This is a genomic window from Brevibacterium sp. Marseille-P9724, assembly GCF_902500275.1.
GTDB lineage: Bacteria > Actinomycetota > Actinomycetes > Actinomycetales > Brevibacteriaceae > Brevibacterium.
The window spans coordinates 170,620-285,962 of record NZ_LR722990.1 but is presented as its reverse complement, the minus strand read 5'-3'; the positions used below and the strand labels follow the sequence as shown (position 1 = coordinate 285,962).

104 protein-coding genes, 7 tRNA genes, 1 other RNA gene and 3 pseudogenes (1 of these 115 running past the window's edge) are annotated in these 115,343 nt (G+C 61.3%); 48 read left to right on the top strand and 67 right to left on the bottom strand.

Going from position 1 to position 115,343, the window contains the following annotated elements; genetic code table 11:
• The first annotated feature begins 15 nt into the window (after positions 1–15).
• The gene (locus tag GC119_RS01410; RefSeq protein ID WP_151952260.1) at positions 16–579 is read left to right on the top strand and encodes a DUF3043 domain-containing protein; all 564 of its coding nucleotides are present in this window, start codon (positions 16–18) and stop codon (positions 577–579) included.
• Between the two features lie 49 nt (positions 580–628).
• On the opposite strand, the gene GC119_RS01405 is transcribed toward GC119_RS01410, so the two are convergent.
• Positions 629–1,693 carry a quinone-dependent dihydroorotate dehydrogenase gene (locus GC119_RS01405; RefSeq protein WP_070572829.1) on the bottom strand — a complete coding sequence of 355 codons (1,065 nt, stop codon included), beginning with the start codon at positions 1,691–1,693 and terminating at the stop codon, positions 629–631.
• Between the two features lie 60 nt (positions 1,694–1,753).
• Between GC119_RS01405 and GC119_RS01400 the strand changes: the two genes are divergently transcribed.
• The 3 genes from GC119_RS01400 (at position 1,754) to sucB (ending at position 6,233) form a co-directional block, all read left to right on the top strand.
• The gene (locus GC119_RS01400) at positions 1,754–3,247 is read left to right on the top strand and encodes a leucyl aminopeptidase (RefSeq protein ID WP_151952259.1); all 1,494 of its coding nucleotides are present in this window, start codon (positions 1,754–1,756) and stop codon (positions 3,245–3,247) included.
• A gap of 130 nt (positions 3,248–3,377) precedes the next feature.
• A complete protein-coding gene (gene lpdA / locus GC119_RS01395) occupies positions 3,378–4,766 on the top strand; it encodes a dihydrolipoyl dehydrogenase (RefSeq protein ID WP_070572833.1) in 1,389 nt (462 codons plus the stop codon).
• A gap of 24 nt (positions 4,767–4,790) precedes the next feature.
• Positions 4,791–6,233 (top strand): 2-oxoglutarate dehydrogenase, E2 component, dihydrolipoamide succinyltransferase, encoded by a 1,443-nt coding sequence (gene sucB, locus GC119_RS01390; protein ID WP_226829164.1) that lies wholly within the window; start codon positions 4,791–4,793, stop codon positions 6,231–6,233.
• A gap of 85 nt (positions 6,234–6,318) precedes the next feature.
• Here sucB and GC119_RS01385 read toward each other — a convergent pair whose 3' ends face one another.
• The gene (locus GC119_RS01385) at positions 6,319–7,806 is read right to left on the bottom strand and encodes a hypothetical protein (protein WP_151952258.1); all 1,488 of its coding nucleotides are present in this window, start codon (positions 7,804–7,806) and stop codon (positions 6,319–6,321) included.
• Positions 7,807–7,900: 94 nt separating this feature from the next.
• Between GC119_RS01385 and lipB the strand changes: the two genes are divergently transcribed.
• Genes lipB through GC119_RS01370 form a run of 3 tightly spaced genes read left to right on the top strand, consistent with a single transcriptional unit; the run spans position 7,901 to position 10,386 of the window.
• Complete coding sequence (lipB, locus tag GC119_RS01380) at positions 7,901–8,536, top strand: lipoyl(octanoyl) transferase LipB (protein WP_070572839.1); 636 nt, start codon at positions 7,901–7,903, stop codon at positions 8,534–8,536.
• Positions 8,537–8,556: 20 nt separating this feature from the next.
• On the top strand, positions 8,557–9,600 hold the full coding sequence (lipA, locus tag GC119_RS01375; RefSeq protein ID WP_070572841.1) for a lipoyl synthase: 1,044 nt from the start codon (positions 8,557–8,559) through the stop codon (positions 9,598–9,600).
• Between the two features lie 45 nt (positions 9,601–9,645).
• On the top strand, positions 9,646–10,386 hold the full coding sequence (locus tag GC119_RS01370; protein ID WP_070572843.1) for a DUF4191 domain-containing protein: 741 nt from the start codon (positions 9,646–9,648) through the stop codon (positions 10,384–10,386).
• A gap of 159 nt (positions 10,387–10,545) precedes the next feature.
• Here GC119_RS01370 and GC119_RS01365 read toward each other — a convergent pair whose 3' ends face one another.
• On the bottom strand, positions 10,546–10,854 hold the full coding sequence (locus GC119_RS01365; protein ID WP_226829162.1) for an RDD family protein: 309 nt from the start codon (positions 10,852–10,854) through the stop codon (positions 10,546–10,548).
• A 205-nt stretch (positions 10,855–11,059) separates the two neighbouring features.
• On the opposite strand from GC119_RS01365, the gene glnA reads away from it, so the two are divergent.
• Complete coding sequence (gene glnA, locus GC119_RS01360) at positions 11,060–12,484, top strand: type I glutamate--ammonia ligase (protein ID WP_151952257.1); 1,425 nt, start codon at positions 11,060–11,062, stop codon at positions 12,482–12,484.
• A gap of 69 nt (positions 12,485–12,553) precedes the next feature.
• On the opposite strand, the gene GC119_RS01355 is transcribed toward glnA, so the two are convergent.
• Genes GC119_RS01355 through GC119_RS01345 form a run of 3 tightly spaced genes read right to left on the bottom strand, consistent with a single transcriptional unit; the run spans position 12,554 to position 17,087 of the window.
• Positions 12,554–15,568: a bifunctional [glutamine synthetase] adenylyltransferase/[glutamine synthetase]-adenylyl-L-tyrosine phosphorylase gene (locus GC119_RS01355; protein ID WP_151952256.1), complete on the bottom strand. Its 3,015-nt coding sequence runs from the start codon at positions 15,566–15,568 to the stop codon at positions 12,554–12,556.
• Positions 15,565–16,905, bottom strand: coding sequence for a glutamine synthetase family protein (locus GC119_RS01350; RefSeq protein ID WP_151952255.1), 1,341 nt, complete (start codon positions 16,903–16,905; stop codon positions 15,565–15,567). The genes GC119_RS01355 and GC119_RS01350 overlap by 4 nt, the downstream gene beginning before the upstream one ends.
• Entirely contained in the window at positions 16,905–17,087 is a 183-nt protein-coding gene (locus GC119_RS01345; protein ID WP_070572850.1) for a hypothetical protein, read from the bottom strand. Before GC119_RS01345 ends, GC119_RS01350 begins: the two co-directional genes overlap by 1 nt.
• A 47-nt stretch (positions 17,088–17,134) precedes the next feature.
• Here GC119_RS01345 and map point away from each other — a divergent pair, with 47 nt between their 5' ends.
• Positions 17,135–18,031, top strand: coding sequence for a type I methionyl aminopeptidase (gene map / locus GC119_RS01340; protein WP_070572852.1), 897 nt, complete (start codon positions 17,135–17,137; stop codon positions 18,029–18,031).
• On the top strand, positions 18,024–18,878 hold the full coding sequence (ppgK, locus tag GC119_RS01335; protein WP_226829160.1) for a polyphosphate--glucose phosphotransferase: 855 nt from the start codon (positions 18,024–18,026) through the stop codon (positions 18,876–18,878). Before map ends, ppgK begins: the two co-directional genes overlap by 8 nt.
• Positions 18,879–18,898: 20 nt before the next feature.
• Here the strand turns inward: ppgK and rnpB are convergent.
• Positions 18,899–19,258: RNase P RNA component class A (gene rnpB / locus GC119_RS01330), an RNA gene on the bottom strand.
• A 42-nt stretch (positions 19,259–19,300) separates the two neighbouring features.
• Here rnpB and GC119_RS01325 point away from each other — a divergent pair.
• A complete protein-coding gene (locus GC119_RS01325; RefSeq protein WP_070572854.1) occupies positions 19,301–20,065 on the top strand; it encodes a YaaA family protein in 765 nt (254 codons plus the stop codon).
• A gap of 48 nt (positions 20,066–20,113) precedes the next feature.
• On the opposite strand, the gene GC119_RS01320 is transcribed toward GC119_RS01325, so the two are convergent.
• Positions 20,114–20,821 carry a hypothetical protein gene (locus GC119_RS01320; protein WP_070572856.1) on the bottom strand — a complete coding sequence of 236 codons (708 nt, stop codon included), beginning with the start codon at positions 20,819–20,821 and terminating at the stop codon, positions 20,114–20,116.
• Positions 20,812–21,669, bottom strand: a complete 858-nt coding sequence (locus tag GC119_RS01315; RefSeq protein ID WP_151952253.1) for a Nif3-like dinuclear metal center hexameric protein — start codon at positions 21,667–21,669, stop codon at positions 20,812–20,814. Before GC119_RS01315 ends, GC119_RS01320 begins: the two co-directional genes overlap by 10 nt.
• An 83-nt stretch (positions 21,670–21,752) precedes the next feature.
• Here GC119_RS01315 and GC119_RS01310 point away from each other — a divergent pair, with 83 nt between their 5' ends.
• Positions 21,753–23,282: a fatty acyl-CoA synthetase gene (locus GC119_RS01310; protein WP_151952252.1), complete on the top strand. Its 1,530-nt coding sequence runs from the start codon at positions 21,753–21,755 to the stop codon at positions 23,280–23,282.
• Positions 23,283–23,395: 113 nt separating this feature from the next.
• Here GC119_RS01310 and GC119_RS01305 read toward each other — a convergent pair whose 3' ends face one another.
• The 4 genes from GC119_RS01305 to GC119_RS01290 all read right to left on the bottom strand — a co-directional run bounded on the left by GC119_RS01305 (position 23,396) and on the right by GC119_RS01290 (position 26,217).
• The gene (locus GC119_RS01305; RefSeq protein ID WP_305366932.1) at positions 23,396–24,172 is read right to left on the bottom strand and encodes an amino acid ABC transporter ATP-binding protein; all 777 of its coding nucleotides are present in this window, start codon (positions 24,170–24,172) and stop codon (positions 23,396–23,398) included.
• Complete coding sequence (locus GC119_RS01300) at positions 24,162–25,139, bottom strand: amino acid ABC transporter permease (RefSeq protein ID WP_070572862.1); 978 nt, start codon at positions 25,137–25,139, stop codon at positions 24,162–24,164. Before GC119_RS01300 ends, GC119_RS01305 begins: the two co-directional genes overlap by 11 nt.
• Positions 25,139–26,092, bottom strand: coding sequence for an ABC transporter substrate-binding protein (locus GC119_RS01295; protein WP_070572864.1), 954 nt, complete (start codon positions 26,090–26,092; stop codon positions 25,139–25,141). The genes GC119_RS01300 and GC119_RS01295 overlap by 1 nt, the downstream gene beginning before the upstream one ends.
• Positions 26,093–26,143: 51 nt before the next feature.
• Positions 26,144–26,217, bottom strand: a tRNA-Pro gene (locus GC119_RS01290).
• A gap of 78 nt (positions 26,218–26,295) precedes the next feature.
• On the opposite strand from GC119_RS01290, the gene GC119_RS01285 reads away from it, so the two are divergent.
• The 3 genes from GC119_RS01285 (at position 26,296) to GC119_RS01275 (ending at position 28,359) form a co-directional block, all read left to right on the top strand.
• Complete coding sequence (locus tag GC119_RS01285; RefSeq protein WP_070573037.1) at positions 26,296–26,796, top strand: TetR family transcriptional regulator; 501 nt, start codon at positions 26,296–26,298, stop codon at positions 26,794–26,796.
• Between the two features lie 20 nt (positions 26,797–26,816).
• Positions 26,817–26,893, top strand: a tRNA-Val gene (locus GC119_RS01280).
• Positions 26,894–27,105: 212 nt separating this feature from the next.
• Positions 27,106–28,359: an Nramp family divalent metal transporter gene (locus tag GC119_RS01275; protein WP_070572866.1), complete on the top strand. Its 1,254-nt coding sequence runs from the start codon at positions 27,106–27,108 to the stop codon at positions 28,357–28,359.
• A 54-nt stretch (positions 28,360–28,413) separates the two neighbouring features.
• Here the strand turns inward: GC119_RS01275 and GC119_RS01270 are convergent, their stop codons facing one another.
• The 4 genes from GC119_RS01270 to GC119_RS01255 all read right to left on the bottom strand — a co-directional run bounded on the left by GC119_RS01270 (position 28,414) and on the right by GC119_RS01255 (position 30,708).
• Positions 28,414–29,325 carry an Fpg/Nei family DNA glycosylase gene (locus tag GC119_RS01270; protein WP_070572868.1) on the bottom strand — a complete coding sequence of 304 codons (912 nt, stop codon included), beginning with the start codon at positions 29,323–29,325 and terminating at the stop codon, positions 28,414–28,416.
• The gene (locus GC119_RS01265) at positions 29,318–29,713 is read right to left on the bottom strand and encodes an HIT family protein (RefSeq protein WP_070572869.1); all 396 of its coding nucleotides are present in this window, start codon (positions 29,711–29,713) and stop codon (positions 29,318–29,320) included. Before GC119_RS01265 ends, GC119_RS01270 begins: the two co-directional genes overlap by 8 nt.
• A 66-nt stretch (positions 29,714–29,779) precedes the next feature.
• A complete protein-coding gene (locus tag GC119_RS01260) occupies positions 29,780–30,268 on the bottom strand; it encodes a redoxin domain-containing protein (protein ID WP_070572871.1) in 489 nt (162 codons plus the stop codon).
• On the bottom strand, positions 30,268–30,708 hold the full coding sequence (locus tag GC119_RS01255; RefSeq protein WP_070572873.1) for a DUF3052 domain-containing protein: 441 nt from the start codon (positions 30,706–30,708) through the stop codon (positions 30,268–30,270). The genes GC119_RS01260 and GC119_RS01255 overlap by 1 nt, the downstream gene beginning before the upstream one ends.
• 197 nt (positions 30,709–30,905) lie before the next feature.
• Between GC119_RS01255 and aceE the strand changes: the two genes are divergently transcribed.
• The 6 genes from aceE (at position 30,906) to fabF (ending at position 38,662) form a co-directional block, all read left to right on the top strand.
• Entirely contained in the window at positions 30,906–33,665 is a 2,760-nt protein-coding gene (aceE, locus tag GC119_RS01250) for a pyruvate dehydrogenase (acetyl-transferring), homodimeric type (protein ID WP_070572875.1), read from the top strand.
• 120 nt (positions 33,666–33,785) lie between these two features.
• Entirely contained in the window at positions 33,786–34,994 is a 1,209-nt protein-coding gene (locus GC119_RS01245) for a PucR family transcriptional regulator (protein ID WP_226829157.1), read from the top strand.
• Positions 34,995–35,047: 53 nt separating this feature from the next.
• A complete protein-coding gene (locus GC119_RS01240; protein ID WP_070572879.1) occupies positions 35,048–35,959 on the top strand; it encodes an ACP S-malonyltransferase in 912 nt (303 codons plus the stop codon).
• 7 nt (positions 35,960–35,966) lie between these two features.
• Positions 35,967–36,974: a beta-ketoacyl-ACP synthase III gene (locus tag GC119_RS01235; protein WP_070572881.1), complete on the top strand. Its 1,008-nt coding sequence runs from the start codon at positions 35,967–35,969 to the stop codon at positions 36,972–36,974.
• Between the two features lie 117 nt (positions 36,975–37,091).
• Entirely contained in the window at positions 37,092–37,343 is a 252-nt protein-coding gene (locus tag GC119_RS01230) for an acyl carrier protein (RefSeq protein WP_019175348.1), read from the top strand.
• A gap of 65 nt (positions 37,344–37,408) precedes the next feature.
• The gene (gene fabF / locus GC119_RS01225) at positions 37,409–38,662 is read left to right on the top strand and encodes a beta-ketoacyl-ACP synthase II (protein WP_070572883.1); all 1,254 of its coding nucleotides are present in this window, start codon (positions 37,409–37,411) and stop codon (positions 38,660–38,662) included.
• A gap of 111 nt (positions 38,663–38,773) precedes the next feature.
• Here the strand turns inward: fabF and GC119_RS01220 are convergent.
• Positions 38,774–38,847: transfer RNA gene (locus GC119_RS01220), tRNA-Ile, on the bottom strand.
• A 137-nt stretch (positions 38,848–38,984) separates the two neighbouring features.
• On the opposite strand from GC119_RS01220, the gene GC119_RS01215 reads away from it, so the two are divergent.
• Entirely contained in the window at positions 38,985–39,482 is a 498-nt protein-coding gene (locus tag GC119_RS01215; protein ID WP_070572885.1) for a DUF3145 domain-containing protein, read from the top strand.
• 84 nt (positions 39,483–39,566) lie between these two features.
• On the opposite strand, the gene GC119_RS01210 is transcribed toward GC119_RS01215, so the two are convergent.
• The 5 genes from GC119_RS01210 to GC119_RS01190 form a co-directional block, all read right to left on the bottom strand.
• Entirely contained in the window at positions 39,567–40,811 is a 1,245-nt protein-coding gene (locus GC119_RS01210; protein WP_070572887.1) for an EAL domain-containing protein, read from the bottom strand.
• Between the two features lie 101 nt (positions 40,812–40,912).
• Positions 40,913–42,391 (bottom strand): MFS transporter, encoded by a 1,479-nt coding sequence (locus GC119_RS01205; protein ID WP_151952251.1) that lies wholly within the window; start codon positions 42,389–42,391, stop codon positions 40,913–40,915.
• A 63-nt stretch (positions 42,392–42,454) separates the two neighbouring features.
• Positions 42,455–43,624 (bottom strand): glycosyltransferase, encoded by a 1,170-nt coding sequence (locus tag GC119_RS01200; RefSeq protein WP_151952250.1) that lies wholly within the window; start codon positions 43,622–43,624, stop codon positions 42,455–42,457.
• A 2-nt stretch (positions 43,625–43,626) separates the two neighbouring features.
• Positions 43,627–44,520, bottom strand: a complete 894-nt coding sequence (locus GC119_RS01195; RefSeq protein WP_226829155.1) for a DUF2070 family protein — start codon at positions 44,518–44,520, stop codon at positions 43,627–43,629.
• 105 nt (positions 44,521–44,625) lie between these two features.
• Positions 44,626–44,698 (bottom strand) — tRNA-Asn (locus tag GC119_RS01190).
• 356 nt (positions 44,699–45,054) lie between these two features.
• Here GC119_RS01190 and GC119_RS11160 point away from each other — a divergent pair.
• A complete protein-coding gene (locus tag GC119_RS11160; protein WP_083304042.1) occupies positions 45,055–46,146 on the top strand; it encodes an NlpC/P60 family protein in 1,092 nt (363 codons plus the stop codon).
• Positions 46,147–46,281: 135 nt separating this feature from the next.
• Here the strand turns inward: GC119_RS11160 and GC119_RS01180 are convergent, their stop codons facing one another.
• A complete protein-coding gene (locus GC119_RS01180; protein ID WP_151952249.1) occupies positions 46,282–47,973 on the bottom strand; it encodes an AMP-binding protein in 1,692 nt (563 codons plus the stop codon).
• A gap of 142 nt (positions 47,974–48,115) precedes the next feature.
• Here GC119_RS01180 and GC119_RS01175 point away from each other — a divergent pair, with 142 nt between their 5' ends.
• The 8 genes from GC119_RS01175 to GC119_RS01140 all read left to right on the top strand — a co-directional run bounded on the left by GC119_RS01175 (position 48,116) and on the right by GC119_RS01140 (position 54,094).
• Entirely contained in the window at positions 48,116–48,934 is an 819-nt protein-coding gene (locus tag GC119_RS01175) for a ribokinase (protein ID WP_070572900.1), read from the top strand.
• A 143-nt stretch (positions 48,935–49,077) separates the two neighbouring features.
• Positions 49,078–50,331, top strand: coding sequence for an inorganic phosphate transporter (locus GC119_RS01170; protein WP_070776915.1), 1,254 nt, complete (start codon positions 49,078–49,080; stop codon positions 50,329–50,331).
• Positions 50,328–50,660 carry a peptidase gene (locus GC119_RS01165; protein WP_070776916.1) on the top strand — a complete coding sequence of 111 codons (333 nt, stop codon included), beginning with the start codon at positions 50,328–50,330 and terminating at the stop codon, positions 50,658–50,660. Before GC119_RS01170 ends, GC119_RS01165 begins: the two co-directional genes overlap by 4 nt.
• A gap of 50 nt (positions 50,661–50,710) precedes the next feature.
• Positions 50,711–51,505 carry a DsbA family protein gene (locus GC119_RS01160; RefSeq protein ID WP_151952248.1) on the top strand — a complete coding sequence of 265 codons (795 nt, stop codon included), beginning with the start codon at positions 50,711–50,713 and terminating at the stop codon, positions 51,503–51,505.
• Positions 51,502–52,314 carry a cytochrome c biogenesis CcdA family protein gene (locus GC119_RS01155; RefSeq protein ID WP_151952247.1) on the top strand — a complete coding sequence of 271 codons (813 nt, stop codon included), beginning with the start codon at positions 51,502–51,504 and terminating at the stop codon, positions 52,312–52,314. The genes GC119_RS01160 and GC119_RS01155 overlap by 4 nt, the downstream gene beginning before the upstream one ends.
• A 78-nt stretch (positions 52,315–52,392) precedes the next feature.
• Positions 52,393–52,465: transfer RNA gene (locus tag GC119_RS01150), tRNA-Ala, on the top strand.
• A 299-nt stretch (positions 52,466–52,764) separates the two neighbouring features.
• A complete protein-coding gene (gene adhP / locus GC119_RS01145; RefSeq protein ID WP_151952246.1) occupies positions 52,765–53,784 on the top strand; it encodes an alcohol dehydrogenase AdhP in 1,020 nt (339 codons plus the stop codon).
• Positions 53,785–53,872: 88 nt separating this feature from the next.
• Complete coding sequence (locus GC119_RS01140; RefSeq protein ID WP_070776920.1) at positions 53,873–54,094, top strand: hypothetical protein; 222 nt, start codon at positions 53,873–53,875, stop codon at positions 54,092–54,094.
• A 102-nt stretch (positions 54,095–54,196) separates the two neighbouring features.
• On the opposite strand, the gene GC119_RS01135 is transcribed toward GC119_RS01140, so the two are convergent.
• Genes GC119_RS01135 through GC119_RS01120 form a run of 4 tightly spaced genes read right to left on the bottom strand, consistent with a single transcriptional unit; the run spans position 54,197 to position 57,795 of the window.
• Positions 54,197–55,117: a metal ABC transporter permease gene (locus tag GC119_RS01135; RefSeq protein ID WP_070776921.1), complete on the bottom strand. Its 921-nt coding sequence runs from the start codon at positions 55,115–55,117 to the stop codon at positions 54,197–54,199.
• Positions 55,114–56,070 carry a metal ABC transporter permease gene (locus GC119_RS01130; protein WP_151952245.1) on the bottom strand — a complete coding sequence of 319 codons (957 nt, stop codon included), beginning with the start codon at positions 56,068–56,070 and terminating at the stop codon, positions 55,114–55,116. Before GC119_RS01130 ends, GC119_RS01135 begins: the two co-directional genes overlap by 4 nt.
• Positions 56,057–56,845: a metal ABC transporter ATP-binding protein gene (locus GC119_RS01125; RefSeq protein ID WP_151952244.1), complete on the bottom strand. Its 789-nt coding sequence runs from the start codon at positions 56,843–56,845 to the stop codon at positions 56,057–56,059. Before GC119_RS01125 ends, GC119_RS01130 begins: the two co-directional genes overlap by 14 nt.
• An 11-nt stretch (positions 56,846–56,856) precedes the next feature.
• Entirely contained in the window at positions 56,857–57,795 is a 939-nt protein-coding gene (locus GC119_RS01120; RefSeq protein ID WP_070572915.1) for a metal ABC transporter substrate-binding protein, read from the bottom strand.
• 188 nt (positions 57,796–57,983) lie between these two features.
• Here GC119_RS01120 and GC119_RS01115 point away from each other — a divergent pair, with 188 nt between their 5' ends.
• Together GC119_RS01115 and GC119_RS01110 are read left to right on the top strand one after the other, a co-directional pair.
• Positions 57,984–58,844, top strand: coding sequence for an alpha/beta fold hydrolase (locus GC119_RS01115; RefSeq protein ID WP_070776924.1), 861 nt, complete (start codon positions 57,984–57,986; stop codon positions 58,842–58,844).
• Positions 58,845–58,873: 29 nt separating this feature from the next.
• Entirely contained in the window at positions 58,874–59,158 is a 285-nt protein-coding gene (locus GC119_RS01110; RefSeq protein WP_070572918.1) for an antibiotic biosynthesis monooxygenase family protein, read from the top strand.
• A gap of 144 nt (positions 59,159–59,302) precedes the next feature.
• Here GC119_RS01110 and GC119_RS01105 read toward each other — a convergent pair whose 3' ends face one another.
• The 19 genes and pseudogenes from GC119_RS01105 to GC119_RS01020 form a co-directional block, all read right to left on the bottom strand.
• Entirely contained in the window at positions 59,303–59,695 is a 393-nt protein-coding gene (locus tag GC119_RS01105) for a cation:proton antiporter (protein WP_070572920.1), read from the bottom strand.
• Entirely contained in the window at positions 59,695–59,955 is a 261-nt protein-coding gene (locus GC119_RS01100) for a monovalent cation/H+ antiporter complex subunit F (RefSeq protein WP_070572922.1), read from the bottom strand. Before GC119_RS01100 ends, GC119_RS01105 begins: the two co-directional genes overlap by 1 nt.
• Positions 59,952–60,317: a Na+/H+ antiporter subunit E gene (locus GC119_RS01095; protein WP_370919373.1), complete on the bottom strand. Its 366-nt coding sequence runs from the start codon at positions 60,315–60,317 to the stop codon at positions 59,952–59,954. Before GC119_RS01095 ends, GC119_RS01100 begins: the two co-directional genes overlap by 4 nt.
• Positions 60,314–61,840 (bottom strand): proton-conducting transporter membrane subunit, encoded by a 1,527-nt coding sequence (locus tag GC119_RS01090; RefSeq protein WP_070572925.1) that lies wholly within the window; start codon positions 61,838–61,840, stop codon positions 60,314–60,316. Before GC119_RS01090 ends, GC119_RS01095 begins: the two co-directional genes overlap by 4 nt.
• A gap of 77 nt (positions 61,841–61,917) precedes the next feature.
• A pseudogene (locus GC119_RS01085) lies at positions 61,918–62,244 on the bottom strand (sodium:proton antiporter); the annotation flags it as partial.
• Positions 62,241–65,306 (bottom strand): DUF4040 family protein, encoded by a 3,066-nt coding sequence (locus GC119_RS01080; protein WP_070572929.1) that lies wholly within the window; start codon positions 65,304–65,306, stop codon positions 62,241–62,243. The pseudogene GC119_RS01085 and the gene GC119_RS01080, both read right to left, overlap by 4 nt.
• Positions 65,307–65,405: 99 nt before the next feature.
• Entirely contained in the window at positions 65,406–66,575 is a 1,170-nt protein-coding gene (locus GC119_RS01075; protein ID WP_070572931.1) for a glycosyltransferase family 4 protein, read from the bottom strand.
• A gap of 97 nt (positions 66,576–66,672) precedes the next feature.
• Positions 66,673–67,053: a ribosome silencing factor gene (gene rsfS, locus GC119_RS01070; protein ID WP_070572933.1), complete on the bottom strand. Its 381-nt coding sequence runs from the start codon at positions 67,051–67,053 to the stop codon at positions 66,673–66,675.
• Positions 67,054–67,067: 14 nt separating this feature from the next.
• Positions 67,068–68,180, bottom strand: coding sequence for a hypothetical protein (locus GC119_RS01065; RefSeq protein WP_070572934.1), 1,113 nt, complete (start codon positions 68,178–68,180; stop codon positions 67,068–67,070).
• On the bottom strand, positions 68,173–68,781 hold the full coding sequence (gene nadD, locus GC119_RS01060; RefSeq protein ID WP_370919374.1) for a nicotinate-nucleotide adenylyltransferase: 609 nt from the start codon (positions 68,779–68,781) through the stop codon (positions 68,173–68,175). Before nadD ends, GC119_RS01065 begins: the two co-directional genes overlap by 8 nt.
• Positions 68,781–68,933, bottom strand: a complete 153-nt coding sequence (locus tag GC119_RS10890; RefSeq protein ID WP_176745864.1) for a hypothetical protein — start codon at positions 68,931–68,933, stop codon at positions 68,781–68,783. The genes nadD and GC119_RS10890 overlap by 1 nt, the downstream gene beginning before the upstream one ends.
• A gap of 83 nt (positions 68,934–69,016) precedes the next feature.
• The gene (locus GC119_RS01055; protein ID WP_151952243.1) at positions 69,017–70,306 is read right to left on the bottom strand and encodes a glutamate-5-semialdehyde dehydrogenase; all 1,290 of its coding nucleotides are present in this window, start codon (positions 70,304–70,306) and stop codon (positions 69,017–69,019) included.
• Between the two features lies 1 nt (position 70,307).
• On the bottom strand, positions 70,308–71,444 hold the full coding sequence (gene proB / locus GC119_RS01050; protein WP_070572938.1) for a glutamate 5-kinase: 1,137 nt from the start codon (positions 71,442–71,444) through the stop codon (positions 70,308–70,310).
• Between the two features lie 3 nt (positions 71,445–71,447).
• Entirely contained in the window at positions 71,448–72,974 is a 1,527-nt protein-coding gene (obgE, locus tag GC119_RS01045) for a GTPase ObgE (RefSeq protein WP_070572940.1), read from the bottom strand.
• Positions 72,975–73,040: 66 nt separating this feature from the next.
• On the bottom strand, positions 73,041–73,292 hold the full coding sequence (gene rpmA / locus GC119_RS01040) for a 50S ribosomal protein L27 (RefSeq protein ID WP_019175392.1): 252 nt from the start codon (positions 73,290–73,292) through the stop codon (positions 73,041–73,043).
• 23 nt (positions 73,293–73,315) lie between these two features.
• Positions 73,316–73,624 carry a 50S ribosomal protein L21 gene (rplU, locus tag GC119_RS01035; protein ID WP_019175393.1) on the bottom strand — a complete coding sequence of 103 codons (309 nt, stop codon included), beginning with the start codon at positions 73,622–73,624 and terminating at the stop codon, positions 73,316–73,318.
• A 159-nt stretch (positions 73,625–73,783) separates the two neighbouring features.
• Positions 73,784–74,083, bottom strand: coding sequence for a chorismate mutase (locus tag GC119_RS01030; protein ID WP_070572942.1), 300 nt, complete (start codon positions 74,081–74,083; stop codon positions 73,784–73,786).
• Positions 74,067–75,680, bottom strand: coding sequence for a 4-alpha-glucanotransferase (locus GC119_RS01025; protein WP_151952242.1), 1,614 nt, complete (start codon positions 75,678–75,680; stop codon positions 74,067–74,069). The genes GC119_RS01030 and GC119_RS01025 overlap by 17 nt, the downstream gene beginning before the upstream one ends.
• Before the next feature lie 3 nt (positions 75,681–75,683).
• Positions 75,684–78,680 carry an Rne/Rng family ribonuclease gene (locus tag GC119_RS01020; protein WP_070572945.1) on the bottom strand — a complete coding sequence of 999 codons (2,997 nt, stop codon included), beginning with the start codon at positions 78,678–78,680 and terminating at the stop codon, positions 75,684–75,686.
• A gap of 305 nt (positions 78,681–78,985) precedes the next feature.
• Here GC119_RS01020 and GC119_RS01015 point away from each other — a divergent pair, with 305 nt between their 5' ends.
• Entirely contained in the window at positions 78,986–79,627 is a 642-nt protein-coding gene (locus GC119_RS01015) for a vitamin K epoxide reductase family protein (protein ID WP_070572947.1), read from the top strand.
• A gap of 139 nt (positions 79,628–79,766) precedes the next feature.
• Here the strand turns inward: GC119_RS01015 and ndk are convergent, their stop codons facing one another.
• The 5 genes from ndk to GC119_RS00990 form a co-directional block, all read right to left on the bottom strand.
• A complete protein-coding gene (gene ndk, locus GC119_RS01010) occupies positions 79,767–80,189 on the bottom strand; it encodes a nucleoside-diphosphate kinase (protein ID WP_070573043.1) in 423 nt (140 codons plus the stop codon).
• Positions 80,189–80,635, bottom strand: coding sequence for a DUF4233 domain-containing protein (locus GC119_RS01005; protein WP_070572949.1), 447 nt, complete (start codon positions 80,633–80,635; stop codon positions 80,189–80,191). The genes ndk and GC119_RS01005 overlap by 1 nt, the downstream gene beginning before the upstream one ends.
• Complete coding sequence (locus tag GC119_RS01000; protein ID WP_070572951.1) at positions 80,632–82,011, bottom strand: bifunctional folylpolyglutamate synthase/dihydrofolate synthase; 1,380 nt, start codon at positions 82,009–82,011, stop codon at positions 80,632–80,634. Before GC119_RS01000 ends, GC119_RS01005 begins: the two co-directional genes overlap by 4 nt.
• Complete coding sequence (gene ileS / locus GC119_RS00995) at positions 82,008–85,310, bottom strand: isoleucine--tRNA ligase (protein WP_070572953.1); 3,303 nt, start codon at positions 85,308–85,310, stop codon at positions 82,008–82,010. Before ileS ends, GC119_RS01000 begins: the two co-directional genes overlap by 4 nt.
• Before the next feature lie 279 nt (positions 85,311–85,589).
• Positions 85,590–86,342 (bottom strand): SDR family oxidoreductase, encoded by a 753-nt coding sequence (locus tag GC119_RS00990; protein WP_070572955.1) that lies wholly within the window; start codon positions 86,340–86,342, stop codon positions 85,590–85,592.
• A gap of 162 nt (positions 86,343–86,504) precedes the next feature.
• Between GC119_RS00990 and valS the strand changes: the two genes are divergently transcribed.
• A complete protein-coding gene (gene valS, locus GC119_RS00985) occupies positions 86,505–89,159 on the top strand; it encodes a valine--tRNA ligase (RefSeq protein ID WP_070572957.1) in 2,655 nt (884 codons plus the stop codon).
• A gap of 94 nt (positions 89,160–89,253) precedes the next feature.
• Here valS and clpX read toward each other — a convergent pair whose 3' ends face one another.
• The 4 genes from clpX to tig all read right to left on the bottom strand — a co-directional run bounded on the left by clpX (position 89,254) and on the right by tig (position 93,647).
• Positions 89,254–90,525, bottom strand: coding sequence for an ATP-dependent Clp protease ATP-binding subunit ClpX (gene clpX, locus GC119_RS00980; protein ID WP_070572959.1), 1,272 nt, complete (start codon positions 90,523–90,525; stop codon positions 89,254–89,256).
• A gap of 260 nt (positions 90,526–90,785) precedes the next feature.
• Positions 90,786–91,451, bottom strand: a complete 666-nt coding sequence (locus GC119_RS00975) for an ATP-dependent Clp protease proteolytic subunit (protein WP_070573047.1) — start codon at positions 91,449–91,451, stop codon at positions 90,786–90,788.
• A gap of 22 nt (positions 91,452–91,473) precedes the next feature.
• Positions 91,474–92,088 (bottom strand): ATP-dependent Clp protease proteolytic subunit, encoded by a 615-nt coding sequence (locus tag GC119_RS00970; protein ID WP_370919375.1) that lies wholly within the window; start codon positions 92,086–92,088, stop codon positions 91,474–91,476.
• A gap of 239 nt (positions 92,089–92,327) precedes the next feature.
• Entirely contained in the window at positions 92,328–93,647 is a 1,320-nt protein-coding gene (gene tig, locus GC119_RS00965; protein ID WP_070572960.1) for a trigger factor, read from the bottom strand.
• Positions 93,648–93,951: 304 nt separating this feature from the next.
• Here tig and GC119_RS00960 point away from each other — a divergent pair, with 304 nt between their 5' ends.
• Entirely contained in the window at positions 93,952–95,553 is a 1,602-nt protein-coding gene (locus tag GC119_RS00960; protein ID WP_226829151.1) for a sulfatase-like hydrolase/transferase, read from the top strand.
• Between the two features lie 70 nt (positions 95,554–95,623).
• Here the strand turns inward: GC119_RS00960 and GC119_RS00955 are convergent, their stop codons facing one another.
• Complete coding sequence (locus GC119_RS00955; protein WP_226829149.1) at positions 95,624–96,547, bottom strand: Na+/H+ antiporter NhaC family protein; 924 nt, start codon at positions 96,545–96,547, stop codon at positions 95,624–95,626.
• Positions 96,548–96,765: 218 nt separating this feature from the next.
• Positions 96,766–96,891, bottom strand: a pseudogene (locus GC119_RS11235) (hypothetical protein); the annotation flags it as partial.
• Between the two features lie 68 nt (positions 96,892–96,959).
• Here GC119_RS11235 and GC119_RS00950 point away from each other — a divergent pair.
• Together GC119_RS00950 and GC119_RS00945 are read left to right on the top strand one after the other, a co-directional pair.
• Positions 96,960–98,185, top strand: a protein-coding gene (locus GC119_RS00950) for an IS3 family transposase (protein ID WP_151952241.1) whose coding sequence is annotated in 2 segments (ribosomal slippage) — positions 96,960–97,239 and positions 97,239–98,185 — 1,227 coding nt in all. Because the reading frame shifts where the segments join, the coding sequence is not laid out codon by codon here.
• 120 nt (positions 98,186–98,305) lie between these two features.
• Entirely contained in the window at positions 98,306–98,605 is a 300-nt protein-coding gene (locus tag GC119_RS00945) for a hypothetical protein (protein WP_070576903.1), read from the top strand.
• A 554-nt stretch (positions 98,606–99,159) separates the two neighbouring features.
• On the opposite strand, the gene GC119_RS00940 is transcribed toward GC119_RS00945, so the two are convergent.
• Entirely contained in the window at positions 99,160–99,738 is a 579-nt protein-coding gene (locus GC119_RS00940; RefSeq protein ID WP_141750270.1) for a hypothetical protein, read from the bottom strand.
• A 142-nt stretch (positions 99,739–99,880) separates the two neighbouring features.
• Between GC119_RS00940 and GC119_RS00935 the strand changes: the two genes are divergently transcribed.
• The 5 genes and pseudogenes from GC119_RS00935 (at position 99,881) to GC119_RS00910 (ending at position 103,956) form a co-directional block, all read left to right on the top strand.
• A complete protein-coding gene (locus tag GC119_RS00935; protein WP_141750271.1) occupies positions 99,881–100,273 on the top strand; it encodes a hypothetical protein in 393 nt (130 codons plus the stop codon).
• Positions 100,274–100,433: 160 nt separating this feature from the next.
• Positions 100,434–100,730, top strand: a complete 297-nt coding sequence (locus GC119_RS00930) for a hypothetical protein (RefSeq protein WP_151952240.1) — start codon at positions 100,434–100,436, stop codon at positions 100,728–100,730.
• Between the two features lie 22 nt (positions 100,731–100,752).
• Positions 100,753–101,007, top strand: a complete 255-nt coding sequence (locus GC119_RS00925; RefSeq protein WP_070576912.1) for a hypothetical protein — start codon at positions 100,753–100,755, stop codon at positions 101,005–101,007.
• Positions 101,008–101,366: 359 nt separating this feature from the next.
• Positions 101,367–102,479, top strand: coding sequence for an FAD-dependent monooxygenase (locus tag GC119_RS00915; RefSeq protein ID WP_151952239.1), 1,113 nt, complete (start codon positions 101,367–101,369; stop codon positions 102,477–102,479).
• Positions 102,480–102,787: 308 nt separating this feature from the next.
• A pseudogene (locus tag GC119_RS00910) lies at positions 102,788–103,956 on the top strand (IS1249 family transposase).
• Positions 103,957–104,070: 114 nt separating this feature from the next.
• Here GC119_RS00910 and GC119_RS00905 read toward each other — a convergent pair.
• Positions 104,071–104,144 (bottom strand) — tRNA-Gly (locus GC119_RS00905).
• Between the two features lie 120 nt (positions 104,145–104,264).
• Here GC119_RS00905 and GC119_RS00900 point away from each other — a divergent pair.
• Positions 104,265–104,338: transfer RNA gene (locus tag GC119_RS00900), tRNA-Pro, on the top strand.
• Between the two features lie 78 nt (positions 104,339–104,416).
• On the opposite strand, the gene GC119_RS00895 is transcribed toward GC119_RS00900, so the two are convergent.
• A complete protein-coding gene (locus GC119_RS00895) occupies positions 104,417–104,878 on the bottom strand; it encodes a ribose-5-phosphate isomerase (protein WP_070573789.1) in 462 nt (153 codons plus the stop codon).
• 133 nt (positions 104,879–105,011) lie between these two features.
• Between GC119_RS00895 and pepN the strand changes: the two genes are divergently transcribed.
• The 3 genes from pepN (at position 105,012) to GC119_RS00880 (ending at position 109,208) form a co-directional block, all read left to right on the top strand.
• Positions 105,012–107,624 carry an aminopeptidase N gene (gene pepN, locus GC119_RS00890; protein WP_151952238.1) on the top strand — a complete coding sequence of 871 codons (2,613 nt, stop codon included), beginning with the start codon at positions 105,012–105,014 and terminating at the stop codon, positions 107,622–107,624.
• Positions 107,625–107,693: 69 nt separating this feature from the next.
• On the top strand, positions 107,694–108,716 hold the full coding sequence (locus tag GC119_RS00885) for a mechanosensitive ion channel family protein (protein WP_070573794.1): 1,023 nt from the start codon (positions 107,694–107,696) through the stop codon (positions 108,714–108,716).
• A gap of 48 nt (positions 108,717–108,764) precedes the next feature.
• Positions 108,765–109,208 (top strand): globin, encoded by a 444-nt coding sequence (locus GC119_RS00880; RefSeq protein ID WP_070573795.1) that lies wholly within the window; start codon positions 108,765–108,767, stop codon positions 109,206–109,208.
• 58 nt (positions 109,209–109,266) lie between these two features.
• On the opposite strand, the gene GC119_RS00875 is transcribed toward GC119_RS00880, so the two are convergent.
• Both GC119_RS00875 and GC119_RS00870 read right to left on the bottom strand, forming a co-directional pair.
• On the bottom strand, positions 109,267–109,929 hold the full coding sequence (locus GC119_RS00875) for a hypothetical protein (protein WP_083304101.1): 663 nt from the start codon (positions 109,927–109,929) through the stop codon (positions 109,267–109,269).
• A 2-nt stretch (positions 109,930–109,931) separates the two neighbouring features.
• Positions 109,932–110,468: an acyl-CoA thioesterase gene (locus GC119_RS00870; protein ID WP_070573797.1), complete on the bottom strand. Its 537-nt coding sequence runs from the start codon at positions 110,466–110,468 to the stop codon at positions 109,932–109,934.
• Positions 110,469–110,567: 99 nt separating this feature from the next.
• On the opposite strand from GC119_RS00870, the gene GC119_RS00865 reads away from it, so the two are divergent.
• Complete coding sequence (locus GC119_RS00865; protein ID WP_070573799.1) at positions 110,568–111,476, top strand: acyl-CoA thioesterase; 909 nt, start codon at positions 110,568–110,570, stop codon at positions 111,474–111,476.
• Between the two features lie 86 nt (positions 111,477–111,562).
• Here the strand turns inward: GC119_RS00865 and ettA are convergent, their stop codons facing one another.
• The 4 genes from ettA to GC119_RS00845 form a co-directional block, all read right to left on the bottom strand.
• The gene (ettA, locus tag GC119_RS00860; RefSeq protein WP_070573801.1) at positions 111,563–113,245 is read right to left on the bottom strand and encodes an energy-dependent translational throttle protein EttA; all 1,683 of its coding nucleotides are present in this window, start codon (positions 113,243–113,245) and stop codon (positions 111,563–111,565) included.
• A 53-nt stretch (positions 113,246–113,298) separates the two neighbouring features.
• Positions 113,299–113,823, bottom strand: a complete 525-nt coding sequence (locus GC119_RS00855; RefSeq protein ID WP_070574032.1) for a DUF6993 domain-containing protein — start codon at positions 113,821–113,823, stop codon at positions 113,299–113,301.
• Positions 113,824–113,890: 67 nt separating this feature from the next.
• Entirely contained in the window at positions 113,891–114,457 is a 567-nt protein-coding gene (locus GC119_RS00850; RefSeq protein ID WP_070573803.1) for a single-stranded DNA-binding protein, read from the bottom strand.
• Positions 114,458–114,606: 149 nt separating this feature from the next.
• A protein-coding gene (locus GC119_RS00845; RefSeq protein WP_070573805.1) for a GTPase crosses the window boundary here: on the bottom strand, positions 114,607–115,343 show its end. 853 nt of this gene lie beyond the right edge of the window; only the last 737 of its 1,590 coding nucleotides appear in the window; its start codon lies off the right edge, out of view — the gene reads right to left on this strand; it ends in the stop codon at positions 114,607–114,609.

Sequence of the window (115,343 nt, the reverse complement as noted above, 5' to 3'; positions counted from 1 at the left end):
GAGACGAACCAGGTCATGTCGGACAAGCCAGAAGCCCACGAGCAGCACAGGGACCCCGAGGCGAAGAAGAACCGCCCCACCCCGTCCCGGCGCCAGCAGGAGCAGGCCCGCCGACGACCCCTCGTACCGGAAGACCGCAAAGCGGCGAAAGCCGAGGCACGCGCCGAAATGCGCCGTGAGCGCAACTACATCCGCGAACGGATGATGGAGGGCGATGAACGCTACCTGCCAGCACGTGATTCAGGCCCGCAGCGCCGCTATATCCGGGATTATGTGGATGCTCGCTACTCGTTCGGAGAGCTGCTCATTCCGATTGCACTAGTCATCCTGCTGGTGAGCCTGTTCATTCAGAACGTGCAGGTGCAGGCTTATTCGACCTACATCATCTACGTCCTTCTGGGCCTTGTAGTGCTGGACGGTTTCATCATGCACTTCACATTGAAGAAGAAGATGTCGGCTAAGTTCGGAGCCGAAAACCTGCAGCGCGGCAACACTTTCTATGCGGTGATGCGAAGCATTCAGCTGCGCATGCTCCGCACTCCTCGCGCGCTCGTCGGCCGACGCGAGTACCCCAACTGACCGTCTTCGGGCCCTGACTGTGCTGGGCAGGGTACTCAGGCAACCGTCTTCAGCGGCCGAGGATCATCTGAGCTAGACGCGGCCCTTCGTAAATGAGCCCCGTGTACACCTGAACCAGGTCGGCGCCTGCCGCAATTCTGGCGAGATAGTCAGCCCGAGACTGCACTCCCCCGACGGAGATGACAGTCATGCCCTCGGGCACCCGCGAACGAACCAAGCGCAGAACCTCAAACGATCGCACAGCAGCGGGAGCGCCCGAGATCCCGCCGGCTTCCGATTCGGCGAATTCCAGGTCAGATCCGGTCAGAACCGTGCGGTCCAGAACCGTGTTGGTGCAGATGATCCCATCGAGACCGATACCTGAGGCGAGATCGCACACTGCCAGGACATCGTCATCGGCTAGGTCAGGTGCGATCTTGACGAGGACCGGAACGTGTCCGAGCTTCGACCGCACGTCAGAAGAATCAACAGCCGCTGTTTCGTTAAGCACCGCGGTGAGGATCGGACGCAGCGCCTCAACCGTCTGCAGGTCCCGCAGGCCCGGTGTATTGGGCGACGAGACATTGACCACGAGGTAGTCGGCATACTTCGCAAGCCGCGATGCAGACACCCGATAGTCTTCAGCGGCCTGCTCCAGGGGAACAGTTTTCGTCTTGCCGATGTTGACCCCGATGATGGGACGGCGATTTTCGGGAAGCTCCGCAATCTGTCGGCGAGCACGCTGCAGATTGCGCTGCGCCTGTTCTGATCCGTCGTTGTTGAAGCCCATGCGGTTGAGCACGCCCTCAGACTCCGCCAGACGGAACAGGCGCTTCTTCGGATTTCCCGGCTGGCTTTCCGCGGTGACGGTGCCCACCTCTATGTGGCCGAAGCCCAGACGAGACATCGCCCGAACTCCGACGCCGTTCTTGTCGAACCCGGCTGCCAACCCCAAACGGTTGGGGAAGCTCAGCCCCATCACGGTGGTCGGCTGGGGCCTCGCACCGAACAGAGAGCCGATGAGGTCTCCGCCCCCGGGGAGAGAATCAAGTAGGTTTAGAAGTGAGAAGCTCGCGCTGTGCGCCAGCTCCGCATCAGAGCGGACAAGAACTGAGCGGTAGAGGGCTTTGTACATAGAGCCATCTTTACCGCCTGGCACGCGTGGGAACAAGTGACAGCAGAAGAAAGGTTTCGCATGACCCAGTCGATTCCATCCGCAGTCGGACGCGCCGCGGCCGCCCACAAGGCCAAAGCCGATGTGCTGGTTGTCGGACTGACTGCCGAAGGCACGATCCTGGCAGAAGACCTCAAGCCCGCACTCGCCAAGGACCTCGAAAAGGCCGCAGTCAGCGTCGACGCCTCCGGTCGCCTCGACTCGACGGAGCGCGTACCCGCACCTGCCGGCTTCACTGCAGACTCTGTCGTGTTCGCTGGGCTCGGCTCTTTCTCCCCCGCCGACCTGACCGATTCGGCCAAGGCCGACGCTGCTCTCGATTCTCTGCGTCGTGCTGCCGGTTCGGCTCTGCGCAGCATCACGAAGGCGCGCTCTGTCGCCGTCGCCCTGCCGAGCCCGGATGCCGCAGCCGCCGAGGCGGTTGCCACGGGCGCCGTACTCGGCGCCTACCGCTACAGCGCCTACCGCTCCGAAGACAAGGCCAAGACTCTCGTTGCCGGCATCGAGGTGCTCACGGCGAAGTCCAATCTGAAGGCTGTTGAACGGGGAACAGTCATTGCCCGCGGCACCTGCGGTGCCCGTGATTTTGTCAATCAGCCTCCCCTGGACCTCTACCCCGAAACATTCGCCGCGGAGGTCGTGAAACAGGCAAAGGCCGAAAAGATCAAGGCGACCGTGTGGGACCCCGCAAAGCTTGAGGCCGAGGGCTTCGGCGGGCTCATCGGTGTCGGCCGCGGATCCAAGCGCGGCCCCCGCCTTGTCAAGCTCGAGTACCTACCGCGCCGTGCGTCGAAGCACCTCGCGCTCGTCGGGAAGGGAATCACCTTCGATTCCGGCGGCATTTCACTCAAGCCGGCCGCGAGTATGGAAGACATGAAGTCAGACATGGGCGGAGCCGCCGCGGCAGCGCAGGCGATCATCACGATTGCGCGTCTGCAGCTGCCGGTCAAAGTCACCGCGTGGCTTGCAATGGCCGAGAACATGCCGGGCTCGCAAGCACAGCGCCCCAGCGACGTCATCACCATCTACGGCGGCAAGACCGTTGAAGTGACCAACACCGACGCGGAAGGCCGCCTGGTCCTGGCTGACGCTCTCGTAGCCGCAGGCAATGAAAACCCCGACCTCATCATCGACATCGCAACCCTCACCGGCGCACAGATCGTCGCTCTGGGCAACCGCACCTCCGGCGTCATGGGCCGGGCACAGGCCCGCAACGCCGTTGTCCTGGCATCTGAGAAGACCGGCGAAGCCATGTGGCCCATGCCGTTCCCGGAAGAGCTCCTGAGCTATTTCGATTCCGAGACCGCCGACATCAAAAACGCCGGCAAGCGCCCCGGCGGGATGCTCAGCGCCGGGGTGTTCCTTCAGGAGTTCATCGCGGAAGAACAAGACTGGGCGCACATCGACATCGCAGGCCCGTCGTTCAACTCGGAATCCCCGTGGGGCTACACCCCGGCCGAAGGCACCGGCGTACCCGTGCGCACCCTGGTCCAGGTAGCTGAAAACCTCACCTGAACACAGCGGTCCCCGGTTTGACGGTGATCACACTGTCTGAGCGCTGCGGGACTTTATGGGAATTAAGTGAAAAGATAGGACCAGCCGCCACAGCGGTCCTCAACCGACCATTTTGCTAGGAGCACATTTCGTGAGCGATTCGCAAAACAACTACGACCTCATCGTTCTCGGCGGTGGCACAGCCGGCTACGCCGCGGCTCTCCGCGCGACGCAGCTTGACATGAAGGTCGCTCTCATTGAGCGCGACAAGGTCGGAGGCACCTGCCTTCACCGCGGCTGCGTCCCCACCAAGGCCCTCCTCCACGTTGCCGAAGTCGCAGACGCCACGCGCGAAGCAAGCGTGTTCGGCATCGATGCCACTCTCAACAACATCAACGTCGACGACGTTCTGAAGTTCAAGAGCGGCATCACCGACAAAAACCACAAGGGCCTTCAGGGCCTGATCAAAATGGCCGGAATCGACACCGTCATCGGCGAAGGCAAGCTGACCGGCAAGGACACGGTCACCGTCTCAACCGACGACGGCGACGTCGAACTCAAGGGCAAGAACATCGTTCTGGCCACCGGTTCGACATCGCGCACGCTTGGCATCGAAATCGGCGGAAATGTCCTCACCAGCACCGAAGCTCTCAACCTTGACCGCGTTCCCAAGTCCGCAATCGTGCTCGGCGGCGGCGTGATCGGCGTTGAGTTCGCAAGCATCTGGAACTCTTTCGGGTCCGACGTCACGATCGTCGAAGGACTTCCGAACCTCGTCGCCAACGAAGACGCCTCCGTGTCGAAGGGTCTTGAACGCGCATTCAAGAAGCGCAAGATCAAGCAGAAGCTCGGTGTCTTCTTCAAGGAGGTCGAACAGACCGCCGACGGTGTCAAGGTCTCTCTCGAAGACGGCACTGAGCTGGAAGCCGAAGTGCTTCTGGTGGCTGTTGGCCGCGGCCCCGTGACCGAAGGCTTCGGCTTTGAAGATCAGGGTGTCAAGCTCGACAGGGGCTTCGTCATCACCGACGACCGCCTGCACACCGGTGTCGGCAACATCTACGCCGCCGGCGACATCGTTCCCGGCCTGCAGCTTGCCCACCGCTCCTTTGCACACGGCATCTTCATCGCCGAAGAGATCGCCGGCAAGAGCCCAGCACCGCTGGATGAAACCGGCGTTCCGCGCATCACCTACTGCGACCCCGAAATCTTCTCTGTCGGGCTGACCGAAAAGAAGGCCGCTGAAAAGTACGGAGAAGACCAGATCGAAAAGGTCGAGTTCCCGCTTGCGGGCAACGCGAAGTCGGCCATCCTCAACACGCAGGGATTCATCAAGATCATCCGCGAAAAGGACGGCCCCATCGTCGGCGTTCACGGACTTGGCGCTCGCCTGTCCGAGCAGGCCGGCGAAGCCCAGCTCATTGTGAACTGGGAGGCCTTCCCCGAAGAGGTCGCATCACTCATCCACGGACACCCAACCCAGAACGAAGCCATCGGCGAAGCAGCGCTGGCACTCGCCGGCAAACCGCTGCACTTCCGCTGATCGAGCCATAGGGAGACTGACACAATGGCCAACACCGTAAAGATGCCGGCTCTCGGCGAATCGGTGACGGAAGGCACCGTCACCCGCTGGCTGAAGGAAGTCGGCGACACCGTCGAGGTCGACGAACCGCTTCTCGAGGTGTCGACTGACAAGGTTGACACTGAAATCCCCAGCCCGATTGCGGGAACTGTGCTGGAGCTTCTTGCAGAAGAGGATGAAGACGTTGAAGTTGGCGCGCCCCTGGCACGCATCGGCGACGGCGACGCCCCGGCTCCTGCTGAGAAGAAGGACGACTCTGAGGACGCCGACCAGGCTGCCGAAGCTGAAGCCGATGTTGAAGAAGAAGCCATCGAAGAATCCGAAAAGGACCTTTCGAAGGAAGAGCCCAAGAAGGATTCCGCCGCTGCAGAATCATCTTCTTCCGACGAAGAGGCTCAGGCTGCCGCAGCCAAGCAGGCCGCTGGAGAGTCCAGCAGCGCACCAAGCCGCTCGGGTGAGTCCGCTTCTTCGGCCGCACAGACTGTGACGTCGGGCCAGGCGCCCTACGTCACCCCGCTTGTGCGCAAGCTCGCACGCGAAAACGCCGTTGACCTGTCCGCCGTGCGCGGTTCGGGAGTCGGCGGCCGCATCCGCAAGCAGGACGTCCTCGCTGCGCAGAGCACCAGCAGTGCGCCTGCTCCCGCTTCGAGCGCTCCTGCCGACCGCGAGCCGTTTGTCATCGAGGTTTCCGAAGAAGCCAAGAAGCTGCGCGGAACCACGCAGAAGGCATCGCGCATTCGCCGTACGATTGCACAGCGCATGCGCGAATCGCTGCAGAACTCCGCTCAGCTCACGCAGGTGACGGAAGTCGATATGACTGCCGTGGCTGCCCTCCGCAAGGCCAAGAAGGACGAATTCCAGCAGAAGCACGGCGTTAAGCTCACCTTCCTGCCGTTCTTCGCCAAGGCTGTCGCAGAGGCCCTGCAGGCATACCCGCGCGTCAATGCCACGTTCGATGTCGAAGCAGGAGAAATCTCGTACCCCGACTCAGAGAACCTCGGCATCGCGGTCGACACTGAACGAGGCCTGCTGGTTCCTGTCGTCAAGAACGCCGGTGACCTGTCGATTGCCGGTCTGGCTAAGGCTATCGACGATGTCGCATCGAAGACTCGGGACGGTAAGATCAGCCCCGAGCTGCTGTCCGGCGGCACGTTTACGATCACGAACATCGGTTCGTTCGGTGCGCTGTTCGACACGCCGATCATCAACCACCCCGAGGTCGGCATTCTCGGCACCGGTGCCATCAAGCGCCGTCCGGAAGTCATCACGACCGAAGACGGTGCCGAGGCAGTTGCAATCCGCGACATGGTGTACCTGCCGCTGACCTACAACCACGAACTGGTTGACGGCGCAGATGCCGGTCGTTTCCTCAAGGCGATTAAGAACCGCCTTGAGCAGGGTTCGTTTGAGGCTGATCTCGACCTCTGATCGACTCTGATCAAACAGCGCCCGCGGATTCGTCCGCGGGCGCTGTTTGCTTTGGCCGTCGACGACAAAGGGTGGAGGCTGCAGATCAGTCGTGCCCGTCCGACGCTTCTTCTGTGCGGCTGACTTTCCACTTACCATCGTGCTTTTCCAGGCTCACGCGGATGCGGGCTTCGGGGACCGCGGAGCCGTCGGCTTCTGCAGTGACGACTGCGCGAACTGTTGCAGCTTCGGTGCTGCCGTGCTCAACTTCACACTCGGTGACGTTCATTGTCACCTCCATGGGCTGTGTTGGCTGCTGTGCGGATGCCGCATCTGCTTTCGCAGCCTTCGAGCCGGGAACTGTCAGGCCTGTCAGGTCGGATGGTTTTCCTGCAGCAAACGCAGCCGCTCGTGCCTGGGTCAACGCTTCGAAGCCTTCGCAAGGACCGTCTGCCTGAGCTTCGGGGGTCTTATTCGCGTTCTCTTCGTGTGCGGCTGGCTCTTCTGGTGCGTTTTCCGCAGCATTGGGACTGCGGGGTTCGTCACCTTCTGCTTTGTGCTCACCCACGGCTGTCGGCTGCGTCGTCTCAGGCTGGGAGCCGCCGACGATGAACACGATGCCGGTGCCAAGCGCCACGACTGCAGCCGCGCCGACAGCGGCAACCCGCAGTTGTCGGCTGGTCATCGTGGCAAACACAGCCATGGGTCGGTCCCTGTGTCTGCTGCCGCTCTTGCGCTTTCCCCTGTCGACTTCTCGGCCACGGCGCTCAGCACCAGCACCTCTGCTTCTTTCGCGCGTGTTCGCCTTGCTCCCACGGAGAGTCGCTATTGCACTGTCTCCGAGGGCTTGTCCAGACTTCGCCCCTTTTCCTGCTCCGGGCGGATTGTGCTGATTGGGCGCAGCCGCTGTGATGGGCCGCAGGCCAGCAGTTGGCGCGTCGTTGAGGGGCACACCCGGTTCGCCCGGATAGAAAGGCAGCCTGTCAGAGGCAGTGTGGTCATTGACCGCCGCCAGCATGTGGGCACGGGAGGGGTTTCTGGAATCGCTGTCCAACAACAGCAGATCAATGAGTTCAACAAGGTCGGCGGGAAGACCGCTTTCGCGATTCTTCAACGGCACCGCGGTCTCTTCGAATTCCGCACCCTGCGCAGCCGCATAGAGCAGTTCGCCCAGTTCTCGCGCTTCTGATTCACCTTCGGCAATGTCGATGCCCGGCAGCACGGCGACCGTTCCGTCGTCGTCAAGTGCCAGGTTCGACCTCGAGATGGGCACATTGCCCAGCTGCCCGCCGGCGGCCTCGATCGCACCGCGCAGCAGACAGACCAGTTCCTCAGCCTTCAGGGGTGCCAGGCCGAGCACTGCGTCTTCGAGCATCCCGCCGCGGTATCTGGGGATCAGCAGGCCGTCAACGCTGTGCATATCCGGGCCAAGGACCGACACCGGCAGTCCGTCACCGTTGGATGTCTTTGCTGACGGAACAAACCATTTGACTTCCCGCGCATTGAACACGCGCCACAGTCCGGGACGAACCTCAGCATCGTAGATCCACTCGCAGTCCTGCATATCAGCCTCCTTAGCCAAGAATTCGACCATGTGGGCAGGCTTAGCGGAACCCCCAAACCACAATCTGTGGATAACTCTTGAAGCGCTTTTGCCGCTTCGCCCTCACTGGGCTTATGGTCATAGGATGGCTTGGAAAATCGAACATCTGGGTTTCGCACCCAACTTCGTCGACTACACCGAAGCGCTGGAAATCCAACGCCGGACTCACGCTGATGTTGTCGACGGCAAGAAGAGCTCGACTTTCCTCGTGCTGGAACACTCCCCCGTCTACACCGCGGGCAAGCGCACGCAAGACCACGAACGTCCCCGCGATGGCACTGAAGTCATCGACATCGACCGAGGTGGAAAGATCACCTGGCACGGTCCCGGTCAGCTTGTCGTCTACCCCATCTACCGACTCAATGACCAGAAGGAAGTACGGCTGTTCGTCGATCAGATCGAAAGAGCCGGCATTGAACTGCTCGCAGAATACGGAATCAACGCACGGCAGGTAGAGGGGCGTTCCGGTGTGTGGATCACCGACGGTTCGGGACCGGACAGGAAGATCCTCGCCATCGGCATCCGCATCCACAACGGTGTGGCGATGCACGGGCTGGCCCTGAACTGCTCAAACGAGCTTGCGGGCTTCGAAAACATCGTCCCCTGCGGCATTCCGGATGCTGCAGCCACTAGCATTTCCATCGAAACCGGCAGCCAGACGACTCCTGAGCAAGCGGCCCCGCGCCTGCTGGAGCTGCTGGATAAGCACATCACTGCCTGATCCCCACGAAAGGCCAGGACATGACAATCGCCCCGGAAGGACGCAAGCTGCTGCGAGTGGAAGCTCGCAACTCGCAGACTCCCATTGAAGACAAGCCGAAGTGGATCAAGGCGAAGGCCAAGATCGGTCCCGAGTTCTCACAGCTGAAGTCGCTCGTCCGCACTGCCGGACTGAACACCGTGTGCGAAGAAGCGGGCTGCCCCAACATCTTCGAGTGTTGGGAGGACCGCGAAGCCACGTTCCTCATCGGGGGCGAGCAGTGTACGCGCCGCTGCGACTTCTGCCAGATCGACACCGGCAAACCGGCAGACTTCGACGCCGACGAGCCGCGCCGCGTTGCCGACTCCGTTGCGACCATGGGCTTGCGCTATTCGACGATCACCGGTGTTGCGCGCGATGACCTGGATGACGGCGGTGCTTGGCTGTACGCTGAGACGGTTCGGCTCATCCACGAAATCGACCACGGTGACGGAAACGGCACCGGTGTTGAACTGCTCATCCCGGACTTCAACTCCGATGATGATCAGCTGGCGGAGGTCTTCTCGTCCCGTCCGGAAGTACTTGCCCACAACATTGAGACCGTTCCGCGCATCTTCAAGCGCATTCGCCCCGGTTTCCGCTACGAACGCTCACTGTCGGTCATCACAAAGGCCCGCGAAGCCGGTCTGGTGACGAAGTCAAACCTCATCCTCGGAATGGGCGAAACAAACGACGAGGTTGTCGAAGCCATGAAGGACCTGCACGAAGCCGGGTGTGACCTGCTGACTATCACTCAGTACCTGCGCCCCAGCGCCCTGCATCACCCCATCGACCGGTGGGTCAAGCCGCAGGACTTTGTCGAACTGCGCGATATCGGCGAAGAAATCGGCTTCGCCGGTGTGATGTCCGGGCCCCTCGTCCGTTCGTCCTACCGCGCGGGTCGCCTGTGGGCCCAGGCAATGCGTCGCCGAGGTGATGAAATCCCCGCGCATCTTGCCCACCTGGACAGCGAAGCTCCCGCCAGGCAGGAGGCACAGGCGGTGGTGGATACTTTTGGTCCAGGCGACGAGGTAAAATTCTCCTGACCCGCCATTGAGCGATCACTGACCGAAAACAAGCAGAAAAGCAGAATGTCTCAGACTGAAGAACCCCGCCGCCGCGGACTGTTCCGTCGGCGTCCCAAGGACCCCTCGAAGCCCGGCCGCATCGGCCAGATGCGTCAGGTCTTCAAACTTGCCCGCAAACACTTCCCCGCTGTGCCGTGGCTCATGCTCGCCGCGATTCTGGGGTTGGGCGGCGTTGGCTTCCTGGTGGGCTTCTTCCTGTTGCCGCCGGTGTGGCTGTGGACCATCATCGGTCTGCTGGGCGGTTTGACTCTCGCAATCTTCATTCTCGGCCGTTACGCCGAAACTGCGGCTTTTGCCGAAATGAAAGACCAGCCCGGCGCCTATGGCGCGGTGCTCAATACCGTACGACGCAGCTGGCTGGCTGACGACCAGCCGGTCGCCGGAGACCCGCGCACCAAGGACCTGGTATTCCGCGCCACCGGCCGAGGCGGAGTCGTCTTGGTATCTGAAGGGCCGACTGGCCGTGTTGCCAAGCTGCTTGCCAAGGAGCAGAAGCGACACGAGCGCATTCTGCCTTCCGTTCCCGTCCATGTCATCCAGGGCGGCGAGGGCAAGAATCAGGTTCCCATGAACCGGCTGGTTTCGAGCGTGTACAAGCTGCCGAAGACCTTGACGAAGGCCGAAGTGCTGCAGGTGCGCAAGCGTCTGGCAGCGCTGGGCACCATGACGACGAACCAGCCGATTCCCAAGGGCATGGACCCCAACCGGGCACGGCCGAACCGCCGAGCGCTGCGGGGACGCTGATTCTGAACACATTGAAAGCGCCGACCGGAAGGTCGGCGCTTTTGTATGCCCGCACGTTTCGCAGCGGTCGCAGCCGACCGAATGCATTGCTCGTCCGAGAAGCGGACGGGTGGGCATGCGACCACGACCGACGCAGCAGGGCTCTGTGTTTTCTGTTGGTCAGATGCGCACGACCGCTGTGTCCGCTGCAAGGTCATGCAGTCCCCGATTGTCAGGGTTGTACAGAAGACCGGGAATGATGAGCAGCTGCAGTGCGATCCGGACGAGCAGACGCAGCGGGTTCGGGCGCCGTCCTGTGCGGTTGATGATGCGCACACCGCAGATCCGCTGGCCGACCGTGTATCCCAGCAGAGACTGCAGCAGCAGCGATTCGATCACGAAGATCAAGTGCGGTGCAAACATGAAATCAGGCGCAAGCCACTGCGCGATGAGAACACACAGGGCCCAGTCGATGAGGAGACTTCCCACCCTGCGAATCAAAGATGCGGTTGATCCCGGCCCGGTTTTGGGAAGCCCGAGACGCTGCCCGGCGTATGTCCCCTCTTCGAGCTTCGGGCCCTGAAGCCAAGAACCTAAACTGTCTCTGTCGAACACGGAAACGAGTGTAGCCGCTAAAATGAAGACACCGGCGGCCAGCACCGCACCGTCGCGACGACTCAATACAGGAGAAAAGTTGTTTTCCACCGCAAGCGAGCTCGTTTCGTATATCCGCGACAACGAGATCGATTTCGTCGACATCCGATTCTGCGATCTTCCCGGCGTAGTACAGCACTTCAATCTTCCCGGCAAGGCGTACACGGAAGATGTGATTGAGGAGGGTCTGCTCTTCGACGGTTCTTCTATCCGCGGCTTCCAGTCGATTCACGAATCCGACATGAAGCTCATTCCGGACGTGACGAGCGCCTACATCGATCCGTTTCGCAAAGCCAAAACCCTCGTGGTCATCCACTCGATCGTCGACCCGTTCACGAACGAGCCCTATTCGCGCGATCCCCGCCAGGTTGCTGCAAAGGCCGAGGCCTACCTGAAGTCGACGGGCATTGCCGACACGGCTTTCATTGGGGCCGAAGCGGAGTTCTACCTCTTTGACTCGATCCGATACGAAAACTCGACGCGCACCAGCTTCTACGAAATCGACTCGCTCGAAGCCGCTTGGAACACCGGAGCTAAGGAAGACGGCCACAACCTCGGCTACAAAACCCCGCACACCAGCGGCTACTTCCCCGTTCCCCCGCGCGATAAGTTCGCAGACATCCGCGACGAAATGTCGTTGACGCTGGAGCAGATCGGTTTCGAAATGGAGCGGGCTCACCACGAAACCGCGACAGCGGGTCAGCAGGAGATCAACTACAAGTTCGACACGCTGAAGAAGGCCGGGGATCAGCTGCTGGACTTCAAGTACGTCATCAAGAACGTTGCCGCGGCAAACAACAAAACCGCCACGTTCATGCCCCGTCCGCTGCTGGGCGACGCCGGTGCTGGTATGCACTGCCACCAGTCGCTGTGGAAGGACGGCAAGCCGCTGTTCTACGACGAAACCGGCTACGCTGGGCTGTCGGATCTTGCCCGCTGGTACATCGGCGGACTCATTGAGCACGCCGGCGCTGTTCTCGCGTTCACCAACCCGACCATGAACTCCTACCGCCGTCTGGTCCGCGGTTTCGAGGCGCCGATCAACCTGGTGTACTCTGCCCGCAACCGCTCTGCGGCCATCCGCATTCCGATCACCGGTTCCTCGCCGAAGGCCAAGCGCCTCGAGTTCCGAGCTCCCGACCCATCGGCGAACCCGTACCTGTCATTCTCCGCTCAGTTGATGGCAGGGCTCGACGGGATCAAGAACCGGATCGAACCGCCGGAGCCGATTGACAAGGATCTCTACGAGCTTCCTCCGGAGGAAACCGAGAACATCAAGATGGTGCCGAACTCGCTCGAAAGCGCCCTCGAAGCTCTCGCAGAAGACCACGAGTTCCTCATGGAAGGCGATGTCTTCACCCAGGACCTCATCGAGACCTGGATCGACTACAAGTATGAAAACGAAATCGAGGTTGCGCGTCTTCGTCCGACGCCGACGGAATTCGAACTCTACTTTGATCTCTGATCTTCATCGCTGAACGTCAAGGGCCCGGCAGAAACCGGGCCCTTGACGTTCTGCTGGTCGATCCGACTGCTAGTCTGCCGGATCGTCTCCGTAGAAGATGACTTCCATCGTCGAGCGCGCCCAACGCGTCACCCGCAGATAGTCATCGACGAGCTGCTGTGCGCTGCCCTGCGGATATCCCATGAGCCTGGCCGCAGCTTCGAGTTCGCGAATGTCGCTGGGCAGACTGTCGCTGGGTTTGCCGCGGTGCAGCGTGATGGCGTTGCGCACTTCCGTTGCCATAAGCCAAGCGGTTCTCAGTATTTCGTGCTCGGAAGCGCCGATGAGACCTTCATCTCGGGCAGTGCGCAGAGCCGGCAGGGTCGAAGTCGTGCGCAGTCCTGAGAACTCAGCCCCGTGCTGCAGCTGCAGGAGCTGCACGGTCCATTCGACGTCGCTCAGTCCCCCGGTTCCCAGTTTGACGTGCTGACGCCGGTCAGCTCCCCGCGGCAGTCGTTCGTCTTCCATGCGCGCTTTGAGCCGACGCACCTGCATAACAGATCGCTGCGGCAGACTCTCCGGATAGCGCAGGGGGTTGATCATGTCGACATAGTCGTTCATGAGCTCTTCGTCGCCGGCAATCGGGCGGGCTCGCAGCAGAGCCTGGGCCTCCCACGGTTCACTCCACGCACTGTAGTAGCGCCGGTAGGACTCGAGGGTTCGCACATAGGGGCCGCTGCGCCCCTCGGGCCGCAAGTCGGCATCGAGTTCGATGGCGGGGTCCTGCTGTGGGCTTTTGAGAGCGGAGGTCAGTCCGAGTGCCACCCGCCGGGCGTGCTTGGCCAGTGCCTCGCGGTCGTCATCGCCCATTGTGTTTGCCGGGCGGTAGACAAAGCACACGTCGGCATCGGAGAACACGCCGATCTCCCTGCCTCCCAGTCGACCCATTGCGATTATCGCGAAATCATAGTCGTACAGCCGGTGTTCAGTGTCGAGCTCACGCCGCACCGACAGCAGGGCAGCTTCTACAGCTGCACTCATCACATCAGACAGAGCCTGCGGAACTGAACTGCGGGGGATCACCTCGAGAATGTCCGCGAGGATGATTCTGAGCTTTTCTCGCCCGTGGACGGCGCGCACGCCCGGCACTCCCCTGCCCCGGCCGACGAGTTCCGACATCTCCTGGCGCAGCGATTCAAGCGGAGTCGGCTGAAGCATGTCCTGGTCGGCAAGCCACCGCACGGAGCCGTGGTAGTGCATGATGTGTGATGTGGCGTACTGCGACAGCGACAGCACCCGGGCAAGAGCTTCTGCGCCCTGACCGGAATCGCGCAGCAGCTTGAGGTACCACGTAGATGTGCCGAGCTGTTCTGACAGCCTGCGGTAGGCGAGCAGACCCGAATCCGGATCCACACCTTCTGACAGCCAGCTGAGCATGGCCGGCAGAACCTGCCGGTGCACGCGGGAGGCCCGGCTGACTCCGGCGGAGAGGTCGTGAATGTGGCGCATAGCCGACCGCGGATCGACAAAGCCGAAAGCGCGCAGGCGGCTTTCAGCAGCCTTCTCCGGCAGCAATCTCACGGCGCCGCTGCCAACCGCCGCATCGAGAATCGGGCGGTAGAAGACCTGTTCGTGCAGAGCCCGCACTCGTCTGGAGTAGTCGTCGCGCTCGCGTTTGAGCCGAAGCTCGGAACGGTCTCCCGTCGGGTAGACCATGCGAGCCAGTTCCCGCAGATCCTCTGGACTATCTGGAAGAACAGCGGCCCGTCGCATGCGCGGAATCTGCAGACGATGTTCAACCACCCGCATGAACGAGTACGCCTCTTCCAGCACAGCGGCGTCTTCTCCTGATAGGTAGCCGCCGCGCTCTAGGCTGCGCAGCGCTTCGAGCGTGTTCGGTTCTCGAATGTCGCGGTCTTCTGTGCCGTGCACCAACTGGAGCAGCTGGGCGGAGAACTCAACATCGCGCAGGCCGCCGGGCCCCAGCTTGAGCTGCCGGTCAGCTTCGGACCGATCAATGAGGTCGACAACTCTGCGGCGCATAGCGCGAACTTCCGGGATGAAGTCGTCGCGATGGGCAGCACTCCACACCTGCGGCAGACACGCCTCGGCCCACTGCTGGCCCAGCTGTTCCGAACCGGCGACCGGGCGGGCTTTGAACAGCGCCTGAAACTCCCAGTTTTCGGCAATTTCGCTGTAGTAGTTCTCGAACTCGTCAACGGTGCGCACAAGGGCCCCCGCTTTGCCCTCCGGGCGCAGCGCTGCGTCGACTTCCCATAGGGCCGGCTCTGCGGCGGCGGCTGATATGAGGTCAATGATCCGCAGGGCCGCTGACGAGGCGCAGCTGCGGGCGCGTTCGGCCTCTTCGCCTGCCGCTGTGGGCCCGGGGCTGAAGGCGAAGACTACGTCGACGTCGGACACGTAGTTGAGTTCACGGGCACCGCATTTGCCCATGGCGATGACGGACAGTTCAGCGCATCCGTCGGGCATTGACTCCGCCGCGGCGATGTCGTGGGCGGCTATGAGCGCTCCTTCGGCCATTTCCGTAAGCGTCCTGCTGACGGCGTCGTAGACCGCGGTCGGCTCCGGATTGCCGAGGTCAGCGGCTGTCAGCTGAATCAGTTCGTCCCGGTAGGCCCGGCGCAGCGCTGTTCTGCCGTCTTCGCCTAAGAGCAGTTGGCCATCGGCGTCATACACCGAACGGGCAATGCGTCCGCGCACCTCGCGTCGGCGCTGAGAAAGCAGGAAGTCTTCGTCACGGGCCAGCAGGCGCAGCGAGTCGGGCCACCGGACAATGTGGTCAATACAGGCTTCAGAACTCCCCGCAAGGCGAACAAGCCTGTCAAGAAGGTGTTGAGACTCTCGCAGGAGCGCACCGAGATCGACCTCATTGTCAGCTGCCGCTTCGGCAACCCGCACCAAACCCAGTGAAACCGAACCGGGGTCACCCGTGAACCGGGCGAACTCCCGCACCGCGGATTCGCGCCCTTCGAGCCCGGTCAGTTCACAGAACTGGGAGAGAAAGCGCTCAAAGCGAGCGTCGAACTTTCCGCGCCGCGTACGAGTGGGATCCTGCCGCCTGCCCAGATCGAACCGCCGGATCATGTTCTCGTGTAGAGCTCATCGAGTTCGTAGGCCGTCACCTGAGCGCGGTACTCCGTCCATTCCCGTGCTTTGTCGCGCAGGTAGAAGTCGAACACCTCTTCGCCGAGGGTGTCGGCGACAAGTTCGCTGTTCTCCATGGTCTGGAGGGCTTCCGACAGACTCGCCGGAAGAGGCTCAATGCCCATAGCGCTGCGTTCGCGCCCGCTGAGATCCCACACGTCGTATTCAACTTCCGGTGGCAGCTCCATGCCCTCTTCAATGCCCTTGAGCCCCGCTGCCAACAGCACCGAATAGGCCAGATAGGGGTTGGCGCAGGAATCCATGCCGCGGTATTCGATGCGCGCAGACGATTCCTTGCCGGACTTGTACTGCGGAACCCTCACAAGGGCTGTCCCGGTTTTGCCCCAGCTGATGTAGGAGGGGGCTTCGTGCCCGGTCCACAGCCGTTTGTAGGAGTTGACGTACTGGTTGGTCACCGCCGCGATATCACGGGCGTAGTGCAGCAGGCCGGCCGCAAACTGGCGGCCGGTGGCCGACAGCTGATATTCAGCGCCGGCTTCGAAGAATGCATTGTCTTCGCCTTCGAACAGCGACAAATGCGTGTGCATCCCATTGCCGGGCTGATCAGCCAGCGGCTTGGGCATGAACGTCGCGTGCACGCCCTGGGAGATCGCGACCTCTTTCACAACAGCCTTAAACGTCATGACGTTGTCGGCCATGGTCATCGCATCCGCGTAGCGCAGGTCGATCTCGTTCTGCCCGGGGCCGGCTTCGTGATGTGAGAACTCCACAGAAATGCCCATGGATTCGAGCATCTGCACTGCACTGCGCCGGAAGTCGTTGGCGGTGCCTCCGTTGACGTGGTCAAAATATCCGGCGCTGTCGACCGGCACGGGGGCCTTGCCGCTCAGTTCAGCCGAACGGAAGAGGTAGAACTCCATTTCGGGATGCACAACAAAGGTGAAGCCGCGCTCGCGAGCTTTCTCCAGAGTGCGGGCCAGCACATTGCGCGGATAGGAAGCAGCCGGTTCTCCGTCGGGAGTGAGCACATCACAGAACATCCGGCCCGTCGGCTCCGCTTCGCCGCGCCACGGCAGCAGCGAATAGGTTGACGGGTCGGGGCGAAGAACCATGTCGTCTTCAATGACCCGCGAAAAGCCCTCGAGTGCCGAACCGTCAAAGCCTATGCCTTCGGTGAACGCCCCCTCGAGTTCGTCGGGAACGATCGCAACGGACTTCAAACCGCCCAGAATGTCCGGAAACCACAAGCGCACAAACCGGACATCACGGTCGTCGACATCGCGAAGAACCGCTTCCTGCTGCTTTGTTAGGCCCATCAGCGCCAGGCCTCGTCGTCTTCTTCCCATTTGCGGTTGCGCTCGCTGGCAGTGGCAAGGGCAGCCTGGGCCTCGGCTTCGCTGTCATAGGGTCCCAGGCGGTTCCAAAAGGGGCTCTTGCGTCCCTTTTCAACCTGGCCGGTCTTGGTGTTGAACCAGTACTTATCTTCTTCGTACGACATAGCGCACCTCCCTGGGTACAACTCTAGCTGTCTACAATGATGTCATCATGACGAATTCTGCGCCCCTTGGAACTCTCACAAAAGGAACAGTAGCGCCCATGCGCGCCGTTCCGCCTCACATTGAACGTCCCGAATACGTTGGAAAAGCCGAACCGAATGAGGGCAACGGCAGCAACTTCTATACGGCCGAAGAAATCGAGCTCGTACGCGAATCCGGTCGCATCGCGGCCAATGCCATGGCCGAGGGCGGCAAACTCGTTGAGCCCGGCCGCACAACTGACGAAATCGACGTCGTGGTTCACGAATACCTTCTGGACCACGGCGCCTACCCGTCGACTCTTGACTACAGGGGCTTCACCAAGTCGGTGTGCACCTCGATCAATGAGGTCATCTGCCACGGCATCCCCGACACCACCGTGATTCAAGACGGTGACATTGTGAACCTCGATGTCACCGCGTACAAGAACGGCATGCACGGCGACACGAATTTCACTTTTGTGGCCGGCAACGTCGACGAAGAATCTCGCCTGCTGGTCGAAAGAACCCACGAATCGCTCATGCGCGGCATAAAAACCGTCAAACCCGGACGGTCGCTCAACATCATCGGCCGCGTCATTGAGAAATACGCCAAGCGATTCGGCTACGGAGTTGTCCGGGACTACACCGGCCACGGCGTCGGACGCGAATTCCACTCCGGGCTCATCATCCCCCACTACGACGCCGCGCCGAACTACGCGGACGAAATCCAGCCGGGCATGATCTTCACGATCGAGCCGATGCTCAACCTGGGCACCATCAATTGGGAACAGTGGGATGACGGCTGGACGATCGTGACAGCCGATCGTCGCCGCTCCGCACAGTTCGAACACACTCTCGTGGTCACCGAAGACGGCGCGGAAATCCTCACGCTCCCCGATGTCGAACTCGTGGCCGGCCGTGACTGACCGCGGCGAGCTGCACGATTCGGCTGGAGCACGCTCCTGTGCTTTGGGCATTGACATCGGCGGATCGTCCATCAAGGCCGGACTGGTCGACCTCGAACGCGGGCGAGTCATCGGCGAACGTGTCGTCGTGCCGACGCCACAGCCCGCCACCCCAGAAACCCTCACGAATGCAGTCTGCGGTGCGGCAGCCGAAGTGCTGGCAGAGAGTCCCGTCGGCGCCTCGGCAGCCGAATCTGCGGACGAGGCGTCGACGACGCTCCCTGTCCCGGTCGGCATCGCGTTCCCCGGGGTAGTCAAGAGGGGTCTTGTCACGTTCGCTTTCAACCTCGACGATTCGTGGTTGGGCACGAACATCGAGCAGACCATGGGCGCTGCTCTCGGTCGGCCGTGTGTGTTTCTCAACGACGCGGACGCAGCCGGCATTGCCGAAATGACCTTCGGCGCTGGCCGAGGCTGGCACGACCGGACCGTCATGATGCTGACCCTGGGCACTGGCATTGGAACCGCGCTGTTCACGCGCGGCAGGCTGGTGCCGTTTACCGAACTGGGCCACGTTGAGATAGGCGGCGAAGATGCGGAGCTGAGCGCCTCTGCCAGTGCCAAAGTGCGGCTCGGCCTGGACTATCCCACGTGGGCGGCCAAGCTCAGCCGCTACTGCAGGGAAATCGAAAAGCTCATCAACCCGGATGCATTTGTCTTCGGCGGAGGCATTTCGCAGGATCATGCCGACTGGCTGCACCTGCTCGATATCAGCACGCCCGCTGCCCCGGCGAAGATGCAAAATGATGCCGGAATCATCGGCGCGGCAGTGCACGGTGCTTCTGTCCCCACCGGCGCGCAGCGCTGACAGCAGGCGAAAACCGTGGTGGGGACAGGCCACCGATAAGCCGGGTTCTGTTCTCAGGCCGAAGCCTGAGCGACGGTCATCTGTCTAGGACCTGCATTGCTGCAGGCCTCAAGCAATCCACCCGACGGCACGACGAGCAGCCGTGTGGCCGTCTGCACGATCTTGCTCCCGGTGGGGTTTACCCAGCGGCCCGCGTCACCGCGGGCCCTGGTGGTCTCTTACACCACCTTTTCACCCTTACCAGCAGGCTGGCGGTTTAGCTTTCTGCGGCACTTTCCCGCGGGTTTCCCCGGGTGGCTGTTAGCCACCACCGTGCTCTGCGGAGCCCGGACTTTCCTCGGCCGGACACGCGGTCCGAACGCGACCGTCTGGTGGCCTGTCCTCGGCCAAGTGTATATGTGCGGGCTTTTAGAATGAGCATCATGTTCATTCTTCTGCCGCCGTCCGAAGGCAAAACACCGGCGCAAGACGGAGCGCCTCTCGACCTGTCGTCTCTGTCGCTGCCGGAACTCAATGAAACGAGGCGTGAGGTGCTTGCCGAGCTTCAGAAGGTCAGCGCCGCGCCGGATGCACTGGAGCAGTTGGGCGTCGGTGAACGGATTGCCGGTGAAGTCGCCCGCAATATCGACCTCGATACTGAGCCTGCCGCGCACGCGCTGACGGTCTACACCGGCGTCCTGTTCGAAGCCCTCGATGTTCCTTCTGTTCTGCAGGCTCCGCGCGAAAAGGTCGAGCGAGTGTTCATTGCGTCGGCTCTCTTCGGCATTGTCGGCGCGCTCGATCGGATCCCCGCTTACCGTCTGTCGATGAAGACCTCACTGGGCGATCTGGGTCCGCTGGCGAAACTGTGGAAGCAGGCTCTGCAGGAACCTCTCGCCGAGCACTTCGGCGATGCGCCGGTCCTCGACTGTCGTTCGGGCGACTATCGCAGGCCCTGGCCCGGCATCCCGGAGAACACGGTTGCTGTCAATGTCGTCAAGGAGACAGCCGGACAGCGCAAAGTCGTGTCGCACTGGGCTAAGCACACGCGCGGCCTGGTGGCGGCGCACCTTCTGCAGCGCCGCGGCCCGCTGCCGACGTCGCCCGAAGCCATTGCGGAAGCTGTTGCAGAACGGTTCGAAGTCGAGTTTGGGCCCTCAAGCGGAAAGCAGTCTGCGGTCCTCACTGTTGTTCTGCCTGACGCCTGACCGCAGCAACGGGACAGCGCACCGGCCTACCGCTGGTAGCCCGTTCGATCAGGCCTGAACGACGAGGCTCTCGCAGTCTTCGCACTGAAACGCCCAGGTGCGCTTCGCGTTGCGGACTGCATCCGCCTGCACACCGGAAAGCGCGGCCCCGCACGCTCCGCAGGCGCCCGCCGCCAGCACTCCGATGCCGGAAGAGCGGATAATCGAGGCTGCTCCGGCGGGAAGCTCAGAAAGTTTCGCCTGAATCTGTTCGACCAGCTGGGCGTGTTCACCGTCCAGACGGGCAGCTTCTTCTTGTCGGCGCTGCCCCTCGGCTTTTCCCTCCGATGCGATTTCCTCAGCACGCCTGCGCAGCTGTTCCAGCTGGGCCTCGGCCGATTCAGCACTCTCGAGAGCTTGCAGTTCCCTGTCTTCCGCCTGGCCGACAGCAGCGCGCACAGATTCGATGTCTGCCTGCAGCGCCACGAGATCCCGGCTTGTGAGTCCTACCCCGGCATTGAGCTTGCTCTCCATGCTCTCAGCCTTCGTCCGACCGTCTGCGGCTTGTGCTCCGGCCGCGCGGGCTTCCTTCTGGTGACTTTCAATTTCGGCGCGCACGTCTTTGGCTTGTGCGGCAAGGGTGCGGTGGTCCTCTGCCAGTTCCTGCAGACGTGCCACGCGCTCTTTCTGCTGCGCCGCGGCGCGATTGCGGCGAATCTGCGCGCTCAGCGACGCATACTCCAGCGCGGCCGCGTGCTGCTGTTCAGTCAGTTCCACTGCCACTCCTCTGAATCAGGAAGAACGACCGCGCTCCACGGGTCCGAACAGACATCTGACACTGTCACCGTGACGCTGTGGCCGCCGGAGCGCAGGGCTTCGTCGAGCTGTTCGGCAGCGCGTGGAATCCACGCCGACTCCGCTGAGTAGTGGGAAATGTCGATGAGGTGTTCGAGAGGGCCGCCGCGAGCACCCGTATCGAGGGCTTCCGATGCGGGGTGATGACGCAGATCCGATGTGACGTAGAGCTGAGCCCCCGCCTTTCGCGCAGCACCGAACATCGAGTCGCCGGCCCCTCCGAGAACGGCAATGCGGGTGACATCAGCACTGGGGTCACCGCCGATGGCGATACCCCGAACAGACAGATCAACTCCCTGAGCTAAGCGCACGGCGATGTCTTCAACGCTGGTCGGCTCAACGGTCCCGACCCGGCCCAGGCCTACCCCCTCGTCGGCTTCCGGGTGCTGGACAAGCGGTTGGACTTCCTGCAGCTGGAGGATGTCGGCCAGAACGTCGGATACGCCACCGAGCACGGAGTCTGCGTTCGTGTGCGCGTTGAACTGTGCGATGCCAGACCGGATCAGAGTATGAACAGCACCTCCTTTTAAGGTGTCGGCGGCAACTGAGGTCACGCCGCGAAGCAGCAGCGGATGGTGCGTGAAGAGGAAGTCCGCGCCGAGTTCAACCGCTTCTGCGATGACGTCGTCAGATGGATCCAGGGCGCAGTTAACGTGGGTCACGGCAGATTCAGGATCACCTACTGCCAAGCCAACGGAATCCCAGTCCTCGGCGAGGTTTTTCGGCCACAGCTGTTCACAGACGCCCATTACGTCGCGCACATTCGTCATGTCTTCAAACTAACGCATCAACGGGGAATATAAGACAGCGCCCGAAAATTGAATGATCGTTTGAACTGTGCCACGATTCTGCTATGACACAACTCACAGAAGAGAATCGCTCCACCATCGGAGATATCGTCAAGCGCAGCGCTGCGCGCACTCCCGGAGCCACCGCCATCGTCTTCCAGGACCGGACTTGGACCTACAGTCAGCTCGACCAGGCAGTGACGAATATCGCCCGACTGTTCACCGAACGGGGCCTGGAAAAGGGCGACCGCGTTGCCGCCTACAGCAAAAACTCTGACATTTTCGCCATTGTGTTCTTAGCCTGTGCTCGCGCAGGACTCATCCACGTGCCCGTCAACTATCAGCTGACGAAGGACGAACTCGACTACATCCTGTCAGACTCGGACCCCAAGCTGGTTTTGGCCGAAGAAGCCCTGATGCCGTTCATTGAGGAAACTGAAGCCGGCCAGAAGCGTGAGCGCATGCTCATGGAAAGCCTCGTGGAACCGGCCCTCAAAGTCGACGGCCCGGCCCGCGACGGCGAATTCTCTCCCGTCGACACCGATCGTGTGCAGCTGCTCTACACCTCGGGAACCACCTCGTCGCCCAAGGGTGCCGTGATGACGCACCGCAGCCTCATGCACCAGTACCTGTCCGCACTGACGTCTCTGGATTTCACAAGCTCGGACCGCTTTGTCCACGCCCTGCCGCTGTACCACTCGGCTCAGATGCACGTGCTGCTCATTCCCGCCCTCATGCGCGGCGCATACAGCATCATCGTGCCCACCCCGGTTCCGCAGGAGCTTCTCGAACTCATCGAAAAGGAGCGCATCACCGCGTTCTTCGCTGCTCCGACCGTGTGGGTTGCGCTGACCAACAACCCGAGCTTCACCACGCGCGACCTTTCGTCGCTCAAGAAGGCCTACTACGGGGCATCCATCATGCCCGGCCCGATTGTTGAGCGCCTGCAGAAGCAGCTGCCGGAACTCGGCCTCTACAACTGCTTCGGACAGTCCGAAATGGGACCGCTGTGCACCGTGCTGCGCCCCGAAGAGCACGCAGACCGTCCGGCATCGGCCGGCCGCCCAGCGCTGTTCGTCGAAACCAGGATTGTCGACCTCGACGGCAACGACGTCGAGGTCGGACAGCGCGGAGAAATCCTCTACCGCTCCCCACAGCTGGCCGAAGGCTACTGGAACAAGCCGGAGAAGACCGCCGAAGCGTTCGTTGACGGCTGGTTCCATTCCGGAGACCTTGTGGTCGCCGACGAAGAGGGCTACATCACGGTTGTTGACCGCGTGAAGGACGTCATCAACACCGGCGGTGTTCTTGTGGCAAGCCGCGAAGTTGAAGACGCCATCTTCGCCATGGACGGTGTGGAAGAAGTCTCGGTGGTCGGCATGCCCGACGAAAAGTGGATCGAGGCCATCACCGCCTACGTCGTGCTCACCGACGCCGGCCGCGAAAGTCTGACCGAAGACGCTGTCATCGAGCACGTCAAGGGCAAGCTCGCAGGGTTCAAAGTCCCCAAGGCTGTGCACTTCGTAGACGCCCTGCCGAAGAACTCGGCGGGCAAGATTCTCAAGCGCTCACTGCGCGAAGGCTCGCAGGCCTGATCTGAGGCGACAAGCGGGGGTGCCCCTGATTGGGTCACCCCCGCTTTCTGTATGCGGCTTTCTGTCTGCCGCCGCGCTTTCGGATTCCGGATCAGCGCGCCGAAGACGGCAGACTACGCGTGGCGGACGCGCTCGATGAACGCGCGGACCCGGTCGCTGTCGGCATTGTCCAAGAGCGCTTCCGGCGCTCCTTTTTCAACGACGACTCCCTGGTCGAAGAACGCCAACGTGTCGCCGACCTCTCGAGCAAAGCCGAGCTCATGCGTGACCACGACCATAGTCATACCCTCCAGTGCGAGCCGCTGCATGGTCGAGAGCACCTCGTCAACGAGCTCCGGGTCCAGTGCACTGGTCGGTTCGTCAAAGAGCATGAGCGCGGGATCCATCGCGAGGCTGCGCGCAATCGCAACCCGCTGCTGCTGACCACCCGAGAGCTGGTGTGGCTTCTTGTGGCGATGCTGCGCAAGTCCAACACGTTCAAGTTCCTCAATTGCCCGCTTTTCGGCCTTCGACTTAGAAAGCCCCTTGACGTGGCGCATGCTGAGCATGACGTTTTCTTCTGCATCAAGGTGTCCGTACAGGTTGAATCGCTGAAACACCATGCCGATGTGCTGTCGGAACTGCGCGTAGCGCCTGTCGGACCAGCGCAGGTAGTCTTCGCCGCGCCGGCTGAAGCCCACCTGCTCCCCCATCACTGTAAGACTGCCGGAATCAACCGACTCCAAACCGTTGAGGGTGCGCAGAAACGTCGACTTTCCAGAACCAGAAGGTCCGATGATGCAGGCGACTTCGCCCGATCGAACCTGGAAATCCACGCCCCGCAGAACCTCGTGTTCGCCGTAGGACTTCTTGACACCCTCCGCATGGACGATGACGTCTTCAGCTGGCACGGTCGGCTCCTTCCGCTGTGCGGCGCACTGCCTGCGAACTGGGGCTGCTCTCGGAAGAAGAGCGGCTCATCCGCCCGACAAGATTCTGCGCCCACGTAGCACCCCGGGTGCTGCGCACGCGATCCTTGCCGAACCGCTTCTCCAGCAGACTCTGGAGGAAGGTGGCTATCGCGGTCATAATCATGTACCAGATGCTCACCACAATGAGCAGTTCGATGATGAGGTTGTTCTGCTTGTAGATGATTGCCGCATTTGTCATGAGGTCGTGTCCGGCGACGATCATCACCAGTGAAGTGGTTTTGAGCATCGAGATGAACTCATTGGCCGTCGGCGGAATGATGATCCGCAGGGCTTGGGGCAGGACCACTAAGCGCATGGTCTGACGGCGTGTAAGTCCGCCGGCAAGTGCTGCCTCGGTCTGCCCGACATCCACTGCCTGAATGCCCGCCCGCACGGTTTCAGCGAAATACGCCGCCATATTGAGGCCAAGCCCGAGGATTGCGGCTTCGGTTGGGCCTATAAGCGCATTGGTTTCCCAGAACACGCCGATCATGGTGAACGGGATCTTGACAATCAGGTACGGCAGCAGAAAAGCCAGATTGAACCAGAAGACCAGCTGCACAAGAACCGGCGTTCCGCGGAAGATCCACAGATAGACCTCGGAAATGGCCCGCAGCACCGGGTTGTGGGACAGCTTCATAATGGCCAGCAGCACGCCCAGGACGAGGCCCACCAGCGTAGCGATGACAGAAATCCAGAGCGTATTGGCAATCCCGCTGAGGATTGTCGAATAGAAGAAGTAGTGGGCAACTTCAGACCAGAGGATTCTTTCGTTGAAGACGAACAGCGACAGCACCCACACCACGAACAGGATGGCGAGAGCCCCCACAGAAATCCTGCCCCACGGGACAGGCGCAATGATTCTGCACTGTGTGCCGTCCGCGTCGACAAATGGCTCTGTGCGCATCAGTCGTCACCGCCGATCGTGTGCTCCTCCAAGTTGACTGTGACCTTATCCACAGCCATGCGCTCGACGTCCCACGCCTTGAGGATCTCCCCGTAGGTGCCGTCTTCTATCAGCTCGCTCAGCGCCCCGTAGATGGGGTCAACCAGCTCTGTGCGGGAATTGTCGATGCCGATGCCCCACACGGCTTCGTCGCCGTCGATCGGCACGACTGCCATCTTGTTCTTCTTATCGGCTGCCCGGTATGCAGCGACTGGAAAATCAGTAACCGTGGCAGTGGCCCGTCGGCTTTGAACAGCGAGGTTGGCGTTGTTGTCGTCTTCGAAGCTGAGGATCTTATAGGGCTGTTCCCCGTCGTCTTCGCACTTCTTGGAGAACTCTTTGGCCTTTTCGAACGATGATCCGTTGGCGACCAGGGCCACCGATTTGCCGCAGAGGTCATCGGGACGGGCAATCCCTTCGGGGTTTCCTTCGTAGACGAGGAAAGCGTTTCCGGCTTGGACGTAGTCGACGAAGGTTGTGGTCTTGCGGCGCTCTTCGTTGTCTGTTGTCGAACTGATCATCACGTCATAGCGCTTGGAGATCAAGCCGGGGATGAGCGATGCGAACTCCTGGTTCTCCAAAGACATCGGCACACCGAGCTTCTTTGATACTGCGTGCGCTATCGCCGGATCGACCCCGATGATTTCAGAGTTATCGGATGTCCACAGTTCCATGGGCGGATAGCCGACGGACGTAGCCCATTTCAGACCGCGCTGGCGAACATCGTCAGGAAGCAGGGCTTTGAGCTCAGCGTCTTCTTGGATCGAATCGAGGGCGTCTTTTGCTTTTTCTTCTTCCGGCACCGATGTTTCAGAGACTGTGCCCTGCACATCTTCAAGTTCAGACAGGGGGCGGGCACCGCATGCGGTGAGCGTCAAGACAGCGGCGGCAGCGAGTACTGCGGTCCACTTCATTGTGGTTGCCTTCCTCTAAAGCAAAAGTCCTCGGATGGACCCGAGGACTCGTCGGGATAGCGGGATTTGAACCCACGACCTCCTCGTCCCGAACGAGGCGCGCTACCAAACTGCGCCATATCCCGTGAATGGCAACGGGGACAACTATAGCCCACCGCGGACTGATTGCGAAATCCGGCTTCCGACCTGCCATGATTGACTCCATGAGCCTGTCTGTTCACCGCATTGCCGATGCTGCGGTAGCCATCCTCACCGACTACGGCATGGGTGACCTTTCTATGCGCAGATTGGCTCGCGACCTGGGTGTCGGCCCATCCGCATTGTACTGGCACGTGAAGAACAAGCAGGAGATCTTCGTCCTTGTAGCCCGGCGCATCGCCGCTGAAGTGGATGAGGCTATTGGATACGGCGAAGGCATGACTGGGGCTGACATTCTGCTGCGTATGCACGATGTCCTGCTGCGCTACCGCGACGGTGCGGACATCTTTTCGCTCGCCTACGCTCATTCGGGTGGCCCTGTCCTGCCCGCTGCGGTGCGCGCCCAGATTTCCGACGAGGCGGAGCGTCACTGCTCGGTGGTGCTCACCTGCGCGGCAGTCGCGTTTGAACAGAATCGAGCCCTGTTTGACTCCACTGCTGGACCAGCTGACAGCAGAGCCGCTCTTGCCAGCACGCTGAGCCGAATTGGCAGGATCGCCGACTGACTGTATTCTTATCACGGTTAGGGCCTATAGCTCAGTTGGCTAGAGCATCTCGTTTACACCGAGAGGGTCGGGGGTTCGAGTCCCTCTGGGCCCACCAAGTCCCGGGACATCGTTCACTCGATGTCCCGGGATTTTTGCGTTCGGGCTCCGGGCCGGAGAGCCCGTCCGTCATATGCTGCGAGCTCGTTCATTCCCGCTAAGGCACTCAGGCGATACACAGGAAAACATCCCCGCGACTGTCGTTTCACTCACTATCGTTGTGCTGACGGTCACATAATCGGGGAAACTCCCCGGCCTAGAGGAGCTCGCGTGAACCCCTCTTCACCAAACACAGCAGAAAAGAAGCGCCAGGGATCACTGTTTGGTCCCGGACTTATCATTGCGGCCTCGTTCATCGGCCCCGGCACGATCACGACCGCTATCGTAACCGGCGCAGACTACGGCTTCACACTGGCATGGTCTGTTGTCTTCTCGATCATCGCCACTCTCGTCCTGCAGGAAATGGCGGTCAGACTCGGCATCGGCGCGGGCCTCGGCCTCGGTGAGGCCATACGCCGCGCGCTTGACAATCCCATTCTGCGCACGCTCATGATCATCCTCGTGGTAGCCGCGATCGGCATCGGCGGTGCGGCCTACGCCGGGGGCGACACGACGGGAACATCGTTAGCCGTATCGGCGGTCGCACCCATCGACATGAGAATCATCGTCGCGCTCATAGTCGTCGCGATCTTCAGTCTGCTCATCACCGGCAGCTACAAAACCATCGAGCGTGTGCTCATGGTCATGGTCGGCATCCTCACAATCCTGTTCGTCATCACCGCCTTCGTTGTGCAGCCTCCAGTCGGCGAGATCTTCAAAGGGATCTTCGCACCATCGATGCCGCCGGGATCTGCGCTGACAGCAATCGCGCTGATCGGCACGACAGTCGTCCCATACAATGTCTTCCTCCACGCAAGCCTCGTGCAGGAAAACTGGGAGGGTGTGCCGAAGACGCAGGCTATGAAGGAAGCTCGTCTCGACACCGCCGCCTCGATCTCACTTGGCGGACTCATCACACTGGCGGTCATGGCGACGTCTTTCGGCGCACTTTTCCTGCACGGTATGAGCGCCGAAACTGCGGAAGACCTCTCCACATCGCTTCAACCGCTGCTGGGAGATGCCTCGACATGGGTGTTCGCACTCGGACTGTTCGCGGCGGGCTTCACCTCCGCTCTTGCCGGCCCACTCGGCGCGGCCTATGCAATCACCGGAATACTCGGCAAAAGCACCGACATGAAGAGCCCGCTGTTTCGCGGGATATGGATTTCAGTCCTCGCCGTCGGGGCGATCATTGCCCTGACCGGCATCGAGCCGATTCAGCTCATCGTCATAGCTCAGGCTGCCAACGGCCTGCTTCTGCCGATCATTGCGATCTTCCTGCTCGTTACGATGAACAGCAAAAAGGTAGTAGGTGATAACGCCAACGGCCTCTGGGCCAATGTCTTCGGCGGTGCCATCACTCTGGTCGTCATAGGGCTCGGCTGCTACCAATTGGCCGACCTCCTCGGTCTCCTGCCGTCATAGACAGCCTGCGGCGTGAGGCGGAGGCGAGCCCAGCATATGCCGGACTCGCCTTCGTCACTTCTGGCATTCGGGGCACCAGTACAGTTTGCGCCCTTCCATTTCCGTCATCGCCACAGGATTTCTGCACACGCGACACGGCAGGCCCGTGCGCCCATACACAAAATGGCGGAACTCACTGTCTTCTGCTGCCCGCTGACGGCTTGCGCCCCGCAGACGCGTGCGGGTGAGCATAACTCCTGTTTCGACTCCCACGGGCAGCAGCCGCACCCAATCGCGCCACAGCGCGGAAACTTCGCCATCGGTCAACTCGGTTCCCGGTTTGAACGGACTGAGCCCGGCACGGAACAGCATTTCGGCTCTGTACACATTGCCGATGCCTGCGACAACAGACTGATCCATGAGCAGACTGCCGATCGGACGGCGCCTGCGCACATTCTCAGCAAATCTGCGACCGCCGCGAGCATTTCCGTCGACCAGCGGATCAGGACCGAGTGCCGCCAGCTGAGCTTCCACCTCGTGAGGGGTGAGGACCTCACACACCATAGGGCCGCGCAGGTCAGCGCACACGCCCTCGGTCAGCAGGCGCAGACGCACCTGCCCCACCGGTTCCGGCGGCCAAACCGATTCGAGTTCCTCTGCCTTCTCGACCTCACCGGCGCGCACCCGACGAGGCGCCCCAAGCGATCCGGCATACTCCCCCGTCTGCCCAGCGCGTTCGGGCATTCCGGCAGCGTAGAGAAAATCCCAGGCGCCGTAGATGCCCAGGTGGACCCGCACCGTGCGCTCGCCCTCGAACGGAAGGAACAGGTGCTTGCCGACGGCATAGCACTCCCCCAGCTCACTGCCGCTGATGAGCGCGGCACCGTCAGAAAAGCGCTCCTGGGGTGATGAGGCGGTCACCGCGCGCCCGGCGAAATCAGCGTTGAACCGGCGGGCAATGCGGTGAATCGAATGGCCTTCAGGCAAGCTCGGCCTTGATCTTCTCCGCAGCTGCTGCGATGTCTTCGGCCTCAGTCGATCCGCGGGTGTTTTCCAGACGGAAGTCCTCAACCGAGTTCGTGGGCCACACGTGGATATGCACGTGGGGCACTTCATATCCCTGAATCAAGACCCCAATGCGCTCACAGGAGAACGCCTTCTTCTGTGCCCGCCCGATCTTCTGAGCGACCGACATGAGATGAGCTGTGAGGTCTTCAGGCAGGTCGAGCCAGTGGTCAATCTCTTCACGCGGGATGACGAGCACGTGCCCATCGGTCAGCGGACTGATGTCCATAAAAGCTGCGCAGCGGTCGTCTTGATAGACGAACGCGCCGGGAATCTCTCCGTCGAGGATCTTAGTGAAGATGGACGCCATAACCCCTCCTTGGGAAGAACGACAGGTCACTCCCACCCTAACTGCTCACACGGCAGCGAAGGAGGCTCAGAAGCTCCCAGAGCGATTAAGGAAGCGAGTGAAGTCGCGCTTGCTTCCAGCCAAGGAGTGCTCCGTGTCGACCACAACACCCGACCCGTCCAGAAGGAAGGTCAGGCGCTGCGCAAAGCCGCGCCGCTCATCGAAAGCGCCAAAGGCCTTTGAGGCAGCACCGTGGGGCCAGAAGTCAGACAGAAGGACAAACGGCAGCCGGAGGTCCTGCGCCCACGCGGCCAGAGTGTACTTCGGATCGCATGACACCGCGGCTACCTCTGTGCCGCCGGCCAGCAGATCATCGTACAGCTGCGCAAGCTGCTCCATTTCGGCAGTGCAGACGGGTGAATACGCAAAGGGAAAGAACACCGCAAGGATCTGCTCGGCACCGGCACGCAGCCTGCATTCGCCAAAAGACAGTGCTTCACCGAAGTGGGAAGGCAGACAAAGTGAAGGTGCCGCCGCACCCACCTGGGGTCCGACGGCACCGGTTTCCAAAGTCATCAGTCGAAGTTCTTTTTGCTCATCAGGCACACGGCCGACCAATCAGCCGCCGCACGAACCGTCTTCGTCACGTGCATACCGGCAACGGGCGCGGCATCGTTGATGTCGACCGGATCAATGTGCCCGGGGCGGCCGGCCTTCGGGGTCAGAAGCCACACAACACCGCCGTCCTTCAAAGTTGTCTGAGCGTCGACGATGCCGTCGGTCAGGTCGTCGTCATCGCTGCGCCACCACATGACGATCACGTCGAAAACATCGTCGACGTCGCCGTCAATCATCTCTTCGCCGGTTACTGCCGCGATGTCATCGCGCAGCTGGAAATCGACGTCGTCGTCAAAGCCGATCTCCTGAACATACTGGCCGCTCGACAGAGACAGGGGGTTTGCCGCCTGCGCTGCCTGCGCGGAATCGAGCGTCCTTCCTGAGGGAGTTGTACTCATGGCTTTATTCTCACCAGAAAAGCCGCGTTTCGCCAATCACAGGGCCGATACTCCGGGAAATACATAGAATTTGGCCGGTTCGGACAATCAGCGGCCGACAGGGTGGACCATTTCACACCCAGTTCGGCGACACCCAGGCCCGAAGTGCAATAGCCTAGACACATATCCGAAGTCCCTTAAACGCGAGAGGAATTGCTTTGGACAACAAGAACAAGGGCCCCATCCTCAATGGTCTCCCCGCGAATGTCCCCGACATCGACCCGCAGGAGACCCAGGACTGGATCGACTCCCTTGACGCGCTGGTCGAAGAGGCCGGCACCGCCCGCGCACGCTACATCATGCTCAACCTCATCCAGCGTGCGCGCCAGCAGCGAATCGGCGTCCCCAGCCTCACAGCCACCGACTACGTCAACACCATCGGCGCTGAAGACGAACCGTGGTTCCCGGGTGACGAAGAAGTAGAACGCCGCTATCGCAGGTGGATCCGCTGGAACGCCGCCGTGCAGGTCCAGCGTGCACAGCGCGAGGGCATTGGAGTCGGCGGCCACATTTCGACCTACGCTTCGGCCGCAACTCTCTACGAGGTCGGGCTCAACCACTTCTTCCGCGGCAAGGATCACCCCGGCGGCGGCGACCACATCTTCTACCAGGGCCACGCGTCACCGGGCATGTATGCACGCGCCTTCCTCGAGGGCCGCCTCAACGCTGAACAGATGGACGGCTTCCGCCAGCAGTCCTCCCACTACGTCAACGGCAAACCCTTCGGGCTGCCCTCCTACCCGCACCCGCGCCAGATGCCCGACTTCTGGGAGCACCCGACGGTGTCCATGGGCATCGGCCCCCAGGCCGCCATCTCTCAGGCACAGTTTGACCGTTACCTGCACAACCGCGGCATCAAGGACACCAGCCAGCAGCACACCTGGGCCTTCCTCGGCGACGGTGAAATGGACGAACCGGAAGCACGCGGCATGCTCCAGTACGCCGCCTACGAAGAGCTCGACAACCTGACTTTCGTCATCAACTGCAACCTGCAGCGCCTCGACGGTCCGGTCCGCGGCAACGGCAAGATCATCCAGGAACTCGAATCCTGGTTCCGAGGTGCCGGCTGGAACGTCATCAAGGTCATCTGGGGCCGCGAGTGGGACCCGCTGCTGGCCAAAGACCGCGACGGCGCTCTCGTCAACCTGATGAACGCCACTCCCGACGGCGACTACCAGACGTACAAGGGCGAGTCCGGCGGCTTCGTCCGCGACAACTTCTTCGGACGAGACCCGCGCACGAAGGCCATGGTCGAGCACTACACCGACCAGCAGATCTGGAACCTCAAGCGCGGCGGCCACGACTACCGTAAGGTGTACGCGGCCTACAAGGCTGCACTTGAGCACACCGGTCAGCCGACCGTCATCCTCGTCAAGACCGTCAAGGGCTATTCGCTCGGGCCGCACTTCGAGGCCCGCAACGCAACCCACCAGATGAAGACGATGGCGCTGGAAGACCTCAAAGCAGCCCGCGACCACTTCTCCATCCCGATCTCCGACAAGCAGCTCGAAGAGAATCCAGAGCTCCCGCCGTACTACCACCCCGGCGACGACGCTCCGGAAATCAAATACCTGCTCGACCGACGTCATGAACTCGGCGGCTTCACTCCCGAACGCCGCTCGAAGTACGTCGACATCAAACTTCCCGACGACAAGGCCTTCGAACCGGGCATGCGCGGTTCAGGCAAGCAGGAGATCGCCACAACCATGGCGTTCGTCCGCATTCTCAAGGACCTCATGCGGGACAAGGAGTTCGGCAAGCGGGTTGTGCCCATCATCCCGGACGAAGCCCGCACCTTCGGCATGGACTCCTTCTTCCCAACGAAGAAGATCTACAACCCGCACGGCCAGAACTATATTTCTGTCGACCGTGACCTGTTCCTGTCCTACAAGGAAGCAAGCGACGGTCAGCTGCTGCACATGGGCATCAACGAGTCCGGTTCGACAACCGCGCTGACCGCTGCGGGCACCAGCTACGCCACGCACGGCGAGCCGATGATTCCGTTCTACATCTTCTACTCGATGTTCGGCTTCCAGCGTTCGGGAGACCAGTTCTGGGCGGCCAGCGACCAGATGACGCGCGGATTCATTCTGGGGGCCACGGCCGGACGCACCACCCTGACCGGCGAGGGTCTGCAGCACGGGGACGGCCACTCCCACGTTCTGTCCTCGACCTTCCCTTCGATCGTGTCCTACGACCCGGCCTACGCCTACGAAATCGCAACCATCGTTCGCGACGGCCTGCACCGGATGTACGATCCCGAAGATCCGCGCCAGGACCCGGACGTCATGTACTACATCACCATGTACAACGAGCCGATGGTCCAGCCGAAGGCACCGGAGAACCTCGACACTGACGGCATCATCAAGGGCCTCTACAAGCTCAAAGACGGCAATAAGACGGACGGCCCGAAGGTTCAGCTCATGGCCTCCGGTGTTGGTGTTCCGTGGATCCTCGAAGCCCAGGAAATCCTCGAGAAAGACTGGGGCGTCAGTGCTGATGTGTGGTCTGTCACCTCGTGGCAGGAACTGCGCCGCGACGGTCTGACCGCTGACGATGCCCGTCTGCTCGACCCGCAGGCAGAGCCCCGGGTCCCCTACGTCACGCAGAGGCTGCTGGACTCCCAGGGACCGGTCATCGCCACGAGCGACTTCACCCGGACTGTTCCGGACATGATCCGCCAGTACGTGCCGAACCACTTCACGAGCCTCGGCGCGGACGGCTACGCCATCTCCGACACTCGTCCAGCCGCTCGCCGCTACTTCCTCATCGACGCTCATTCCGTTGTCGTTCAGGCTCTCATCAGCCTGGCCGACACCGGCGAGATCGACATGTCGAAGGCGGCGGAGGCTGCGAAGAAGTACGGTCTTGACGATCCCCGGAAGGGCCTATCCGGCACTGCCGGCGGAGACGCATGACGAATACAGTCGCCCGGCGGTGATTCGGCCGCACATAGAAGGGGGTCGGGGTGCTCACCCTGGCCCCCTTTTGTTTTCCCGATACAAGGTTTTTGTTATTCAACCGCTATGGTTGGTCTCATGCCCGACCATGACAAGCCCAGCGCGAAGAACGCTGCTCGCGCTGACACCATCCGCCGCCTCGAGGCTGGTCAGCGCACACTGTCGAACCTGACCCTCAAGCGCATTGAAGGGCGCCTGCGCTGGTTCTCACAGCTGTCCTCTGCCGACAAGGGCTGGGTGGTTGTGCTGGCGAACTCGGGAATTTCGTCGTTTATCGAGTGGTACCGAAACCCCACCCGCCACCTTCGGGTGATCAACGACATCTTCAAATCTGCACCTAAGGAGCTTGTCCGTTCTGTTTCACTGCAGCAGACGCTGCAGCTTCTGCGCGTTGTCGTCGAAGTAGTCGAGGAGCGGGTGAGCGACCTTGCCCGCGCCGGCGAACAGGCTGAGCTTCGCGAGGCGGTGCTCATCTATTCACGCGAGATCGCCTTCGCTGCCGCCGATATCTATGCACGAGCAGCTGAGGCCAGGGGCAGCTGGGACGCCCGACTCGAGGCGATGGTCATCGACGCGCTTGTGCGGGGCGACTCCGTAGACGAACTTGCCAGTCGAACAGCTGCCTACGGCTGGGACTCGGAGGGCTCAATTCGCGTGATCATGGGGCGGGCACCCCGTCGCAAAGACCGCGCATCTATAGAGCAAGTGCGCTCAACAGCTAAGAAGTGGGCAGAAGACGCGCTTGTCGGCATCCACTCCGACCGCCTTCTCATTGTGCTCGGCGGAGTATCTGACGTCGAAGCAGCCGCTGAGGACCTTTCGCCGTTCTTCGGTCCGTCCGACATTGTCATCGGCCCGGAGGTCAGTTCCTTCGCACAGGCTGGGATAAGCGCTTCCGCCGCCGTGTGGGGTCTGCGCACCGCGCGCGCCCGACCCGACACCCCGCGCCCGGTCTTTGCTGACGATCTTCTTCCCGAACGGGCCATAGCCGGTGACCGCAGCGCAGTCGATGCCCTCGTGTCCTCCTACTACGAACCCCTGGCCACCGGCTCTGGTCAGCTTCTGGCCACTGCCGCCGCCTACCTCGAATACGGCGGCGCGCTGGAAACGACCGCACGCGCCCTCGACGTCCATCCGAACACCGTGCGCTATCGACTCAAGAAACTTACCGAGGCCCTTGGGATAGATCCGACCGAGGCGCGCTCAGGGTTCGTCATTCGGATCGCTTTGGTATACGGCCACCTGCACAGCGCAGGACAGTTGTACACCTACGACAATTCACGCTGAGGTTTCAGCCAAATACACTATCGTCGTTGCGCAGTCGAGAAAGTTGGAGAGCTTTGCTAGTAGTTGCCTGCCCGGGTCAGGGCGCCCAGAAGTCCGGATTCCTCACGCCTTTTATTGAGATCGACAGCTTCAAGCAGACGATCGCCAGCGCGTCCGAAGCGGTGGGCCTTGACCTCATCGCCCACGGCACCACATCGGATGACGAAACCATCAAGGACACCGCCATTGCGCAGCCTCTGCTTGTCGCGTCCGCAATCGCGTCGGCCCGAGAGGTGCTCGGCGAAACCGCCCCCAGCTACTACGCCGGCCACTCGGTGGGCGAAGTCGGGGCTGCCGCGCTCGCTGGGGTCCTCACCGACGCTGATGCCATGAACTTCGTCGGCGTTCGCTCCCGTGGCATGGCCCAGGCTTCAAAGGCCGTGCCCACCGGCATGGCCGCCGTCATCGGCGGAGTACAGGACGATGTTCTCAACGCCATTGAAGCTGCCGGCCTGCAGCCGGCCAACGTCAACGGCGGTGGGCAGATCGTCGCCGCCGGCGCTCTTGAGAACATCGGCAAGCTCAAAGACAACCCTCCGGAGCGCACGCGGGTCATCCCGCTGCAGGTGGCCGGGGCCTTCCATACGGACTTCATGGCCTCGGCACAGCCCGAACTGCAGGAACTGGCCGACTCGCTCAACCCGAACGATCCGACCGTGTCAATTCTGTCCAACCGCGACGGACTCCCCGTTGAGAACGGCCGTGACTACGTACAGTCACTGGTCAATCAGGTCACCTCGCCGGTCCGCTGGGACCTGTGTCAGTCGACTCTCGTGGAAGCCGGGGTCACCGGACTGCTCGAGCTGCTGCCCGGCGGCACGCTGGCCGGGATCGCCCGCCGCGGCATGAAGGGTGTGGAAACCTTCGCGCTCACATCGGCCGATCAGCTGGACGAAGCACGCGCTTTCGTCGCCTCCCACGCCTAAGAAAGGGATGAACGTGGCAACTCTCAAGACCGCGACCTCGCAGGGATTCTCCCGCATCGCCGGCATCGGCGCCGGGCGCTCAAACGTTGTTGTGCACAACAACGACATCGTCGGGCCCATCAATTCATCTGATGAATGGATCCAACAGCGCACTGGGATCATCACGCGACGCCGGGCAGACAAAGACACCAGCCTCATCGACATGTGCCTGGAGGCGTCCAAGGAGGCAATCGCGAACGCCGGGCTGAAGCCGGAGGAAATCGGCGCGATCATCATCGCAACAGTGACCTTCCCCTATCCGACGCCGTCAGCCGCGGCCAAACTGGCCGCCGAACTGGGCACCGGACCGATACCCGCCTGGGACATTTCGGCAGCCTGCGCCGGATACTGCTACGCCATCGCGCAGGCCGACGCTGTCGTGCGCTCGGGCATGGCCGACAATGTCCTCGTTGTCGGCGCCGAGAAGCTCTCCGACTGGATCGATCCGACAGACAGGTCGATTTCCTTCATCCTCGGAGACGGGGCGGGTGCCGCGGTCGTGCAGTCGTCCGACACGCCCGGCATTTCACAGTCTGTTATCGGGTCGAACCCCCAGAAGTGGGACACGATCAGAATGCACGCGTCGTTCTTCGACTACCGCGACAACCCCGAAGTCGGTTTCCCCACCCTGCGCCAGGACGGACCGTCGGTTTTCCGCTGGGCCGTCTACGACATGGTCGAGATCGCCAAGCAGGCGCTCGACGCAGCCGGCGTTAAGGCTTCCGACCTTGCCGCATTCGTCCCGCACCAGGCGAACATGCGGATCATCGACAACCTCGCACAGCAGCTGGGCGTTCCCGATTCCGTCGTGATCGGCCGAGACATCGCAGAAAACGGAAACACATCGGCGGCATCCATTCCGCTGGCAACCCACCGCCTGCTGAAGGAGAATCCGGAGCTGTCCGGCGGCCTATGCCTGCAGATCGGCTTCGGCGCCGGTCTGGTCTACGGCGCACAGGTCGTTCAGCTCCCCTGATTGACTTGGAGGACGCTGAGTCACACGACACGGCTCGCCTCCTGACGTAATATCGATTCGGGCATTCGTCGAATCAATGTCACACGACTGTAAGCAGTCAAAGAGAAAGAGGAAACTATGGCTAACACCGAAGCAGAAGTCCTTGCAGGACTCGCAGAAATCGTCAACGAAGAAACCGGCCTCGCTGTCGACGCTGTTGAACCGCAGAAGTCGTTCACCGATGACCTCGACATCGACTCGATTTCGATGATGACCATCGTCGTCAACGCAGAAAAGAAGTTCGACGTCAAGATCCCCGACGACGACGTCAAGGACCTCGAAACCGTCCAGAACGCTGTTGACTACATCGTGAAGGCTCAGCAGGCCTGATCTCCCTAAGCCGCCGGGCTTACACGAGCCCGGCGGCTTACCCCAAGATTCGACGAGGTAACCACATGACTTCCACAGTTGTCGTCACCGGCATCGGCGCTGTCTCCCCGTTGGGCGGCACCGCTGAAGAAACATGGGAATCAGCTCTCGCTGGCACCTCCGGTGTCAAAGCACTCGACAACGACTGGCAGGACAAGTACGACATCCCTGTCAACTTCGCAGCTGCCGTTGACCCGGCAGTTGTCGAAGACAAACTCACACGGGTGCAGGCCAAGCGCCTCGACCCTTCCAGCCAGTTCGCACTGATCTCCGCCAAAGAGGCAATGGATGACGCCGGCTTTAGCGAAGAAGGAGCCGAAGTCGATGCTGATCGGCTCGCCGTTTCGTGGGCCACGGGCATCGGAGGCGTCTGGAGCCTGCTCAACGGCTGGGACACCCTGCGCGAAGAAGGCTCCCGCCGCGTTATGCCTTTGACCGTCCCCATGCTCATGCCCAACGGCCCCGCGGCCGCCATCGGCATGGAGTACCACGCTCACGCGGGCGTGCAGACGGTCGTATCTGCCTGTGCTTCATCTACCGAGAGCATCGGCCACGCCTTTGACGTGCTCAGGTCCGGCCGTGCGGACGTTGTGATTGCGGGCGGTTCTGAAAGCGCTATTCACCCGTTCACGATGTCTGCCTTCTCATCGATGCGCGCCCTTTCACGTCGCACCGATTCGCCCGAAACCGCTTCGCGCCCCTATGACGTCGACCGTGACGGCTTCGTCATGGGCGAAGGCGCCGGTGCTCTGGTATTGGAAACCAAAGAACACGCCGAAGCTCGGGGAGCAAAGATCTATGCGGAGCTCGGCGGCTGGGGCGTCACCAACGACGCTCACCACATCACCGCTAACGAGCCCGAGGGCAAATACGCCCTGCGCGCCATGCGCCAGGCTCTTGAATGTGCAGGACTCCAGCCCGAGGCGGTCAAGCACATCAACGCCCACGCAACGTCGACCCCGGTCGGCGATGTGCCGGAATCGCTGGCAATCAACGCTCTGCTCGGCGAACACACGCACGATGCTCTCGTGACCGGCACGAAGTCCATGACGGGACACCTGCTGGGCGGCGCGGGCGCCGTAGAAGCGATCTTCACGGTTCTCGCCCTGCACAATCGCATGGCGCCGCCGACGATCAACATCGAGAACGTCGACCCGAAGATCGACCTCAACATCGTCCGCGACACGCCGGCCAAACTTCCTGACGGGCCGATTGCCGCACTGTCAAACTCGTTCGGCTTCGGCGGCCACAACGCCGTCGTCGTGTTCAAGAGCGTCTGACTTTCAGCTGCAGAAAGCTTCGGGGTGGGTATCGCTGCGATACCCACCCCGAAGCTTTTGGCCATCAGCCCTGCTGTTGAGCTGCACAGTGATGGGCCATGTGAATGAGAGTCCCCCCGGCCGGACTTGAACCGGCGACCAAGGGATTATGAGTCCCCTGCTCTAACCAGCTGAGCTACAGGGGGTCAGAACATGGTCAGCATAGCAGTGCGCGCACTGTGGCGGTATTTCTCTTCTGCGCGTTTTGCACTATTATGACTGAGAACCTCTTTGGTGTTTCGATTCGTGGGGAAGACGTTTTCGGAACGATCAAGGAGGCAAAGTGAATAACACCCAGGGCGTACTGTTCGTCCACTCCGCACCGCGTGCGCTGTGCCCTCATATTGAATGGGCTGCAGGCGGTGCGATTGGTGCCCAAGCCAAGTTCGATTGGTCGCCGCAGCCGGCGGCGCCTGGTTTGCTGCGCGCTGAGGTCTGCTGGGCTGCACCGGCAGGCTCCGGCGCGAAGATTGCGTCTGCCCTCAAGGGGTGGGCCAATGTTCGCTACGAAGTCACCGAGGAAGCATCCCCGGGCTTCGACGGCGCACGTTGGAGCCACACCCCTGATCTCGGCATTTTTCATGCCCTGACAGACGTCCACGGCAACATCGTCGTAGGCGAAGACATCATTCGCGCTGTCATGGCCCGTTCCGGAGGCGATTCCGAGCGCATGCAGGCAGAAATGTCTCTTGCGCTGGGCCAGGCGTGGGACGACGAACTCGAAGCCTTCCGGCTGGCCGGCGAAGGCGCCCCTGTGCGCTGGCTGTCGCGCGCCGTCTGAAGTCTGCGCTCACCCGAGCACTCTGCCGTCTGACTCCATCGGTTCTGCCTCTTGGCCGATGGGGTCAGGCGGCCGTGTGCTCTTCTAGCGTTTCTGCAGGCGAATGCGCGAAAGCACCGAGCGCGCAGCATCAACGCTGGCGTAGCGCTCTGTAGTGATGAACAGGTCGAATTCACGCCGACCGTCAGCACCGAGTTCATTGCGACGGTGTGCGCTGACCATACTCGACCAGTCGGGCCCGATGACGATCACCGCGTACTCGTCACGCAGAGCATCGGAATGATCCACCGGGCCGGACCGAACGGTTGGCATGGGCGCTTCATCGAAGCCACCCGACAGGACAGCGGCCAGCCCCGCTGTCCTGCCTACAGTGCGGTAGGCACTGTCAACCTTCTCGGGCAGCTGATCCTCTTCCCCGAAGACACCCACGACGATTGCAGACGAACCCACCGCCGAAGCGCGCTCCAGCAGCTGCACCATGTGTTCGATCATGAAGTCATAGTCGACAAGCAGCGGATCAGCCTGCAGGCCCAGCGCAATCGAGTACGGGGTGCCCTGAATCTGCTTATTGCGGGTGCTGTGGACCGACATGGCATCTTCGGGCGGAATGTTCACCGGGTTCGGCCGCTCAGTGGGAGACGCATACAGCTCCCCCGTAGCGAATCGTGCACCGAGCGCATTGACCATCATGAGGTCGTCGTCTGAATCAACGCCTTCTGCCACAACAACAGCTCCGGTGCGTTCGGCGTGCGCACGAAGGAGAACGTTGAGCTTCGCCAAGTGCTCTTTGTCTTCGATTCTGAGCACGTCTGGGTGGAGAGCGACAACAGCGGGATTGACCAAAGGCAGATACGCTGTCGTCGCCAAATCGAGGCCGACACCCGATATTCCGATTGACCAGCCCAGCTGGCGCGCAGATCGCACAGAGCGCAGCACCGTTCCGGGCTGAGCCGCAATGCTCGAAGGTCCAAGCTGCAGAATGATCCGCGCATCGCGGTCACTGCGGTCCTCAAGAGTGACGAGCGATTCGGGCTCGGAATTGACGAACAGCCGTGTGTGAGAAGCAAGCCCCGCGGTTTCTGCGTCTCGGAGAGTCTGCTCGCGAATTGAGGAATCGATGTCACCGACCATGTGCGAGGCACGAACCGCTCGGCGCAGTTCCTGGGAGCTGATCGGCTTGCCATCTGTCTGTGCGCAGTGGCTTACGCGGTACCCGGCATCGGTGCCTGTGATGACATCAACGACGGGTGAAAAGAGCGAGCGCACTCCCCCGGAGCGCACAAGCTCCTCAAGATCCGGTCGTTCGCCGGCGCTGACGTCGTTTGACACTGAGGTTACTCCCCTTTTCCTTTTGCGGGCGCTGCAAGTGTCTCATATTCACGCTGCCGCAATCAGACAAATCTTATGCGGGCGGAGTCCTCATGCAGGGTTCAGCTGGAGGGCACCGTCTGCCGACCGGGGGTCTGATTGCCGCCGTTTCGGCCAGACACGACCACGTCCCACACAGCCACTGCGGCAGCAGCACTCATGACGATTCCGATGACCGTGAAAGCAGTGATGAAGGCGGTATTCCAGCCCGAAGCTGCTTCGACCGTGAACAGTATTCCGGTGATAGCCGCAATGCCGACCGCCGTGCCCACCCGCTGACCGGTCTGCAGAACCCCGCCGGCGGCACCGGAATCCCGCACCGGCACCTCGAGCAGGGTCAGAGTCTGATTCGGGCTGACAATGCAGCCCTGTGCTGCACCCAGGACGGACAGAGGGAGCATGAGCCACCAGATGCTCAGCCCACCCGCATCGGCCAGCAGCACAACACCGATCGAACCGGCAATCGAGGCAATGGCGATCACCATGCCCCAAAGAACCAAGCTCCGGCCGTAGGCGAGAACCCTGCGGCCCGCCCAGGCGGAAGTCCAGATGGTTCCAAGCGCACCAGGCAGTCCGATGAGTCCAGCGTGGAGGGGCGAGAAGTCATGGCCGCCCTGGAGGAAGACGGCCGACACCACCCACACGCTGGTCGTCCCCATGAAGTACAGACCGATGAGCAGCGAGCCGTTGGCGAAGCTTGGGATTTTGAACAGGCTGAGATCAACCATCGGCTCGCGGCCCCTGGCCTTGTATCGCTTCTCCCAGAAAGCCCACACCACGATGAGCGCGACGCCGACGACCACAAGGGAGAAGACCCACGCTCCGAGCTCCCTTTCCATGAAGGGAAGCATGACCAGCAGGATCGCCAGAGCAAAGAGGACTGTGCCGACGGGGTCCATATCGGCTCGGGACTGTCTGCGATCAGCCGCCCGCCCAGTCTCCGGGGTGCCCTTCCACGCGCTGTCCGGAAACAGCCGGAGCGCCGCAGCAGCGGCGATGAGGGCAAAGGGCACATTGATGAGGAATGAGGCCCTCCAACCCCAGCTGTCTCCGAACCCGGCCATGAACACACCGCCGAGCACAGGGCCGATCGCCACTGAAATGCCCACCGTCGAACCGAAATAGCCGAATGCGCGACCGCGCTCAGCACCGGAAAAGTACTGTTGGATAAGGCCAACGGTCTGCGGATTGAGCAGACCCGATCCGAAGCCCATAGACATGCGGGCGATGTTGAGTACGACTTCATTGGGCGCTAAACCCGCTAGGAGCGACGCCGCACCGAAGAGAATCGCGCCGATGACGAACAGCCTGCCGCGACCGTAGACGTCACCGGCACGCCCGGCCGCAACCAGAAGCACGCCGAAAGACAGCGTGTAGCCCGACAGCACCCACTGGAGTGCCGATGACGGGGCGTTAAGATCCCGGCCGATGGCCGGCAGAACGACGTTGACGATCGATACGCTCAGCAGAGACATGAAAACCGGAATGAGCACAACTGACAGAATCTGCTTCTGCTGCTGCGTCAGCTTTCCGGACTTCACGCTGTGTACTGCCTTTCTATCGTCTGCTTCAAAATCAATGGTCGTCAGCCGCCGAGGTGGAACTCAGTTTCGGAGGAGACCGAAGTAGATCTCTTCAAAGCTGTCGAGGGTCGCTGAAATGTCGTGACGAGCTGCAATCGCCTGGGCCGCTTCGCTCATTCTTTGTCGCGCTTGAGCTGATGCCGTTGCAATCTCCGTGAAGGCCTGAGCGTAGCCGTCGGTATCCCGCGGAGGAATAAGCCTGCCGTTGACACCGTCCTCGCACAGGTGCGGAAGTGCCACTGCGTCGGCAAGAACGACGGGAACACCCGTCGCCAAGGCCTCCAGCGTCGCAATCGACTGCAGTTCAGCGGTTGAGGGCATACAGAAGACATCAGCCCTCTGATAAGCGGCCACAAGCTGGGCATCGCTCACTTTTCCCCGCAGAACCACGCGGTCGGCTATTCCGAGCTCATCAGACAGGTCCGCGAGAACCTTTTCCTGTTCGCCAGAACCGATGATCTCGGCGCACAGGCCGAGTTTCGGATCAGTTTTGGCGATTGCCTCGAGAATGTCCTCGATGTGCTTCTCAGCCGACAGCCGACCGACGAAGAGAACGGTCGGCGATGTGCTGCTGCCATCGTCTGCCGGCTGGCCAGGATGAAAATGAGACAAATCGATTCCGCATGAAACGGCGCGAATAGGGGCGTCAAAGCCGTGTTCGTGGAGAAGGTCCGCGGCCAGCTGAGTGGGAACCGTGATGTAGTCGGCAGACTGATACTGCTTTTTCAGATCCCACCACGCCGCTTTCTCTGCCGCGGCAACGACTGCGGAGGGAGCGGTGACATACGGCGCAACGTTCTGCGGCATGAAGTGGTTGGTTCCGACAATGGGAATCCGGCGCCGGCGGGCAGCAGTGAACGCTCGCCGACCGATGACGAAATGCGCCTGAGTGTGGATGATGTCAGGCTGGATCTGATCGATGAGCCGGTCAAAAGCAGGAGCGACGTTCCACGGCATGCAGATCATCCACGTGGGGTGAAGCGGCCAGCGCCGAGATTTGATGTAGTGAACTTCCACCCCGCGTTCATCCGCCTGATGGTAGGCCATGCCGCTTGGTGAGGGGCAGATGACGTGGACGCTGTGACCGCGCCCGGCCAGCCCTTGAGCCAGCTGCTGGGCAAATGTTGCAGCGCCGTTGACTTCCGGAGCGTACGTTTCGGCGGGGATGACGATTGTGAGGGGACGGTTCATGTTCACTGTGTGGTCGGGGACGGGATGTTGCCGTCGCGCGCTCGGCGCTCCAGCACATCAGGGTGGAACCGGGCTAGGACGATAACTCCCAAGCACGCTACCAGCCCCGCCGCAACCATGATCACAGGAACCCACGCAGGTGCAGCAGCGGCCTCATCGAGGACAGCAGCGCCGAGGATAACCGCAACGATCGGGTCAATCACCGTAAGCCCTGCAATGACTATTTCAGGCGGACCCGACGCATACGCTGCCTGGACGAACCATGCCCCTACTCCACCGCATGCGGCCACGCTTGCGAGGTTGACCCAGGTGATGGCAGGCAGTCCTCCGGCAAGAAACTGGGCCGCACAGACATGCGTGTTACTTGCCACACAGGCAAACAGCACGGCTGCGCTGACCACATTGAAAAGCTGCTGTGGTCGGCGCAGGACAAGACGACCAATCACAGTGATCACAAGAAGCGCAGCTGACACCCACGCCATCGGAAGAGCCTCCGTGCCGTACCTGACCCGAGACACTGCAAAAAGCGACGATACGCCGACAAAACCGGCAACGCCGACAAAGCAGAGGAGAACAGCGGTGTAGACCCGTCGCTTGAATATAAGGCCACGAGCAAAGCGGGCTATGAGAACGGAGACGGCGAGAGAGATCGCGCCAACCGGCTGAACGACCATCACAGGAGCAAGAGCAAGCGACAGCACCCCGGCGGTGACGGCGATCCCCATGACTGCAGTGCCCAGCAGCCACCTGGGCGATGTGAACAGCCGAAAAAAAGAGCGAACGCCGAAGCGCTCCGACTCATGCGAAGTGGTTACTCCGGAGTGCTGCACAGCCGCTCCGATCGCAAGTCCTACCGCAGATACCAGCGCAAACCCCAAGGCTGCCCAAATGTTCACTCCAGCACTGTACAGCGTCAAGCCGTTCGCCAGCACAAAGAACCGCAGGACGGCACGGAAAAGATAAGACGAGAAAGCCCCGATCAGATGATCGGGGCTGATGTGCTCCTCCGGCTGGGCTCGAACCAGCGACCCTTCGATTAACAGTCGAATGCTCTGCCAACTGAGCTACGGAGGAATAGTGCTCATCACGAGCACGAGTCATAACTCTAGAGCACCCTGTGCGCGTATGCAAATCGCTCCAGCGGGGCCAGCGCAGACCGCCCAACCCAGCAGGGTCCACACACCCGCCAGCAGCATGTTCACAAAAAGATTACGAAGAGGTTTCACCGCAAACCCCAACACGATCAAACCCGCCACGACCAGCGAAAACTTCCAGACCCTCAGCACAGTTCAAGTCGACACGCCGACAGTTTCATAAAGTCATTGTGACAATGTTGCAGTTTTGTCATATTATGGTTTTTCGAACTGAACAGCCTAGGCTTCGACCTTCTTCCTCCTTCGAGTCGGGCCGTTAGTTTTATACGGGGAAACATGTCTCTTTTGAATAAAGTGACGGTCGCCGCAACAGCGGCCGTCATGCTATTCGGCACGGGCATCGCATCCGCTCCCGCGGTCAGCGCTGCCCCCGCTACTTCCCAGGGAGACACTGGCAAGGCCAGCAGCCTGGGTGGTACGCAGATAGAAACTGAATCAGAAGAAGCCGGACCGGCGCAGATGAGTGCCGCAGCCAAGCAGCACGCTCGGCTGCTCGGCAAGCCAACCAGCGAAGTCAAGTGCACTATCAAGCACAACGGCTGCTATCAGGCCTTTGCAAAAGGTGCACTGTTCTTCTCGCCGGTGACGGGTGCCCAGCCGGTTGTTGACGAGATGTGGAAGCAGTACCGCGCCAACGGCTTCGAGGACAGCTCCTGGGGCTACCCGGTCGACGCTCCCGTCGTTCACGAAGACGGCTCCGTCACCCAAGACTTCCAGGGCGGCCGCAAGGAGACCGCAGCGCCCGCACCGAAGCCCGCTCCCGGCGGCACCGCCGAAAGCGCGCCGGAACAGAGCTCTGAACCCTCACCGAAGCCCAGCACTTCACAGGCACCTTCGGAATCACCATCAAAGCAAGCTCCGCGGCCGAAACCGTCAACACAGGCTCCCTCGCCGTCGACGCAGGCGCCCTCACCAGCACCTAAGCCCAAGACCAAGAAGAAATCGGCCCCCAAACCGAAGCCGAAGGCCAAGAAGAAGGCTCCGAAGGCCAAGAAGTCGACAAACCTTTCCGAAGCCCAACTGCGCAAGAACATCATCAAACATGCGCGCAATGGCATCGGAACCCGCTACGTGTGGGGCGGCACCAGCCCCACAAAGGGCTGGGACTGCTCAGGGTTCACCCAGCACGTGTACCGCCAGAACGGAATCAACATCCCACGCGTGTCTGGTGCTCAGCGCAGTGCGGGCAAGGTGGTCAAGGCGTCCGAAGCCAAGCCTGGCGACATCATCTGGACACCCGGCCACGTCGGCATCGTGTCTGACAAGAAGGGCAAGATGATCGACGCCGGTTCACGCCGCACCGGCACATCCGAGCGCAGCTACAACTGGATGGTCAAACGCGGAGCGAAGTTCATCCGCTACATCTGATGCGCACGCGCCAGCTCAGCTGACGACATCACAGCCACAGGTGAGGGCCGCAGACACCCAGTCTGCGGCCCTCACCTATGGCTGTTTTCAGGGCACCGCACCGGAAAGTGGGACTCCCAGCCTGCGGCGCGGCGATCAACCTGCAGAGACGATCTCCGCTCCTTCCGCGCGCAGCTCGACCTTGCGGATCTTGCCGGAAACGGTCATCGGGAACGACTCCCTGACCTCGACGTAGCGCGGGATCTTGTAGTGGGCCAATTTGCCCTGGGCGAATTCGCGAACGTCATCAGCTGTCAGCGTCTCTTCTCCTTCGCGGAGAATCACCCAGGCCATAAGCTCTTCGCCGTACTTGGGGTCGGGAACGCCGACCACCTGCACATCGCGAATAGACGGGTGGGTGTACAGGAACTCTTCGATCTCACGCGGGTAGACGTTTTCGCCGCCGCGAATAACCATGTCCTTGATCCGACCGGATATGTCGAGATAGCCGGCTTCGCTCATGATCCCAAGGTCTCCGGTGTGCATCCAGCCATCGGGATCGAGCACCTCGGCAGTTTTGTCCGGCTGGTTCCAGTAGCCCTTCATAACGCAGTAGCCGCGAGTGCATACCTCCCCCTTCTGGCCTCTAGGCAGAGTCTCCCCCGTCACCGGGTCGACGACCTTGACTTCCGTGTGCGGCATAACGGTGCCCACGGTTTCGGTACGAGCTTCAAGCGAGTCGTCGACCCGCGTCATGGTGGACACGGGTGCGGTCTCCGTCATCCCGTAGCAGATCGCCACTTCAGACATATTCATTCGGCCGATGACGGCCCGCATGACTTCAACGGGGCACGTGGATCCTGCCATGACGCCGGTGCGCAGCGTCGACAGATCATAGTCTTCAAAGTTCGGCAGTTCGAGTTCGGCGATGAACATTGTCGGCACACCGTAGAGCGAGGTCGCCTTCGTCTTCTCAACTGCGCTCAGGGCTGCGCTCGGATCGAATCCTGCGCTGGGAATCACCGCCGTGCTTCCATGGCTGAAGGCTGCGAGAATGCCGATGACCATCCCGAAGCAGTGGAAGAACGGCACGGGAAGAACAACCGTGTCCTTTTCGGTGTAGGCCAGGTTCTCCCCAATGAGAAAGCCGTTGTTGAGAATGTTGTGATGTGTCAGAGTCACACCCTTCGGAAAACCGGTTGTTCCCGAGGTGTACTGCAGGTTGATCGGCTCATCACAGTTGAGGGTGTCTGTGATCTGGCGGATGCGAGTGCGGATCTTGGCCCCGTCGTCAGCCAACAGCCTCTCCCCTGTTTCGAGGAGGGCGGAGAAGCGGCTTTCCGCGTTGATGTCCTGCTGCTGCATAGGGGTGGCAGTCTGCTCCTGCGATGTGTCAACGTAGACCACCGACAGGTTCTCGAGCTTCGCAGCGACCGCGCTTGTCACTTCGACGAAGTCGATGTGAGGCGGTGCAGCCACCTGACTGATGAGCATCGAGGCTCCGGAGTGTTCGAGGATGAACTCCAGTTCGTGCTCCCGGTAGGCGGGGTTGATGTTGACGATGATGACGCCGAGCTTGGCGGCCGCGTACATTGTCAAAACCCATTCGGGAATATTCTGGGCGAAGATGCCAAGCCGGTCGCCCTTCTTGAGCCCTCGGTCCATAAGAGCGGCGGCCAAGCGGTCTGTGTCACGCTCAAGTTCCGCGTAGGTCCACGAACGGCCTGTGGGAAGGTCGAGAAGTGCTTGTGCATCCGGGGCCTGTGCTGTCTGCACGGCAAAATGGCCGGCGATGGTGTCGCCGATAAGCCCTGCCGAAGCAGGGCCGGATGAATACGATAGGGTCACGGCTCTGTGCTCCTTGCTGTTGTTTTCACACGCCTGTGTGCGATGAAAATCACTTTGCCATAAACGAGCTTTGGTTTCTACAAACACAGCAGCTTCTGCAGACACCAACTACCACCAGGACTTTCACGCCTATTATGGAGGCATGGGCAAAGTCATAGTCCTCGGATCGATCAACATCGACACGGTCATCCGCACACCCCGCTACCCTCGCTTGGGCGAAACGCTCATGGCAAACAGCGTGCGCACCATGCCGGGAGGAAAGGGGGCCAACCAAGCAGTTGCGGCCAACCGCGCCGGTGCTGAAACACTGTTTCTCTCGTGCGTGGGATCAGACGCCCAGGGCGCCTTCTACCGCAAGCACCTCGAGGCTTCGGGACTGGACACGAATTTTGTGCGGACAACCGCGGGGCCGACGGGCTCAGCGACGATCATCGTCGAAGATGCGGGCAACAATGCGATCCTCTTCGATCCCGGTGCCAATGCAGCTGTCGGCGAACCGGAAATCGAGACCATCCTCAACCTGGCACAGCCGGGTGATGTTCTGTCAATCGTTTTGGAAATCCAGGACCAGACGGCCCTGCGCGCTCTTGCTGTGGCTCAAGAGCGCGGTGTCACTACCCTGCTCAACCCCTCCCCCTGGACGCCTGCCGCTCAGAGCCTCGCCGATTCAGCCGACATCGTGATCGTCAACGAACAGGAATCTGCCCGGCTCAACCGAGTCGACGAAAGGGTGTGCATAACATTCGGCGCTCAGGGCGCCCTGTGGCGCGGCGTCCACGCTCCCGCACGCCGTATTGAGGCGGTCGACACCACCGGCGCAGGCGACACTTTCGCCGGAACACTGGCCGCGGCGGTTGCGCGAGAGCTTTCAACGGAAGAGGCCCTGCAGACAGCGACAGCAGCGGCGACACGAGTCTGCGAACACGACGGCGCGCAGGACTGGAAAACGCTGGATTCCTGAGATTTTCCCCTGCGTTCATTTCGCGTTAACGTAAGCCTTGTCATCTTTCGGTTCCACACCGACCCTCGTCCGGCCGAGCGCGCTCTGCGGGAACGGGTCCCTCGCCAAGCGGAGCCGACCTCGCACATAAGCGGAAGCAGACAGTGGATTTCGTCCTACTCATCGTCGTTCTCGTCATCGCCTTGGCGCTGTTCTTCGATTTCACCAACGGCTTTCACGACACGGCAAACGCCATGGCCACCCCGATTGCGACAGGTGCTCTCAAGCCGAAAACGGCGGTGGGACTCGCCGCAATTCTCAACCTCATCGGAGCTCTCCTGTCGACGGAGGTGGCAAAGACTGTTTCCGGCGGCATCATCAACGAAGAGCAGATAGGCGGGCAGCTGTTCCCCTCCCTCATATTTGCAGGGCTCATCGGCGCTATCTGCTGGAACATGCTGACCTGGCTTTTGGGACTGCCTTCGAGCTCATCTCACGCTCTTTTCGGGGGCCTGATCGGAGCGACGATAGTCGGCATCGGATTCACCGCCGTCAACGTAGGGGGCGTTCTCTCCAAAATCGTTCTGCCCGCAATCCTGTCGCCCCTGACGGCTGCCATCATCGCTTTTGTCGCAACCAAAGTTGCCTACGGCGTGACTCGCCGCTATGACAAAAAGCCATCGGGCCGCGATGGGTTCCGGTGGGGCCAGATCCTCACCTCCAGTCTTGTTGCTCTGGCACACGGCACGAACGATGCGCAGAAGACGATGGGCGTCATCACCCTTGTTCTCATTGCAGTCGGGTGGCAGTCGGCTGAGGACCACGACCCTCAAATCTGGGTAGTGCTGGCCTGTGCTTTCACGATTGCGCTCGGCACCTACATGGGCGGTTGGCGAATCATCCACACGCTCGGCAAGGGGCTCACCCAGGTGCGCCCTGCGCAGGGATTTGCTGCTGAGTCCTCCACCGCGGCGACGATTCTCGCGTCGTCTGCTCTCGGCTTTGCGCTGTCGACGACTCAGGTGGCATCCGGTTCTGTGATCGGCTCCGGAATGGGCAGACGCGGTTCGACCGTGAAATGGTCGATGGCGGGCAAAATTGTGCTCGGCTGGCTCGTCACGCTTCCGGCAGCGGGGCTCATCGGAGCGGCCGCAGCGCTGTTCGTTGTACTTCTGGGCAATTTGGGCCTGGTGCTTGACTTCATTGCCGCCACTGCGACGGTGCTCGGGCTCTATCTCTACTCAAAGCGCGGCAGCAGCGGCCCAGACCAAGCGCTTTCCCACGATGTCGCCGATGCTGGCTACGCTGTGGATGTTGAGCGCGATCTCCCGCCAACCCCACGGCAAGCACGCGCTCAGGAGCGCCGCCGCGTCGAACAGGCGAACAGCGATGATGACAACGGAAAGGCACAGCTGTGATCACAATTGACTGGGGCGCGTTCCTTCTGGTGTTCATCTCGGCTTTGGCTGCGGCGGTATTTCTCGTGGGCTTCTACGCCCTCGGTCTGCGCCTGCTGGTCGCGGGCGGCAAACCGCCGGTGGTTCATCCCGCAGAGTTCCCGGACGCCATCACTGTGATGTCGCCCAAGCAGATCCGCAAGGCTGAAAAGAAGGCCGCAAAAGCCGCCAAGAAGGTCCCTCTGTCACCCGAGGCCCAGAGACTGGTGCTTCTGGGCGCCTATTCATGTTTCGCCCTGTGCGCGGCAGTCATCGTCTTCGGCGTTCTTCTTCTGCTGGTGTTCCGCTGATCTTCGAGCCTAGTCAAGAATCTGCACTGTTCAGACGCTAGGGTGAGGCCATGGTCGATCACTCCTCTCACCGCAGCGAGAAGGCCCGCAGCCGCACGGTGTACATCATCATCGCCATTGTCGCGGTCGTCGCTTTCACTGCAGTTGTCGCAATTGCCCAGCTCACATCGAACAACACCAAGTCTTCCGGGGAGGATTCCGCACAGCACGGTTCGTCCTCAGCTGGGTCATCCGCCGACGACAGCGCGAGCAAGGACTCGTCGACACCCGGCGAGGAGGGCGAATGGGTCCGCCGGGACGCAGATGACTCCGCGGCCATCGGAAATGTCGACGCCCCGGTCGTCATCACTGAGTGGACGGACCCCCGCTGCCCGTTCTGCGCTCATTTCCACACCGAAATCCTTCCAGAGCTGCAGAAGAAGTACGTTGACTCCGGAAAAGTGCGCTTCGAATTCATAACCGTCGCGTTCTTCGGCGAGCAGTCCGCGGCAGCTGGTGCAGCCATGGAAGCCGCGGGCAAACAGGGCAAGTACCGCGAATACGCCGACGCCCTCTATGCGGCAGCACCTGAAAAAGGCCACCCCGATCTTCCCGAAGAGACCCTCGTGAAGTTCGCCGAAACCGCCGGCGTGAGCGACATCGAGCGGTTTCGCACAGACATGAACGATTCCGTGCTTATCGACGCAGTCAGCAGCGCAACTGCCGAAGCACAGCAGCAGTACGGAATTCCGGCTGTGCCGTTCTTCGCATCTTCCGACGGTGAAAGCGCACTGCGGGGCGCTCAGCCAGTCGAAAACTTCTCTGAGTTCATAGACGAACAGCTGGAGAAGGCCGGGGTCGAATGAGTCTGGGCCTGCTTGGAGCTTTTGCAGGCGGGGTCCTTACGCTTCTGAGTCCCTGCTCTGCGATGCTCCTGCCTGCATTCTTCTCTTACGCCTTCACCTCACCCAAGGAACTGCTGGGTCGGACATTCATCTTCTACCTGGGTCTGGTCACTACGCTCGTTCCCCTGGGTATTCTGGCTGGGTCGGTCGGCGCGTTCGTCACCGTGCATCGGGACGCTGTCGTAGCCATCGCCGCAGTCGTCATCAGCATCATGGGCGTTCTCACAGCACTCAACATCAACCTGCCGTTTATGCCCTCCGGGGTGCAGAGCGCGGGACGGTCATCCGCTTCGGTCTACCTGCTCGGTGCAGTCTACGGGGTCGCCGGTGTGTGCGCCGGTCCCATTCTCGGCGCCGTTCTGACTGTCGCTGCAGCGAGTGCCTCGGCACTGTGGGGCGGTCTGATTCTGGTGTTCTTCGCAGCCGGCATGGCTTTTCCGCTCGTGCTCCTTTCAGTGCTGTGGACGCGTCTGCCCGTCGTGCAGAGGATCGTGCGCCCTCGACCGGTTTCTTTCGGGCCGATCACAACCACGTGGACGAATCTGATCGGCGGCCTGCTCATGGTCGCACTGGCAGCACTCCTGTTCTTCACCAGCGGTACGGCCGAATTGTCCGGCTTTCTCGGGGCAGGTGCTCAGGCACGCATTGAAGGGTGGGTTCTGCAGAACTCGTCTGCTGGCGTCGAACTCGTGATTCTCGGCGTCATCGCCGCTGTGGGCGGTCTCATTGCACTGTTTGCGCTGAAGAACCGCGGAAAGCGCGATGAGTGAGCTCAGGCCTCAGCAACACTGATTTTGCATTGGCAGGGCACATGGTCTAAGATAGTTCCTGTTGCCCAGACGGGTTCTGGGGGATTGGCGCAGTTGGTAGCGCGTCTCCATGGCATGGAGAAGGTCAGGGGTTCGAATCCCCTATCCTCCACTCGAGAAGCTTTGAGACAGCACTCGTAACAGGCCTCCGGTTGTCCCGGAGGCTTTTTCATTCCCGCTTTTGCCGATCCTGCACCGGCTAAGCGGCAGTCCCCTCTATACCGGCTTCCGTCGCACCATCGCGCAATGCGCATCACTCCCCATGCAGTTCACTGCGATGACAACATCCTGATTCTTCTCTCAAACCCCTAGGCATATGCGCATTCATCTATAAGACTGGTGCCTGCGGCTAGATCCGCCTGACCCGAAGTAAACAATGACGTTCACCATCGGATGAGTTAGGAAGTTTCCATGTCAACGATGAAAGCAGCTGTTGCCGAACAGTTCGGCCACAACCTCAATGTTACCGATTCCAATCTGCCCGAACCCGGCGAGCACCAGGCGCTGGTGAAGCTCATAGCCTCCGGTGTCTGCCACACGGACCTTCACGCTATGGAAGGTGACTGGCCGGTCAAGCCCAGCCCGCCCTTCATTCCCGGTCACGAGGGCGTCGGCATCGTCGAGAAGCTCGGTCCCGGCGAACACACCGTGAATGTCGGCGACACGGTCGGCAACGCCTGGCTGTGGAGCGCATGCGGCCACTGCGAGCACTGCCGTCAGGGTTGGGAAACGCTGTGCGAGCAGCAGGAAAACGGCGGCTATTCCGTCAACGGCTCCTTTGGTCAGTACATGCTCGTCGACACCCGCTACGCCCCGGTCATTCCCGAAGGATCGGACCCCCAAGAGGTCGCACCCGTGCTCTGTGCAGGTGTGACCGTCTACAAGGGCCTCAAGATGACCGAGGCTCGCCCCGGCCAGTGGATTGTCATCTCCGGCATCGGCGGTCTGGGACACATCGCTGTCCAGTACGCGGTCGCCATGGGCCTGCGCGTGGTCGCAGTAGACATTGCCGAAGACAAGCTGGCCCTGGCTCAGAAGCATGGTGCTGAAATCATCGTCAATGCTTTGACAGAAGATCCCGCACAGGCCATTCAGGACAAGATCGGCGGTGCCCACGGAGTGCTTGTCACCGCCGTCCACGAGCAGGCCTTCAGTCAGGCGATCGGCATGTCCCGCCGCGGCGGAACCATTGTCTTCAACGGTCTGCCGCCGGGCGAGTTCTCCGTGTCGATCTTCAACGTCGTCCTGGCTGGTCTGACCATCCGCGGTTCGATCGTCGGCACGCGTCAGGACATGGTCGAAGCTCTCGACTTCTATGCCGCGGGCAAGATCAAGCCGACGTACTCCACACGCCGCCTTGAGGAGATCAACGACGTCTTCCAGGAGATGCGCGACGGCAAGATCGAAGGTCGCGTGGTCATCGAATACTGATGACTCCCCTGCCGCCGTCAGCGGCAGCCGACGTTCACGAGGCGGAGCTTGGCTCCGCCTCGTGAACCCAATTGAAAGGAGGTGCACCATGACTACTAAAGCCAATATCGGCTTCTGGCTATCGTTGGCAGCCTTCATCGTACTGTTCGGCGCATTCATTGCATCGGGGACCATTTCAGGAATGGAACGCGATGCGAATATCTACGGCGGGCCGTCCGAGCTGATCTTTCCCATCTCCGGAATCGGAGCACTCATTGCCGCCGCAATCGCCGCAATCTTTGCAGTGAAGGGCCGCTCCTCCAAAAACTGAGGATAACAACAGCCAACCCTCACGAGGCGGAACTCACGTTCCGCCTCGTGTTCTGTTTAGAGACTGCCGCAGAAAAGGAGACCGGAAAACTCGACTCTCTGCTCAACGCCCGGAAAGCTTAGAGCCAGCACTCATGGAAACCGCGGCTCGTCCGGAGCTTCGTACCTTTGCCCTTGCTCTCGAGCGGATCTTCACAAACGCCACGGCGCTGACAAGCAGCACACCGCTGACAGCCGCCATGAGCGGAGCTGTGGGCAGGTCGAACACATAGGCCGTCCAGAAGCCCGCCACCGCGCTGATGACAGCAATGACGAGGCTCAGTGCGATGACGACCGGCAGACGATTGCCGAACAGGACCGCAACCGCCGGCGGCACCACAACGAGCGCGACGACGAGAATAGCGCCCGCGGCATTGAACGCCACCACGACAGTTACGGCCACGAGAGCCATGAGCGTGTAGTCAACCGTCCTAACAGGCAGACCCATGGTGCGAGCCAGAACCGGATCGAAAGTCGCCAGGGACAGCACCCTGTAGGTGCAGGCGATGAAAATCGCCGTGACAGCGAAGACACCAAGAAGCATGAGCGCCGTCTGCGGACCGAGGTTCACTCCCCTGACAAGCACGTGTTCACTCGGCAGAGCCATAAGGTTCAGATCACCCGTCAGCACGGTGTCCTCGCAGATGTGCACCGACTTCAGGCTCGTGGACAGAAGAATCACACCACCGGCGAAAAGAGCGGGAAAAATGAGCCCCTGATCGGCGCCTCGTGCTATCAGTCCGGTCCGGCGCAGCCATTCAGATCCGAGCACCACGGTCATGCCCATGGCCGAAGCGGCTGCAATCATCCACGGCGAATGGGTTGTGCCCGACACAATCGCCCCGATGACAACACCGGGCAGAACAGCGTGAGACATCGCGTCAACGAGCATTGACTGGCGCCGAAGCACCAAGAACACCCCCGGCAGAGCACATGTCACCGCGGTGGTAACAGCCAAAAACACGGTCGCCGCTGCAATGCTCATCTGCCCTCACCTCCCACAGCAGCCAACCGGACTGCATTCCGCCGGGCACGCACGGCCCTGCCGATAACCGAGCGCCGCGGGGCAAAAAGAACCGACACGAGGAAAACTGTGAAGAGCACCAACACCACAATCGGGCCTGTCGGCACTCGCCCGAAGCTGACAGCGGCATAGGACCCGACGGCGCCGGCAGCGCCGCCGATCGAACCTGCGAGCATCACCATAGATCTGAGGCTTCCCGTCCACTGGCGGGCAGATGCTGCCGGCATAATCGCAAACGCCACCATGAGGATGAGCCCCACTGACTTCACGCCGATGACGACGGCAACTGTTGTCGCCACCCCCAGTATTGGCCCGAGCACAGCTGACCGATAGCCCAGGGTGTGGGCAAAGACCGGATCGAAGGTGAACAGCCCAAAAGCACGCCAGCCGATGATGACCGTCAGCAGCGACGCACCGCCGCACACCGCGATCACAAGCAGGTCTTCGTGCGTTGTGGTTGCGGCATTGCCGAAGATATACGTTTCAATGCCCCCACGGCCAGGCAGCGACGACAGCGACGCCGAGCGCAGCAGCACGATACCGCTGCCGTAGAACAAAGCGAGAACTCCGGCCATGGCTGCATCTGAGCCCAGGCGGGTGCCGCTGATCCAATTCACGGCAAACGCCGCAAGAGACGAGGAAATCACCGCGCCGATCGTCAGAGTCACCATCGACCTGCCTGGCACGCCAAGTACGGCAACCGCGATCACAAAGGCCGCAGCAACGCCGAAGACCGCCGAGTGCCCGATGACATCGGCGATGAGAGCCTGCCGGCGGAGATACAGAAAACAGCCCATCGCACCCGAGAAGGACCCCACGAGAACAGTTCCGATGAGCATGGTGCGGAACGTGTAGTTCAGCAGAAGCTCACTCGGTGCGACGAAACCCGCGGCCAGCAGATCAGCGGTCTCCACTGGCGCCGCCCTCCGCTGTGATGATGGTCCCGAAACCGTAGACCGAGCTGAATTCCCGACTTACGAGCACCTCGTCAACAGGCCCGCTGAGCACACAGCGGCCCTTGTTCAAAACGGCGGCGCGAGTGCAGAAATCGCGGACTGTGGTCAGGTCGTGGTGGACAACAACGACTGTCTTGCCGGATGCGCGCAGCTGGCGAATGACCTCGAGGACGACTTTTTCGCTCGACGCGTCGATGCCCGCCAGAGGTTCGTCGAGGAGAAACAGGCCGGGGTCCTGTGCGAGGATGCGGGCCATAAAGGTTCGCTGCTTCTGCCCGCCGGAGAGTTCAGAAATCTGCTGTCGTTCGAGATCCGCAATCCCCATGGTGTTCAGAGCTTCATCAACCCGCTGACGCCGGCTGGCGTTGATGCGGCCGAACAGCCCGACTTCGCCATACAGGCCCATCGTGACGACATCGCGCACTGTTGCCGGGAAACCCCAGTCGATATCCGCAGATTGGGGCATGTAACCCACGTGCCTGCGCATCTGCGAAAGCGGCCCACCGAAGAACTGCACCGTACCCGCCAGGGGTTTGAGCAGTCCCAGTGCTGCTTTCAGAAAAGTCGACTTGCCTGCACCGTTGGGGCCCATGATGGCAAGCACTTCCCCAACGGGAGCCGCGAGATCAACGCCGTCAAGTGCGAGCTTGTCGTGATATGCGGCTGTCAGTCCGCGCGCTTCCAACGCTGGGGCTCCCGCAATGGGTTTAGCTTCCCGAGCTCTGTTTGCCATCGATGCTCCGTTCAGCTCAGGGCTTCTGCAATTGCATTTGCGTTGTGTTCAAAAACACCGAGATACGTGTCAAGCGGGGCGGATTCGCCCAGTGAGTCTGCGTAGAGCTCCTTATCGGAGATCTCGACCTCCCACCCCTTCGCTTTGACCGCCTGCTTGAGGTGTTTGATCGCCTCTGGGCTCTTCAGGTTGTCCTGGAAGATGACCGGCACCTTGTGGTCGGCAATCGTCTTTGCAAGTTCATCAATCTCGGCAGCCGACATTTCGGATTCGGATGACACGAAGTCTGTTGCGTAGATTTCCATGTCGTAGGTCTTGCCCAGGTAGTTGAACGCGTCGTGTCCGGTCACAAGGACGCGATTCTCTTTGGGAATCCGCTCGAGCTTTTCTTTCGCATCCGCCGCAACTGCATCGATTTTCTTGTTGTACTCTTCCGCGTTAGTCGTGTACTGATCCGCGTTTTCGGGGTCGATCTCACCGATCTTCTCTGCCGAGGCCTGCACAACCTGCTTCCACAGGTCGGGTGAGTTCCACACGTGCGGGTCATGGCCTTCGATCTTGCCGTCCTCTTCCCACGGCAGCAGCTCAGATTCGTCAAGCTGTCCAGCCGCGGCAAGCTGCTTGTCGCCGAGCTTGTCCAGCTGATCCATCATCTGGTGCTCCATGTCGCGGCTGGTCCACAGCACGACGTCGGCTGAATCGAGCTTCTCGGTGTCGCGAGTGGTCAGAGGCTGAGTGTGTGGGTCTCCCCCGGGCTTGACGAGCACGGTGACATCGGCGTCGGGGGCGATGTTCCTTGCCGCGTCCCCCAAGTAGCCGGTGGTGGCAACGATGCTGAGCTGCCCCTCTTCACCGTTGCCCGTCGTGGAGGGGGCACAACCTACCGCACTCATTGCCAGTACCGCACCTGCGATGCCCGCCATTGCGCGCTTGAACCCGAGTCGCTTCATTTTCTGCCTTTCGTTGCCGCGAATCACGCATATATTAAGTTAGCTTAACACACATTAGGATAACCTAATGCCACGAACAAATAAGTGTCTGTTTATGCAGATCCGACCTGAGTCGAGCGCTCCCAAAACTCACGAGGCGGAGCCTGAGCTCCGCCTGGTGATCTGTTTCCGGGGACTACAGTTGGCATATGGCACTCGAGCACACACAGGTCGCCCTCCAACTGCCCTCGGGGCAGGCACAAGCACACATCTGGACTACCGGCACGCCGTCACAGCGACAGCCGCTGCTGTTCATCCACGGCTTTAGAGGTGACCACCACGGCCTGCAGTTCATTGCCGAAAACATCAAAGGTCGGCAGTCTTTCATTCCCGATCTGCCTGGCTTTGGTCAGACTCCTCCCCTGCCTGGCAAGCAGACGCTTGAGACCTACACGTCGTTTGTGCGTGGTCTTGCCGACTGGATTGAAGATCAGACAGGCGAGCAGCCCATTTTGGTGGGCCATTCCTTTGGTTCGATCGTGGCGGCGAATGCTGCGGCTGACGCGGGAGCGTCCACACCCCTCGTGCTCATCAATCCGATCGTCAGCCTGCCCGACCGAGGACCGGGCCGTCTGCTCACAGTGACGGTCGACAATTACTACCGCATTGCCGAAGCCGCTCCAGAGAAAGTCGGCAATTTCCTGCTGAAGAACCGACCGACGGTGCGGCTCATGAGCGAAGCCATGGCCACCAGCCGCGACCGTGACACACGTCGTTTCATCCACGATCAACACCAGCAGCACTTCAGCAGCTTCAGCGACCGAAAATCCCTGGCTGATGCCTACCGAGTATCGACCCACCACACGGTCCGCGAGGTGGAGAAGCAGCTGACCATGCCCGTGTTGGTCATCAGCGGCAGGGCGGACGCGATCGCTTCACCTCGGGCCACTCATGAGTTCGTCAAACGCCTGCCGAACATCGAACACCATGAGTTTCCTCGCGTAGGGCATTTGGTGCACTACGAAAGACCGGCCGAGACGGCTCATCACATTGAAGACTGGCTAGACTGAAACCACACGTCCAGACATCAGGAGGAACCATGTCGGTTGTGAAAATCAATGTTCTGTCAGTGCCTGAAGCACAGGGCGAAGAGCTCGAAGCTCGGTTCGCAAAACGCGCACACAGCGTCGACCAGGCCCCGGGCTTTGAAGGCTTCCAGATGCTTCGGCCCACAGCGGGCACCGAGTCCTACTACATCGTTACCCAGTGGGACTCAGAAGAGTCTTTCCAGGCGTGGGCAGCACAGCGCACGCACCGCAGCCCCAATGAAGCCCTGTCCAAACAAGAGGGCCTGCTGGAATTCGAAGTCGTCGAATTCGACTGACCTTCGATCAGGTCGAAACCAGGCAAAGCCGGTGACCGCAGTGTGCGGTCACCGGCTTTGTCATATGCGTCCCGCCAAAAAGCTGGCAGATCGAGGCGAGGCTGCCAGCTTCGGCGGGGTTGCCATCTTCAAGGAGAAACGAACTCAGTCGTAGGGGTTGAATTCATCAACATCGGCCGCGTCACGCAGACGCCCGGGCTCAGCGAGCCGGTTGACCACAGTCTTGCGGCTGACCGGCGAACCTGACACGTATACCGCACGCGACAGCACATTCGACGCAACACTCGACACAATGATCAGCGAAAGAAAAGCGAGGATCGCCATGAACAGGTGCAGGAACCTAAAGCCCTCCGTGCTGAGCGTAAACACGTAGGCTGCCGCCAGAATCATCGGCATGGCAAGTCCCGTGCCCGGCGAGAAAACATTGATGCGGCTGAGGGCATCGCGCGCCCGGAACATGGCGATGACGGTGCCCAACAGGATGAGGCTTCCCCCGATCCCGAAGATGCCCACGAGAACGACAGCGAGCGTTTCCATCAGCGATGCCCCCTGGTGAGAATACGCGACAGAGCAATCGTCGACAGAATGCCCAACAGCGAAGCCAAGAAGATGACGTCCAGCAGAATGGACAGGTTCACCAGCATCGCTATGAACACCAGAATGCCGATTGCACAGAAGTACACGAGGTCGCCGATGATCGCCCGGGAACCGCTTTCCTTAGCGGTGAGAACGCGAATCAGACCCAGAACGATCGTGCAGGCGAGAATCGCAATGCATACCCAAATGATGACAGTCACTGCTGGTCACTCCTTCGCGGAGGAACTTCGCCGCGCAGGGCCTTGAGCAGCCTGTCCTCCATGTCATAGAGGCCTTCGAGCACATCCTGTTCGGACTCACCGAAAAGAGAGTGGACGAACAGAGTCGGCGGAGTCTTGGAAGTGCCGTACGCGGTCGCGACCACAAGTGTGCCGGGTGTGATCGTGATCGACTGAGCCATCGACGTGATTTCGAAGTCGGTAACACAGCGCAACGGCAGCTGCACGATCATGGGGTTTCCATACGGTGTGCGCCACAGATTCGATATGACATCCCACGTGCCCGACAGGATCTCCTTGAAAATCCACAGAGCGTAGGCGAACAGGCGCAGAGGCTTCATCATCGTCCCAGCACCGCCTCGATATAGGGAGTGTAGTCAAGCATGGATTCGGCGGCCGAGTTCGTAACCTCCGCAAGAGCACCCGCACCGACGAACAGGGCAACGGACACAGCGATGAGCGAAGCGCCCGGGGCCAACAGCTTAGAGGGGATGCGCACATCGGCGGGCAGATCTGTCAGGGCGGCCCTGCCGGTGCTCGAAGAGTCCGGACGGTAGCTGCTCATTGCTCCACCCCAGAAAGTGTTGCGCCACATGCGCTGCAGAGCCAGCACCGTAATGCAGGCGCCGAGCACAATGACCCCGATGAAGACGAATCCCAACGGTGCGGGATTCTCCGCGGCAGAGCGCACAATGCCGAGCTTGCCCCACAGTCCCGATGTCGGAGGCAGGCCGACAAGGGAAAGCAGACCCAGAACATAGAACACGGCGGTCCAGCGGTCGCGAAAAGCAAGGCCCGATAGGCGCCGGAATGCCCCGGTTCCGTAGGTCTGCTCAATAGCCCCGGTCAACAGCAGCAGACCGGCCATCGTAATGATGTGGTGAACCATGTAGAACATACCCGCCGACAGCGATGCGACAGTCAGCAGAGAAGCACCGATGAGAATATGGCCAACGCCGTCGGTCATCATAAAGGCCAGCACATTGCGCATGCGGTTGATGCCCCACGCCGACAGCGTTGCTGTCAGAATCGTGACAACGGCGACAATCGCCAAAGGGATCTGCCAGGAGTTCGCAGACCCATAGGCCACGGTGTAGATGCGGTAGATGCCGTAGAGGCCTACCTTCGTATGCAGGGCCGAGAACAGGGCCATCATGCCTGCCGAGGTGTCGGGATAGGACCGAACCAGCCAGCCGTGCACGGGAACAAAGCCGGACTTAATGCCGAGTGCCGTAACGACGATGGCCAAGCCCAGTCCACCCTGGGCTGTGATGTCGCCGTTCATTCCCATCTGAGCGAGCACAGCGATGTTGACAGTCCCCAGAGCGGCGTAGACAAAGCCGACGCCCATCACCAACAGCGTGGAGGTCAGCAGGTTGACCATGACGAACATGCGACCGATGCCCAGACGCTTCCACGTGCCGGTCACAGCGATGAGTGCGTAGCTGGGAAGCACCATCACTTCGACCATCACGAAGAAGTTGAAGAGGTCCCCGGTGAGAAACGCGCCGGTGACACCGGCCATCATCATGAGCACGAGCGACGGCAGGAAGCGGTACTGGTCTTCGCCGGTCACAACGAGGAACCAGCAGCACACCACCGCGGCAAGCGAAGTGACGAGCACCATGAGCGCTGCGAACGCGTCGACCACAAATGGGATTGCCAATCCGCCTTCGTAAGCGCCGACGTTTTCGGCGTAGACGCTGCCGTCGATCGTGGCTATGAGCATGTAAACAGCCGCTGCCGCATTGATCAGCGGAATGCCGAGCAGCGCGACCACATTGAGCACACGATGACGGATAAGAACCGTCAGCGCGGTGCCGAACAGCGGCAGGCCGACAAGAACGGTGAGAAGAGCAGCGCTCATGATTCGCCCTCCCGCAGTCCCTGTTTGACCTCGGCGAGAGCTGAGTCGCTCAGCAGTTCGTCCTCAGAAACATCGCCCTCGCGGATTTCACCGGTTTCGGGAAACACCTTCTGGTCATCATCGTGTCCAAGAACTGCCAGGGCGAGCATAAAGATAGTAACGGCCAGGGTGATGACAATGGCTGTGAGCACAAACGCCTGCGGCAGAGGGTCGGCCGCATCAGCCGGAAGGGAGCGACCGCCCAGTGGTTCGTGACGCCAAGCCGATACACCGGAGGCAAGCAGTGCGAAGTTCGCGGCGTGGGAGACCATCGCCAAACCGAAGACGGCCCGCACCATCGACCGCTGCAGCATGAGATAGACTCCGCCGGCGGTCAGGATTCCGATGGTGATCGAAAGAATCACTGTCGGCCTCCGTTCTTCTGGTCTGTTTTCTTCTGTTCGGCGATTCCCAGGCGCCTTCCGCCCCGCAGACGCTGCGCGGCTGTCGGCCTCTGTGCGCGAACTGCCTCAAGCGGACCGGAAAGCTCACCGTGGACCATTTCATCGGTGCGTTCGCGGGTGCGCTCGAAGTCGACATCGCGGTGCATGCGCCCACCGGCGAGGATGTCCGAGCCAGCAGGCGTAAAGGCCGAATCGGAGGTTCCGAGCAGGTTGAACGACACGAGAATCAGTCCGACCACGGCCAGGTAGACGCCCACGTCGAAGATGATCGATGTGGTCCAGTGCTGCCCGGCGAAGTATCCGTGGGCCGGCTCGAGGAACGAACCGGTCATGCCCAGGTTGAGGAAGCCGGTCAGCACAGCAGTCATGATGCCGCCGCCGATGAGGTACAGCGGCAGACGCGGCGGTCCGATTGCGCGGTCGCCCGAGGTCGCCATGTAGGCAAGCCCGATGATGGCCGAACCGACCAGCGCGGCAATGAAGCCTCCGCCGGGCTCGTTGTGGCCGCGCATGAAGATGATGAACGAAGTGATAGCGAGAATCGGTGCTGCAAACTTGAACGTCAAACGCAGCGCAACGAGATTGGGCCAGGCTTCGAATACTGCACGGTGGGCGACGGTTCCCTTGGGCCGGACGGCGACCCACGGTTTGCGCGGAACTTCTGCGATTTCAGACGCCGGCGGGTCAATGTAGCGGTCGCGAACCGATGACATGACGGCGACAATCGCAATGCCCGCCATGCCGAGCACCGTGAGTTCGCCCAGCGTGTCCAGCGCGCGGAACTCCACGAGGATGGTATTGACGATGTTGTCCCCGCCGGAGATCTCAGGAGCTTCGTGCAGATACTTCATGGCGATCTCGGAGCGTTCGCGCCGGCCTGACACAAGGAACGTCACGAGCCCCATAGCGCCGCCGATGATCACTGCGAATACCGCACGACTGAACTGCTTGCGCTTAGGGTAGCGCCAAAAAGTCTTGGGCAGCTTCTGCAGAACAAGCATGAACACGATGATCGTCATCGCTTCAACGAGCAGCTGCGTCAGCGTGACATCGGGAGCTCCAAGGGCCATGAGCTGCACTGTGGCAAGAATGCCGACTGCTGAAAGCGAGATGGTGGCCGTCAGACGCGAACGGGCCATGCAGACCGACAGAACCGCGAACCCGATGACGAGCATGAGGACGACGTCCATCGTGCGGTTGAGGTTCTTCTGCAGGGGCGGCACTCCCCCGGTGGCATACACGGCGATCGCGCCGCCGTAGACGATGACGGCAACGAGCGTAAACGAAGCGGTGATGTGCGGCAGGGCTCGTTCAGAGCCGACAAGTCGGTTCAGAGCAACACCGCAGCGACGGAAGACTCCCTGAATGCCGCGCAGAACCTGGGCTGTCGTAATGGGCGGACCCGATTTGGCGAAAGCAGCGAACACTCTGCTGCGGAACGCTATGACAACAAGGCCCGCGATGATGATGACGATGCTGGCTGCGAGTTCAAGGTTGAAACCGTGCCACATGGACAGGTGAACATCCGCGGGAGCGCCCAGGGCAGAGGCCACACCGGGAGTGAGGAGCGTTTCGAGACTGCCCAGCGAGAACACGAGCGGCACCGATACGAGAATCGGCAAGGCCGCAAAAGTGAACATGATGGGATCAGACGAGCTGAGCTCGGACTTGTCAGCTTCCGGCCCGTCAATGAACGCGCCGAAGACAACCCGCACGCAGTAGGCGATAGTGAAAATCGATGCGAGAGCCGCCGCGACAAGTGCCGCCACACCCGCGGCAGACCCCGCGGAGAGAAGACCGGTGAAGATCGCTTCTTTAGACACAAAGCCCATCAGCGGCGGAATGCCGGCCATGGAAGCCGCACCGACAGCGGTGACGGCGAAGCTGAAAGGAGCGATGCGCACAAGCTTCGGGATTGAGCCGAAGACCCTGGTGTGTCCGATGTGGTCGATGACGCCGACCATCATGAACAGGCCGGACTTGAACAGCGCATGGGCAACAACGTGCAGCAGGCCGGCGGTCAGTGCAAGCGGGGTGCCAACACCCACTGCCGCCACAATGAGTCCCAACTGGCTGACTGTGGAAAACGCCATGAGCTTCTTGACATCGTCCTGCGTCAGCGCCAGCCAGCCGCCTACCGCCACCGTGACAAGGCCCACCGTGGTGAGCAGAACATTCCACACGAGAACATCGTGGAACGCGGGTGAAAAGCGAAACAGCAGGAAGATACCGGCCTTCACCACGGCGGCGGCATGCAGATAGGCGCTCACCGGTGTGGCGGCCGCCATCGCATCGGGCAGCCAGGCGTGGAACGGGAACTGAGCGGACTTGGTGAACGCTGCGACCGCCACCAAAACAGCCGCCGTCGGGGCAAGCCACGGAACATTGATCCACGCGCTGGAGGTCAAAGCCTCAGACACCGAGGTGGTGCCGGTTGCCATAGCGATGAGCGCGACCGCAGCCAGCAGCAGCACCCCACCGAAGAAAGTCATGAACATGGTGCGCAGAGACGGCGCCCACGCAGCGGGACCCGAACGGGCAATCAGCATGAACGAGGCCAACGACGTGACTTCCCAGCACACGAACAGCAGGAAGAGGTCATCTGCCAGGACGAGGCCCACCATGGCGAAAGTGAATGTCGCCATCAGCCAGTAGAAGCTTGTAGTGCGCCCCGGCGGGAAGTAGCGAGTTGAATAGAACAGCACGACCGCGCCGATGATAAGCGCGATATAGGTGAAGATGACGCCGAGCCCATCAGCCTGCAGCGCGGCACGAGCGCCCAACGACGGAACCCAGGCAACGGACCACGACGGGGTCTTCCCGGCCAAGACCGCGGCTGCGGCCGGAGTGAAGACAACCGCGGCGGCTATGTACGCCGCGCCGATGAACCAGCCGGAATTGCGTCCTAAGATCCGCGTGATCAGCGGTACGAGAACAACAACCGCACCCAACAGGCCAAGTGTCGATGCGAGTTCCACGTGGGCGCCTTTCATCATCGGCGAATCGGTAAAGGTCAGAGACATCCTAGCGGCGGGGGAACTCCATCACCAACCCGGCCAGGACAAACACCGGTCTTCGGGAAGGGTTTCACCGTCGCTGACCCCCTTCATTCGAGACCGTGTTCAAGCGCCCAGGCGAGACTGCCTCTTGCGTTCGGCGGTGACGATCGCGGCGAGCTTCCGCGCATGGGCTGTGGGGGCCGATTCTGCCGCCCGCTCCCCCGCCGCGCACGAAGCGGCCGTGACTGCCGCCCAGTCAGCGGTCAGAGCTTCGAGAGTGGCAGCCAGTCCCGCGGCATCCGTCGAAGAGGCGAGGACCGCCGCGTCTGCAAATTCCTCCGCAAGAACAGGATCACTCACAACAATTCCGCGAGATGCGGCACAGGCTTCGACCATGACCATCGGCTGGTTGTCAAAGCCCAGTGAAGTCTGCACAGCCAGGTGACTGCGCAGCAGAAGCTGCTCGACCTGTTCTTGAGGGATCGAGCCGATGCACCGAACGTTTACCGGGTGCCGAGCCAGGTCACCACCGGCGATTTCCAACAGAACCGGCACCTGCCGATCCAAAAGAATCTGCATGGCTTCCAGCGCAACTTCCAACCGCTTTTCGGGGGCAAAGCGACCAATCCATGCCAGACGCAGCGGAACTGAACGAGGCAGCGGCTGCGGTTGAGCTGTTCGCTTGGACGCATTTGACAGGACCACAACGTTCTGCGCGCCCGCGGCACGCAGCTTCTGAGCCTGATGTCCTGACGGCGAGAGCACAACATCAGCACGTCGAGCCATGGCCAGCGTCATCGACCGCAGCGCTGAATCAGCTGGACGGTCGGAAAGTTTCGCACGTGGGGCCTTCTGCCGAGTGAAGAGTCTGTAGAGACCGCGCAGGGCAGGTGCGGCCGGACCAGCGGCTTTCGGTGCACGCCAAAAAAAGGTGTGCACCGTGTGCAGGGTGACTATCCCCATCGCCGAGGCAGTTGTGACCGCTGCCGCGGCAAGACCGAATTCCGAATGCACAACAACCGCGTCCGGTGCGGCTGCTGCCAGTGTGCGCCGCATCCAGCGCTCCAACCCCCGGCCGAAGCGAAAGACCGGCAGTCCCGCGCCGGGAACGCGAACAGTGCCCGGCGGGTTTATGACTTCAACGGAGGGCAGATCTGCCACCAGCCGTGCACGCGGTGCCATAACAGCCACGCTGTGCCCGGCGTCGTGCAGGGCTTTGGCCTGCGCAACAAAGGCTGTCTGCGCGCCGCCCACATAATCCAGGTCGTAGTCACACACCAACAGGAATTTCATGAAACCGCCGATCTCAAAGCATCAGAGGCTGCCGAAGGTGCGTCGCACACGGCACTGCCCTGTAAGGCCGGGCCCGCGTGCGCACACGCGCAGCGGATCACTGTGAAGGCTGGGCTTCGAATTCGGGGAGTTCAATAGCTTCGCAGTCGCCCCACAGTTTGTCGAGACCGTAGTATTCCCTGTCGTCTTCGTGGAAGACATGCACAGTGATGTCACCGTAGTCGACAAGCACCCAACGATTCTCTCCCGTGCCCTCGCGCCGAATCGGCTTGACCTGGTGCTTGCGCAACAGCTGCTCTTCGATGTTGTCAACGACAGCGTGGACCTGCCGCTCGTTCGATGCTGATGCGATGACAAAGGCATCTGTGAGCACCAGATTGTCTGCGACGTCGATTGCGGTGATATCGGCTGCGAGTCGGTCGGATGCTGCTTGAGCTGCCGTGCGGGCCAGCTCTTTTGCCGTGTCAGTTGCGGGCACTGTGACCTTTCTGTTCAGAAGAGCATGATGAGGGCGACGATGATCAGGACGATGGCCACAAGGCCGCCGACCCCGAGGACAATATAGGGAAGCACAGAGGGGCGGTCGCCGACGAGGATTTCTCCGTCTCCGTATGTGACATCGCGGGCTTTCATGGGTCCAACCGGCGGGTTGTCGACCTCTTCGCCTTCGTCTGCCTGCAGAGTTTGGCTTTCTTCCGGCGAGATCTTCACCGATTCAAGCGGCATTGTCGCAGGACCCGAAGCCTCGTTGCGGAAGTCAGGGCTCGGCTGCTGTTTTTCAGTCGACGGCTGGTAGTTGACCCGTGTGCTGGTGCCGAGTGTGCTGGTGCCGAGATTCGCGATGTCCTTGGTCGCGGAGCCAGCAGTCGGAGCCGACGCGGCCGATACGACGGTGATTCCCGGATTGGTGGGCTTGACTACCGGTGCGCGGCGTTCGCGCGGCTTGCTCGCTGCCTGCCTGCGCGCCACCCAGTCGTCGGCCTTCGGGCTTTCGTTGGCCCTGTCAACAGCTCCGGAAATCTTCGGAGCTGTTTCGCCAAGCCGGTGAGCTTCTGCACTGGAGCTCGGCGCGTAGGCCCGAGTGACCGCTGGACTAGACGGTGCGACCGACGCGGGGGTCGTCCTCACCACGGGAGCCGAACCTTTGTCAGAGTATGCGCCCGGCTGCGGCTGTGCCGCCGGTTCTGCAAATGATGAGGTGTTAGTCCGCAGGCCCTGATCAGCATCGTCCTGATCTGCATAGACCGGTGTGGGGTTCAGCCCGTGATCGATCATGTACTGGCGGCGCTCGGCGCGCGTTTGGAAGTGCTGATCTTCGTGCTGGCCGAAGCGAGCCTCTGGAAGAGACGGAGCCTCGCTGCGTGCGGGCGCCGTGCCGGTGGTGGGCGTGCTGCCGCCCGCCCGCCAATTCGATTCACGTTCGGAGTAGGGAGTCTCTGAGGCAGCGGACGCCTGCGGTTTGACGGTCAGCTTGGCAGGAGCCTGATAATCGCTACTATAGTCGTCATCTGGGACTTCCGCAGAGTGCTGTGCAGCAGCTTCAGCTTCCGCGGCACGACGTTCGGCTTCTCGCCGTTCGCGTCGGGTTAGGTACTGCTCAGCCAATTTCGCTCCTGTAGAGGTTGTGTTTTGCAATGTACTGCACGACGCCATCGGGAACGAGGTACCACACCGGGAAATCGTCACGAACCCGGTCGCGACAGTCAGTTGACGAGATTGCCAGAGCGGGAATCTGCAAGAGGCTCACGCCGTCCTTGGGCAGACCCTCTGACGACAGTTCGTGGCCCGGCCGACTGACGCCGACGAAATGGGCAAGTTCGAAAAGCTCGTCGACTTCTTTCCATGACAGGATCTGTGCAAGTGCATCGGCTCCCGTAATGAAGAACATCTCGGTGCCTTCACCGAGCTTCTCAGCGAGATCGCGCAGCGTGTCGATGGTGTAGGTGTTTCCTGGACGATCAACGTCAACACGGGAAACGGTGAAGCGCGGGTTGGACGCCGTGGCAATCACGGTCATGAGGTAGCGGTGCTCGGCATCGCTGACGTTTCGGCCGGTCTTCTGCCACGGGCGGCCAGTGGGGACGAAGATCACTTCGTCCAACCCGAACCGTGCCGCCACTTCGCTGGCGGCGACCAGGTGGCCGTTGTGGATGGGGTCAAATGTACCGCCCATCACCCCGACCCTGCGCGCTTCGTGGTTCATCATCAGTGGCGGTAGGAGATGCCCTTCCAACTGAGGGCGATGATGCCCGTGAACAACAGGATGCTCAGAGCGGTCACTCCGTACCAGATGGGCTCCATGGGAAGTTCGGCCCCTTCGTGCGCGTGTTCTGCAGCGGTAATGAGAATCTCGTTCACTTTTTCTCCTATAGGTAGGTGTACAGGGTCTGTTTGGGCACCACTTTACCCGTTGGCACGCGGTGCCGCTCGGCGTGTCGGGGTCAGCTGCGAATCTGCCCCGAACCGCGCATGACCCACTTAGAGGTGGTGAGCTCCGCAATGCCCATGGGCCCACGGGCATGGAGCTTCTGCGTAGAGATTCCGACCTCTGCTCCCAAACCGAACTCACCGCCGTCAGTGAATCTGGTAGACACATTGACTCCGACGACAGCGGAGTCGATTGCGTCAACGAAGACATCGGCATTGGCGATCGTGTTTGTGACGATGACGTCGGTGTGACCGGTTGAATAGGCCCGGATGTGCTCGATCGCCTCGTCGACGTCGGCCACAATGCGCACGGCGATCTCGAGGTCGTGATATTCCTTTGCCCAGTCGCGCCGGGTGACGCGGCGGATCCGGACGCCCTCTGGCGCGCATTCGGCGACATCAGAGCCGCCGTGGATGGCAACCCCCGCCTCGTTCAGGCGATACAGGATCTTCGGAAGCACACGACGGGCGGCCTTTTCGTGCACCAACAGCGTCTCCAGGGCATTGCACACGCTCGGTCGGTGGGTTTTCGCGTTGAGGACCAGGTCAGAGGCCATGCGCACACCCGCCGACGAGTCAATGAACATGTGAGTGTTCCCGGCGCCGGTTTCGATGACTGGCACGATCGAGTCGTGCACGACCCGCTGGATGAGATCGGGACCACCCCGCGGAATGAGCAGGTCGACGTAGTCGCGTGCTTTCATCAGCACCGCGGCGCCGTCACGGCCCCACGAGTCAATACTCGAGACTGTGTCTTTCGGCAGCCCCGCCGAAGCCACCGCTCTGCCCAGCAGTTCCACGAGGAGGGTATTGGCAGAAATCGCGGCCGAACCTCCGCGCAGGACCACCGCATTGCCCGCTTTGATTGCCAGAGCCGCAATGTCGACCGTGACATTGGGCCGAGCTTCGTAGATCGCGCCGATCACGCCCATGGGAACGCGCTTCTGCATGAGCTCAATGCCGTTCGGCAGAGTTCGACCGCTGATCAAGCTGCCGACCGGGTCCGACAGACCGATCACGTGCCGAACAGCTGCGGCAATGCTGCGCACCCGCTGCTCGTTCAGTTCAAGCCGGTCAAGCAGCGAATCGGACAAGCCGCGCTTCTTCCCCGTTTCGATGTCTTCCGCACTTGCCGCGACGATATCGTCGATGTTGTCTTCCAAGATCCGGGCTATCGCTTCGAGGGCCGCGTTCTTGTCTGCTGTAGACGCGGTCGACACAACAGCCGAGGCATTCTTGGCGGCCGCGGCGACGCGGGTGACTGCCCGCTCAGTTTTGCGGTCGATCTCAGGGGTTTCCGTCATGTCACACTGTCCCGTTCTTTGTCAACATCATGTCGTTTCGGTGAACGACTTCTCTTTGGAACGATACGCCGAAGCGGCGACCGAGTTCACTTTTGCTCAGGCCGAACATCTGAGGGAGTTCGTCCGCACTGAAGTTTGGAAGACCGCGGGCCAGTCGAGTGCCGCGCGGGTCGACGATGTCCACTGGCTCCCCCGCTTCAAAGCGGCCGGACACATCCACAACACCCGCGGCAAGCAGAGAGCTTCCGCCCTCGGTGAGGGCTTTCGCTGCACCAGCGTCAACGCGAATGGATCCGGCGGGCTCAGCAAGGTGTGCAAGCCACAGCAGCCGTGTCTGCCGTCTGGAATGGGTGGGACCAAAGTACGTTCCGACGTCCTGACCGCGAACCGCGGAGACGGCAAGGTCGAAGGACGTGAGGACGCTGGGGATGCCTGAATCTGCTGCGATCACTGCCGCCTGGACTTTTGTCGCCATGCCTCCTGTGCCGACAGCACTGCCGCTGCCACCTATTGTGAGCGAGGAGAGGTCGTCAGGACCGGCGACGAACGGTATCCGCACCGCCGACGGGTCTTCCGGGGGTGCCGACAGCAGGGACGGCACATCGGACAGCAGAACGAGCGCTTCGGCGTGAGCCATCTGCGCGACGAGAGCGGCAAGCCTGTCGTTGTCTCCGAAGCGAAGTTCGTCCGTTGCCACAGCGTCGTTTTCGTTCACAATCGGCAGAATGTTCATCGCCAGAAGACGGTTGATGGTGTTCTGGGCATTGCGATACGTGGAGCGGCGCACCATGTCATCGACTGTCAGGAGAACCTGTGCCGTCACCACTGCGTGCGCTGCGAGCTCTTCCGTATAGGCGGTCATGAGCAGACTCTGGCCGACAGCGGCCGCTGCCTGCAGGGTCGGGAGGTCCGAAGGGCGCTGATCGATTGGCATGGGACCAAGTCCTGTTGCGACCGCCCCGGAGGTTACGAGAATGACGTTCTTGCCGTCGTCGTGCAGCTTGCCGATGATCTCCGTCAGTTCGACGAGCCGATCGCGATTGAGTCCCCGTTCATCAGTAATCGACGATGAACCGACCTTGACGACGATTGTTTCGGCACGACGGACGGAGTCGCGCACTGCGGCTGCATCAGTCACCGGCTATTCAGCCTCCCGCTGGCTTTTCTCCGCCAGCCGCTCTGCTTCCAGTTCTGCACGTGCGGCGGCTTTCGCGTCCATACGCTCATGGAACGCGGCTTTGCGCTCAGCACGCGAAGCTCGGCGGTTCTCTTCCAGGCGCGAATCGCTGCCGCGCTTGCCCAGGGGCTCTCCCCCGCCGAGCAGCGTGGGGTCCCAGTCGAACACGACGGCGTTTTCGGCTGGGCCGATAACAATCGTGTCGCCGGGGTGTGCGCCCTGTTTGACAAGTTCGTCTTCGACCCCGAGCCGCTGCAGGCGGTCGCCCAGGTAGCCGATGGCTTCGTCGTTGGTGAAGTCAGTCTGCAGAATCCAGCGTTCGGGCTTATCGCCGCGGACCCGGTAGACAGGCCCTTCGGGGCCGTTTTCAGGCGTGATGGTGAACGACCCCGCGCGGTCGACCGCCGCGGGTCGGATGATCTGCCGGGCGGGCTCTTCGTCAAGCTCTGCTCGCCTGGCGCGTTCTTCAAGCACGATCTCGGCCATAGCAAAGGACAGCTCTTTCAGCCCTTCGTGGGAAACAGCGGAAATGTCGAAAGTGCGGTAGCCCGCTTCGTTCAGCTCTGCGCGCACAATGTCAGCGAGGTCTTTGCCGTCGGGAATGTCGGTTTTGTTCAGTGCAACCAGCGTCGGCCGCTGAGTCAGCGGCAGCAGCTCGCCGCTGGAGTCGACATCGACTTCATAGGCGGCCAGTTCGGCTTCGATTGTCTTAAGGTCGGTGACGGGATCGCGCTCCGCTTCCCACGTTGCCATGTCGATGACGTGCACGATAGCGGCGCATCGTTCAATGTGCCGCAGGAAGTCCAAGCCGAGCCCCTTGCCCTGAGCCGCGCCGGGGATGAGCCCGGGCACGTCCGCAACGGTAAAGCGCGTGCTGCCGGCCTGCACCACGCCCAGGTTGGGCACCAACGTGGTGAACGGGTAGTCGGCGATCTTGGGCTTCGCAGCAGAAAGTGCAGCAATGAGACTGGACTTCCCGGCAGAGGGATAGCCGACAAGCGCGATGTCTGCGACAGTTTTGAGTTCGAGGACGACGTCGGCTTCTTCGCCGGGCGTGCCCAGCAGGTGAAAGCCGGGAGCTTTGCGCTTAGTCGAAGCCAGAGCCGCATTGCCCAGACCCCCGCGACCGCCCGAGGCGGCGACAAAGCGAGCACCCGAACCAACGAGGTCAGCCAGGATTTCGCCATCGCGGTTCTTCACAACCGTGCCATTGGGAACCGGGACGATGCGATCACCGGCCTTTGCTCCGTGCCGCAGATCCCCAGAACCGGCGGCACCGTTGTCCGCCTTGATGTGCGGCGATCGGTGGTAGCTCAGAAGTGTCGTGGTCTGCGGGTCGACTTGGAAGACGATGTCCCCGCCGTCTCCCCCGTTGCCGCCGTCAGGCCCGCCCAGCGGCTTGAATTTCTCGCGGCGCACAGAGGTGCAGCCGTCACCGCCGTTTCCGGCGGCGAGGAAAAGAGTCACGCGATCGACGAACTCGACAGCCACGGCCTTCCCTTTCTAATGATTGTGGGGCGAGCCGCGTCGCGACTCGCCCCACAATTCTAAACTCTGTTATTCAGCAATGACGCTGACCGTCTTGCGGCCGCGCTTCTGGCCGAATTCCACCGTTCCCGCAGCAAGCGCGAACAGTGTGTCGTCGCCGCCGCGTCCGACGTTGACGCCGGGGTGGAACTTGGTTCCGCGCTGGCGGACGAGGATTTCGCCGTTGTTCACCAGCTGACCGCCGAAGCGCTTGACACCCAGGCGCTTGGCGTTGGAATCACGACCGTTGCGAGTGGAGCTCGCACCCTTCTTTGTTGCCATAGTTCAGTACTCCTGGGTTCTGCTTACTTGATACCGGTGATCTTCAGGCGCGTGAGCTCCTGACGGTGGCCCTGACGACGCTTGTAGCCGGTCTTGTTCTTGTACTTCTGGATGACGATCTTGGGGCCGCGGAGCTCGTCGACGACTTCAGCGCTGACCTTGAGCTTGGCCACGTCTTCCGGGGCGTGGGTCACGGTGTCGCCGTCCACGTGGAGAACGACGTCAAGATCGACAGAGTCTCCGGCTTCGGCTTTGATCCGGTTGACGGTGATGACATCGCCGACAGACACCTTTTCCTGGTGACCACCGACGCGGACAATGGCGTAGACCATAGACAGTCCCCTTCTGCTTTGCTGCAAGCGGCTTTGCGCTCCACTCACATACGTATCGGCAACCTTCCCTTGGCACGGAGCCCATTAGGAGGAAAAGTCAGCCGTGATGCGATTGCACCGACCTGCAATCATAATCTCCGCGGCACCCAAAAGTCAAAGTCAGTGGTGTGCTTCCTGCTCGGCAATCCGCTGGTGTCGGCGAATGACGTGGGCGACGGTGAAGGCGAGAAGCTCTTCTGCGAATTCTGGGTCCAGTCCGCTGGCCTCAGCAAGTGCGCGCAAGCGCTCCAGCTGCCCGCGTTCGCGTTCGGGGTCGGCCGGCGGAAGGTCGGCGGCGGCTTTGAGATGGCCGACTTTCTCAGTGAGTTTGAAGCGCTCGGCCATGATGTGGATGAGCACGGCATCGAGGTTGTCAATGCTGGCTCGCAGCTGCCGCAGTTCGTCAGGAATCTCCGTCATGGGAGCCAATGCTACCGGCGGGCGCGCCCCACCGTTTGAGATGTTCAGCCAGCGAACGCGAAGTGATGGGCTTTCTGCCGTTTTCACACACGGGAACTCGCCAGGGAAGTTCACTTCGCGGTCTGCTGTCGCCCATGATCGCAGCGAACTCGCCCAGCGGTCTGTCGAGCACGCGGCGCCCGCCGTATCTGTTGGCAAGCGCACCCATTATTGCGGGCACAGCCGGTTCGGTGATCGGGATGTCGGCATCGCCACCCGGAACGCACTCGCAGTCATCCCCCGCTGAGAGATCAGCCCCGGCCAGCAGGAATACGGTGTCAGCAAGGGCGTCAATCGCCGAGCCCGCAGCGACTGCATCGGCGAATACTCCTCGCATCCAGGGGCGCTGGCCTTCGTCCAGACTGATGACTGTCTGGGGCAGAGCCCAGGCGTCCACGTGTCCGGCTTGCGGCACCTGCACCGCGACGCGCAGTCCATAACCGAGCCGTGTCGGAGCTGAGACGGCCGCAGTGAACTGTTCGCGGGCTATGAACTGCACCCACAGCCAGAAGTCGATGAGGTCTTCGCGCTCTTCCTTGAATATGTGGACTTCGCGCGAACCTGATGACGCGGGTACCGAGGCATCCATCAGCATCGCCCGATAGACGGCCCAACCGCGCAGGCCGGGACCGGCTTGAGCGCAGAAGCGGGCGAATTCAGCCTGTCTGCTGGTTCGCACGGGAACTTCGTACAGCGCCAAGAGCGACCGGAGTTTGCGATCGCGCACCAGCTGCGGGTTCATCGGCTCGTTGCGCGATGAGCTTTCCAGCAGATCGATGCCGAGCGCCCGCACTGCCTGACGGGTCGCGCTCTGCGCGGTTGCGTACTCCGGGGTGTCGGTGATGCTGATGTACAGCGGATCAAGGGCGCATCGACTCTCCACGTCAAAGGGGCTGTGCCCAGAAGAGGCGGTCACCGGGGCAGTCACAATGGATTCGGCGCCGACCTCGGCGGCCTGTACCGCGATGTCCCTGAGATCAGCGAAATCGCCCACGCCCCACGAACGGCTCATACGGGCTGAGGCCAGGTGGAGACGGAAACCGCGCGCGCTGGGCTGCACAGCCGGTTCACTCACAATGAGAGGTGCTCGGCTGACGGTCCCGGCTGCTTCGCATCGGACTTCGGCAATACCCGGTTCCTGCGCTGGTGCGGTCGCAATGTACTCGTGCCTGACCTCCGAGGCGCCGCCGACCGTCACGGTGTGAGTTCCGGTAATCGTCGGAGCCAGCCTCGCGGCTGCGTGCAGGTCCGAGGCGCCAACGATCGAAACCCGCGCTGATGCTGGATCCGATGTGCGCACTGGTATTGTCACGGGCTGGCCGGCTTGCGCGAGCACTGCCGCCGGCAGGGCGGAAAGCCACTGCCGGCGGGATTCGCGATCTATGAGAATCTGCAGTTCGCCGCTGTCCTCAGCGGTGAAGCCCAGAGTCTGCAGAGCAGCGACCAGCTGATCGTCGGACAGCGGCCGACCCGCGACATCGCTTTCGCCGTCGATGCCGAGCAGGGCGGCCAGTCGGCGCATCCCGCCGGTCATATCCGACTGCAGGATCCCCGTCACGGGTCAGTCCTGGCCGATGATGAGGATCGGCGGCTTCGGCTCTGTCAGCGCCTCTGGCTCGGCCGGGGTCGGTTTCTTGGCAGCGGGCTCGACTTTGGGTTCGGGCTTCTGGACGGCCTTTTGGATGCGCGTCTGGGAGCCGCCTCCGATCATGAGCAGACCCTCCGATTCCGGTGTCGGCATGCTGATGTCCTCAGCCTGCCCGCCCGCCGCAGCGCCTGCCTTTGCTTCGCTGCCCCGGTCTTTTCCGGAGCTGCTGTCCGAACCCGTCTGCCCATCGGCACCGAATTCAGCGCTTTCGGACGCTTCTGCGGATTTGATGCGCCGGCCGCCTCCGCGGGTGCCGCGACGACGCCGCGTACGGCGCTCACCCGGCTCAGCTGCCTCAGCGCTGTCGCCGTGTGTCTTCGCGGATTCCGCGTTCCCATTGTCCGGGTTGTCATGCGCTGCCTCAGCCGTTTCGCTGTGCGCGACTGCGGTTTCGTCTGCTTCTGCGGGGACTTCGGATTCGTCGTGGTCCCTGATGGTCGCCTTGGCGATGGCAGCCATGGCCTTCTGGGATTCCCGGCTGCGCTTTTCGTCTTCTTCTGACTGCTGTTTGCCACCTGAGCTGCCGTTGGAGCTGTGCGCGGTGTCCTTGTTGTCCCGGCCCTTCCGGCGCGACTTGTACTGACGTCCGGAGTGGTCCGGTTCGGTGCCGGGCAGCATGAGGCCACGGCCGGAGAGGTCTTCTCCGGCTGCGGCAAGCCCCTCAGCCAAGCCTGTGCCGATGCGCTTGCGAGTCATCTGCACCAGCCCCAGTGATGTCACTTCGGCAACCTGGTGCTTGGTACGGTCGCGGCCCAAGCACTCGACGAGGCGGCGAACCACGAGGTCGCGGTTGGACTCCAGAACCATATCGATGAAGTCGACGACGATGATGCCGCCGATGTCGCGCAGGCGCAGCTGGCGGATGACTTCTTCGGCCGCTTCGAGGTTGTTCTTGGTGACGGTCTCTTCGAGGGATCCGCCGGAGCCGGTGAACTTTCCTGTGTTGACGTCGATGACGGTCATCGCTTCCGTGCGGTCAATCACGAGAGAACCGCCGGAGGGCAGATTGACCTTGCGGTTGAGCGCTTTGTCGATCTGCTCGGAGACGCGGTAGTGCTCGAAGATGTCATCGTCACCCTCGTAGCGCGACACACGGTCCCGCAGGTCAGGTGCGACCGATTCGACGTATTCGGTGATGACGTCCCACATGCGGTTGCCGTCGATCACGAGCTCGGTGAAGTCTTCGTTGAAGACATCGCGGATGATGCGCACCATCATGTCCGGTTCGCTGTAGAGGAGTTCGGGGGCGCGCACCTTGTTCGAACTCGATTTGCCCTCGATCGTCTCCCAGCGCTTGTGCAGGCGCTCAATGTCCTGCCGCAGGTCATCTTCCGAGGCGCCTTCGGCGGCTGTGCGCACAATGACGCCAGAGCCGTCGGGGACGGCTTCTTTCAGGATCGTCTTCAGACGGCTGCGCTCGCTGTCGGGAAGTTTGCGCGAAATGCCGGTCATCTGGTTGCCGGGAACGTACACGAGGAACCGCCCGGGCAGAGAGATCTGCGCTGTTAAGCGTGCACCCTTGTGCCCGACAGGGTCCTTTGTCACCTGGACGAGCACTGGGTCGCCGGGGTTGAGGGCGACTTCAATGCGACGGGGTTTGCCGTCCATGCCGAGGGCATCCCAGTTGACTTCGCCAGCGTACAGAACGGCGTTGCGGCCCTTCCCGATGTCGACGAACGCAGCCTCCATGCTGGGCAGCACGTTCTGCACGCGCCCGAGGTAGACATTGCCGATCAGCGAACTCTGCTGCCGCTTCTCCGAAAGATAGTGCTCAACGGCAATGCCGTCTTCAGTCACAACCAGCTGGGTTCGGCCGTCTTTTTCGCGCACGATCATCGCGCGCTCAACCGATTCTCGGCGGGCGAGGAATTCGGCTTCCGTGATGACAGGGCGGCGGCGTCCGGCGGCACGACCTTCCCGACGGCGCTGGCGCTTGGCTTCTACGCGAGAGGATCCGCGGATGCCGGTCACTTCGCTTTCCAGCGACGAGGCGCGACGGCTGCTGCGCTCGCGGCGTCGCGTGCGGCGCCGCGAGCGCCTGCTGTCGCCATCATTGTCATCATCGCTGTCATCGGATGACGATTCGCGCCCGTCGTGTTCGCTGTCGTCACTGTGTTTACGGTCGTCTCGGCTGCGGCGAGTGCCGCGGCCTTCAGAACCGGAGCCACCAGAACCTGCGGAGTCGTCGTGGGAATCGTCGTTGTCATCGCTGTCATCGCGCGACTTCGAACGACGGCCGCGACCACCGCGCCGACGTCGGCGCCGTCCGCCTTCGCGTCCGCCGTCATGACTGTCATCGTGGGAACTGTCATCAGAGTCAGAGCCCTCGGAGTCCTGTGCGTCTTCCGAATCGTCGTAGTCTTCAGGCTCCCAATCGGGATCCACCTGGACGCCCAGTTCGGCCTTCGGCTGCTGGAACAGCAGCGCCCCACCTGAGGGAGCGCTGACCGGCACCGCCTCGGCGCCATCGCCATTGTCAGACGTCTGCGCTGAGAAAGACGGCGCGGCCTGCACTTCCGCGGAATCGGCGCTCACCGGCAGACCGGCGACCTCCGGTTTGGCGGCGTTGGAGAACAGTCCGCGAGCGAATGCGGTTTCGCCAGCACCGTCCTCCGCGTCTTCATCATTGTGCGCGGTGTCCTCGTCACCGTGCACCTGCGCGTGATCAGAGTCGCCCTCGTCTTCATCGACGTCCCCGTGGACACTGCCCGGGGCTGCTGCCGCTTCCGGCTGACTGTCGGCACGATTCTCCGCACCGCGCTTCTGTCCCGCTTTGTCGGCTATTGATTCCAAAAGCTGTGCGCGGCGACTGTCGTCATCGTCCGCATCGGCTTGGCGGCCCTGAGACTGCTGACGCAGCTGTTCGAGATCGGAAAGGATTCCCTCTGTGGGATCCACTGTGTCACTCATTGAAAACTCCCGTCCCGATCAAGCGGTGCAACAGCCGCGACCGGGATCATGTCCTGTGTCTGAAACGCAAAAGTCTGTGAGCTGTCGTGGGCTCGCGCGAATGCTCAGCGCGGTGGCCCGGGCTTCATCTTGAACCTGGCCGAAGTCCTTCGGAGAGGTGGAAGCACATCCGGCGCGGTTGCTCTGCCGGAGCTCTGCAGATCATTATGTCACAGTGCGCCCGGGACAGTGCTGAATCCGACGCGTGAACCCTGCTGGGCCGTCCTCGATTCGACCGGTCGGCTCATGCGGTGGATGATGTTTCTATGACATCAGGAACCAGTGTGCAGACAGAAGAGCTCTCCGTACCGTCCCCGTGGTTCAGCCGCGGGAGGCCCTTTGGAATCTTCCTCGTGGTGACAGCCGTCATCGGGCTGATCGCATCGTTGGACCTGTCGATTGAGAAAATCAAAAAGCTCGAAAATCCCGGGCATGTCCTTTCCTGTGACTTCAACCCGTTTTTCTCCTGCGGCTCCGTGATGAACTTCTGGCAGGCGCAGCTGTTCGGCTTTCCCAATCAGCTCATCGGCATCGCCGCGTTCATCTTCCCGCTCCTGCTGGGCGTGCTGCTCATCAGCCGCACCGATATCCCCCGCTGGGTCATGGTCGGTCTGCTCACCGGCCTCACCGGCGGTGTCGCACTCGTCATCTTCCTCTTCGTCAGCTCGATCTTCGTCATCGGGATCGGCTGCCCGTGGTGCATCGTCGTGTGGACGGTTGTCATTCCGATGTGGTTCATCACCGCCGGACACCTAGCACTCACGGGAGGCTTTGGAACGGCTGTCCAGAACTCCCCCGCGGTGCAGGTCTTTGCCTCCCACGCTGTTCTCCTGTCCGCCGCGGCACTTACGCTGATCTACCTGAGCATCGTCGCGAAGTTCTGGACGTTCTTCTCCAGCCTCGTCTGAACAGAGGGGTTCGTCTGGTCCGTCGGGTCTGCAGACAATCCCGAACGGACCGCGGCCCAACAGAAGAAGCCGACCTCCGCCTCGTATGACGAGGCCCTCGCATCACGAGGTGGAGGTCGGCTTCTTCTGGTCTGGAAAGTCAGCCGAGCTCGGGGAACCAGATCTTGATTTCGCGTTCTGCCGACAAGGTCGAATCCGATCCGTGGACAATGTTCTTAACAACACCCTCGCCCCAGGAACGGCCGAAGTCACCGCGAATTGAACCGGGCGCCGCGGTTGTCGGGTTGGTGGTTCCGGCCATCACCCGGAAGGCTTCGATCACCTCTTCGCCGGTGACGACGATCGCAACCGCAGATCCGCTGCCCATGTACTCCAGCAGCGGTTCGTAGAACGGCTTGCCCTCGTGTTCTTCGTAATGACGGCTGAGCATGGAGTGGTCAGCGCGAACCATCTTCATGGCGCTGATCTCGTAGCCCTTCTTCTCCAGCCGAGCGATGACTTCACCGACGAGGCCGCGTTCAACGCCATCGGGCTTGACAAGTACGAGTGTGCGTTCCTTCATCATTCCTCTTTCTCCTGATCTCCGGGTGCAGCGGGCGTACCCGCGCTATAGGCCTGTTTGACGTAGGCGGTGGCTTCGCGGTCAATCCGCCGGCCCCAGTACACGCCGACGGCCCACATGGTGCCGAAGACGGCTGCGACGACGGCAAGACCGCCCAAAACAATACCGCTTGCCAGTATGAGCAGCTGAATCATCCACCCCAGCGCAATCCCGAGGCCTTTCTGGCCGGCCTTCTTCGGCAAGGTCACCGTCGCGGTGATGCACAGAGCGCCGAGCACCACGGCCCCTGCAACAAGCCAGCCGAACGGCAGCGGCTGAAGCCCGTAGCCGACCAGCAGGGCGAAGTAGACGATGATCGCCTCGGAAATGAGAACGGTCCCACCGAGAATCGGCAGCTTCGACTTCAGCGGAAGCTGTGGAAGTTCAGCAGGGGTCTCCTGCGTCATTGAGCATCCTTTCGGCCCAGCAGGGTGCGGGCCTCGGCAACGGTTGACAGCGAACCGGTCACAACAATTCCCGTGCTGCGCTCAGGGTCATCAAGCGCAAGGTCAACGGCACGCATGAGCGCGTCGTTGAGGTTGTCGGTTCGGATGACATCGTCCGGGTCCCACCATTCTTCAGCGGCCTGCGCGAGCTTGTGGGAGCTCAGCGCGCGGGGGCTCTGGGCCTGCGACACGACGATCCTGCCCGCGGTGCGGTAGATGTGCTCCAAAAGCCCGTGCACGTCTTTGTCTTCGTACACTGCGACGACGGCTACGACGTCCGAGAAATCGAAGGAGTCTGCCAGCGCTTCCCTCAGAGCTTCTGCAGCGTCTGGGTTGTGGGCGCCGTCGACGACGATCGTCGGATCGGAGCGCATAACCTCCATGCGACCCGGCGATGTGACGGTGCTCAGCCCGGTGCCGATCGTGTCCGTGTTCAGAGGTTTGTCCTCCGTGCCGAGGAACTGTTCGACGATTGCGACTGCAGCGGCGGCGTTGTCGACCTGGTGGCGGCCCAGCAGCGGTAGGAACAGATCGCTGTAGACGTCATAGGCCCCGCGCATGGTGAAAAGCTGTCCGTCAACGGCCTGTTTGGCTTCGAGGACTTCGAACTCGCGGCCGAACCAGCGCCCGGTGAGCCCGCGGTCGGCCAGCTGACGTTCGAGCTCGGCTGCCGCCTCGTCGTCCTGGCTGCCGATGACAACCGAGGGCGTCGGCGCTGGGCTGTCGTCCTGCGTCCTGTCGAGGATCCCGGCCTTTGCGGCGGCGATTTCGGTCAGGGTGTCTCCGAGGAACGCCTGGTGATCCAGGCTGATGTGGGTGAAGCCGCAGACGTCGGCGTCAGCCACATTGGTTGAGTCCCATTGACCGCCCATCCCGACCTCGAGCACGAAGACGTCGACGGGGGCGTCAGCGAATACGGCGAACGCGAGCACGGTCAGCGCTTCAAAATATGTGAGCGTCGGTCGCCCGTCTCCTGTCAGTTCGGCGTCGACGATGTCGAGAAACGGGCGGATTTCGCCGAATACTCGCACGAATTCGTCGTCGGCAACCGGGGCGCCGTCGACTGCGATCCGCTCTGTGACGGAGTGCAGGTGGGGGCTGGAGAACCGGCCGACGCGCAGATCGTGTGCGCTCAGCAGCGCATCGACCATGCGGACCGTTGAGGTTTTGCCGTTTGTTCCGGCGACCATGATGACCGGGGCTGCCCGGTGGATGTCGCCGAGCAGCTGGCACGCCCGCAGGGTGGCGTCCAGGCGCAGTTCGATCTCGGTTTCGCCCGCCCGGGCCTGCAGCGCGGCTTCGGCCAGCTGCAGGCCCGTCGGTTCGGGATTCGTCATGCGTGCTTCTCCACGCGAACGGCGGCACCTTCGGCGAGCTCAGCGGCTTGAAACACCTGTCCTTCGCCGAGCGGCTCCTGGGTGATCCGCAGGGTTTCGGCCAGGGTTTCCTTCGCAATGAGGTCGCTGTAGCCGCTGAGCGCTTCCGCGGCTTCGGCTGGAACGCTGACTGTCACATCGATGCGGTCTGAGACGTGCAGGTCGAGTTCCTTGCGGGCGCTCTGGATGGCGCGGATGGTGTCGCGCGCCTGGCCTTCTTCCCGCAGTTCGTCAGTCACAACCGTGTCGAGTGCCACGAAGCCCGATTCCGTGGGCGCCAGAACAATGCCGTCGTGACCGGATTCAGCGACGTCCTCGAGGGTGTATTCGCCTTCCTGCAGCTCAATGCCCCCGGCGGTGACGATGCCGTCGCTGACCGACCAGTCGCCGGACTTGGAGCCCTTGATGGCGGCCTGGACGTTCTTGCCCAGGCGCGGGCCGGCCGCACGGGCGTTGACGGTGAGCTTCTGTTCGAGTTTGAAGCCTGCCTCTTCTGCCTTTTCAACAGGCATGACGACGACTTCGCGAACATTGAGTTCGTCGGCGATGATCGACGTGAATTCTTCGCCCAGCTCAACATCTGTGGCGACGGTCAGGCGGGCCAGGGGCAGGCGCACGCGCAGCTTTTCCGCCTTGCGCAGGCTCGAACCGACCGAGCAGATCGACCGGGTGAGGTCCATTGCCCTGACCAGTTCAGGATTGGCTTCGAACAGCGAGCTGTCCGGGTAGTCAGCCAGGTGGACCGAGCGTTCGCCCGTCAGACCGCGATAGATCTCTTCGATCGTGAACGGCAGCAGCGGAGCGGCAACCTTGAGGAACGCCTCGAAGCAGGTGTAGAAGACATCGAAGGTTTCGTGTGTCTGCTCCGTTCCTTCCCAGAAGCGGCGCCGGGAGCGGCGGACGTACCAGTTGGTGAGCATGTCCAGGTGTTCGCGGAACAGCCCGCAGGCACTCCACAGATCGTACTCGTCCATGTGCTTGGCGAAGCTGTCGATGAAGTCGCGTGTCTTCGCCAGCAGGTACTGGTCGAGCACTTGCGAGGACTGATAGCGGTGGCCTGCCCGGTAGCCGGAACCGGATTTCCCTTCGGCGGGTGTTTCACCTGGAGCATCTGCCGTGTTGGAGTACGTGGCGAAGAAGTGCCAGGCATTCCACGCCGGCAGGATGATCTGGCGTACGGAGTCGCGGATGCCCTGCTCGGTGACGATGAGGTTACCGCCGCGCAGCACGGGGCTGGACATGAGGAACCAGCGCATGGCGTCGGATCCATCGCGCTCGAACACTTCGTTGACGTCCGGGTAGTTGCGCAGCGACTTCGACATCTTGTTGCCGTCGGAACCCAGGACGATGCCGTGGCAGATGACATCGCGGAATGCGGGCTTGTCGAACAGCGCAGACGCCAGAATGTGCAGCGTGTAGAACCACCCGCGGGTCTGCCCGATGTACTCGACGATGAAGTCCGCCGGGTAGTGGTTGTCGAACCATTCCTTGTTGTCAAACGGGTAGTGCACCTGTCCGTAGGGCATGGAACCGGAGTCGAACCACACGTCGAGGATGTCCTCCACGCGGCGCATGGTGGACTTGCCGGTCGGATCGTCCGGGTTGGGCCGGGTCAGCTCGTCGATGAAGGGTCGGTGCAGGTCCGGTTGGCCGTCGTGGTTCAGCGGCAGACGGCCGAAGTCGCGTTCAATCTCCTCGAAGCTGCCGTAGACGTCAATGCGGGGGTAGTCGGGGTTGTCCGACTTCCACACCGGCACGGGGCTGCCCCAGAAGCGGTTGCGCGTGATCGACCAGTCGCGAGCGTTTTCCAGCCATTTTCCGAACTGACCGTGCTTGACGTTGTCAGGCACCCAGTTGATCAGCTCGTTGTTGGCAAGCATCCGGTCTTTGAACTCGGTGACGCTGACAAACCACGAGGACACGCCCTTATAGATGAGCGGATTGCGGCATCGCCAGCAGTGCGGATACGAGTGGTTGTAGGTTTCGTGGCGCACCAGGACGGTGCCGTCGGTGACGGAGCCGGTGTCGCCTTCACCGGCCGTGGCCTTTTTGAGGTGGCGGATGATCTTGGGGTTGGCGTCGAAGACAAGATCGCCGACGTAGTCGACTGCCGGGGCGGTGAAGCGTCCGTCGGGGCCCACGGGCATGACAGCTTCGATTCCCGCGGCTTGCGTGACAACGTAGTCGTCCTCACCGAAGGCGCCTGCGGTGTGCACGAGTCCCGTACCGTCACTCGTGGTGACGAAGTCGCCGTCGAGGATGCGGAAAGCGTTGTCGTGGTCGGCAAAGTAGCCAAACGGCGGAGCGTAGGTGTGACCCAGCAGGTCAGAGCCTTTGAGTTCGGCAACAACCGTCGGCTCTTCGCCGAGTTCGCGGGCGTATGCGGCCAGGCGCTCCTTGGCGATGACGTAGCGCTGCGTGCTGCCGGTGGGCCCGTCGGATTCGACGACGAAGTAGTCGATGTCCGCTCCGACGACGACCGCGAGGTTAGACGGAAGCGTCCACGGAGTGGTCGTCCAGATGAGGAAGCGGGCGTCTTTCAGCGTCGAGTCGGCCAGTGGGCCGGACGTGCAGCGAAGACCGACGGTGACAGCCGGGTCCTGCCGGTCTTTGTAAACGTCGTCGTCCATGCGCAGTTCGTGGTTCGACAGCGGGGTTTCGTCTGACCAGCAGTAGGGCAGAACTCGGAAGCCCTCGTAGATCAGTCCCTTGTCGTAGAGCGTCTTGAAGACCCACAGGACGGACTCCATAAACGTGGGGTTGAGCGTCTTGTAGTCGTTTTCAAAGTCCACCCAGCGGCCCATGCGACCGACGTACTCTTCCCATTCGTCGGTGTATTTGAGCACCGATTCCCGGGCTGCGGCATTGAACTTGTCAATGCCCATGTCAAGGATTTCGTCTTTGGTCTTCAGCCCCAGCTGGCGCATGGCCTCAAGCTCAGCGGGCAGCCCGTGGGTGTCCCAGCCGAAGCGGCGCTCCACGCGCTTGCCCCGCATGGTCTGGTAGCGCGGTACGACGTCTTTGACGTAGCTGGTCAGCAAGTGCCCGTAGTGCGGCAGACCGTTGGCGAAGGGAGGGCCGTCGTAGAAGACGAATTCGTTTTCGCCGTTTTTGCCGGCATCGCGGTTGTCAATGGATTCCTGGAAGATGCTGTTGTCGTTCCAGAACTTCAGAACGTCCTTTTCCAGGGCCGGGAAGTCCGGGCTGGAGGACATGCCGAAAGCAGAGGTCGTCTGCTTGGGATAGATGTTCTCAGTCATGAGCGTCCTTTATTCGCGGGTCCGGCGGCACCGAACCCGTTTACGGTTTCATCCGTGCGAGGACGACTGCCCGAAGGCTGCCGCGGTACCACCCCGCTTATCCGCTGACGCGGATCGCTCAAAGGCTGTGACGGGCCCACCCGTCCGGTTCTACTGGGCCTGAAGCTCACGAGGCGAAGCTCGCCTGAGCTGTGCAGGCTTTTCTTCCGGATGCTCCCCGGTGATAGCCGGATCAACGCAGGTCTGATCTTACCCCACTGCGAATGTTGCCGAAGTCGCTCACAGCCCTGCGTTGCGCGCCACCTTGTGCTGAGCTGCCTGGGCGATCGGCCGCAGCACCATGAGGTCGACATTGACGTGATGCGGTCGGGTCAGGCTCCACACGACGGCATCGGCGATGTCGTCTTCCGTCAGCGGGTTCTCTACGCCTTCGTAGACGGTGTCGGCGGCTTCCTGCGAACCCATTCGCTTCAGTGAGAACTCCGGTGTTGCGACCATGCCCGGCGCGATCTCCATCACCCGAACCGGACGACCGGCCAGCTCGAGTCGCAGAGTGCCTGCCACCGCATGAACGCCGTGCTTAGATGCTACGTAGCCTCCACCGCCTTCGTACTGGATGAGCCCGGCGGTCGAGCCCATGAGCAGGATGTCCCCGCGCCCGCTTGCTTCCAGGGCCGGCAGGAACGCACGCACGCTGCGCAGAATGCCGAGCACGTTGATGTTGTACTCCTGCGCCCAGCTGTCCGGTGAGGCGTTTTCGACCCAGTCGTTGCCGATAGCCAGACCGGCATTGGCCACCAGGGCGTGCACTGGGCCTTCGGCAGTGATTCTCTCAGCCGCGGCAACAACCGAAGCGCCGTCGGCTACATCGCAGACCTGATAGTCACACCCGGTCTTCGCAGCCAGCTCTCGCAGGCGATCTTCGCGACGGGCCAGGGCGACAACGCTCCAGCCGAGTTCTGTGAGCTTCTCCACGGTCGAAGCTCCGATTCCCGAACTCGCTCCTGTCACAACCGCGCGCAGTTGACTCATAGCTTCCCCTCTCAGCTTCCGGCCCGCTCAGCGGGCCCCGTCCGATTACTGTAGTTGAGAAATGGCGCCGAGCACCCGCCAAGCTCAGCGGCACCTCGCGCCCGGGGACCGCACAGAACAGCCCCGGGCCCAATCCCCGCCGCGGTCTGGGACAATGACGCTATGGATTTTGGTTCTCGCACACATGACTCGGTGCATTTGCCTGACAAGCCCGCCCTCGAAGGTCTCCAAGAAAAATGGGACGCACGCTGGGCGGAAGAGCAAACATACGCCTTCGACCGCGACACGACGCGCGAGGAGGTCTACTCGATCGACACTCCCCCGCCGACGGCGTCGGGATCACTGCACGTCGGCCACGTGTTCTCCTACACCCAGACCGATGTTCTGGCCCGCTACAAGCGGATGACCGGCAGAAACGTCTTCTACCCGCTGGGATGGGACGACAACGGACTGCCCACAGAACGCCGCGTGCAGAACTACTACGGCGTCACCTGCGACCCGTCCCTGCCCTACGAGGGCGACGACTTCGAACTGCCGACCAAGGTCCCGCGCAATCCGCGCGACTTCAAACACGTATCGCGCCAAAAGTTCATCGAGCTGTGCCTCGAACTGTCCGGCGAAGACGAAAAGATATTCGAAGACCTGTTCCGCAAGGTCGGCCTGTCAGTCGACTGGAAGCACTCCTACCGGACGATTGACGCTCACTCCCGCGAAGTCTCGCAGCGGGCATTCCTCGACGAACTCGCCCGCGGCCAGGCATATTCACAAGACGCACCCACCATGTGGGACGTCACATTCGGCACCGCGGTCGCCCAGGCTGAACTGGAAGACCGCGAACGCGAAGGCGCGTATCACAAGGTCACCTTCTTCCCCGCCGGACCCGACGGTCTTGCCGACACCTCGGAAGAGCCCATCGTGATCGTCACATCACGCCCCGAGCTCATTCCCGCCGTGGTCGCCCTCGTAGCCCACCCGGATGACGAACGCTACAAAGACAAGTTCGGCACGAAGTACACATCACCCATCTTCGGTGTGGAAGTTGAAGTCCGCGCCCACGAACTCGCCCAGTCTGACAAGGGCACCGGCATTGCCATGGTGTGTACGTTCGGCGATCTCACCGACGTCACATGGTGGCGCGAGCTCGAACTGCCTCTGCGCGCAGTAGTCAACCGCGCCGGCCGTCTCGAACTTGAAACCCCCGAATGGATTGCAGACTCCGCCAAGGCCGACGCCGCCGAGCAGTACCAGAAGCTGGCCGGCATGACGACCTTCACGGCACGCAAGACGATTGTCGAACTGCTCGAAGAGTCCGGCGACCTCATTGAGGCTCCGCAGCCGATCACCCACCCCGTGCCGTTCTACGAGCGCGGCGAGAAGCCGCTCGAGGTCGTCACCAGCCGCCAGTGGTACATCCGCAACGGCGGCCGCTCTGCCGAGCTTCGCGATGACCTCATTGCCCGCGGCCGCGAACTTAGGTGGCTGCCCGGCTTCATGCGCGCCCGCTACGAAAACTGGGTCGAAGGCCTCAACGGCGACTGGCTGGTCTCCCGTCAGCGCTATTTCGGTGTGCCCATCCCGCTGTGGTACCGCTTGGACGCCGAGGGCAATCCCGACTACGACAACCCGATTGTTCCGGACTCGGAGTCCCTGCCGGTCGACCCGCTGCAGGAGACGCCCGAGGGCTTCAGTCCAGAACAGCGCGACCAGCCCGGCGGCTTCATGGGCGAACCGGATGTTCTCGACACCTGGGCCACATCCTCACTCACCCCGCAGATCGTCGGCGGATGGAGCACTGACGACGACCTCTTCAGCAAGGTCTTCCCGTTCGATCTGCGACCGCAGGGGCACGACATCATCCGCACGTGGCTGTTCTCCACGGTCGTGCGGGCCAATGCGCTCAACGACTCCGTTCCGTGGTCGCACACTGCCCTGTCGGGCTGGATCCTCGACCCGGACCGCAAGAAGATGTCGAAGTCTAAGGGCAATGTCGTTGTGCCCTCGGACATTCTGGCGGAAAACAAGCCCGGCTTCGGTCCGGATGCCGTCCGCTACTGGGCATCCTCGGCGCGCTTGGGGGTCGACACCGCCTACGACGTATCCCAAATGCAGATTGGCCGCCGCTTGGCCATGAAGATCCTCAACGCGTCGAAGTTCGCTCTGGCCCAGGGCGTCCACTCCGGTCATGTGGGCCAGCTTGAGGATGTCATCAATCCGCTGGACAAGGCCCTGCTGACGGCATTGTCGAAGACAGTCAACAGGGCCGGCAAGTTCTTTGAGGACTACGACTACGCGCACGCCCTCATGGAAGCTGAGTCCTTCTTCTGGGAGTTCACCGACGACTACGTTGAGCTCATCAAGGACCGTTCCTACGGTGCGGCAGGGCAAGAACAGCAGCGCTCAGCACATGTCACCCTGGCCACCGCACTGGAGACTTCCCTGCGCCTGTTCGCACCTTTCATGCCGTTCGTAACGGAGGAAGTGTGGAGCTGGTGGCAGGAAGGCTCGGTGCACGCTCAGGCATGGCCGGCACCTGGCAGCGTCCCGGAACAGGACGTCGCAGGCGAATTCTTGGAGACAGTCTCACAGGCGCTCTCGGAAATTCGCCGGACCAAGACAGAGGCCAAGGTGTCTCAGCGCACCGAGATCGTCAAGGCCACTCTGCGCGCACCCCAGGCTGACATCGACACGATTGCCGCAGCCCAGAGCGACCTGCAGGCCGCCGGCCGTGTAGCCGATCTCGTCCTCGAAGTCGCCGCAGATGCAGAAGGCCCACGCGTTGCCGATGTCGAATTCGCACCGGCTGCAGACAAGAAGTAGCGACTTCTGAATGCGCAGAGCGCGCCGCTTGAAGCGGCGCGCTCTTGTGTTTTCTGCTGTTCGGGTTCTTCTGCTTTGTGTCAGCAGCTTTACGTCAGGCGGTCTTCCTTCGCTGCTGGCCAGACTGTTTGTGTGGGACGAGGGTGGGAGCAGCGTTCTCTTCGACTGTTTCGCGGGTGACGAGCACCTTGGCGATGTCATCGCGGCTGGGCAGATCGAACATGACCGGCTGCAGGACTTCTTCCATGATCGAACGCAGTCCTCGCGCACCGGTCCCCCGCAGCAGCGCGAGGTCTGCAATGGACTCAAGCGCTTCAGATGAGAACTCCAGTTCCACACCGTCGTAGGAGAACATCGCCTGGTACTGCTTGACGAGCGCGTTCTTCGGTTCCGAAAGGATGGTGACGAGCGATTCGCGGTCGAGATCTCCCACCGCGGTCAGAACGGGCAGACGACCGATGAATTCGGGAATGAGCCCGAACTTGAGGAGATCCTCGGGCTGCATTTCTGCGTAGAGGTCGATTTCGTCGTCTTTTGAGTGGATCGGCGCCCCAAAGCCAACGCCGTGGCGGCCCTTGCGCGCAGCTACGATCTCTTCCATTCCGGCAAATGCGCCGGCGACGATGAACAGGACATTCGTCGTGTCGATCTGAATGAAGTCCTGCTGCGGGTGCTTGCGTCCGCCCTGCGGTGGCACGGAGGCGACGGTGCCTTCGAGAATCTTCAGAAGTGCCTGCTGAACGCCCTCACCGGAAACGTCGCGTGTGATCGACGGGTTTTCAGACTTCCGCGAGATTTTGTCGATTTCGTCGATGTAGATGATGCCCTTCTGGGCACGTTCGACGTCGAAGTCCGCCGCCTGAATGAGCTTGAGCAGAATGTTCTCGACGTCTTCGCCGACATAGCCGGCTTCAGTCAGCGCCGTGGCGTCGGCTACCGCGAAGGGAACGTTGAGCATCCGTGCGAGCGTCTGCGCCAAATAGGTTTTGCCAGAGCCGGTAGGACCGACAAGGAGGATGTTCGACTTTGCGATTTCCACGCCGCCGTCGTTGCCCTTGCCGTCTTCCAAGGCGTTGATTCGCTTGTAGTGGTTGTACACGGCCACGGCCAATGACCGCTTGGCGGCATCCTGGCCGACAACGTACTCGTCGAGGTGGCTGTAGATTTCGTGTGGTTTGGGCAGTTCGAGCTTCTCAGCAGGCGCGTCTGGCTGGCCGAGTTCTTCTTCGATGATTTCGTTGCACAGGCCAATGCACTCGTCGCAGATGTAGACGCCTGGCCCGGCGATGAGTTTGCGGACCTGCTTCTGCGATTTGCCGCAGAAGTTGCACTTGAGGAGCTCTGCTCCCTCACTGCTGCGAGCCATTCACACTGCCTTTCGCGCCCGGCCGTACCGGGAAGATCAGATTGCTGTACTAGTCGAGTCTTTCACACTGTGCGAGTATGCGCCGCGACCTCTGTCGCGTGTCGATGCCAGACCGGGTGCTGTCAGCCACAGGAGTTCGCGCTGCTTGCCTCACCGCATCTGCTGGCACAGCCGTCAGTACATCACAGACGCAAGAGGCCGTCGGGATTTCCCCGACGGCCCCGTGCTGCAAGCAGCGCCTGTGCGCTCACATCCAGGGGTCAGTCAGCGCCCTTGCGCGAGCTGAGCACCTGGTCGACAAGACCGTATTCCTTGGCTTCTTCGGCTGTCAGGAACAGGTCGCGCTCGATGTCGGTGTTGACCTTCGCGGCATCCTGCCCGGTGTGTTTGGCCAAGGTGTTCTCCAGCCATAGGCGCATGCGCAGAACCTCGTTTGCCTGGATTTCGATGTCCGAGGCCTGCCCTTGGCCGCCGCCCTGCATGGCCGGCTGGTGGATGAGCACCCGCGCGTTCGGCAGCGCGAGACGCTTTCCGGGCGTACCGGCCGCTAGCAGCACGGCAGCGGCCGATGCCGCCTGGCCCAGGCAGACGGTCTGGATCTGCGGCTTGATGTACTGCATCGTGTCGTAGATGGCCGTCAGCGCTGTGAACGACCCTCCGGGCGAGTTGATGTACAGGGTGATGTCGCGGTCGGGGTCCTGGGCTTCGAGCACAAGAAGCTGCGCCATGACATCGTCTGCGGAGGTGTCATCCACCTGGACCCCCAGGAAGATCACCCGATCTTCGAACAGCTTGGTGTACGGGTCCTGCCGCTTGAAGCCGTAGGGGGTGCGCTCTTCGAACTGGGGCATGACGTACCGCGAGTTCGGCATGTTGCCGGCGGTTCCGCCGTAGTATCCGGCACCGCCGGAATAGAGGTCAGCCATTTCTTCTCCTTGGGAATGCGGTTCAGCGGCCATCCGGCACGTCAGCGGCGTGGGTGACGACCTTGTCGATGAAGCCGTAGTCCAGGGCTTCATCTGCAGTGAACCAGTGGTCGCGGTCGTTGTCCTTGAGAATCTGCTCGAGCGACTTGCCCGTCTGCTCTGCTGTCAGTTCGGCCATCTGCTTCTTCATGTGCAGGATGAGCTCTGCCTGGATCTTGATGTCCGTGGCAGTGCCGCCGATGCCGCCGAGGGGCTGGTGCATGAGGATTCGCGCGTGCGGAGTGGCGAAGCGCTTGCCCTTAGCACCCGAGGACAGCAGGAACTGGCCCATAGAAGCCGCCATGCCCATTGCGACGGTGCCCACGTCGGGCTTGATGTACTGCATGGTGTCGTAGATTGCCATGCCTGCCGTAACGGAGCCGCCGGGCGAATTGATGTACAGCCAGATGTCGCGATCGGGATCTTCTGCCGCCAGCAGCATCATCTGGGCGCAGATGCGATTCGCATTGGAGTCGCGGACTTCCGAGCCGAGCCAGATGATCCGCTCTTTCAGCAGACGGTTGAAGATGTGGTCATCCAAACCCATGCCCGCCGTGCCCTCCGAGGCGACCGGCGCGGTCAGTTCGTGTTTGCTCACAAGTTTCTCCTGTGGGTTGATTTCTCTTGACCCTAACCGCCCGCGCGCAACTTTTAGTCCAGCCGGTCCGGATGTTCGCCATGAGCGTGAAAACCCGTGCGCCACAGCGAGCTGAGCGCAAGGTGCGTGCGAACGGCCAGGCCCCGCACGACCCGCTTTTCGAGCAGTCGAAAACAAAAGCAGACGAGGCGGAGCTGGGCTCCGCCTCGTCTGGTCAACCTGCCTAAACAGGGGGTGGGTCAGTCTTCCGAAGCTTCTTCTTCGGCTTCCTCAGCTTCTTCCGAACCCTTGGTGAATTCGGTCATGTCGATGACTTCGCCCTTGGTGTCCTTCACGACAGCCTTTGCGAGAACCGCGGCCAGCGCCTTGCGACGGCCGACTTCGCCTGCGACGGCGCCAACCTGACCGGACTGGTCAAGGGCCTGAGCGAAGTCGTTGGGGTTCATGCCGTACTGCTGAGCGGAGGTGATGATGTACTCAATGAGTTCGGGCTGGGTGACCTCGATCTCTTCGGCATCCTGCACCTTGTCGAGGATGAACTGAGCGCGCAGCTGCTTTTCAGTCTGCTCGCGGACCTCTGCTGCGTGCTCGTCGTCTTCTTCGCGGCCTTCGCCTTCGAGGTGGCGCTTGACTTCGTCTTCGACAATGCGCGAAGGCACCGGAAGGTCGAGCTTTTCGATGAGCAGTTCGAGGACCTTGTCGCGGGCCTCAACACCCTGCTGCAGTTCCTTGTTGGACTTCGCCTGCGCCTTGAGGTCTTCTTTGAGTTCGTCGATGGTGTCGAATTCGGAGGCAAGCTGGGCGAAGTCGTCATCTGCTTCGGGCAGTTCGCGTTCCTTGACCGCGGTGAGCTTGATGGTCACCTGCGCTTCTTCGCCTTCGTGCTCGCCGCCGGCAAGCTTCGTTTCGAACGTGGTCTCTTCGTCAGCCGACAGGCCTTCGAGTGCTTCGTCCATGCCGTCGAGCATGGTGCCAGCACCGACCTGGTAGGAAACCTCGGAGGCCGAGTCGATCTCTTCGTCGTCAATCTTGGCCGTCAGGTCGAGGGTGACGAAGTCGTCTTTCTCAGCAGGACGGTCAACTGCCTTGAGCGAACCAAAGCGGCCGCGCAGGGCTTCGAGTTCCTGCTCGACATCTTCTTCGGTGACTTCGAGCGGCTCAACTTCAACTTCGAGGCTCGAGTAGTCGGGCAGTTCGAACTCCGGCACGGCGTCGACTTCGACGGTGAAGGTCAGGTCGCCCTCTTCTTTGCCGTCCAGGCCCGGCATTTCGAGGTCTTCGATTTCCGGGGTGCCCAGCGGCTGGATGTCGTTTTCGGCAATAGCCTTGCGGAAGAAGCCGTCAAGGCTGTTGTTGACAGCCTCCTGGATGACAGCTGCACGGCCGACGCGCTGGTCGATGATGCGCGCGGGAACTTTGCCGCGGCGGAAGCCGGGAATTGAGACCTGCTTGGCGATCTCCTTGTATGCCTCGTCGACGCTCGGCTTGAGATCGGCGTAGGGCGCTTCGATGCTGAGCTTCACCCGAGTGGGTTCAATGCGTTCGACGGAGCTCTTCACTGTCTACCTCTTCAAATTTGACTAACGGGAACGTCGCCGTCACCGCAGGCCGACCGAGGAGCCACTCCCCCGGGCACGTGCGGCTGTGCGTGCGACACACAGCGCTCTATCCTAGTGTGTCCGCCTATCAGAATGCACACCGGGGCGCACCCGCGCTGCGCGAGGGACAGGTTTCTGTGTGAACCCGCAAAGACAAAGAAGTGAACATCAGGCTATGATTGAATGTCCAACTGCGCTCGCTTTCTATTTCCGCGGGCACTCCCCAGGCATACCTTGCGAAACCAACTGACTCAGAGGCGAAGACGTGAAGGGACCGAAAACCACCGCTAAGCACCGGATCCTCAGAACCATCGGTGCCGCTACCTTGTGGACGCTCATCTTCTTAAGCGTTGCACTGCTCCTCACCGGAATCTTCATCCGCAAGCAGTGGGGACAGATCACCGTCGACCAGATGCTGACCAACATAGCCGGCGCCGGTCAGGGCGGCGGCTACGTCTGGATCACCGTCTTCTGGGTTATCGTCGCGCCTCTTGCCATCACCGCTCTGCTGTTCGCGGGTCGCCGACTCTGGATCCGATACCGCGTGTCGGCTCGCCTGCGCTTGTCTGCTGCGCGCCGCCGTATTCGACACGCGGCGGTGCGAGGTGTGGCCTCCGCCCTTGTCGTCCTGCTCATCGGGGGAACCGTCATCACCGGTTCGACCTCGTTCTCTTCGGCAGTTCAGCTTCCCACCTACATCAAATCCGTCAGCAGCTCGATGAACATTGGCGACTATTACCGTGAGCCGACGGTCGTGGGCAATAAGAACGCACGCAACATCGTGGTGGTCTACGTGGAGTCTGCCGAAAACCACCTTGCTGACGATTCACTGTTCCCGGTGAACATGCTGGAGCCCATGGAGGATGCCACGAAGGGCTGGGGCGAAATTCCAGACCTCAAGCAGTACAACGGAGGCGGCTGGACCATGGCCGGCATCACATCCACCCAGTGCGGCATCCCACTCAAGGGGAAGGGATCTGCCACCGGTGACAAGGTCATGAACAACCTCGCTGTTGCCGACTTCATGCCGGGCATCGACTGCTTCGGCGATGTCCTGAAGGAAAACGGCTACAAGAACGTGTTCCTCGGCGGCGCAAGTGCCGAATTCGCATCAAAGGGCTCGTTCCTGCGTACGCACGGCTACGACGAAATCAAAGACCTCGCCCACTGGAGGGAAATCGGCGAAAAGGAAAAGGACATGCGTCCCGACTGGGGTCTGAGCGACCGCCGTCTCATGGAGCACGCCAAGGACGAAGTCTCGACGCTGCACCGCGAATCGGCCGAGACGGGCCAGCCGTTCAACCTTTCGGTTCTTACGCTCGATTCCCACGAGCCCATCCACCGCTACCACGACTGCCCGCAGCGCACCGGAGACGATGAACTCGCATCGGTTTGGCTGTGCTCGTCGGAAGCTGTCGGCGGCTTTGTCAAGCACATGGAAGATGAGGGGATCCTCGAGGACACCTCGGTTGTCCTGATGGGCGACCACCTCAAGCACATGGCCGACTGGAACGTCTACCACGAAGAGCTGGACGACAAGACCGACCGTTCGGTATTCAGCCGCATCTGGATGCCCGGCACCAAGGACGGCAAGCTTCCCCTCGGCGAGCCTCGTTCCGGTGCCGATCAGCTGAACATGCTGCCTACCCTGCTGGAGGTGGCCGGTCTCGAAGTCAAGGACCGTCAGGCTGGCATTGGCGTATCGGTCTTCTCTCAGGCCGTTCCACACGACTCTGCTCAAGCACTCAATGATGATGCCTATGCCGAGCTGACACTGGCTCGTTCGGCTGACTTCTATAAGAAGGTGTGGGGCATGGAAGAACCGCAAGAAGCTCCGAGTACGCAGCCCGGCGACAGCGCCGAATGATTCAAAGCTCGGGGGCCGTCAGTCTGACTGACGGCCCCCGAGTGTTTCTGCTGCGGCAGCGCCGTGGGTTCTACAGCAGGAGCACCGCGATCCCGGCGAACAGCAGCATGCCGATATTGCAGTGCAGGAACGTTGGGATCACGGTGTCTCGGATGTGATCGTGGTGCCCATCGGCAGCCAGGCCGGAGGTCACGCCGAGAGAAATGGTCGATGCTGGAGAGCCAGCGTCTCCGAGGCCCGCCGCCGCACCGAGCAGGCAGACTGCGGCAAGAGGATCAAGTCCCTTTTCCAATGCGAGAGGAATGTAGATCGGAGCAAGGATCGGCACACTGGCAAAGGAATCTCCGAAGCCGATCGTGATGAACAGGCCGGCAAAGCCGGAGGCGACGGTGATGATGATGGCAATGTGGCTCATCATGAGCACGCCGTGGGTGAAGACATCGTCCTGTTCCCTCCACCGGAATACGCCGGCCAGGGTCAGGATGAGAAATCTGATCATTGCGCCGACAAGCAGAGAATCGAAGGCAATCTGGAATATGAGTGCCGCGGTTACCGCGATGAGTGTCATGATCAGCTGGAACGGGTGCAGCGACACAGCTTTCTCAGATCCCGCACTCCCCTGCGCGTCAGCCTGACGGTCTGCCTGCGGCAGCTGAGGGTAGTCGCGAGGTTTGCGGTAACTGAAGAAAACGGCCGTGAGCATCCCGGCTGCCAGACCCATAACGGGCCAGAACATCGCTTTCCACGCCATATCAGGGGTTGCAGTGAGCCCCCGCGCATTGCCGAACCCATTGACGTTGGTCATCAGAATTTCGTTGAGGTAGATGGCGCCGAAGCCCGTGGGCAGCAGCAGGCAGCTGGCACTCATGGAGCAGGCGAGTACGACGGCAACGGCGCGGCGGTCGATGCGCAGTCGGTTGAGGACTTCCAAGAGCGGCGGGAGCATGATGGGGATGAAGGCGATGTGCACGGGAACGAGATTCTGGCTGAGCACGGCAGCGCCCGCAAACAGACCGAACAGCCCCCACTTGGCGCCCAGGTTTACCGTGTCTTGTTCTGCGTTTGTCTTCTTTGTGACCCTCTGAGCAAACAGTTCAAGAAGACAGGATCAGCAGCCATACGGCTGCAAGACCACCCAGTGCTGTCAACACTGAAGGCGGAAGAATTGGGGTTACCCGCAAATCGTGGACACGTAGTGGAGCTACCTAGTGGTTAGGCAGCTATTTCTTTTCTACTAGTGATTAGACCAATTTGGTTCTCAAAGTCGACGGGGCTGACCATACCGAGTGCGGAATGTCGGCGTCGATGGTTGTAGACGACTTCAATCCAGTAGGCAACGGCCTTGCGTGCAGCATCATGAAGTGTCCTGGGTTTAGTTCCTACCTCAGCTAAGGAAGGATTGAACTATGCCTAGAAAGTATTCCGTCGAGTTCAAGGAGAAGGCGGTCCATCAGATCATCGAAATGGTCCGCCTGGAGTCTTGCTCACTGCAACGCGCCTACACGGAGGTCGGCGAGCTCCTTGGAGTATCTCACCACACGTTGCGGGCTAGGTACCGTGACAGTGCTTCAGTACGTGATGACTCCGACGCGTCAGGCGGCGAAGCAATGGAAGAAGAGCTCAAGCGTCTGCGCCGCGAAAACCGCGAACTGAAACGAGCAAACGGGATTCTTAAGACTGCTTCGGCTTTTTTCGCAGCGGAACTCGACCGACCCACGACCAAATGATCTCTTACATCGACGCATATAAAGATCAGTTTGGGGTCGAGGCCATCTGCCGAGTCCTTAAACAAGCAGATCGTGGATTCATTACTTCACGCGGCTACCGCAAAGTCACCACACGTGTTCCCAGCGCAAGAGCCTTAAGCGATAGCCTTCTCATTCCAGAGATACAGCGTGTGCATGCGGAGAATTTCTCGGTCTACGGCATCCGCAAAATGTGGCACGCGATGAACCGTGAAGGCTTTCATATCGGCCGCGACAAGACTGCCCGGTTGATGAAGCTAGCAGGTGTTTCCGGCCGCCGACGTGGACGAACCCCTGTGACAACGATTAGCCCGAAGGCACCGGATCATCGCCCAGACCTTGTACAGCGAGACTTTCGTGCACAAGCGCCAGGCAGGCTTTGGGTTGCCGACATTACCTACGTTCGTACCCTGTCAGGATTCGCCTACACCGCGTTTGTCGTGGATGTCTTCAGCCGAAAAATTGTTGGTGTTGCTACACGCTCGACGATGCGTACCGATGCGCTGCCCATGGAGGCTTTGGAGCATGCGTTAACGACTGCAGGGCGAATTCATGGAAACCAGTTAATTCACCATAGCGATCGGGGCAGCCAGTACGTGTCACTGAAGTATTCCACCGCGCTAGCGGAATTCGGAATCCGTCCGAGTGTGGGAACAGTCGGCGATTCTTATGACAATGCTCTAGCCGAAACAGTCAACGGTCTCTACAAGGCGGAACTGATTCATGCCCAAGGTCCGTGGACGTCGGTCGGAGAAGTCGAATTGGCCACCTTGCGGTGGGTGCATTGGTGGAACACCAAGCGACTTCACGAAGCATTGAACTACGCCACCCCACAAGATGTAGAAACCGAGTACTATCTCACCCAGCCCATCAACACAGGGGCGTAATAGAAGCGGAACTAAACCCAGGCCGCTTCAGTTGCCACGCAGCCTTTCGCAAAACGTCCACCCTCGAAGACTGGATGCCAGGGAGACATCGACTACCCTCATATTTCCAGGAGCAAGGGAGTGACTTACACCATCAATACGCATGTAATCGGAAGGTGCAAAGTCACTCCATCCGCGCATAGCGTCGAAGGAAAGCTCTACCGCCTCCGGTGGTTTGGCCAAGAGCATCTCAAGAGCGGAAAGCGATCGGGAGCAAAGAAGTACCACCAGGTTAATCTCAACAAAAAGTGCAAGAAAAACTCGAAGTATGTCTACCGCGCGACTGGCCGATTCTTCTCGAAGGTCGGCAAGAAGACGCTCGCAGTCAGCTACTATAATCAGACGCCCAAGAAAGAGACATGCGTCAAGGGTGGAAAATAGACTCCGCTTAATAGTTCTTTCATCGATAGTCGCCCTCTTGGCCGGCTGTTCCAGCAACTCTGCGGGCAATGTTGAGAATCAAGACAGTGACGGCTACGAGGTCGTCGAACGATCACGTGCCGCCCAGTCTCCTTACCAGCTATCGCTCCCGGGCAGTTCAATTCAACCTGCTCTGATTTCTACTTCATGGCCTGACACTTCTGACTACCCTGAATCGTCACCGTTGCCAAAGAAGGCGACCTGGCCTGACCTCAGCCAAGCGAAGAACCAAAATTCTTCAGTGGTTGATTTGTTGCTACAGGGGCCCTCTGCGCCGATGGAAGCAACAATCGCACGGTATGCGCAGGTGGACAGTTCCGGAATCCCCCTGGGCGACCCTACAGTTGAAACATGCACGGTCGGGTCGACGGATCCCCTTTCGTCATGCTCAATCGATCAGACGTTAGGGCAGTCGGAAACCTCGTCCGTCCACATAGCTGCAGCGAATCCGGAAGATCGCTATTTTGCGTTTCAGGCGACCTGGGTTGTTGATACCCACGATGGCCCGGAGGACCTTATGCTTGCTTGGGGTTTTCAGGTAATTCAGTGATTGCAAGAACTGGCCAGTGGACGCAGTCCCTATTGGCCACATAGTCATTTACAGTAGATTCACTGTATCTAATTTTAGTTTTTGCTGGATTTGCGCTAGACGAGACGAACTTACCGTAAACGACACGGTAGAGTTTCCCGTCGTCGAGCACAAAATGCACGGTACTGCCTTGATTTAAGGAGTCCAAGTCGTCGGAGCGCTTCCATTCGACACGTATCCTCGTTGCGTTCACGCCCGCTAGTATGAAGGCTTGCTGAATCCTGCCAGGAGGGAGTGCCAGTATGGTCGGACAGTCCGAGGGGGCTCCAGCAGACGCCACAACCACGGATTCTGGGGGCAGACTGAACTCCGGTAGAGATGTGCTAAGCCCGTCGACCTGGGATCCGGGTCCGGCGCCAGGAAATGCATGAACACTCGTGCCATCGGGGCTATGGAGAACAGCCGCTACCCAGGCGATTTCTCCTTCTGCTGTAATGACCACATCGGAATCAGAGAGCTCCGCAAGTGGTGTCGTTGCGGCGTCTGGTGGAACGGTGTGGGTCACTTTGAGTCCTCACAAATAGGCGCGCCGACATTAATCCATTCTACCCAGTTTACGGAGGATGCGTACTTCATTGGGCTCGGGCTTTCGTGCAGGGGCGGGTTCAGAGACGGTCCATGACTGATACTGGCACAGGGAGGGATTCGTGAAGCGCAGTACACGTCGCCGTTCGATCCTTCGTGTCATTATCGCTGCGGGAGCGGCGTGTGCTGTTCTCGCAGTGTTAGGCATCGCGGCGGTTGCCTTCGTTCCCTCGTTCTTCGTCCAGGATGCTGTCTACGACAACGTTCCGTCGAGAGCATCCTGTGCGGACGCCCCGTCAACTGAGACCGTAGAGCGAGTCATCGGCGACTTCCCTGAAATCGGCGATGCAGACCCGAATCTGGTTGATCGATGTGATGGCGCGATCATTGAAATACAGGTTGCCGACCATGGCACCCGCGAGGATGTCGAAGACTATCTGAAGACGAATGGGAAGTATGGGACGACAACCGGTTGGTGGTGGCGATCGGTCCCCATCGCGATCCGCAATGTATGAGTTCCTGGCAATCCGCCGCCTTGTGGCCGTCAGCGTACTTGCAGGAGTGGGGGCGGTGGCGTATCTCGTCCGATCCGGACGCTTCGACTATGCAGCGCACTTCCTCGCTGGGGCCGGTGGCACACTGATCCTGATCGCTGCGACGAATGCACTCTGGCCAATGCTGAGCGGCCGAAGGCCGTCAGCATTCACCGACGCCGCACCGGCCATCGCGGCCGCCACCCTCATCTCTATCGGTTTCGGCCTGGTTGCCGAGTTCACGGTCTTCGCAGCACCGGTCGCTGACATCGTCGACATCGTGCACCAGTCGCTCGGGGCGATCCTTGTCGGCATGGCCTGCATGCTCCTGGCCTGCAACCGCAGATCGTGGATCGCTGCCTTGGTCAGCGACGGAATCACGGCTGGGCTGGGCCTGGTGATGATCGTGATAGGAGCAGTACTTGTCGGAATCATCTGAGAGCGAAGGCAAGGAACGGCGCATGCGAATGCTGAACCTGACAGTGCTGGGGCTGGTCGGCGCTGTCCTCATCGTCGTCGGGGTTGCCGTATCGTGGCAGCGCACGCTGATTCCCGCCGCCCTTGACGGCACGGTCCGGAACATCGTGACCTTTGAGGGTAACCTCAGAATCTCGAAGAATGTGAGTCGGAAAGAAGCGCGCGAGGCCACGCTTCTGTTTTCCACGGGCGGTCCCTGCCGTTTGTTCTTAAGGGGGGCATGGTCGGCAGCGTACTGAACAGCACAAGTGGTGATTAACACCACCTCGGGCGACTGCCTGCCGGGGTTAAACGACAAAAAGTGTGTCCGGAATTGCTGATTTCCGGGGCGTAACCTCGCGGTTTCAGGAAAATATATGCTCCGGGAGCATATATCCGGGCCTCGGACGTGAGGTCCGCGCAGGGGCTAGCACTGTGTGCTATGAGCGGCGTGGTGTGGTGGCGCAATGCCAAAGAATCAACGCCGCTGCTACTGCGGCGGTGAAATGAAACGCAACGGCACTACCAGCATCGGCATCCAAAAAGGCCAAATCTAACCCCCACGACACGCCGAGCCAGACACACTTTTGACCCTTAACCCCCACTAGGCTCGTAGCCCATGAGGATAGGCATCATCGGCGCTGGCATCTCCGGTCTCACGCTGGGGGCGGCGCTGCACCGCAGCGGCATAGACGTGCAGGTTTACGAAGAGCATGCGCAGATCCGCAGCGGCGGCGCCGGCATCACGCTTGCGCCGAACGGGCTCGCCGTCCTCGACGCCCTAGGTATAGGCGCAGACTTCCGCGCGCTGCAGCTGCAACAAGCACCGCTACAAGGCGGGATCCGGAATCCGCAGGGAGACTGGCTTACGCGCATCTCCCCGGAAATCACGCACGCCTCGCTCGCGCTCGACCGCACCACGCTCCACTCGCTCCTCCTCGTCGGCCTCCCAAGCTCGCGCGTCCACACGTCCGCTGCGGCTGTGGGCGTCGACGCCAGCACCGGCGCGGTCACCTTTGCCGACGGCCGCGAAGAGTGCTTCGACGTTGTGGTGGGCGCGGACGGGATCCGCAGCGCGGTACGCGCCACCTGCTTCGACGATCCCGGCATGACCTACGCAGGCTACAACACGTGGCGCGCAATCACCGAAGGGGTACCGCTTGATGCCGGGTTCGAGACCTGGGGTACTCGTGCCCGCTTCGGGGCTGTCCCGCTTCACGACGGCCGCACCTACTGGTTCGCCGTCACCTCCGCACCAGAAGCCCAGCCTGGAACCCAAGCGCTCCACCAGCTACACGCGACCTTCGCGCAGTGGCACGACCCCATCCCCAAACTGCTGCGCGCCACCCCGGAGCACTCAGTGCAGTACCTTCCCATCCACGAGTTGGCGAAACCGCTCGCGAGCTACCACAGCGACAAGGTCGTGCTGGTTGGGGATGCGGCGCACGCCATGACGCCAAACCTCGGGCAGGGCGCGTGTCAGGGTCTGGAAGACGCTGCAGTCCTCGCCCGGCTGCTGCGCGCAGGCAGTACGGACTTTTCTGCCTACGACACACACCGGCGCCGCCGCAGCCAACAGGTTGCTCGCCAATCCCGGCTGATCGGACGGGCATTACATACCGGCGGCGACCGGGTGACGGCCGCGCGAAACTGGATCCTCAAGCACGTGCCCGATGCGGTAATCAACAGGCAGGTACAAGCGGTGACTGCGTGGGAAGTGCCGGAGATGTGACCGGGGCGCCTCCAAACGGAACGGCACCGCGCGAGCAGCGAGGCCCTCGTGTTGCCGCGGGCCGTGAAAATGTACGCATCGAAGAAGGGGCGTTTCCCCGTTCCCCCCCCCCAGGTCGCCAAATGGTCATATGTGGAATTTTTCACGGGTTAAGGGTCAAAAAGTGTGTCCGGAATTGCTGATTTCCGGGGCGCAACCTCGCGGTTTCAGGAAAATATATGCTCAGGGAGCATATATCTGGCTTCCAGCCGCGAAATCCACGGAGTGGCTACCGCGATGTGCTATGTACCGCGTGGTGTGGTGGCGCATTGCCAAAGAATCAACCACGCTGCTACTGCGGCGGTGAAATGAAACGCAACGGCACCACCAGCAAAGGCACCACGAGATGACGATGCAAACAATGCGGCGCATCCAGCGTGAAGCACCGCGGCGACATCACCAGCACTGCGGTGTTTGCTCAGTTCATCGAGCATTGCACCACCGCAACCTCACTGGAAGTCCTCGCAAAACGCAACGGCGTCAGCCACGCCACTATGAAGCGACGCTTCAAGTGGTGCTGGCTCGTTGACGTGCCTGACCCCACCGTTGGCCATGACAAGCGAGTCTATGACCAGGTGTTTCTAGATGGCTCCTACACCGCCGGGGGCTGTTTAATCATCGCTGCCACCATCGACCACGTCATCGCGTGGCACCGATGCAGACATGAAACCACCCACGACTACCAACGCCTGCTCGAACGAATCGAAGCGCCACTCATCGCCGTGATCGACGGCAGCCAAGGAGCTTTTAGCGCGATCAAGAAGTGCTGGCCGACCACGAGAATCCAACGCTGCCTCGTCCACGCCCAACGAGTCGTGCGGCGCTACACCACCTCACGCCCGCGCACAGATGCCGGGCGCACGATCTACCAGCTTGCGCTGAAACTGACCCGGATCACCACCCTGGATGAAGCAGCACAGTGGGGCGCGCAACTACATGAATTCTTCACCATCTACCAAGCCTGGATGAACGAGAAAACCACGGTCAAAGACCCCAAAACTGGTGCATGGACTCACATGTGGACACACCACAACGTGCGCAAGGCCTACAACAGCCTCAACCACCTCTGGCGGTCTAACCTGCTGTTTGTCTACCTCAAGCAGTCCTTGACCCTAACCGGATCAAATCCACCACCAACAGCCTTGAAGGCGGCATCAACGCCCAACTCAAACTACTCGCCCGCACACACCGCGGAAGATCCGGAGAGCGCCAACGCCGCATGCTGGATTGGTGGCTCTACTTACAAACAGAACTGCCTGACGACCCAATACGAATCACCAGGCAGTCCAACTGGGGCCAGGACCAACTCGCCAAAGTAACAACCCTGACCCACAACGAGAACCAAGCCGAACACCAAACAGGACGACCAGCCCTCTACGACAACGCTATCGACACCAACTACACCCACTCAATCGGCATCCAAAAAGGCCAAATCTAACCCCCACGACACGCCGAGCCAGACACACTTTTTGACCCTTAACCCGCCTGCCGCGTGACCCACCCAAGGCAAAAATTTCGGGGCACCGAATGAGTGGTGCCCCGAAGTTACGAATGGAGGGGATGACGGGAATCGAACCCGCACCATCAGTTTGGAAGACTGAGGCTCTACCATTGAGCTACATCCCCGCGTCGAGCGCTCCTCTACTTTAAAGCACAGAGGTCGGATCTGCAAAATCGACAAGACATTTCGACATGCGCAAGGACCGAAGTGCCTTTCGGGCGGCGAAGGGCTAGTATGAAGCAGTCCGGGATGTGGCGCAGCTTGGTAGCGCATCTGTTTTGGGAGCAGAGGGTCGCAGGTTCAAATCCTGTCATCCCGACAGCGGACAGGGCCCGAACCGACTCAAGTCGGTTCGGGCCCTCGGCGCTTCTGCGGCGCAGAGCCGGTTTTCGCAGTCTCAGCGGCGGCTGTCATAGTCGGAGATGATGCCGATCCGGCGCACGTGCCGTTCGTCCTCAGAGAAGGGTTCGTCGATGAACGCGTCGACAATGGCGAGCGCCTGGTCTTCCAAGTGCTGGCGAGCGCCGATCGAGACGAGCCATGCATCGTTGTGCTGGCGGGCCAGACGCGCGATCTCTTCGTTCCACGCCAAAGCGCAGCGAGCACCTGGCACCTTGTTTGCTGCGATCTGCTCACCGTTGCCGGAACCGCCGATGACAACGCCGAGGGAATCTGCTCCGTCGCGGCGGTCATCGACCACGCCAGTGGCTGCGTCAATGCAGAACTGGGGGTAGTCATCCTGTGCGTCGTAATCCAGGGCTCCGTGGTCGATAACGTCATGACCTCGGGCCTGCAGGTGTGTTTTCAGGGTTTCTTTGAACTCGTAGCCGGCGTGGTCGGTTCCCAAATGAATTCGCATGGGCCCAGCCTACCGATTTCAGGCCTGTTTTTTCAGGGCCTGGCAGGTTTCAGCGGCTGTCACCACCGCGTGGAAGAATGAGCTCTGCTCAACTAAGTATGGACTCAGTTCGACTTTTGGAAGAGGACGTGGAGTGGCACAGTACAACCTGACCGAGGCTGAAACCGCTGAACGCGCTGAGATCGTGAGCGTAAGTTCCTACGAGGTTCTTCTGGGCCTTGCTGGCAGTGGCCGCACGTTCCGGTCGGTGACGACGGCGCGCTTCTCAGCTCGGGCGGGTGCGCGCACGTTCATTGACGCGGTTGTCGAGTCTGTCCACTCAATCACCCTCAACGGCCGTACCGTCGATCCTGACGAAGTGTGCCGTCCCGGTCGCATTCTTCTGGAAGATCTGGCCGAAGACAATGTGCTTACAGTCGATGCTGAGTTCTTCTATATGAACACCGGCGAAGGTCTGCACAGATTCATTGACCCGGTTGATGACGAGGTGTATCTCTACACCCAGTTCGAGGTTCCGGATGCGCGCCGCGTCTTCGCGGTTTTCGAACAGCCGGACCTTAAAGCAGAGTTCTCGTTCACGGTGGTTGCCCCCGAGCACTGGCAGGTGGTGTCGAACTCCCCTGCTCCTGTGCCCGCTGACTGCGGTGACGATGCCGAGGCTCTCGGCCTTGACCCGCAGGGGCTGCGGTCATGGCGGTTTGCAGCGACCCCGCGCATTTCCAGCTACATCACCGCCATCATTGCCGGCCCCTACCGCAGCGTCCACGATGAGCTTGTAAGCTCCGACGGTTCGACGGTGCCGCTGGGTGTGTACGCTCGCGCTTCGCTTTTTGAGTTTCTCGACCCGGAGAACATCTTCGACATCACCAAGCGGGGCTTTGCCTTTTTCGAGGAGCTTTTCGGCACTCCGTACCCCTTTGCGAAGTACGACCAGCTTTTTGTTCCGGAGTTCAATGCCGGTGCCATGGAGAATGCCGGTGCGGTCACGATCGTTGAAGACTATGTTTTCCGCTCCCGGCCCACCGAGGCTTACGTGGAGCGCCGTGCGGTCACGATTCTGCACGAACTGGCCCACATGTGGTTCGGCGATCTGGTCACCATGAAGTGGTGGGACGACCTGTGGCTCAATGAGTCCTTTGCTGAGTTCATGTCGACGCTGGCCACGGCTGAGGTCACTGATTTTTCGGAGGCGTGGGCGACGTTCGCGGCTTCTGAGAAGTCGTGGGCCTACGCTCAGGATCAGCTGCCGAGCACTCACCCGATTGCCGCCGGCATGGGCGATCTTGTGGACATTGAGACGAACTTCGATGGCATCACCTACGCCAAGGGCGCGTCGGTTCTCAAACAGCTGGTGGCCTATGTCGGCCGTGAGAATTTCTTTCGCGGTGTGAAGTCCTATTTTGATAAGCACGCCTGGGCGAACACGCGCCTGGCCGATCTTCTGGCAGAACTCGAAGCTGCTTCGGGCAGGGATCTGGAGCGTTGGACTCGGCTGTGGATCCAGGAAAGCGGCGTCAATATCCTCCGCCCCCAGTCCGAGGTGGAAAGCGGGGTGCTGACCGAGCTCACCGTGGTTCAGCAGCCGTGTGTGCTGCCCGGTCACGAGGTGCCGAGCCTCCGTCCGCACCGGCTTGGGGTTGGTCTGTACTCGATTGTCGAGGGCCGGCTGCGGCGAACTGCGCTTCACGAAATCGACCTGGAAGGCGAGGCGGCCCCGGTGCCGATCGACCCCGATACCACGGTGCCCGACCTCATCGTCGTCAATGACGGGGACCTGACCTACGCAAAGGTTCGCCTCGACGAACGGGGCCTTAAGACTGTTCGGGCACACTTCGGGGATCTGGATGACTCTCTCACGCAGCTTGTCGTGCTGGGCTCCGTGTGGGACATGGCCCGCGATGCTGAAATCCCGGTAGCCGACTACATTTCGCTGGTCAGTGACAATCTTGAGCATCTTGTGCATTCAACGGGTCTGCAGACCCATCTGCGCCAGCTGGCAACAGCCGTGTTTGTGTACATTCCCCCAGCGCAGAGGGACGCTGTTGCCGCACGCACCGCCCAGGCGCTGTGGCATGCTGCCGGTTCGGCGCCGGAGGGAAGCGATCAGCAGTTCCAGTTTCTCCGCGGCTTCGTCACTTTTGCCCAGTCAGCTGAGCAGCTGCAGCTTCTGTCGCAGATGTTCAGGGGTTCACACCAGCTGCCGGAAGGCCAGAAGCTCGATGACGATCTGCGCTGGGAAATGCTCACAGCGCTTGCCCGTCACAACTGTGTCAGCGAGGCCGACATCGAGGACACGCTGCAGCTGGACAACACCGCACGCGGCCGGTGCAGTGCCGCCCGAGCACGAGCAGCGGTGCCGACACCGGCTGCGAAGTCTGCGGCCTTCACTGCGCTGATGGATGACAGCAGCCTGCCCAACGCCGTCATCTCAGCCACCGCTCGCGGTTTTGCTGCCGGGCTGCAGCAGTCTGACGGTTCGCTTGTCAGTGCCGAAGCACCGCTTGAAGACTTCGCCGCCGAGTACTTCTCCCGTGCTGAGGCCTGGTGGGACACCCATACCCTGGAGATTGCGCAGACACTCACGCTGTGGCTTTTCCCACCTGCTTCAGAAGCTGTTGTCACCACAGCAGAACAGTGGCTTGAACAACACCCGGACGCCAACCGCGGACTGCGCCGGACCATGGTGGAAAACCTCGACCGTGCTCGCCGCGCGCTGGCTGTGCAGCGTCGCAGCGAGCAGCCATAGCCCACGTCAAGGCTGCGGCCAGCATTCGTTGTGCTCCCTCTGAGGTTGACTCTCTACACTGAGCCGTGTATGACTCTATTGACATCTGCTCGTCCAACGCCGTCGCCGGCCCCGACCGACAAGATCGGCGAAATCGCTGAAACTGCTTCAGACCCCGCATGGTGGACGGCCCTTCTGGGCACTCCCCTGCACATTGCGATCATCGTGGTTTTTGCGGTTATCACGGCCCTGATTCTGCGCCGCATGATCAGCAAGTTTGCCGGCAAGATCGCCGACGGCACCACGGCGGCAAACAAACGCCGACTGTATGACGAGGGAGAAAGGTCCGATGCCGTTACGCGGGCACGGCGGGCACAGCGGGCCAGCACCGTCGGCTCTTTGCTGTCATCATTCGCAACGATCATCGTGGTCGCAATTGCGGGTCTTATGATCCTGCAGGAGGTCGGCATCAACCCCGCACCCATCCTGGCTTCAGCAGGTGTTGCCGGCATCGCACTGGGCTTCGGGGCCCAGTCACTCGTGCGCGACTATCTGTCGGGCTTCTTCATCGTGGTTGAAGACCAGTACGGCATCGGCGACACGGTGGACCTCGGCGAGGCAATCGGCACGGTCGAAGAAGTCGGACTGCGCACCACCCGCATTCGCGACGTCGAAGGCACCCTGTGGCACGTGCCCAACGGAGAAATCATGAGGGTGGGCAATCAGTCGCAGGGATGGTCGAGGGCTGTTGTCGACGTGCCCGTACCCGTCGACATCGACCAGGCCACCGCCACCGATATCATCGCAGCGGCCATTGCCGAGCTCATGACCGACCCGAACCGCGCTGCCGTCATCATGGAAGACCCCGAGATCATCGGCATTCAGGAGCTGACCGGCTCATCCACGACAATCCGCGTGTTCATCAAAACCAACCCCAACGAACAGTGGGCCATTGCGCGGGCATTCCGCTCCTGCCTCAAGGCGGAGTTCGACAAAGCGGGGGTTGCGATCGCCCTGCCCGATCAGATGGTCATCCAGCAGACCGCGAGCCAGGCCCCGCCCGCCACGACCGGAGCAGACGCCGACGACGGATCGCACGCATCGTCGAACTGAAGTCGACAGTCCGCCCGGCCGCCTGAGCGCATAGGAGACAATGACGGCATGACAAACGGCTATGAACGTCCCGCAAGTGTTTTCGACATGGTGGGCGGACACGCGGCTTTCACCACCCTGGTCGACGCCTTCTACGAGGGCGTTGCGCAGGATGAATACCTGATCGCCATGTATCCGGAGGGCCGCGAGCTCGAAGGTGCCAAACACCGGCTGCAGACTTTCCTCGAACAGTATTTCGGCGGCCCCGCCACCTACCAGAAAGAACGCGGCCACCCGCGCCTGCGGATGCGCCACGCACCTTTTCCGGTCACACCCAAATCACGCGACCACTGGCTGGGCCACATGCGCCGCGCCCTCGATCAGCTGAACCTGCCGCCCATGTACGACAGCCTCATGTGGGACTACTTCCAGCGAGCCGCGACCGCTATGCTCAACACGCCGGACGAAGACTCAGACGAACACCGGATCGATCCCAGCCGCCGGCTGCTCTGACACTACCGGCTGCGCGGAAGAAGCTCACACAGCCGGACCGAACTTTGCCGAGACAGGCTCAGCAGACCTCAGTTGAGCGAGTGATGATGAACCCGGCAGGCGTAGCGAAACGCAGCCACGCACCTGTGCGATAGACCGTCGCGGTCTCCCCCACGTCAAACCCCGCCGCGTCCATGCCGAAGGCCGCCCCCAGCGGCGCAATCTCACAGTCAGGCAGGGGCCGCGACCACACCGTGCGGCGCACTTTGTCCACCGCCAGCGCTCCCGCACCTGACGGAGAGGCTTCGGCAACAGCGGCAATCCCCCAAGCGGCAGCTTCTCGCAGCTTCTCCACCGACAGCTGTGCAACCTCCCTCCACCCCGCACGAGGCGGAGTCACGGCTGCCCACGGCATCCTCACCTCGGCAGGGGGAACACCGAGATCCAACCCCCCGGTGCGCTCCATGCGCGCAAAGCGGTCGGTCAGTCCGGAAGCCGGAACAACCGCATCGATCCCGTCGGCTGAGCCAGAGCGCAGCCGCAGAGCACGCATCGCAATCACCAGCGGAAGTTCATCACCGAGGCCCTTGGGATAGAGAGGAGCGCCCGATACGACAAGAACGTCACCCACGCCCGTCAGCCGCAGTGCAGCTCCGGAATCAACGCGCTGCATCCGCGCCGTGAACTGCCGCAGGTCAGCGGCATCGGCTTTCGACTGCAGTTCAAACGCCGGCTGGTCCACGGTCACCTCCGCTTGAGCGGAAGCGGGCCTGTGGCACAGTCGGCAAATGCCGCCTGCTCGTCATCACGCAGGCGGCGTGCACGCCCGGTTTCCGCGTCGACGAAGACAAGATCGGATTCGGCGACGGAATAGACCTTCGAACCATCCGGCTCGAGGATCACATAGCCGACCTTGATGATCACCGGGGTGATTCTGACAATGCACACGTCGATCGCGATCGGACCGTCGCGGTACGGGATCGGATCGCGGTACTCAATCGCGTGGCCGGACACCAGAATCTGCACGTCAGCGGAAGCTTCGCGAAAAACCGGGGGCATGACAAGGCCGAAAGCGTCCGTGCGCTCACCGCCGGGCAGCAGACCGGGCGAGACGTCACGCGCCGCGGTCGGAGAGCCGAAGGCCTTGACGCGCGCCTCTTCGAGCAGCTTCAGCTGGGTCACGTTGTTGACGTGGCCATAGGCGTCCATATCGCCCCAGCGCAGCTCAATGAGAGTTCGAGTGAAGGGCCCGTCGATCAGCGGATTGCGAAGTTCGGTCATGGTGCCATCTTCCCATGAGCACACTCGCTTCGCGTCAGCTGCAAGCCAGAACGGGCCTGCTCGGCGTATCCTGACCCAAGACACGTACAAAGGAGCAGCATGGCCGACACCAGCGAAAAGAACGTCCTCGAGAAGGTCCTCGGGCTTGAAAAGCTCAGCGAGCCTCCCTCCGGCGGCGAAGAATTCGGATTCCGCGTGTGGAATCAGCCCAAACCGGACGGCAGGCTCTTCGGCGGACAGGTCCTCGCCCAGTGTGTTGTCGCCGCGGCGGCCACGGTGGATGAGGACCGCCCCATTCACTCCTTCCACGGGTACTTTCTGCGGGCCGGAGCCGTTGGTGAAGAGACGACGATCGGCGTTGAAGATCTGCGCGACGGCGGGTCCTTCTCCGCTCGACGCGTACAGGCATACCAGAAGGGCATGCCGATTCTGTCGGGCCTGGCGTCATTCCAGAAAGTTCAGCCCGGCCTTGAACACCGCGAACCAATGCCCCAGGCACTCCCCCACCCCGAAGCTCTCCCAAGCCTGGAGGACATCCTCGGAAAGCTCGACATCAGCCGCTTCACCCGCGCTGAGCGGATGCGGGAATGGCTCATGCAGCGCCCGTTCGACATTCGGCCCATTTCGCCGGACATTCATGCGGGATTCCTCGGTTCGCCCGAACCTATCAACCGCTTCTGGGCCCGCCTGAAAGAGCCCTTCGCGGGTGTACAGGGCCGTGCGGCAACAGCCGCGATCCTGGCCTACGCAAGCGACTTTGCCATGCTTGAACCGGCTCTGCGCGTGCACGGCCTGACGTGGGCTGATCCCCGCCTTCGCGTTGCCAGCCTCGATCACGCCATGTGGTGGCACTCGCACGTAGATGTCACCGGCTGGCTGCTGTTCGACATGTCCTCGCCGTCCTCGGACGGCGGCCGTGGTCTGGGCATCGGCCGTATCTACAACCAGCACGGCGAACTCGCCGCATCCGTTGCCCAGCAGGGCATGGTGCGGCTGAAAGAGGATTGACGCGCTGAAAGCATGTGGGGTGCCCGCCGAAGACACGGCGGGCACCCCACATGCTTGTTGACTGAGCCGAAGGCTGCAGTCGCGCGTCAGTCGCGTGTGAGCCTGCGGTGCGTGGTGCGGTGCGGGCGAGCCGCTTCTGCGCCGAGTCGTTCGACCTTGTTCTTTTCGTAGCCCTCGAAGTTGCCTTCGAACCAGTACCAGTTGGCCGGGTTCTCTTCTGTTCCCTCCCACGCCAGGATGTGCGTGGCGACACGGTCAAGGAACCAGCGGTCGTGGGTGACGACCACTGCGCAGCCGGGGAACTCGAGAAGCGCATTTTCCAAAGAAGCGAGGGTTTCGACGTCGAGGTCGTTCGTCGGTTCGTCAAGCAGCAGCAGATTTCCGCCCTGTTTGAGCGTCAGTGCCAGGTTGAGGCGGTTGCGCTCACCACCGGAGAGCACACCGGCTTTCTTCTGCTGGTCTGCGCCCTTGAAGCCGAATGCCGAAACATAGGCGCGCGACGGCATTTCAACCTGACCGACCTGGATGTAGTCGAGCCCGTCCGAAACGACTTCCCACAGGCTCTTGTCCGGGTCGATGCCCTGGCGGGACTGGTCTACATACGAGATCTTGACGGTTTCACCGATCTTGAGGGTGCCGCCGTCGAGTTCTTCCAGGCCCACGATTGTCTTGAACAGTGTGGACTTGCCGACGCCGTTGGGGCCGATCACACCGACAATGCCGTTGGGCGGAAGCGAGAAAGACAGTCCGTCGATCAGCTTGCGACCGTCGAAGCCCTTCTGCAGATTCTCCGCTTCGATCACGACTGTTCCCAGACGCGGGCCCGGCGGAATCTGGATCTCTTCGAAATCCAGCTTGCGCGTCTTTTCGGCTTCTGCCGCCATTTCTTCATAGCGGGCAAGGCGTGCCTTCGACTTGGACTGACGGCCCTTGGCATTCGAGCGCACCCACTCGAGTTCGTCGGCCAGCCGCTTAGCCAGTTTGGCGTCCTTTTTGCCCTGAACCTGCAGGCGCTCTTTCTTCTTCTCCAAGTACGTCGAGTAGTTGCCCTCATAGGGGTAGAGGTGTCCGCGGTCGACTTCGGCAATCCATTCCGCAACGTGATCCAGGAAGTAGCGGTCGTGGGTGATTGCAATGACGGCGCCCGGATATGTGCTCAGGTGCTGCTCAAGCCACAGCACCGATTCCGCGTCGAGGTGGTTGGTCGGCTCGTCAAGCAGCAGAAGATCCGGTTTTTCCAGCAGGAGCTTGCACAGCGCGACACGGCGACGCTCACCGCCGGACAGGTGTGTGACAGGTTCGTCACCGGGTGGGCAGCGCAGCGCATCCATAGCCTGATCCAGCTGCGAGTCGAGATCCCAGGCGTCTGCGTTGTCGATCTCTTCTTGCAGTTTGCCCATTTCTTCCATGAGCGCATCGAAATCTGCGTCGGGCTGAGCCATTTCCTCGGAAATGGCGTTGAAGCGAGCCACTTTGCCCATGATTTCGCCGACTGCTTCTTCGACGTTTTCGCGGACGGTCTTGTCTTCGTTCAACGGCGGTTCCTGCTGCAGAATGCCGACCGTGTAGCCGGGCGACAGACGAGCTTCGCCGTTCGAGGGCTGGTCAAGGCCAGCCATGATCTTGAGGATGGTTGATTTTCCGGCGCCGTTGGGGCCGACCATGCCGATCTTCGCTCCGGGAAAGAAAGACATGGAAACGTCGTCAAGAATAACCTTGTCACCGTGCGCCTTGCGCGCTTTGTGCATGGTGTAAATGAACTCTGCCATAGAACATAAGGGTATCGGCAGGGCCCTCGATCAGCTAATCCGAGGTATCGCAGTCAGTTGTCTTTGCGCTTGTGCATATCTTCACCGGGCAGGTGGCCAGCACCGTTGTCGTCGCTTCCTTCTTCCCGCTTTTCGCCCGCGGGCATCTTGACGCCCTTTGGACGGACGACTTCGCCGAGCAGGCAGTCCTTATTGGACTTCAAGGGCGGGTACAGTGCGGCTGTTGCGCCGCCGTTGCGGATTTCTCCGATGACGCAGCCCTTCTTCACCTTGACGGCGAACACCTTCGACGGGACGTCATGGCCCAAAGGGGATTCGTCTAGGGTCGCGGCGATGTTCTCGGGCTTGTATCCCCCGTCTTGGAGAACCGCGAGGGTTTCTTCACTCGTGGGGATCCCGTCTTTTTGGGTCAGCGGCTCAATGACTTTGAGAACCTTTTCAACTTCCGCCGTCTGCTTGCCGGCAGGGCCGCCCTCAGGCTCTGATGCCGAACCGAAAAGCCCACACCCGGACAGCACAAGAGCAGCCAGACTGCTGGATGAGATCACCACTGCCCCGCGGGCGCCGAAGAGTTTCACAGAAGACAACTGTAGTACCTTTCCGACGCCCGCACCGGCAGACCAGCCCGAAAAACGGAAACGAAGATCAGAATGGCGGGCCATCGTCCCCTGGAGAACCAGTGCCGACAACAGCCATTTCGGATTCGTCGGCAGGCCCTTCCACAGCGTCGGAATTCCCGGCATCCATCGGGTGGTCTGTGTTTTCGGAGCTTCCCGCAACAGGAGCGTCAACTCTGCTCCAGGGGCTGTCTCTGCGCTGCTGTTCAAGTTCGTCCATTCTCTCGCGTTCCTTGGCGGTCAGAGAAGTAGAGCGGAACACCGCCATGCCGAAAGCCAAGTCCGGGCCGACGGCGTGCGCGTTGACCGTCAGGCGCTCCCCACTTCCGCTCTCGTTTTCCCACTGCTCCATGGAGACTCTGCCGATCACAATGACCCGCTGGCCCTTCTGCAGAGAACCCGCCACATTGAGAGCCCACGAGCGCCAGACCTTGACGTCGTACCAAGTAGTTGGGCGATTGACATAGGAGCCGTCGTCCGTGCGGTAGGCGTCGTTGACTGCCAGGCGGAAGCTCGCCCACGAACTTCCGTTCGACGCAGTTCCCGAACGAATATCGCTGCCGACATTGCCGACAAGATAGGTGTAGTGCTGCATTGCCGTTCCTTTCAATCAGATGAGGTACAGCAATAGTCATCGGCGACGAGACTTCACCGGAAGATCGAAAGCGGCCCTGTGGACAGCCCGAAAGCCTTCCACAGGGCCGCTAGCGCAAGTCAGCGCAAAGCACTCAAAAACACAGCGGGTCAGCTCAGTCCGTCATAGGTTTCCTTGTGTTTGCGCAGAAGCCGCGTCACAGGTTCGAACACATTGTCCTTGGCAGCCGACTGAACAGCCCGGTCGATGTCACTTTCCACCTGAGCTCGGGCTTCGTCCGCACCCTTGCGCCGGGCACCGGCCGACAGAATAGAGGTAATGAGCGAGCCGACGATGCCGATCACCAGCGGGGCCGCAGCAACAAGACCCAAAACCTTCAGGTCCATATTCGGAACAGTGCTGGACAGGATTTCCGGGAAGAAGAAGGCCAGCACCGCAACCGCGGCCGTCGTAATGACTCCGAAGATCGTCAGAATGAAGAACAGCCACTGGAAGAAGCCTGCGACACCCCACCAACCTGGCTGACGATGCGCAATCTCAACCTCTGAGACAGCAGACTCGAGGTCTGCGGAGATGCGTGCGGCGCTTTGGTCTTCGGCAGCCGCCGCTGCGCGTTTCCACGCGGTCGGCAGCCTGCGAGTGGCGCCGCTGATGACCTCGTGGGCGGCCAGGTTGATCCGCGCCGTCTGCGGCTGGGTCAGCTCGGGCTGTGCGGCGCGCAGAAGAACCTCCCGGTCTCCCCCGTGCCGAGCACCCAGTGGGTCGGCCTTACCGCGGGAGGCCTTAGCCAAAGGCGGATAGGCGGTCTTGGCGTATGCGCGTCGAATGTAGTCATCGTGCACCGTCTGCGCAATTGCGGACGTGCCGATGGCCTCGTTCATAGCGC

What these genes read in the sequence shown, in the direction of transcription:
- GC119_RS01410 (WP_151952260.1), top strand. Translation starts at nt 16, where the DNA reads ATGTCGGACAAGCCAGAAGCCCACGAGCAGCACAGGGACCCCGAGGCG.
- GC119_RS01405 (WP_070572829.1), bottom strand. Translation starts at nt 1,693, where the DNA reads ATGTACAAAGCCCTCTACCGCTCAGTTCTTGTCCGCTCTGATGCGGAG.
- GC119_RS01400 (WP_151952259.1), top strand. Translation starts at nt 1,754, where the DNA reads ATGACCCAGTCGATTCCATCCGCAGTCGGACGCGCCGCGGCCGCCCAC.
- sucB (WP_226829164.1), top strand. Translation starts at nt 4,791, where the DNA reads ATGGCCAACACCGTAAAGATGCCGGCTCTCGGCGAATCGGTGACGGAA.
- GC119_RS01385 (WP_151952258.1), bottom strand. Translation starts at nt 7,806, where the DNA reads ATGGTCGAATTCTTGGCTAAGGAGGCTGATATGCAGGACTGCGAGTGG.
- lipB (WP_070572839.1), top strand. Translation starts at nt 7,901, where the DNA reads ATGGCTTGGAAAATCGAACATCTGGGTTTCGCACCCAACTTCGTCGAC.
- lipA (WP_070572841.1), top strand. Translation starts at nt 8,557, where the DNA reads ATGACAATCGCCCCGGAAGGACGCAAGCTGCTGCGAGTGGAAGCTCGC.
- GC119_RS01370 (WP_070572843.1), top strand. Translation starts at nt 9,646, where the DNA reads ATGTCTCAGACTGAAGAACCCCGCCGCCGCGGACTGTTCCGTCGGCGT.
- GC119_RS01355 (WP_151952256.1), bottom strand. Translation starts at nt 15,568, where the DNA reads ATGATCCGGCGGTTCGATCTGGGCAGGCGGCAGGATCCCACTCGTACG.
- GC119_RS01350 (WP_151952255.1), bottom strand. Translation starts at nt 16,905, where the DNA reads ATGGGCCTAACAAAGCAGCAGGAAGCGGTTCTTCGCGATGTCGACGAC.
- GC119_RS01345 (WP_070572850.1), bottom strand. Translation starts at nt 17,087, where the DNA reads ATGTCGTACGAAGAAGATAAGTACTGGTTCAACACCAAGACCGGCCAG.
- map (WP_070572852.1), top strand. Translation starts at nt 17,135, where the DNA reads ATGACGAATTCTGCGCCCCTTGGAACTCTCACAAAAGGAACAGTAGCG.
- GC119_RS01325 (WP_070572854.1), top strand. Translation starts at nt 19,301, where the DNA reads ATGTTCATTCTTCTGCCGCCGTCCGAAGGCAAAACACCGGCGCAAGAC.
- GC119_RS01315 (WP_151952253.1), bottom strand. Translation starts at nt 21,669, where the DNA reads ATGACGAATGTGCGCGACGTAATGGGCGTCTGTGAACAGCTGTGGCCG.
- GC119_RS01310 (WP_151952252.1), top strand. Translation starts at nt 21,753, where the DNA reads ATGACACAACTCACAGAAGAGAATCGCTCCACCATCGGAGATATCGTC.
- GC119_RS01300 (WP_070572862.1), bottom strand. Translation starts at nt 25,139, where the DNA reads ATGCGCACAGAGCCATTTGTCGACGCGGACGGCACACAGTGCAGAATC.
- GC119_RS01295 (WP_070572864.1), bottom strand. Translation starts at nt 26,092, where the DNA reads ATGAAGTGGACCGCAGTACTCGCTGCCGCCGCTGTCTTGACGCTCACC.
- GC119_RS01285 (WP_070573037.1), top strand. Translation starts at nt 26,296, where the DNA reads ATGAGCCTGTCTGTTCACCGCATTGCCGATGCTGCGGTAGCCATCCTC.
- GC119_RS01265 (WP_070572869.1), bottom strand. Translation starts at nt 29,713, where the DNA reads ATGGCGTCCATCTTCACTAAGATCCTCGACGGAGAGATTCCCGGCGCG.
- GC119_RS01260 (WP_070572871.1), bottom strand. Translation starts at nt 30,268, where the DNA reads ATGACTTTGGAAACCGGTGCCGTCGGACCCCAGGTGGGTGCGGCGGCA.
- GC119_RS01255 (WP_070572873.1), bottom strand. Translation starts at nt 30,708, where the DNA reads ATGAGTACAACTCCCTCAGGAAGGACGCTCGATTCCGCGCAGGCAGCG.
- GC119_RS01245 (WP_226829157.1), top strand. Translation starts at nt 33,786, where the DNA reads ATGCCCGACCATGACAAGCCCAGCGCGAAGAACGCTGCTCGCGCTGAC.
- GC119_RS01235 (WP_070572881.1), top strand. Translation starts at nt 35,967, where the DNA reads ATGAACGTGGCAACTCTCAAGACCGCGACCTCGCAGGGATTCTCCCGC.
- GC119_RS01230 (WP_019175348.1), top strand. Translation starts at nt 37,092, where the DNA reads ATGGCTAACACCGAAGCAGAAGTCCTTGCAGGACTCGCAGAAATCGTC.
- fabF (WP_070572883.1), top strand. Translation starts at nt 37,409, where the DNA reads ATGACTTCCACAGTTGTCGTCACCGGCATCGGCGCTGTCTCCCCGTTG.
- GC119_RS01200 (WP_151952250.1), bottom strand. Translation starts at nt 43,624, where the DNA reads ATGAACCGTCCCCTCACAATCGTCATCCCCGCCGAAACGTACGCTCCG.
- GC119_RS11160 (WP_083304042.1), top strand. Translation starts at nt 45,055, where the DNA reads ATGTCTCTTTTGAATAAAGTGACGGTCGCCGCAACAGCGGCCGTCATG.
- GC119_RS01175 (WP_070572900.1), top strand. Translation starts at nt 48,116, where the DNA reads ATGGGCAAAGTCATAGTCCTCGGATCGATCAACATCGACACGGTCATC.
- GC119_RS01160 (WP_151952248.1), top strand. Translation starts at nt 50,711, where the DNA reads ATGGTCGATCACTCCTCTCACCGCAGCGAGAAGGCCCGCAGCCGCACG.
- GC119_RS01155 (WP_151952247.1), top strand. Translation starts at nt 51,502, where the DNA reads ATGAGTCTGGGCCTGCTTGGAGCTTTTGCAGGCGGGGTCCTTACGCTT.
- adhP (WP_151952246.1), top strand. Translation starts at nt 52,765, where the DNA reads ATGTCAACGATGAAAGCAGCTGTTGCCGAACAGTTCGGCCACAACCTC.
- GC119_RS01140 (WP_070776920.1), top strand. Translation starts at nt 53,873, where the DNA reads ATGACTACTAAAGCCAATATCGGCTTCTGGCTATCGTTGGCAGCCTTC.
- GC119_RS01135 (WP_070776921.1), bottom strand. Translation starts at nt 55,117, where the DNA reads ATGAGCATTGCAGCGGCGACCGTGTTTTTGGCTGTTACCACCGCGGTG.
- GC119_RS01125 (WP_151952244.1), bottom strand. Translation starts at nt 56,845, where the DNA reads ATGGCAAACAGAGCTCGGGAAGCTAAACCCATTGCGGGAGCCCCAGCG.
- GC119_RS01120 (WP_070572915.1), bottom strand. Translation starts at nt 57,795, where the DNA reads ATGAAGCGACTCGGGTTCAAGCGCGCAATGGCGGGCATCGCAGGTGCG.
- GC119_RS01115 (WP_070776924.1), top strand. Translation starts at nt 57,984, where the DNA reads ATGGCACTCGAGCACACACAGGTCGCCCTCCAACTGCCCTCGGGGCAG.
- GC119_RS01110 (WP_070572918.1), top strand. Translation starts at nt 58,874, where the DNA reads ATGTCGGTTGTGAAAATCAATGTTCTGTCAGTGCCTGAAGCACAGGGC.
- GC119_RS01105 (WP_070572920.1), bottom strand. Translation starts at nt 59,695, where the DNA reads ATGGAAACGCTCGCTGTCGTTCTCGTGGGCATCTTCGGGATCGGGGGA.
- GC119_RS01095 (WP_370919373.1), bottom strand. Translation starts at nt 60,317, where the DNA reads ATGATGAAGCCTCTGCGCCTGTTCGCCTACGCTCTGTGGATTTTCAAG.
- GC119_RS01090 (WP_070572925.1), bottom strand. Translation starts at nt 61,840, where the DNA reads ATGAGCGCTGCTCTTCTCACCGTTCTTGTCGGCCTGCCGCTGTTCGGC.
- GC119_RS01080 (WP_070572929.1), bottom strand. Translation starts at nt 65,306, where the DNA reads ATGTCTCTGACCTTTACCGATTCGCCGATGATGAAAGGCGCCCACGTG.
- GC119_RS01075 (WP_070572931.1), bottom strand. Translation starts at nt 66,575, where the DNA reads ATGAAATTCCTGTTGGTGTGTGACTACGACCTGGATTATGTGGGCGGC.
- nadD (WP_370919374.1), bottom strand. Translation starts at nt 68,781, where the DNA reads ATGATGAACCACGAAGCGCGCAGGGTCGGGGTGATGGGCGGTACATTT.
- GC119_RS01055 (WP_151952243.1), bottom strand. Translation starts at nt 70,306, where the DNA reads ATGACGGAAACCCCTGAGATCGACCGCAAAACTGAGCGGGCAGTCACC.
- rpmA (WP_019175392.1), bottom strand. Translation starts at nt 73,292, where the DNA reads ATGGCAACAAAGAAGGGTGCGAGCTCCACTCGCAACGGTCGTGATTCC.
- rplU (WP_019175393.1), bottom strand. Translation starts at nt 73,624, where the DNA reads ATGGTCTACGCCATTGTCCGCGTCGGTGGTCACCAGGAAAAGGTGTCT.
- GC119_RS01030 (WP_070572942.1), bottom strand. Translation starts at nt 74,083, where the DNA reads ATGACGGAGATTCCTGACGAACTGCGGCAGCTGCGAGCCAGCATTGAC.
- GC119_RS01020 (WP_070572945.1), bottom strand. Translation starts at nt 78,680, where the DNA reads ATGAGTGACACAGTGGATCCCACAGAGGGAATCCTTTCCGATCTCGAA.
- GC119_RS01015 (WP_070572947.1), top strand. Translation starts at nt 78,986, where the DNA reads ATGACATCAGGAACCAGTGTGCAGACAGAAGAGCTCTCCGTACCGTCC.
- ndk (WP_070573043.1), bottom strand. Translation starts at nt 80,189, where the DNA reads ATGAAGGAACGCACACTCGTACTTGTCAAGCCCGATGGCGTTGAACGC.
- GC119_RS01005 (WP_070572949.1), bottom strand. Translation starts at nt 80,635, where the DNA reads ATGACGCAGGAGACCCCTGCTGAACTTCCACAGCTTCCGCTGAAGTCG.
- GC119_RS01000 (WP_070572951.1), bottom strand. Translation starts at nt 82,011, where the DNA reads ATGACGAATCCCGAACCGACGGGCCTGCAGCTGGCCGAAGCCGCGCTG.
- ileS (WP_070572953.1), bottom strand. Translation starts at nt 85,310, where the DNA reads ATGACTGAGAACATCTATCCCAAGCAGACGACCTCTGCTTTCGGCATG.
- GC119_RS00990 (WP_070572955.1), bottom strand. Translation starts at nt 86,342, where the DNA reads ATGAGTCAACTGCGCGCGGTTGTGACAGGAGCGAGTTCGGGAATCGGA.
- valS (WP_070572957.1), top strand. Translation starts at nt 86,505, where the DNA reads ATGGATTTTGGTTCTCGCACACATGACTCGGTGCATTTGCCTGACAAG.
- clpX (WP_070572959.1), bottom strand. Translation starts at nt 90,525, where the DNA reads ATGGCTCGCAGCAGTGAGGGAGCAGAGCTCCTCAAGTGCAACTTCTGC.
- GC119_RS00975 (WP_070573047.1), bottom strand. Translation starts at nt 91,451, where the DNA reads ATGGCTGACCTCTATTCCGGCGGTGCCGGATACTACGGCGGAACCGCC.
- GC119_RS00930 (WP_151952240.1), top strand. Translation starts at nt 100,434, where the DNA reads ATGCTGAGCGGCCGAAGGCCGTCAGCATTCACCGACGCCGCACCGGCC.
- GC119_RS00925 (WP_070576912.1), top strand. Translation starts at nt 100,753, where the DNA reads ATGCGAATGCTGAACCTGACAGTGCTGGGGCTGGTCGGCGCTGTCCTC.
- GC119_RS00915 (WP_151952239.1), top strand. Translation starts at nt 101,367, where the DNA reads ATGAGGATAGGCATCATCGGCGCTGGCATCTCCGGTCTCACGCTGGGG.
- GC119_RS00895 (WP_070573789.1), bottom strand. Translation starts at nt 104,878, where the DNA reads ATGCGAATTCATTTGGGAACCGACCACGCCGGCTACGAGTTCAAAGAA.
- GC119_RS00885 (WP_070573794.1), top strand. Translation starts at nt 107,694, where the DNA reads ATGACTCTATTGACATCTGCTCGTCCAACGCCGTCGCCGGCCCCGACC.
- GC119_RS00880 (WP_070573795.1), top strand. Translation starts at nt 108,765, where the DNA reads ATGACAAACGGCTATGAACGTCCCGCAAGTGTTTTCGACATGGTGGGC.
- GC119_RS00870 (WP_070573797.1), bottom strand. Translation starts at nt 110,468, where the DNA reads ATGACCGAACTTCGCAATCCGCTGATCGACGGGCCCTTCACTCGAACT.
- GC119_RS00865 (WP_070573799.1), top strand. Translation starts at nt 110,568, where the DNA reads ATGGCCGACACCAGCGAAAAGAACGTCCTCGAGAAGGTCCTCGGGCTT.
- ettA (WP_070573801.1), bottom strand. Translation starts at nt 113,245, where the DNA reads ATGGCAGAGTTCATTTACACCATGCACAAAGCGCGCAAGGCGCACGGT.
- GC119_RS00850 (WP_070573803.1), bottom strand. Translation starts at nt 114,457, where the DNA reads ATGCAGCACTACACCTATCTTGTCGGCAATGTCGGCAGCGATATTCGT.